Source organism: Halorubrum sp. Atlit-8R (assembly GCF_003666025.1).
Lineage (GTDB): Archaea > Halobacteriota > Halobacteria > Halobacteriales > Haloferacaceae > Halorubrum > Halorubrum salinarum.
Genome location: NZ_QPLV01000003.1, coordinates 53,919 through 161,149 on the forward strand (window position 1 = coordinate 53,919; position 107,231 = coordinate 161,149).

At 70.6% G+C, this 107,231-nt stretch carries 122 protein-coding genes, 1 tRNA gene and 1 other RNA gene (2 of these 124 cut by a window edge); 34 read left to right on the plus strand and 90 right to left on the minus strand.

What is annotated here, in order from left to right:
- The 3 genes from DVK05_RS08865 to DVK05_RS17695 all read left to right on the plus strand — a co-directional run.
- Nucleotides 1-1,587, plus strand: partial view of a bifunctional N(6)-L-threonylcarbamoyladenine synthase/serine/threonine protein kinase gene (locus DVK05_RS08865; RefSeq protein WP_121563021.1) — the 3' portion only. 114 nt of this gene lie to the left of the window's left edge; only the last 1,587 of its 1,701 coding nucleotides appear in the window; the start codon falls outside the window, past its left edge; the stop codon is at nt 1,585-1,587.
- Nucleotides 1,588-1,680: 93 nt separating this feature from the next.
- A complete protein-coding gene (locus tag DVK05_RS08870) occupies nt 1,681-1,980 on the plus strand; it encodes a DUF5808 domain-containing protein (protein WP_121563022.1) in 300 nt (99 codons plus the stop codon).
- 106 nt (nt 1,981-2,086) lie between these two features.
- On the plus strand, nt 2,087-2,221 hold the full coding sequence (locus tag DVK05_RS17695; RefSeq protein ID WP_017343858.1) for a hypothetical protein: 135 nt from the start codon (nt 2,087-2,089) through the stop codon (nt 2,219-2,221).
- Here DVK05_RS17695 and DVK05_RS08875 read toward each other — a convergent pair.
- The 4 genes from DVK05_RS08875 to pyrH form a co-directional block, all read right to left on the minus strand.
- Nucleotides 2,205-3,116, minus strand: coding sequence for a sensor histidine kinase KdpD (locus tag DVK05_RS08875; protein WP_121563023.1), 912 nt, complete (start codon nt 3,114-3,116; stop codon nt 2,205-2,207). The genes DVK05_RS17695 and DVK05_RS08875 overlap by 17 nt on opposite strands.
- Before the next feature lie 88 nt (nt 3,117-3,204).
- Nucleotides 3,205-3,501 (minus strand): hypothetical protein, encoded by a 297-nt coding sequence (locus DVK05_RS08880; protein ID WP_121563024.1) that lies wholly within the window; start codon nt 3,499-3,501, stop codon nt 3,205-3,207.
- On the minus strand, nt 3,502-5,256 hold the full coding sequence (gene lysS / locus DVK05_RS08885) for a lysine--tRNA ligase (protein WP_121563025.1): 1,755 nt from the start codon (nt 5,254-5,256) through the stop codon (nt 3,502-3,504).
- Nucleotides 5,253-5,972, minus strand: a complete 720-nt coding sequence (pyrH, locus tag DVK05_RS08890) for a UMP kinase (protein ID WP_121563026.1) — start codon at nt 5,970-5,972, stop codon at nt 5,253-5,255. The genes lysS and pyrH overlap by 4 nt, the downstream gene beginning before the upstream one ends.
- Nucleotides 5,973-6,096: 124 nt before the next feature.
- Between pyrH and DVK05_RS08895 the strand changes: the two genes are divergently transcribed.
- From DVK05_RS08895 to DVK05_RS08910, 4 genes are all read left to right on the plus strand, one after another.
- The gene (locus DVK05_RS08895) at nt 6,097-6,966 is read left to right on the plus strand and encodes a molybdopterin synthase (RefSeq protein WP_121563027.1); all 870 of its coding nucleotides are present in this window, start codon (nt 6,097-6,099) and stop codon (nt 6,964-6,966) included.
- A gap of 390 nt (nt 6,967-7,356) precedes the next feature.
- Nucleotides 7,357-7,617 (plus strand): hypothetical protein, encoded by a 261-nt coding sequence (locus tag DVK05_RS08900; protein ID WP_121563028.1) that lies wholly within the window; start codon nt 7,357-7,359, stop codon nt 7,615-7,617.
- A gap of 203 nt (nt 7,618-7,820) precedes the next feature.
- Nucleotides 7,821-8,969, plus strand: a complete 1,149-nt coding sequence (locus DVK05_RS08905; RefSeq protein WP_121563029.1) for a site-2 protease family protein — start codon at nt 7,821-7,823, stop codon at nt 8,967-8,969.
- A gap of 7 nt (nt 8,970-8,976) precedes the next feature.
- Complete coding sequence (locus tag DVK05_RS08910) at nt 8,977-9,837, plus strand: FkbM family methyltransferase (protein WP_121563030.1); 861 nt, start codon at nt 8,977-8,979, stop codon at nt 9,835-9,837.
- 26 nt (nt 9,838-9,863) lie between these two features.
- Here DVK05_RS08910 and DVK05_RS08915 read toward each other — a convergent pair whose 3' ends face one another.
- From DVK05_RS08915 to DVK05_RS08930, 4 genes are all read right to left on the minus strand, one after another.
- Nucleotides 9,864-11,537 (minus strand): AarF/ABC1/UbiB kinase family protein, encoded by a 1,674-nt coding sequence (locus tag DVK05_RS08915; RefSeq protein WP_121563031.1) that lies wholly within the window; start codon nt 11,535-11,537, stop codon nt 9,864-9,866.
- 3 nt (nt 11,538-11,540) lie between these two features.
- Nucleotides 11,541-11,915, minus strand: a complete 375-nt coding sequence (locus tag DVK05_RS08920) for an Hsp20/alpha crystallin family protein (protein WP_121563032.1) — start codon at nt 11,913-11,915, stop codon at nt 11,541-11,543.
- 131 nt (nt 11,916-12,046) lie between these two features.
- Nucleotides 12,047-12,742 (minus strand): DUF2391 domain-containing protein, encoded by a 696-nt coding sequence (locus tag DVK05_RS08925; protein ID WP_121563033.1) that lies wholly within the window; start codon nt 12,740-12,742, stop codon nt 12,047-12,049.
- A gap of 94 nt (nt 12,743-12,836) precedes the next feature.
- Nucleotides 12,837-13,607, minus strand: a complete 771-nt coding sequence (locus tag DVK05_RS08930) for an alpha/beta fold hydrolase (RefSeq protein WP_121563034.1) — start codon at nt 13,605-13,607, stop codon at nt 12,837-12,839.
- Nucleotides 13,608-13,821: 214 nt separating this feature from the next.
- Between DVK05_RS08930 and DVK05_RS08935 the strand changes: the two genes are divergently transcribed.
- Both DVK05_RS08935 and DVK05_RS08940 read left to right on the plus strand, forming a co-directional pair.
- Nucleotides 13,822-14,073 (plus strand): Hsp20/alpha crystallin family protein, encoded by a 252-nt coding sequence (locus DVK05_RS08935; protein WP_121563035.1) that lies wholly within the window; start codon nt 13,822-13,824, stop codon nt 14,071-14,073.
- Nucleotides 14,070-16,337: a CDC48 family AAA ATPase gene (locus tag DVK05_RS08940; protein ID WP_121563036.1), complete on the plus strand. Its 2,268-nt coding sequence runs from the start codon at nt 14,070-14,072 to the stop codon at nt 16,335-16,337. The genes DVK05_RS08935 and DVK05_RS08940 overlap by 4 nt, the downstream gene beginning before the upstream one ends.
- Nucleotides 16,338-16,394: 57 nt before the next feature.
- Here DVK05_RS08940 and DVK05_RS08945 read toward each other — a convergent pair whose 3' ends face one another.
- Nucleotides 16,395-16,637: a hypothetical protein gene (locus DVK05_RS08945; protein WP_121563037.1), complete on the minus strand. Its 243-nt coding sequence runs from the start codon at nt 16,635-16,637 to the stop codon at nt 16,395-16,397.
- A gap of 423 nt (nt 16,638-17,060) precedes the next feature.
- On the opposite strand from DVK05_RS08945, the gene DVK05_RS08950 reads away from it, so the two are divergent.
- On the plus strand, nt 17,061-20,216 hold the full coding sequence (locus DVK05_RS08950) for an adenosylcobalamin-dependent ribonucleoside-diphosphate reductase (protein ID WP_121563038.1): 3,156 nt from the start codon (nt 17,061-17,063) through the stop codon (nt 20,214-20,216).
- A gap of 90 nt (nt 20,217-20,306) precedes the next feature.
- Nucleotides 20,307-20,642: a hypothetical protein gene (locus DVK05_RS16875; RefSeq protein ID WP_147437749.1), complete on the plus strand. Its 336-nt coding sequence runs from the start codon at nt 20,307-20,309 to the stop codon at nt 20,640-20,642.
- A gap of 3 nt (nt 20,643-20,645) precedes the next feature.
- Here the strand turns inward: DVK05_RS16875 and DVK05_RS17305 are convergent, their stop codons facing one another.
- From DVK05_RS17305 to DVK05_RS08965, 5 genes are all read right to left on the minus strand, one after another.
- The gene (locus DVK05_RS17305; protein WP_199712305.1) at nt 20,646-20,783 is read right to left on the minus strand and encodes a hypothetical protein; all 138 of its coding nucleotides are present in this window, start codon (nt 20,781-20,783) and stop codon (nt 20,646-20,648) included.
- Between the two features lie 115 nt (nt 20,784-20,898).
- Nucleotides 20,899-21,342 carry a hypothetical protein gene (locus DVK05_RS08955; protein ID WP_121563039.1) on the minus strand — a complete coding sequence of 148 codons (444 nt, stop codon included), beginning with the start codon at nt 21,340-21,342 and terminating at the stop codon, nt 20,899-20,901.
- Nucleotides 21,343-21,433: 91 nt separating this feature from the next.
- Entirely contained in the window at nt 21,434-21,589 is a 156-nt protein-coding gene (locus tag DVK05_RS17310) for a hypothetical protein (RefSeq protein ID WP_199712306.1), read from the minus strand.
- Between the two features lie 96 nt (nt 21,590-21,685).
- Nucleotides 21,686-22,663 carry an aldo/keto reductase gene (locus DVK05_RS08960; RefSeq protein ID WP_121563040.1) on the minus strand — a complete coding sequence of 326 codons (978 nt, stop codon included), beginning with the start codon at nt 22,661-22,663 and terminating at the stop codon, nt 21,686-21,688.
- Nucleotides 22,664-22,752: 89 nt separating this feature from the next.
- Complete coding sequence (locus DVK05_RS08965; RefSeq protein ID WP_053770545.1) at nt 22,753-22,947, minus strand: hypothetical protein; 195 nt, start codon at nt 22,945-22,947, stop codon at nt 22,753-22,755.
- A 123-nt stretch (nt 22,948-23,070) separates the two neighbouring features.
- Between DVK05_RS08965 and DVK05_RS08970 the strand changes: the two genes are divergently transcribed.
- Nucleotides 23,071-24,774 carry a cryptochrome/photolyase family protein gene (locus DVK05_RS08970; protein ID WP_121563041.1) on the plus strand — a complete coding sequence of 568 codons (1,704 nt, stop codon included), beginning with the start codon at nt 23,071-23,073 and terminating at the stop codon, nt 24,772-24,774.
- A gap of 40 nt (nt 24,775-24,814) precedes the next feature.
- On the opposite strand, the gene DVK05_RS08975 is transcribed toward DVK05_RS08970, so the two are convergent.
- Both DVK05_RS08975 and DVK05_RS08980 read right to left on the minus strand, forming a co-directional pair.
- Nucleotides 24,815-25,060 carry a hypothetical protein gene (locus DVK05_RS08975; protein WP_053770543.1) on the minus strand — a complete coding sequence of 82 codons (246 nt, stop codon included), beginning with the start codon at nt 25,058-25,060 and terminating at the stop codon, nt 24,815-24,817.
- 75 nt (nt 25,061-25,135) lie between these two features.
- Complete coding sequence (locus tag DVK05_RS08980; protein ID WP_121563042.1) at nt 25,136-25,315, minus strand: hypothetical protein; 180 nt, start codon at nt 25,313-25,315, stop codon at nt 25,136-25,138.
- 98 nt (nt 25,316-25,413) lie between these two features.
- Between DVK05_RS08980 and eif1A the strand changes: the two genes are divergently transcribed.
- Entirely contained in the window at nt 25,414-25,704 is a 291-nt protein-coding gene (eif1A, locus tag DVK05_RS08985; protein WP_004597376.1) for a translation initiation factor eIF-1A, read from the plus strand.
- 238 nt (nt 25,705-25,942) lie between these two features.
- Complete coding sequence (locus DVK05_RS08990; RefSeq protein WP_121563043.1) at nt 25,943-26,842, plus strand: RimK family alpha-L-glutamate ligase; 900 nt, start codon at nt 25,943-25,945, stop codon at nt 26,840-26,842.
- Between the two features lie 36 nt (nt 26,843-26,878).
- Here DVK05_RS08990 and DVK05_RS08995 read toward each other — a convergent pair whose 3' ends face one another.
- Nucleotides 26,879-27,259, minus strand: a complete 381-nt coding sequence (locus tag DVK05_RS08995) for an Hsp20/alpha crystallin family protein (protein WP_121563044.1) — start codon at nt 27,257-27,259, stop codon at nt 26,879-26,881.
- A 218-nt stretch (nt 27,260-27,477) separates the two neighbouring features.
- Here DVK05_RS08995 and gap point away from each other — a divergent pair, with 218 nt between their 5' ends.
- Complete coding sequence (gap, locus tag DVK05_RS09000; RefSeq protein ID WP_121563045.1) at nt 27,478-28,530, plus strand: type I glyceraldehyde-3-phosphate dehydrogenase; 1,053 nt, start codon at nt 27,478-27,480, stop codon at nt 28,528-28,530.
- A 92-nt stretch (nt 28,531-28,622) separates the two neighbouring features.
- Nucleotides 28,623-29,843: a phosphoglycerate kinase gene (locus DVK05_RS09005; RefSeq protein WP_121563046.1), complete on the plus strand. Its 1,221-nt coding sequence runs from the start codon at nt 28,623-28,625 to the stop codon at nt 29,841-29,843.
- 29 nt (nt 29,844-29,872) lie between these two features.
- Here DVK05_RS09005 and lrp read toward each other — a convergent pair whose 3' ends face one another.
- Nucleotides 29,873-30,331 (minus strand): HTH-type transcriptional regulator Lrp, encoded by a 459-nt coding sequence (gene lrp, locus DVK05_RS09010; protein ID WP_004597351.1) that lies wholly within the window; start codon nt 30,329-30,331, stop codon nt 29,873-29,875.
- A 126-nt stretch (nt 30,332-30,457) separates the two neighbouring features.
- Between lrp and glnA the strand changes: the two genes are divergently transcribed.
- Entirely contained in the window at nt 30,458-31,828 is a 1,371-nt protein-coding gene (glnA, locus tag DVK05_RS09015) for a type I glutamate--ammonia ligase (protein ID WP_121563047.1), read from the plus strand.
- 138 nt (nt 31,829-31,966) lie between these two features.
- Here glnA and DVK05_RS09020 read toward each other — a convergent pair whose 3' ends face one another.
- The 3 genes from DVK05_RS09020 to DVK05_RS09030 all read right to left on the minus strand — a co-directional run bounded on the left by DVK05_RS09020 (nt 31,967) and on the right by DVK05_RS09030 (nt 35,509).
- A complete protein-coding gene (locus tag DVK05_RS09020) occupies nt 31,967-32,941 on the minus strand; it encodes a phosphatase PAP2 family protein (protein ID WP_121563048.1) in 975 nt (324 codons plus the stop codon).
- 45 nt (nt 32,942-32,986) lie between these two features.
- A complete protein-coding gene (locus DVK05_RS09025; RefSeq protein WP_121563049.1) occupies nt 32,987-34,300 on the minus strand; it encodes a YihY/virulence factor BrkB family protein in 1,314 nt (437 codons plus the stop codon).
- 78 nt (nt 34,301-34,378) lie between these two features.
- Entirely contained in the window at nt 34,379-35,509 is a 1,131-nt protein-coding gene (locus tag DVK05_RS09030) for a tRNA (guanine(26)-N(2))-dimethyltransferase (RefSeq protein ID WP_121563050.1), read from the minus strand.
- 190 nt (nt 35,510-35,699) lie between these two features.
- On the opposite strand from DVK05_RS09030, the gene DVK05_RS09035 reads away from it, so the two are divergent.
- Nucleotides 35,700-36,527 (plus strand): hypothetical protein, encoded by an 828-nt coding sequence (locus DVK05_RS09035; RefSeq protein ID WP_121563051.1) that lies wholly within the window; start codon nt 35,700-35,702, stop codon nt 36,525-36,527.
- A gap of 105 nt (nt 36,528-36,632) precedes the next feature.
- On the opposite strand, the gene DVK05_RS09040 is transcribed toward DVK05_RS09035, so the two are convergent.
- From DVK05_RS09040 to DVK05_RS09170, 27 genes are all read right to left on the minus strand, one after another.
- A complete protein-coding gene (locus DVK05_RS09040; protein WP_121563052.1) occupies nt 36,633-37,340 on the minus strand; it encodes a universal stress protein in 708 nt (235 codons plus the stop codon).
- Between the two features lie 111 nt (nt 37,341-37,451).
- Nucleotides 37,452-38,933 (minus strand): preprotein translocase subunit SecY, encoded by a 1,482-nt coding sequence (gene secY, locus DVK05_RS09045; protein ID WP_121563053.1) that lies wholly within the window; start codon nt 38,931-38,933, stop codon nt 37,452-37,454.
- A 1-nt stretch (nt 38,934) separates the two neighbouring features.
- Nucleotides 38,935-39,432 carry an uL15m family ribosomal protein gene (locus DVK05_RS09050; RefSeq protein ID WP_086216135.1) on the minus strand — a complete coding sequence of 166 codons (498 nt, stop codon included), beginning with the start codon at nt 39,430-39,432 and terminating at the stop codon, nt 38,935-38,937.
- Nucleotides 39,429-39,893 (minus strand): 50S ribosomal protein L30, encoded by a 465-nt coding sequence (locus tag DVK05_RS09055; RefSeq protein ID WP_121563054.1) that lies wholly within the window; start codon nt 39,891-39,893, stop codon nt 39,429-39,431. Before DVK05_RS09055 ends, DVK05_RS09050 begins: the two co-directional genes overlap by 4 nt.
- Nucleotides 39,893-40,540 (minus strand): 30S ribosomal protein S5, encoded by a 648-nt coding sequence (locus tag DVK05_RS09060; protein ID WP_121563055.1) that lies wholly within the window; start codon nt 40,538-40,540, stop codon nt 39,893-39,895. Before DVK05_RS09060 ends, DVK05_RS09055 begins: the two co-directional genes overlap by 1 nt.
- Entirely contained in the window at nt 40,533-41,090 is a 558-nt protein-coding gene (locus tag DVK05_RS09065) for a 50S ribosomal protein L18 (RefSeq protein WP_121563056.1), read from the minus strand. The genes DVK05_RS09060 and DVK05_RS09065 overlap by 8 nt, the downstream gene beginning before the upstream one ends.
- Nucleotides 41,090-41,551, minus strand: coding sequence for a 50S ribosomal protein L19e (locus DVK05_RS09070; protein ID WP_053770527.1), 462 nt, complete (start codon nt 41,549-41,551; stop codon nt 41,090-41,092). The genes DVK05_RS09065 and DVK05_RS09070 overlap by 1 nt, the downstream gene beginning before the upstream one ends.
- Nucleotides 41,544-42,254 carry a 50S ribosomal protein L32e gene (locus DVK05_RS09075; protein WP_053770526.1) on the minus strand — a complete coding sequence of 237 codons (711 nt, stop codon included), beginning with the start codon at nt 42,252-42,254 and terminating at the stop codon, nt 41,544-41,546. The genes DVK05_RS09070 and DVK05_RS09075 overlap by 8 nt, the downstream gene beginning before the upstream one ends.
- Nucleotides 42,255-42,257: 3 nt before the next feature.
- Complete coding sequence (locus DVK05_RS09080) at nt 42,258-42,791, minus strand: 50S ribosomal protein L6 (protein WP_053770525.1); 534 nt, start codon at nt 42,789-42,791, stop codon at nt 42,258-42,260.
- Between the two features lie 2 nt (nt 42,792-42,793).
- A complete protein-coding gene (locus DVK05_RS09085) occupies nt 42,794-43,186 on the minus strand; it encodes a 30S ribosomal protein S8 (RefSeq protein ID WP_004047215.1) in 393 nt (130 codons plus the stop codon).
- Nucleotides 43,187-43,188: 2 nt separating this feature from the next.
- Nucleotides 43,189-43,362, minus strand: a complete 174-nt coding sequence (locus DVK05_RS09090) for a 30S ribosomal protein S14 (protein WP_004597423.1) — start codon at nt 43,360-43,362, stop codon at nt 43,189-43,191.
- Entirely contained in the window at nt 43,359-43,883 is a 525-nt protein-coding gene (locus DVK05_RS09095; RefSeq protein ID WP_121563057.1) for a 50S ribosomal protein L5, read from the minus strand. Before DVK05_RS09095 ends, DVK05_RS09090 begins: the two co-directional genes overlap by 4 nt.
- Nucleotides 43,876-44,595, minus strand: a complete 720-nt coding sequence (locus DVK05_RS09100; RefSeq protein ID WP_121563058.1) for a 30S ribosomal protein S4e — start codon at nt 44,593-44,595, stop codon at nt 43,876-43,878. The genes DVK05_RS09095 and DVK05_RS09100 overlap by 8 nt, the downstream gene beginning before the upstream one ends.
- On the minus strand, nt 44,592-44,948 hold the full coding sequence (gene rplX, locus DVK05_RS09105) for a 50S ribosomal protein L24 (protein ID WP_053770522.1): 357 nt from the start codon (nt 44,946-44,948) through the stop codon (nt 44,592-44,594). Before rplX ends, DVK05_RS09100 begins: the two co-directional genes overlap by 4 nt.
- Nucleotides 44,949-44,950: 2 nt before the next feature.
- Nucleotides 44,951-45,349 (minus strand): 50S ribosomal protein L14, encoded by a 399-nt coding sequence (locus tag DVK05_RS09110; protein ID WP_004597429.1) that lies wholly within the window; start codon nt 45,347-45,349, stop codon nt 44,951-44,953.
- The gene (locus DVK05_RS09115; protein ID WP_053770521.1) at nt 45,349-45,693 is read right to left on the minus strand and encodes a 30S ribosomal protein S17; all 345 of its coding nucleotides are present in this window, start codon (nt 45,691-45,693) and stop codon (nt 45,349-45,351) included. The genes DVK05_RS09110 and DVK05_RS09115 overlap by 1 nt, the downstream gene beginning before the upstream one ends.
- Entirely contained in the window at nt 45,684-46,142 is a 459-nt protein-coding gene (locus DVK05_RS09120) for a ribonuclease P protein component 1 (RefSeq protein ID WP_121563059.1), read from the minus strand. Before DVK05_RS09120 ends, DVK05_RS09115 begins: the two co-directional genes overlap by 10 nt.
- Nucleotide 46,143: 1 nt before the next feature.
- Nucleotides 46,144-46,362, minus strand: a complete 219-nt coding sequence (gene rpmC, locus DVK05_RS09125; RefSeq protein WP_121563060.1) for a 50S ribosomal protein L29 — start codon at nt 46,360-46,362, stop codon at nt 46,144-46,146.
- Nucleotides 46,363-47,307, minus strand: coding sequence for a 30S ribosomal protein S3 (locus DVK05_RS09130; RefSeq protein ID WP_121563061.1), 945 nt, complete (start codon nt 47,305-47,307; stop codon nt 46,363-46,365).
- Nucleotides 47,307-47,771, minus strand: a complete 465-nt coding sequence (locus DVK05_RS09135; RefSeq protein ID WP_121563062.1) for a 50S ribosomal protein L22 — start codon at nt 47,769-47,771, stop codon at nt 47,307-47,309. Before DVK05_RS09135 ends, DVK05_RS09130 begins: the two co-directional genes overlap by 1 nt.
- Before the next feature lie 3 nt (nt 47,772-47,774).
- A complete protein-coding gene (locus tag DVK05_RS09140) occupies nt 47,775-48,200 on the minus strand; it encodes a 30S ribosomal protein S19 (protein ID WP_053770516.1) in 426 nt (141 codons plus the stop codon).
- Nucleotides 48,197-48,919: a 50S ribosomal protein L2 gene (locus DVK05_RS09145; RefSeq protein WP_049897897.1), complete on the minus strand. Its 723-nt coding sequence runs from the start codon at nt 48,917-48,919 to the stop codon at nt 48,197-48,199. Before DVK05_RS09145 ends, DVK05_RS09140 begins: the two co-directional genes overlap by 4 nt.
- A 1-nt stretch (nt 48,920) precedes the next feature.
- On the minus strand, nt 48,921-49,175 hold the full coding sequence (locus tag DVK05_RS09150) for a 50S ribosomal protein L23 (protein ID WP_053770515.1): 255 nt from the start codon (nt 49,173-49,175) through the stop codon (nt 48,921-48,923).
- Nucleotides 49,172-49,918, minus strand: coding sequence for a 50S ribosomal protein L4 (gene rpl4p / locus DVK05_RS09155; RefSeq protein ID WP_053770514.1), 747 nt, complete (start codon nt 49,916-49,918; stop codon nt 49,172-49,174). The genes DVK05_RS09150 and rpl4p overlap by 4 nt, the downstream gene beginning before the upstream one ends.
- Nucleotides 49,919-49,921: 3 nt before the next feature.
- Nucleotides 49,922-50,938, minus strand: coding sequence for a 50S ribosomal protein L3 (locus DVK05_RS09160; RefSeq protein WP_121563063.1), 1,017 nt, complete (start codon nt 50,936-50,938; stop codon nt 49,922-49,924).
- Nucleotides 50,939-50,942: 4 nt separating this feature from the next.
- Entirely contained in the window at nt 50,943-51,809 is an 867-nt protein-coding gene (locus DVK05_RS09165) for a putative RNA uridine N3 methyltransferase (RefSeq protein WP_121563064.1), read from the minus strand.
- Nucleotides 51,810-51,979: 170 nt separating this feature from the next.
- Nucleotides 51,980-53,266, minus strand: a complete 1,287-nt coding sequence (locus DVK05_RS09170) for a PQQ-dependent sugar dehydrogenase (protein WP_121563065.1) — start codon at nt 53,264-53,266, stop codon at nt 51,980-51,982.
- 107 nt (nt 53,267-53,373) lie between these two features.
- Here DVK05_RS09170 and DVK05_RS09175 point away from each other — a divergent pair.
- Nucleotides 53,374-53,444, plus strand: a tRNA-Gly gene (locus DVK05_RS09175).
- Between the two features lie 473 nt (nt 53,445-53,917).
- A complete protein-coding gene (locus tag DVK05_RS09180) occupies nt 53,918-54,760 on the plus strand; it encodes an aldo/keto reductase (protein WP_121563066.1) in 843 nt (280 codons plus the stop codon).
- 11 nt (nt 54,761-54,771) lie between these two features.
- On the opposite strand, the gene gfo6 is transcribed toward DVK05_RS09180, so the two are convergent.
- Nucleotides 54,772-55,869: a D-xylose 1-dehydrogenase Gfo6 gene (gene gfo6 / locus DVK05_RS09185; RefSeq protein WP_121563067.1), complete on the minus strand. Its 1,098-nt coding sequence runs from the start codon at nt 55,867-55,869 to the stop codon at nt 54,772-54,774.
- Between the two features lie 75 nt (nt 55,870-55,944).
- Nucleotides 55,945-56,472, minus strand: coding sequence for a redoxin domain-containing protein (locus DVK05_RS09190; RefSeq protein ID WP_121563068.1), 528 nt, complete (start codon nt 56,470-56,472; stop codon nt 55,945-55,947).
- A gap of 168 nt (nt 56,473-56,640) precedes the next feature.
- Here DVK05_RS09190 and DVK05_RS09195 point away from each other — a divergent pair, with 168 nt between their 5' ends.
- Nucleotides 56,641-57,189 (plus strand): DedA family protein, encoded by a 549-nt coding sequence (locus DVK05_RS09195; protein ID WP_121563069.1) that lies wholly within the window; start codon nt 56,641-56,643, stop codon nt 57,187-57,189.
- A gap of 9 nt (nt 57,190-57,198) precedes the next feature.
- Here the strand turns inward: DVK05_RS09195 and DVK05_RS09200 are convergent, their stop codons facing one another.
- The 3 genes from DVK05_RS09200 to DVK05_RS09210 form a co-directional block, all read right to left on the minus strand.
- Nucleotides 57,199-59,010 carry an acyl-CoA carboxylase subunit beta gene (locus DVK05_RS09200; RefSeq protein ID WP_121563070.1) on the minus strand — a complete coding sequence of 604 codons (1,812 nt, stop codon included), beginning with the start codon at nt 59,008-59,010 and terminating at the stop codon, nt 57,199-57,201.
- 87 nt (nt 59,011-59,097) lie between these two features.
- The gene (locus DVK05_RS09205) at nt 59,098-59,994 is read right to left on the minus strand and encodes a class 1 fructose-bisphosphatase (RefSeq protein WP_121563071.1); all 897 of its coding nucleotides are present in this window, start codon (nt 59,992-59,994) and stop codon (nt 59,098-59,100) included.
- A complete protein-coding gene (locus tag DVK05_RS09210; RefSeq protein ID WP_121563072.1) occupies nt 59,994-60,797 on the minus strand; it encodes a class I fructose-bisphosphate aldolase in 804 nt (267 codons plus the stop codon). The genes DVK05_RS09205 and DVK05_RS09210 overlap by 1 nt, the downstream gene beginning before the upstream one ends.
- 212 nt (nt 60,798-61,009) lie before the next feature.
- Here DVK05_RS09210 and DVK05_RS09215 point away from each other — a divergent pair, with 212 nt between their 5' ends.
- Nucleotides 61,010-61,867, plus strand: coding sequence for a 3-hydroxyacyl-CoA dehydrogenase family protein (locus tag DVK05_RS09215; protein ID WP_121563073.1), 858 nt, complete (start codon nt 61,010-61,012; stop codon nt 61,865-61,867).
- A 23-nt stretch (nt 61,868-61,890) separates the two neighbouring features.
- On the opposite strand, the gene DVK05_RS09220 is transcribed toward DVK05_RS09215, so the two are convergent.
- The 4 genes from DVK05_RS09220 to DVK05_RS09235 all read right to left on the minus strand — a co-directional run bounded on the left by DVK05_RS09220 (nt 61,891) and on the right by DVK05_RS09235 (nt 66,185).
- Nucleotides 61,891-62,571 carry a phosphate ABC transporter permease gene (locus tag DVK05_RS09220; RefSeq protein ID WP_121563074.1) on the minus strand — a complete coding sequence of 227 codons (681 nt, stop codon included), beginning with the start codon at nt 62,569-62,571 and terminating at the stop codon, nt 61,891-61,893.
- A gap of 66 nt (nt 62,572-62,637) precedes the next feature.
- Nucleotides 62,638-62,916, minus strand: a complete 279-nt coding sequence (locus DVK05_RS09225) for a zinc ribbon domain-containing protein (RefSeq protein WP_121563075.1) — start codon at nt 62,914-62,916, stop codon at nt 62,638-62,640.
- A gap of 50 nt (nt 62,917-62,966) precedes the next feature.
- On the minus strand, nt 62,967-64,283 hold the full coding sequence (locus DVK05_RS09230; RefSeq protein ID WP_121563076.1) for an MFS transporter: 1,317 nt from the start codon (nt 64,281-64,283) through the stop codon (nt 62,967-62,969).
- 117 nt (nt 64,284-64,400) lie between these two features.
- Nucleotides 64,401-66,185 (minus strand): PAS domain S-box protein, encoded by a 1,785-nt coding sequence (locus DVK05_RS09235; RefSeq protein WP_121563077.1) that lies wholly within the window; start codon nt 66,183-66,185, stop codon nt 64,401-64,403.
- Between the two features lie 140 nt (nt 66,186-66,325).
- On the opposite strand from DVK05_RS09235, the gene DVK05_RS09240 reads away from it, so the two are divergent.
- The 4 genes from DVK05_RS09240 to DVK05_RS09255 all read left to right on the plus strand — a co-directional run bounded on the left by DVK05_RS09240 (nt 66,326) and on the right by DVK05_RS09255 (nt 69,960).
- On the plus strand, nt 66,326-67,792 hold the full coding sequence (locus tag DVK05_RS09240) for a DNA polymerase IV (protein ID WP_121563078.1): 1,467 nt from the start codon (nt 66,326-66,328) through the stop codon (nt 67,790-67,792).
- 63 nt (nt 67,793-67,855) lie between these two features.
- Complete coding sequence (locus DVK05_RS09245) at nt 67,856-68,290, plus strand: hypothetical protein (protein WP_121563079.1); 435 nt, start codon at nt 67,856-67,858, stop codon at nt 68,288-68,290.
- Between the two features lie 103 nt (nt 68,291-68,393).
- Nucleotides 68,394-68,996, plus strand: coding sequence for an NUDIX hydrolase (locus DVK05_RS09250; RefSeq protein ID WP_121563080.1), 603 nt, complete (start codon nt 68,394-68,396; stop codon nt 68,994-68,996).
- An 85-nt stretch (nt 68,997-69,081) separates the two neighbouring features.
- Nucleotides 69,082-69,960 carry a CPBP family intramembrane glutamic endopeptidase gene (locus DVK05_RS09255; RefSeq protein ID WP_121563081.1) on the plus strand — a complete coding sequence of 293 codons (879 nt, stop codon included), beginning with the start codon at nt 69,082-69,084 and terminating at the stop codon, nt 69,958-69,960.
- Between the two features lie 25 nt (nt 69,961-69,985).
- On the opposite strand, the gene panB is transcribed toward DVK05_RS09255, so the two are convergent.
- Nucleotides 69,986-70,792: a 3-methyl-2-oxobutanoate hydroxymethyltransferase gene (gene panB / locus DVK05_RS09260; RefSeq protein ID WP_121563082.1), complete on the minus strand. Its 807-nt coding sequence runs from the start codon at nt 70,790-70,792 to the stop codon at nt 69,986-69,988.
- 134 nt (nt 70,793-70,926) lie between these two features.
- Between panB and DVK05_RS09265 the strand changes: the two genes are divergently transcribed.
- Nucleotides 70,927-71,316: a DUF5822 domain-containing protein gene (locus tag DVK05_RS09265; protein WP_121563083.1), complete on the plus strand. Its 390-nt coding sequence runs from the start codon at nt 70,927-70,929 to the stop codon at nt 71,314-71,316.
- Nucleotides 71,317-71,362: 46 nt separating this feature from the next.
- Here DVK05_RS09265 and DVK05_RS09270 read toward each other — a convergent pair whose 3' ends face one another.
- The 9 genes from DVK05_RS09270 to DVK05_RS09310 form a co-directional block, all read right to left on the minus strand.
- Nucleotides 71,363-71,950, minus strand: coding sequence for an HAD family hydrolase (locus DVK05_RS09270; RefSeq protein WP_121563084.1), 588 nt, complete (start codon nt 71,948-71,950; stop codon nt 71,363-71,365).
- On the minus strand, nt 71,947-73,119 hold the full coding sequence (locus tag DVK05_RS09275; protein ID WP_121563085.1) for an acyl-CoA dehydrogenase family protein: 1,173 nt from the start codon (nt 73,117-73,119) through the stop codon (nt 71,947-71,949). Before DVK05_RS09275 ends, DVK05_RS09270 begins: the two co-directional genes overlap by 4 nt.
- An 86-nt stretch (nt 73,120-73,205) precedes the next feature.
- Nucleotides 73,206-74,210, minus strand: a complete 1,005-nt coding sequence (locus DVK05_RS09280) for an AIR synthase-related protein (RefSeq protein WP_121563395.1) — start codon at nt 74,208-74,210, stop codon at nt 73,206-73,208.
- Nucleotides 74,207-75,427: a DHHA1 domain-containing protein gene (locus DVK05_RS09285; protein WP_121563086.1), complete on the minus strand. Its 1,221-nt coding sequence runs from the start codon at nt 75,425-75,427 to the stop codon at nt 74,207-74,209. The genes DVK05_RS09280 and DVK05_RS09285 overlap by 4 nt, the downstream gene beginning before the upstream one ends.
- 176 nt (nt 75,428-75,603) lie before the next feature.
- Nucleotides 75,604-75,804, minus strand: a complete 201-nt coding sequence (locus DVK05_RS09290; protein ID WP_096394462.1) for a dodecin — start codon at nt 75,802-75,804, stop codon at nt 75,604-75,606.
- Nucleotides 75,805-75,903: 99 nt separating this feature from the next.
- The gene (locus DVK05_RS09295; RefSeq protein WP_121563087.1) at nt 75,904-76,338 is read right to left on the minus strand and encodes a pyridoxamine 5'-phosphate oxidase family protein; all 435 of its coding nucleotides are present in this window, start codon (nt 76,336-76,338) and stop codon (nt 75,904-75,906) included.
- Between the two features lie 116 nt (nt 76,339-76,454).
- Entirely contained in the window at nt 76,455-76,793 is a 339-nt protein-coding gene (locus DVK05_RS09300) for a hypothetical protein (RefSeq protein ID WP_053770488.1), read from the minus strand.
- Nucleotides 76,794-76,978: 185 nt separating this feature from the next.
- The gene (locus DVK05_RS09305) at nt 76,979-77,224 is read right to left on the minus strand and encodes a DUF5816 domain-containing protein (protein WP_121563088.1); all 246 of its coding nucleotides are present in this window, start codon (nt 77,222-77,224) and stop codon (nt 76,979-76,981) included.
- A gap of 75 nt (nt 77,225-77,299) precedes the next feature.
- On the minus strand, nt 77,300-77,674 hold the full coding sequence (locus DVK05_RS09310; protein ID WP_121563089.1) for an iron-sulfur cluster assembly accessory protein: 375 nt from the start codon (nt 77,672-77,674) through the stop codon (nt 77,300-77,302).
- Nucleotides 77,675-77,812: 138 nt separating this feature from the next.
- Between DVK05_RS09310 and DVK05_RS09315 the strand changes: the two genes are divergently transcribed.
- Nucleotides 77,813-79,267: a hypothetical protein gene (locus DVK05_RS09315; protein ID WP_121563090.1), complete on the plus strand. Its 1,455-nt coding sequence runs from the start codon at nt 77,813-77,815 to the stop codon at nt 79,265-79,267.
- Between the two features lie 68 nt (nt 79,268-79,335).
- Here the strand turns inward: DVK05_RS09315 and DVK05_RS09320 are convergent, their stop codons facing one another.
- The 7 genes from DVK05_RS09320 to DVK05_RS09345 all read right to left on the minus strand — a co-directional run bounded on the left by DVK05_RS09320 (nt 79,336) and on the right by DVK05_RS09345 (nt 84,714).
- Nucleotides 79,336-80,484, minus strand: coding sequence for a mechanosensitive ion channel family protein (locus DVK05_RS09320; RefSeq protein ID WP_233559359.1), 1,149 nt, complete (start codon nt 80,482-80,484; stop codon nt 79,336-79,338).
- A gap of 93 nt (nt 80,485-80,577) precedes the next feature.
- Nucleotides 80,578-81,855 (minus strand): histidinol dehydrogenase, encoded by a 1,278-nt coding sequence (gene hisD / locus DVK05_RS09325; RefSeq protein ID WP_121563091.1) that lies wholly within the window; start codon nt 81,853-81,855, stop codon nt 80,578-80,580.
- 38 nt (nt 81,856-81,893) lie between these two features.
- Nucleotides 81,894-82,103 carry a hypothetical protein gene (locus DVK05_RS09330; protein WP_053770479.1) on the minus strand — a complete coding sequence of 70 codons (210 nt, stop codon included), beginning with the start codon at nt 82,101-82,103 and terminating at the stop codon, nt 81,894-81,896.
- A gap of 9 nt (nt 82,104-82,112) precedes the next feature.
- Nucleotides 82,113-83,078: a phytoene/squalene synthase family protein gene (locus DVK05_RS09335; protein ID WP_121563092.1), complete on the minus strand. Its 966-nt coding sequence runs from the start codon at nt 83,076-83,078 to the stop codon at nt 82,113-82,115.
- 159 nt (nt 83,079-83,237) lie between these two features.
- The gene (locus tag DVK05_RS17700; RefSeq protein ID WP_255409708.1) at nt 83,238-83,369 is read right to left on the minus strand and encodes an HVO_2523 family zinc finger protein; all 132 of its coding nucleotides are present in this window, start codon (nt 83,367-83,369) and stop codon (nt 83,238-83,240) included.
- 98 nt (nt 83,370-83,467) lie between these two features.
- Nucleotides 83,468-84,028 carry a hypothetical protein gene (locus DVK05_RS09340; protein WP_121563093.1) on the minus strand — a complete coding sequence of 187 codons (561 nt, stop codon included), beginning with the start codon at nt 84,026-84,028 and terminating at the stop codon, nt 83,468-83,470.
- Between the two features lie 107 nt (nt 84,029-84,135).
- On the minus strand, nt 84,136-84,714 hold the full coding sequence (locus DVK05_RS09345) for a cysteine hydrolase family protein (protein WP_121563094.1): 579 nt from the start codon (nt 84,712-84,714) through the stop codon (nt 84,136-84,138).
- Between the two features lie 183 nt (nt 84,715-84,897).
- Here DVK05_RS09345 and DVK05_RS09350 point away from each other — a divergent pair, with 183 nt between their 5' ends.
- Entirely contained in the window at nt 84,898-86,649 is a 1,752-nt protein-coding gene (locus tag DVK05_RS09350) for an Hvo_1808 family surface protein (RefSeq protein ID WP_121563095.1), read from the plus strand.
- A gap of 115 nt (nt 86,650-86,764) precedes the next feature.
- Complete coding sequence (locus DVK05_RS09355) at nt 86,765-87,922, plus strand: nicotinate phosphoribosyltransferase (RefSeq protein ID WP_121563096.1); 1,158 nt, start codon at nt 86,765-86,767, stop codon at nt 87,920-87,922.
- 40 nt (nt 87,923-87,962) lie between these two features.
- Here the strand turns inward: DVK05_RS09355 and DVK05_RS09360 are convergent, their stop codons facing one another.
- Nucleotides 87,963-88,565, minus strand: a complete 603-nt coding sequence (locus DVK05_RS09360; protein WP_121563097.1) for a TIGR00296 family protein — start codon at nt 88,563-88,565, stop codon at nt 87,963-87,965.
- 129 nt (nt 88,566-88,694) lie between these two features.
- Here DVK05_RS09360 and rnpB point away from each other — a divergent pair.
- An RNA gene (rnpB, locus tag DVK05_RS09365) (RNase P RNA component) lies at nt 88,695-89,057 on the plus strand.
- A gap of 498 nt (nt 89,058-89,555) precedes the next feature.
- On the opposite strand, the gene htpX is transcribed toward rnpB, so the two are convergent.
- Nucleotides 89,556-90,425: a zinc metalloprotease HtpX gene (gene htpX, locus DVK05_RS09370; RefSeq protein ID WP_121563098.1), complete on the minus strand. Its 870-nt coding sequence runs from the start codon at nt 90,423-90,425 to the stop codon at nt 89,556-89,558.
- 139 nt (nt 90,426-90,564) lie between these two features.
- On the opposite strand from htpX, the gene DVK05_RS09375 reads away from it, so the two are divergent.
- Nucleotides 90,565-91,503: an NAD(P)-dependent oxidoreductase gene (locus DVK05_RS09375; protein WP_121563099.1), complete on the plus strand. Its 939-nt coding sequence runs from the start codon at nt 90,565-90,567 to the stop codon at nt 91,501-91,503.
- A gap of 28 nt (nt 91,504-91,531) precedes the next feature.
- Here the strand turns inward: DVK05_RS09375 and flaJ are convergent, their stop codons facing one another.
- The 10 genes from flaJ to DVK05_RS09425 form a co-directional block, all read right to left on the minus strand.
- The gene (flaJ, locus tag DVK05_RS09380; RefSeq protein WP_121563100.1) at nt 91,532-93,268 is read right to left on the minus strand and encodes an archaellar assembly protein FlaJ; all 1,737 of its coding nucleotides are present in this window, start codon (nt 93,266-93,268) and stop codon (nt 91,532-91,534) included.
- A gap of 23 nt (nt 93,269-93,291) precedes the next feature.
- The gene (locus DVK05_RS09385; protein WP_121563101.1) at nt 93,292-94,965 is read right to left on the minus strand and encodes a type II/IV secretion system ATPase subunit; all 1,674 of its coding nucleotides are present in this window, start codon (nt 94,963-94,965) and stop codon (nt 93,292-93,294) included.
- Nucleotides 94,966-95,034: 69 nt separating this feature from the next.
- Complete coding sequence (locus tag DVK05_RS09390; protein WP_053770468.1) at nt 95,035-95,784, minus strand: ATPase domain-containing protein; 750 nt, start codon at nt 95,782-95,784, stop codon at nt 95,035-95,037.
- Nucleotides 95,784-96,278: a flagellar protein G gene (locus tag DVK05_RS09395; RefSeq protein ID WP_121563102.1), complete on the minus strand. Its 495-nt coding sequence runs from the start codon at nt 96,276-96,278 to the stop codon at nt 95,784-95,786. Before DVK05_RS09395 ends, DVK05_RS09390 begins: the two co-directional genes overlap by 1 nt.
- Nucleotides 96,279-96,752, minus strand: a complete 474-nt coding sequence (locus tag DVK05_RS09400; RefSeq protein WP_121563103.1) for a flagellin — start codon at nt 96,750-96,752, stop codon at nt 96,279-96,281. It abuts the gene before it with no gap.
- A complete protein-coding gene (locus DVK05_RS09405) occupies nt 96,742-98,622 on the minus strand; it encodes a FlaD/FlaE family flagellar protein (RefSeq protein ID WP_121563104.1) in 1,881 nt (626 codons plus the stop codon). Before DVK05_RS09405 ends, DVK05_RS09400 begins: the two co-directional genes overlap by 11 nt.
- A gap of 171 nt (nt 98,623-98,793) precedes the next feature.
- Entirely contained in the window at nt 98,794-99,381 is a 588-nt protein-coding gene (locus DVK05_RS09410) for a chemotaxis protein CheD (protein ID WP_121563105.1), read from the minus strand.
- Nucleotides 99,378-100,568 (minus strand): chemotaxis protein CheC, encoded by a 1,191-nt coding sequence (locus tag DVK05_RS09415; RefSeq protein ID WP_121563106.1) that lies wholly within the window; start codon nt 100,566-100,568, stop codon nt 99,378-99,380. Before DVK05_RS09415 ends, DVK05_RS09410 begins: the two co-directional genes overlap by 4 nt.
- Nucleotides 100,568-100,924, minus strand: a complete 357-nt coding sequence (gene cheY, locus DVK05_RS09420; protein ID WP_004597560.1) for a chemotaxis protein CheY — start codon at nt 100,922-100,924, stop codon at nt 100,568-100,570. Before cheY ends, DVK05_RS09415 begins: the two co-directional genes overlap by 1 nt.
- 143 nt (nt 100,925-101,067) lie before the next feature.
- On the minus strand, nt 101,068-103,416 hold the full coding sequence (locus tag DVK05_RS09425; protein ID WP_121563396.1) for a BGTF surface domain-containing protein: 2,349 nt from the start codon (nt 103,414-103,416) through the stop codon (nt 101,068-101,070).
- 208 nt (nt 103,417-103,624) lie between these two features.
- On the opposite strand from DVK05_RS09425, the gene DVK05_RS09430 reads away from it, so the two are divergent.
- The gene (locus tag DVK05_RS09430) at nt 103,625-104,077 is read left to right on the plus strand and encodes a zinc ribbon domain-containing protein (protein WP_121563107.1); all 453 of its coding nucleotides are present in this window, start codon (nt 103,625-103,627) and stop codon (nt 104,075-104,077) included.
- Nucleotides 104,078-104,131: 54 nt separating this feature from the next.
- Here the strand turns inward: DVK05_RS09430 and DVK05_RS09435 are convergent, their stop codons facing one another.
- The 4 genes from DVK05_RS09435 to DVK05_RS09450 all read right to left on the minus strand — a co-directional run bounded on the left by DVK05_RS09435 (nt 104,132) and on the right by DVK05_RS09450 (nt 106,888).
- Nucleotides 104,132-104,887 (minus strand): hypothetical protein, encoded by a 756-nt coding sequence (locus tag DVK05_RS09435; protein WP_121563108.1) that lies wholly within the window; start codon nt 104,885-104,887, stop codon nt 104,132-104,134.
- Nucleotides 104,888-104,969: 82 nt separating this feature from the next.
- Complete coding sequence (locus DVK05_RS09440; protein ID WP_121563109.1) at nt 104,970-105,614, minus strand: archaellin/type IV pilin N-terminal domain-containing protein; 645 nt, start codon at nt 105,612-105,614, stop codon at nt 104,970-104,972.
- 2 nt (nt 105,615-105,616) lie between these two features.
- Complete coding sequence (locus tag DVK05_RS09445; protein ID WP_121563110.1) at nt 105,617-106,207, minus strand: archaellin/type IV pilin N-terminal domain-containing protein; 591 nt, start codon at nt 106,205-106,207, stop codon at nt 105,617-105,619.
- Nucleotides 106,208-106,549: 342 nt separating this feature from the next.
- On the minus strand, nt 106,550-106,888 hold the full coding sequence (locus DVK05_RS09450; protein WP_121563111.1) for a hypothetical protein: 339 nt from the start codon (nt 106,886-106,888) through the stop codon (nt 106,550-106,552).
- Nucleotides 106,889-107,093: 205 nt separating this feature from the next.
- On the opposite strand from DVK05_RS09450, the gene DVK05_RS09455 reads away from it, so the two are divergent.
- Nucleotides 107,094-107,231, plus strand: the beginning of a protein-coding gene (locus DVK05_RS09455) for a helix-turn-helix domain-containing protein (RefSeq protein WP_121563112.1). 201 nt of this gene lie beyond the right edge of the window; the window shows 138 of its 339 coding nt (coding positions 1-138); it begins with the start codon at nt 107,094-107,096; its stop codon lies off the right edge, out of view.

Below are 107,231 nucleotides of genomic sequence, written 5' to 3' on the forward strand. Positions count from 1 at the left end.
ATTCACCCGCGCGAGGCCGCCGAGCACATGTCGGAGGCGATCCCCGAGGTCGTCGACCGGGTGTTGACCGCGGCCGAGGCGGAACACGGACCGGACGCGATTGACGCCGTCGCCTTCTCTCGCGGCCCCGGGCTCGGCCCCTGCCTCCGGATCGTCGGGACCGCCGCGCGGTCGCTCGCCGGGACGCTCGGCGTGCCCCTCGTCGGCGTCAATCACATGGTGGCGCACCTGGAGATCGGTCGGCACCGCTCCGGGTTCGACAACCCCGTCTGTCTGAACGCCTCGGGCGCGAACGCGCACCTGCTCGGCTACCACGACGGGCGGTACCGGGTGCTCGGCGAGACGATGGACGCCGGCGTCGGCAACGCGATCGACAAGTTCACGCGCCACGTCGGCTGGAGCCATCCCGGCGGCCCGAAGGTCGAGGCGGCGGCCGCCGAGTTCGCCGAAGACGGTGACGACTCAGCGCCCGACCTCCTCGACCTGCCGTACGTCGTCAAGGGGATGGACTTCTCGTTTTCGGGGATCAGCTCGGCCGCCAACGCCGCCGCCGACGACGGGGTCCCGGTCGAGGAGATCTGCTTTTCGCTCCAGGAGCACGTGTTCGCGATGCTCACCGAGGTGTCCGAGCGCGCGCTGTCGCTGACCGGCGCCGACGAGCTCGTGCTGGGCGGCGGCGTCGCCCAGAACGACCGCCTCCGCGAGATGCTGGCTGCGATGTGCGAGGCGCGCGGCGCCGACTTCCACGCGCCCGAGCCCCGCTTCCTCCGCGACAACGCGGGGATGATCGCCGTTTTGGGCGCGAAGATGGCGGCCGCGGGTGACACGATTCCGGTCCCGGAGTCCGCGGTCGACCCGAACTTCCGACCGGACCAGGTGCCGGTGACGTGGCGGGACGGGGAGTCGGTCGCGCGGGGAGCCGCGGGCGGCGCGTCGGCCGGGACGGCGCGCGACCCGGACGCGGACCGCCGCGGCGCGGAGGCGACGGTGACGGTCGGGGGGGCTGGCGACGACCGCCGGGTGGTCAAGCGGCGGGTCGAGAAGTCGTACCGGCACCCCGAGCTCGACCGGACGCTCAGGCGCGACCGGACGGTCGCGGAGGCGCGGCTGACGAGCGAGGCTCGCCGCGCGGGCGTCCCGACGCCGCTCGTGTACGACGTCGACCTCGCGGACGCGACGCTGACGCTCCAGTACGTCGGCGAGCGCGACCTCGCGACCGCGCTCGGCGAGCGCTCGACCGAGGCGGTCGGTCGCCACCTCGCCCGGCTCCACGGCGCGGGGATCGTCCACGGCGACCCGACGACGCGGAACGTACGCGTGTCGCCCGACGAGGCTGGGGGCGCGGCCGCGGACGGCGAGCCCGCCCCGGTGCCGTCGACGTACCTCATCGACTTCGGGCTCGGCTTCCACACCGGCCACGTCGAGGACCACGCGATGGACCTCCACGTGTTCGAGGGGTCGATCCGGGCGACCGCGACCGATCCCGACCCCCTGATAGCGGCGTTCGAGGCGGGGTACGAGGCGGTCGGCGACGGCGAGGTCCTCGACCGGCTCCGGGACGTGGCGGACCGCGGCCGCTACCGCTGACGGCGCGGCTCGCCCGCCCGCCGCCGGCCGCCCCGTCGCGGCCGGCGATCGATGGCGCCACGATTTATAGTGCCAGCGGACAGACGGAGTGGTATGGGAGACAAACCGTCGTCGGGAGAGATTCTCGGTATTCCGTACAACTTCGAGCGTCCGAGCCTCGGGCGCCTGCTGTCGTCGTACTGGCAGCCCGGCAAGGGGATGCTCGTCGAGAAGCCGTTCGGCATCGGCTACACCCTGAACCTCGCCAACTGGCGCTCGTGGATCGTCCTCGCGGTCGCCGGCGGGCTCTACTACCAGCAACAGTCGGCCGGCGTCGACGCGTCCGGCGGGTCTGACGAGGACGCCGCGGACGACGGCGACGGGCCGGTCGAAGTGATCGTCGACGACGACTGAGGCCGACCGCGGTCCCCGACCGTGCGGCGTGGTACCGCGATCGGCGGTTTTCACCGTTGATTCCGCATCGGTTTCATTTAAATATCAGAAGGACGGTGTTACGGTAATGAAAGTCCAGTTCGAGTGCTCGTGTTCGGAGGAGATCTCCGAGTTCACCCGCGGCGAGGCCAGCCGCGGCGTCCACGTCGAGTGCGGGAACTGCGGCGCCGTCTACGCAGTGACGATCACCGAACTGGAGTAGCGGGCGGCGCCGCGGACTCGAACCGGAGCCGGACCGTGGTCCCGTCGTCCGTCGCGTCGAACCGGACGGTGCCGCCCTGCGTCTCGCACATCCACTTGACGAGCCACAGGCCGATGCTGCTCGCGTGCGAGAGCGGCGTCTCCTCTTCGGCCTGTAACACCGCGCGCTCGTCCGGAGGGATCCCCGGGCCGTTGTCGGTCACCTCCAGACAGGTGGTCGTTCCGTTCTCGCGGATCGTGGCCGCGACGCGGCGCGTCGCCCCGTCGTTGTGGGTGACCGCGTTCTCGAACACCTCGCGGATCGGGAACGCGACCGAGTCGTCGGCGCGGATCCACGCCTCGGAGGGCGTCTCGACGGTGACGGCGGCGCCGTCGGCGTCGACGACCTCGACCGCCTCGTGGACCGCGTCGACGAGGTCGACGCGGCCGTCCGGCGGCTCGGACGAGGCGTCCTCGACGACCCGGAGCTTCTCGCTGATCTCGACGACGTCGTCGGTCGTCTGTCGGATCGTCTCCAGGCACTCCCGGCTCCGCTCGTCGTCGATCCGGTCGGCGAGCAGATCGGTGTACCCCTGGATCACGTTGAGGTCGTTGCGCACGTTGTGTCGGAACACGCGGCTCAGCACCTGTAGCTGCTGGTTGGAGGTTTCGAGGTCCCGGCGGGCGGTCTCCGCCCGGCGGCGGTGGTGCGTGACCGCGCCGTACAGGAGGCCGCCGGACCCGACGACGAGCAGCAGGTCGCCGACGAGGCGCGTCGGCGTCCAGCCGGCGACGGATCCGGCCGCGGACGCGGTCGCGAGGTCGACCGCGACCGCGAACGCCGCCGCGACGCAGAGGTACGCCGCCGTGAGCGCCGTCGCCGACCGCCCGTAGAGTAGTTCCGGATTATATTTCATTTATATTTAATTTTACCCCCAGTGAATTTTCTTCGTACGAAACACCTTGACGGCCGACGGCTTAAGCTTTGACCGGCCGGTAAGCCGGTCACCACGACGCGCAGTCGGCACAGACGAAGGCGTCCGCCTCACGCCAGCGGCGCTCGACCCGCTCGCCGCACCGGTCGCACTCGGTGCCGTCCGCGTGCCACGTCGAGGTGGCGACGGCGGGGTCGACGTCGGACCGATCGTCGACGTCGGGTGCGTCCGCAGCGTCGACCGCGTCGTCAGCGTCGGCCGGGTCCTCCTCGGGGTCGCTCTCCGCGTCGTCGGTCCCGGATTCCGCGGACTCGTCGGCGTCGCCGTCCGCCGCGGCGAAGTCGTCGAGCGAGCGGTCCTCGGCCATCTACGCCTCCCGTCGGAGCCGGTCGACGACGTAGTCGCGCTCCAGTTCGCCGAGGAACTCGCCGAGCCGCGGCCCCTGCGTGTCGTCGAAGAAGAGGCGGTAGCCCGCCGCGAAGAAGTCGCTGACCTCGACGCCGTGGTCGCGCGCGGTCTCGTACATCGCTCCCTGGATCTCCTCGCCGTCGTGGCCGGCCGCGACGAAGTCGGCGAGGTCGTCGAGCGCGGCCGCCACGTCCTCGTCGAACTCGACCGCGGGGAGGTCGGTCTGGAGCCGGTAGTCGTACTCGTTGCCGGTCCGTTCGGCCCAGTTTCGCGCCTGCTCCACGCGGGCGAGCGCGGCGTCGACCGCGTCGTCGTCGGCGTCGTCCGGGATGTGCCCCTCGTCGCGGGCGAGGCGCTCGCGGAAGTCCGGGTCGTCGACCATCCCGAGGACGGCCGCGAAGGTGTACGGGAGCCGGATCGGCCGCTCCGTCGGCGGGTCGTCGGGTCGCCCGACGACGAACGGATAGGCGCGCTCGGCGAAGGCGGTGAGGTCCTCGTCGTCCACCTCGCCGAAGTAGGCGCGCTCGAACCGGTCGAACCGGTCGACCAGCTGGTCGAGCCGCTCGACGTCGAGGTCGCGGGCCTTCTTCGGGTGGAGCGCGAAGAAGAACCGGAGCACCTCGGGCTCGATCAGGTCGAGCAGCTCCTGGACCGTGACGACGTTCCCCTCCGAGGAGGAGAACGCCTCGCCGTTGAGCGTGAACCACTCGTACACCATCGGTACGGGCGGCTCCTCGCCGAAGACGTTCCGCGCGACGTCGACGCCGGAGGGCCACGACCCCTCCGCGTGGTCCTTCCCGAACGGCTCGAAGTCGACGCCGAGGACGCCCCACTGGGCGGGCCACTCCAGCCGCCACGGGAGCTTCCCCTCGCGGAACGTCGCGGTGCCCTCGTGGCCACAGCCCTCGATGGTGTTGCCGCCGGCGTCCATGTCGGTACAGACGTACTCGACGGTCTCGCGTTCGAGGTCGATCCCCGTCACCGTCTCCGTGACCTTCCCGCACGCCTCGCAGACGGGGTTGAACGGGACGTACTCGTCGTCGACCTTGTCCTGGTACGGCGAGAGCACCTCGCGGACCCGCTCGACATCGCCGAGGACCGTCCGGACCGCGTCGTCGAACGTCCCGTCGGCGTACAGGTCGGTGTTCGACAGCATCTCGACGGGGACGTTCAGGCGGTCGGCGTCGGCCTTCAGCAGGCCGGCGAAGTGGGCCGCGTACGACTCGGCCTCGCCGAACGGGTCCGGAATCTCAGTGTACGGCTTGCCGAGGTTGCGGCCGAGCGCGCCCGCGTCGACCTCGCCGAGCCCGACGATGTCACCGTCCGCGTTCGCCAGCTTGCGCGGCACCTTCCGCAGCGGGTCCTTGTCGTCGGAGGTGAACACCTGCCGGACCTCGCGGCCGCGGTCGCGCAGCACCTCGGCGACGAAGTAGCCGCGCATGATCTCGTTGAAATTGCCGAGGTGCGCGACGCCGGACGGGGAGACGCCCCCCTTGATCACGATCGGCTCGTCGGGGTCGCGCGCCTCGATCTCGTCGGCGACCACGTCGGCCCAGAACGCGTGGAAGGCCTCGCCGGACTCCTCCGCCGCGCCGTCGCCCTCGTCGGCGGCCCCCTCGTCGAGCGCGGCCCGCTCCGAGAGGATGTGCGGGGAGTCGTCGGGCGCGGGGCTCCCCGCGTCCGCCGCTCCGTCCGCCGCGTCGTCCGCGCTCATCGCTCCCCCGTCCAGAAGCTCGGTTCCTCGCCATCAACGGGGACCACGTCGGTCCCGGTGTGGTCGCCGTACAGCGCGGCGTCGACGACGGCGCTCGGGTCGGTGCCGTCGAGCACGATCGACCGGATGCCGGCCCGGTCGATCAGCTTTGCCGCGAGCAGGTCGACGGGCGCGGAGGCGCCGGCGTCCCGGCTCATCGGGAGGACGACCTCCACGAGCTCCGCGGGCGACAGCTCCGCGTACTGGGTCGCGTCGGGGTCGGCGTTGGGGTCGGCGTCGTACACGCCGTCGGCGCTCGTGGCGTACACGAGCAGGTCGGCGTCGACGGACTCGGCGAGGGCGGCGGCGACCGCGTCGGTGGTCTGTCCCGGGGTGACGCCGCCCATCACCGCGACCTCGTCGCGGCGGAGGGCCGCGCCCGCCTCCTCGTAGTCGGTCGCGGGCGCGAGGCTCGCGCGGTCGCCGAGCGCGGCGATCAGCAGCCGGGCGTTGAGCCGGGTCGTCCCGATCCCGAGCCGGTCGAGTTCGACCTCGTTGGCCCCGATCTCGCGGGCCGTCTCGATGTACTCGCGGGCGACGCCGCCCCCGCCGACGACGACCCCGACCTCGCAGCCGTCGGCCACCAGCCGTTCGATCGCCTCGGCGTACGCGGCGACGCGCTCGGGGTCGAGGTCCGGCGCGAGCACGCTCCCGCCGACAGAAACGACGACTCTCATTGGCGACGAGTATCCCTGTCGCGGTCTTAAGGATTGCCAAGCCCGGACGCGCCGGAAGCGCCCCACGGTCGCGGGTCCGGGGCGACCGGGAAACGCCTAAGCCGGTCGCGGCCCGCTCTCGGGTATGCGACCGATATCGATCGTCGGCGACGGGGCCCCGGCGCTGGCGCGGCGGCTCGCGGCGCGGCTCGACGGGCGGGTCGCCGTCGTGGAACGCGACGACCTCGACGGAGCGCGCCCGCGCGGATCGGACCCGAGCGACCGGGCGGCCGACGGCGGAGCGGTCGAGGGCGGGGTCACCGACCCCGCCGGGCGCCCCGACGCGGACACCGAGATCGCGTTCGACGCGGACGGGAACTGGAGCGGTCGGGGGCGAGTCGAGGGGTTCGACGACCTGCTCGACGGGCTCGCCCCCGACCACGACTACCTCGTGGCGGTCGGCGAGTCGCGGCTGCGCGTGCCGGCGGTCCTCCTCGGCGCCGACCCGGACCCCGAGAGCGTGCCGGGGACGGTCCTCGCGACCGCGGCGACGGCCGAGGCGGTCGACCTCGATCGGCTCGTCGCCGACCTCGACGCGGCCGAGCCGTGGATCACCCGCGAGACGCTGGTGGACCGCCTCGAGGCGTCCGCGGACGCCGAGCGGTCGGGCGCGATCGCCACGTTCACCGGCCGCGTGCGGGCCCGCGACGCCCCAGACGACGACCGGACGACCCACCTCGCGTTCGAGAAGTACGAAGGGGTCGCCGCGGAGCGGATGGACGCCATCGCGGACGAGCTCGCGGAGCGCGACGGCGTCTTCGACGTGCGGATGCACCACCGCACCGGCGTGATCGAGGCGGGCGAGGACATCGTGTTCGTCGTCGTCCTCGCCGGGCACCGCCGGGAGGCGTTCCGGACCGTCGAGGACGGGATCGACCGCCTGAAAGACGAGGTGCCGATATTCAAGAAGGAGGCGACGGAGTCGGAGACGTTCTGGGTCCACCGGCGGGACTGAACGGCCCGCGAGGGGAGTTCGAGTCGGCGCGCCGAGGGGATTCGGCCTCCGGATCGCGACCGCGGACGGCCCGAGCGAGGGGCGCACAGAGGACGCACGGCGGGCGCGCGAGGAGCGCGCCGGCGCTCCGAGGCGGATCAAACCGGCCCATTTTGCCGCTTATTCGCCCGGCGAACGCGGAGACAGAGGTGACTCGCTTACCGAGTTGTCAGCGTCGGAAACGCCCTCAGAACCGATTATAAAATTTCTGCGCCGTTCTGGAACCGTTGTAAAGAGTCCGTCAGACACGTTTTACCTCGGAGCGAGCGGTGAAACGCCCTGAAACCCCCTGAACGTCGCCCAACGGTGTTACCTTTATAACACCCTCCGGCGGCAAGCGTGGGGTGTACCATGAGCGCGACAGCGAACCCCTCCACGAACGCGAGCGCGAACGACGACCGCAGCAAGGAAGAGCGGCTGAAGGAGTACCTGCTCGACCGCGCCCAGGACGGCGAGATGTACTTCAAGGGGAAGTTCATCTCCGAGGACGTCGACCTCTCCCCGAAGGAGATCGGCGCCCTGATGGTGAAGCTCCGCGACTCCGCGACGGAGCTCACCGTCGAGAAGTGGTCGTACACGGGCGCGACGACCTGGCGCGTCGAGCCCGCCTGACGCCCGCGGTCCGCCGACCGACGCTCGCAGCACCGCCCCCGACGCACACCGCCGCACCGGATCCCGCGGCTCGGTCCCCGACTCGCGCTTTCTGACCCCGCACGCGTCCGCCGCCCCCGGCGCGCGGACGACCGGTCCCTCGTCTCCGGCTCGCTCGCCCGCCGACGCGGGGTTTATACTCGCCGACCAGTTACGACGTGACGATGCCAGAACACGAGGACGCGGCGGCGGCCGGCGACGGCGCCCCGCGTCCGGAGCCCCTCCGGACGTTCTTTCGGATCGACGAGATCCGCCGCGAGGACGGCCGCGTGCGGTACCGCGGCGAGTCGTACGTCCCGGAGCGGACGCTGTTGCGGAAGCTGACCCCCCACTTCCGGGAGGCGGGCTACGAGGTCGACGTGGAGGCCGTCGACGACGGGCACGTCGTCGTGGCGACCCCGTTCGACCGCGGCCGCGACGGGATCCCCTGGGTGAACGTCGCCATGTTCGCGGCCACCGTGCTGTCGACGCTGTTCGTCGGCGCCTACGGCTGGTACTACGTCCCGCTCGCCGAGATACAGTCGAACCCCCTCACCCTGCTCCAGGCGTGGCCGTTCACCGCCGCCGTCCTCGGCGTGCTGATGACCCACGAGCTCGGCCACTACGCCGCCGGCCGGTACCACGGCGTTCCCGTCTCGCTGCCGTACGTGATCCCCTTCATCTTCCCGTTCGGGACCCTCGGCGCGGTGATCCGGATCCGCGGGCGGATGCCCTCGCGGAAGGTCCTCTTCGACATCGGCGCCGCCGGACCGATCGCCGGGCTGGTCGCGACGGTCGCCGTGACCGCTGTCGGGCTCTCGCTCGACCCGATCGGGGTGCCGGCGGAGCTCGCGAACTCCTCGGGGCCGGTGATCCGCTTCAACAACCCGCCGCTTTTAGACCTCATCGCCGGCGTCCTCGGCCAGCCGACGAGCTACGGCGACCCGCGGCTGAGCGCCCACCCGGTCGTGATCGGCGGCTGGGTCGGGATGTTCTTCACGCTCCTGAACCTCCTCCCGGTGGGCCAGCTCGACGGCGGCCACATGGTCCGGGCGATGCTCGGGCCGCGACAGGAGACGGTGGCGGCGCTCGTCCCCGGCGCGCTGTTCGGGATCGCCGCGTACCTCCACTTCTGGCGGGGGCTCGGCCTGAACGAGTCGGTCGGCTTGTGGGCGTTCTGGGGCGTGTTCGCGACGGTGATCGCGTTCAACGGCCCGGCGAACCCGGCCGACGAGGACGGCGTGGGGCTGCCGCGGCTCGCGGTCGGCCTCGCCACGTTCGCCGTCGGCGCGCTCTGTTTCCTCCTCGTCCCGATCCAGGTCGTCGGGGCGTGACGCCGCGATGAGCCGGGCCCTCTCGTCGCTGCGCGCCCGGGTCGAGCGGCTCGGCTTCCGGACGCTGTACCGGCTCGCCGACCTGACGTACGCGCTCGGCGTCGCGACCCCGAAGCGGACGGTCGCGGGCACCTACTGGAGCCACGAGCCGACGAACCCGCACGGCGACGACGCCGGGCTCGCCGCCCTCGATCGGCTGCCGACCGACGCGGTGGTCCTCGACGTGGGCGCGCACGTCGGCGAGCACGCCATCCCGCTGGCGCTGGGCACCGACCGCCGGGTGGTCGCGTTCGAACCGAACGGCGAGAGCGCGGACCGGCTGGCGCGGAACGCCGACCGGAACGGGCTCGGCGGCGGAAGCGGGGCCGGCGGCGGAGACGGGGACCGCGGCGGGATCGACCTCAGACGCGCCGGCCTCGGGGACGCGAACGCGACGCTCACGTTCTACCGCTCGACGTTCTCGAAGTGTTCCGCGTTCGACCGCGAGTCGGCGACCAGGTGGGGCGCGAGCGTCGCGGGCACGGAGTCGGTCCCCGTCCGCCGGCTCGACGACCTCGTCGAGGGCGTCGGCGACGAGGGGGAAGATGGGGTTGGCGCCGTCCCCCCGCCGGACGCGATCAAGGTCGACGTCGAGGGCCACGAGGCCGCGGTCCTCCGGGGCGCGACGGCGACGCTCGCGACCCACCGCCCGCTGCTCGTCGTGGAGGTCCACGAGACCGCCGAGGCGGCGGCCGAGGACGCGAAGGGGGGTGCGGAGGAGGCGGCGGCCGAGTCCGGCGCCGCCGCCCTCCGCGAGTGGCTGGCGGCGCGAGACTACGCGGTCGAGGAGGCGGAAGACGTGTGGATCTGTCGGCCGGAAGAGGCCTGAATCACCCGTTTCCGGGAGGGAACGGGTCAGTCGTCGCGCCGCTGCTTCATGCCCTGCCTGGTGAACTGCGGGGTGGCGCGGAGGCCGCGCTTCTTCCGGAACGACCGGTACAGGGCGATCGCGAGCGGCGCCGCCAGCGCGAGGACGACGACCGCGAGCCGCCAGTTCTCGGCGAACGAGTAGAGGATCGTCGCCGAGAGGACGCCGACGGCGAGCAGCACGGAGTAGGCGATCCGCATCGCCAGCTTCTCTAACACCTTCGTGTCGTCCTCCAACACGACGTTGACCGTCAGGTCGTCGCGGTTGGCGCGGTCGAGGAACTCGTCGGCCTTCGGCGGCACCGTGAACAGCGCCTCGGTGGTGCGCTGGACCTGCCGGCCGGCGTCCTCGGCGAGGTCGCGGGCGGTCTGCTCGTAGTACCCCTCCTCGCGGAGGTAGTCGGTCGCCGTCGAGATGAAGTCGAACTCGGGGTCGAGCGTGACGCAGACGCCCTCGACGACGGTGGCGACCCGGAGGACCAACGCGAGGTTCGGCGGGAGCCGCAGCGGGAACTCGTAGATGGTCGACTCCACCTGCTCGATGATCTGGTTCACCTGGTACTGCTCGATGTCCTCGCCGCTGGCGTCCGCGATGGCCAGCTCCATCACGTTGCCCATCACCTCGCGGTCGGCCTCCGGCGAGAGCGTCCCCATCGAGATGAGCGTGTCGAGGATGTCGTCGATGTCCTGGCGCGCGACCGCGACGTAGAACTCGACGATCTTCTCCTGGATGAACGGGTCCACCCGGCCGGCCATCCCGAAGTCGTAGAAGATCACGGCGCCGTCGTCCGCGACCGCGAGGTTCCCCGGGTGCGGGTCGGCGTGGAACACGCCGTCCTCGATGATCATCTGGAGGTACACCTCCTGGAGCGTCTCCGCGACCTCCGTCCGGTCGTGGCCGGCCTCGTCGAGCGCGTCGATGTCGCTGATCTTCGTGCCCGGAACGTACTCCATCGTGAGCACGCGCGGGCCGGAGACCGGCTCGTACGTCTCGGGGATCCGGATCCGGTCCTCGTCGGCGAAGTTGCTCCGGATCTCTTCGAGCATGGTCCGCTCGCGGGCGTAGTCCATCTCCTCGCGGATCGTCTTGGCGAACTCGTCGGCGAGGTTCTCCAAGGAGAACGCCCGGCCGGCGCCGGTGAACCGCTTGATGAGGGGGATCGACCAGCGGATCGTCCGGAGGTCGGCCTCGACAAGCGACTCGATGCCGGGGCGGCGGACCTTCACGGCGACGTCGTCGCCGTCGTAGGTGGCGGTGTACACCTGTCCGAGGCTGGCGCCGCTTATCGGGTCGCGGTCGAACTCGTCGAAGACGTCGTCGACCGGGCCGAACTCGTCTTCGAGGACGACCTTCGACTCCTCCCACGGCGCGGGCGGCACGTCGTCTTGGAGTCCCTCCAGCACCTCGATGTACGCCGGCGGGAGGATGTCCGGGCGCGTCGAGAGGATCTGGCCGAGCTTGATGAACGTCGGACCGAGGGTGAGCAGGATGTCGAGCAGCACCGCGGCGCGCTCGCGCTGGGTCTCGGCGTCGACCTCGCGGCTCCCGCCGAACAGGAAGTACCGCCGGCGGTCACGCCAGTAGGCGATGATGAGCGGCGAGAACCGCCGCAGAACGACGACGAACCGCCAGTAGGCGCGAAGGTTGACCAGCGTGACCACCCGTCAGGCGTCGCCCTCGTCGTCGGCGTCGTCGACGGGGATGGTCCGGGAGACGTCCCGCTCCCGCTTGGGGACCGATATCTCGAGGACGCCGCGGTCGATCTCGGCGTCGGCGCCGGCGCCGTCGGCGTCGGTCGGGAGGGGGAGTTCCGCGTCGAGGAACAGCGGGCGGTCCTCGCGGACGTACTCGAACCCGTCGGGGACGGCCTTCTCGCGGCGGCCCTCGATCTCGATGCGCCCGTCCTCGACGAGCACCTCGGTCGTCTCGGCGGCCGCGCCTGGGAGGTCGACGACGAGGACGTACCCGTCGTCCGACTCGAGTAAGTCCGCAAACACCGCGTCCGGGAGGTCCCGGAGCGCGTCGCGTAGCGCTGACATGAACACGGGTAGGGTCGCCGCGGCGAAAAAGCTGTGGAAAGTCGGGATCCGCCCCCGGGCCGGATTCGGTCAGACCGCCCGGACTCCGTGCGGCGACCGCCGACCGCTCCGCCGCGCGCGGCCGCGCCGGGTCACTCGGTGTCGCCGATGTCGAGGTCGAACTTCCCGAGGTCCTCGCCCTGGGACTCGCCGGGGAGGATGTCGCCGAGCCCCGCGCCGAACGCCGCGGCGGCCCAGACGACGGCGATCCGCCCGGCCCGTTCGAGCGCGGTCGGGTCGCCCTCGTGGAGCCGGCCCCAGAACAGCAGCATGCTGGCCGACGTGGCCAGCGAGACGACGAGGACGCCCGCGTAGCGGCGGGGGATGAGTCCGAAGATCGGGTGCCGGATCGTGATCTGCCGGAAGTCGGCGAAGTAGAGGAGGCCGGCGACCGCGACGAGGATGAACCCCACGTGGCCGATCAGCAGGACCGGGACGCCCGCGACGGTCGTCGCCGCGAACCAGGCCGCGATCTCGAAGACGCCGCCCTCGACGAGCAGGGGGAGCGCGAAGAGCACCGCGCCGACGAACGACTCGGCGAGGTCCCGGGAGGTGTACTTGGTGATCCGCTCGGCGAGCGCGCCGGTCCCGGGCATCCGCTCGACGAGCGAGATGGTCTGCCTGACCTTCTCGCGCTCGTGGCCCTCGTCGACGGTGTCGCTCAGGGCGTCGAGCTTCGCGAGCAGGTCCTCGATGTCGGGCTCGGCGGGGGCGCCCGCGGCGTCCGCCCGCTCCCCGGATCCGTCCGCGCGGCCCGTGTCCGGCTCCCGTTCGTCGCTGTCGACCATGTGGCCCCGCGACGCGCGGGCGACCTAAAAGGGTGCCTCCGAGTTGTAGGCGTGCGCGCTGTGACCGGTCCCCCGGTCCGCACGGCCGCGGTGACTACAGGCGGCCGAGGAACTCCGCGAGCGCGTCGTTGAACGCCGCCGGCCGTTCGAGCATCGCGAGGTGGGCGGCGTCGGGGACCTCGCTCCACTCGCCCTCGGGGATCTCCGCCGCGAGGTACTCGTGGTACGCCGGCGGCGTGAGCCCATCGTGGGCTCCGACGACCGCAAGCGCCGGGACCGCGATCTCGTCGAGCCGGTCCCGAACGTCGAATCGGTGGCACGTCAGGAAGTCGCGCTCGGTGACGGCGCGCCCGCAGGCGCGCATGGCCGCCTCGGAGAGCTCGACGTACTCCGCGGGCGCGTCGTGGAAGAGCCGGTCCGGCTCGTGGAGGAGCGAGACCGCCCGCTCGAAGTCGTCGGCGAGCGCGTCGCGGAGCGGTTCGGCCACCGCGAGCTTCGCGCCCGTGCCGGCGAGGACGAGGCCGTCGAGCGCGAGGTCCCGCTCTAAGGCGACCCACAGCGCGACCGCGCCGCCGAGCGAGTTCCCGCAGAGGACGGTCGCGTCCGTCGCCTCGGCGACCGCGACGACGTCGTTAGCGTACGCGTCGAGCGCCTCGCGGCCGGCGGACGCCGTCGCGTCGCCGCTGTCGCCGTGCCCGGAGAGGTCGACCGCGACCGCGGGGAAGCGGTCCGCGAGCCGCGCCTGCGACTTCCAGACGTCCTTCGTGCCGCCGCTGCCGTGGACGAGACAGACCGTCGGTCCGTCGCCGCCGCGGTCGAACCGGCGGTACGCCGTCTCGCGGCCGTCGTGGGTGACCCGTTCCATGTCCGGGCGGTTCGGCGGCGAACGGTATAAACGCCGGAGGGGCCCGGCCCGGGGATCGGCGGCCCGAACCGGTCGCGGATCCGATCGCTCGACGGCGGCCGATCCCCGGGCGATCCGGTCCGAACCGCTATACTACCGATACGATCGGAAACACTCACGTCATGCGATTTTGAGCGACAAGTTTATATACTTATGCGACTAACTCGTAGTTAGGATGAATCACATACAGACCCGATCGACCGGCGACGGCGCGCTGCTGCGCCGGTACGAGTACGACGACCGGTGGATCGTCGCCGCCGACCTCGGGGTCGACGACGATTCGGTCACCGTCGACACCGTCGGCGAGACGGCGATCGTCGTCGTGGAGGGACCGGACGGCCCGGTCGAATCGGAGTTCGAGCTGCCGGGGACGGCCGTCGACGCGGCCGTGAACAACGGCGTGCTCACCGTGGAGGGCGAGCGATGAAGCTGACCGTCAAGCCGCTGAAACAGAAGGACGCCGGTCGCCGCCTCGCGGCGATCGACCGCGTCGCGGCCGAGGAGCTCGGGCTCTCCGGCGGGGACATCGTCCGCGTCGAGGGCGGCGACGGGGCCGCGATCGCCCGCGTCTGGCCCGGCTACCCCGAGGACGACGGCACCGGCGTGATCCGCATCGACGGCCGCCTCCGCCAGGAGGCCGACGTGGGGATCGACGACCGCGTCACCGTCGAGGACGTCGACGTCTCGCGGGCTGACGCGGTGACGATCGCCTTCCCGAGCCAGCTGCGGGTGCGGGGACAGATCGCCCCGTTCATCCGCGACAAGCTCTCCGGACAGCCCGTCACCGAGGGGCAGACGATCCGGACCTCCCTCGGCTTCGGGCTGATGGGCGGCCAGTCGCAGGCGGTCCCGATGAAGATCGCCGAGACGAGCCCCGGCGGCACGGTCGTCATCACCGACGAGACCGACATCTCGATCTCGGAGATATCCGCCGAGGAGATCGCCGACCGCGGCGACACCGCCGGCGGCACCGGCGAGGGCCCCGACGTCACCTACGAGGACATCGGCGGGCTCGACGACGAGCTCGAACAGGTCCGCGAGATGATCGAGCTGCCCATGCGGCACCCGGAGCTGTTCAAGCGCCTCGGCATCGACCCGCCGAAGGGCGTCCTGCTCCACGGCCCGCCGGGCACCGGGAAGACGCTGATCGCGAAGGCGGTCGCCAACGAGATCGACGCGGACTTCCACACGATCTCCGGCCCGGAGATCATGTCGAAGTACTACGGCGAGAGCGAAGAGCAGCTCCGCGAGGTGTTCGAGGAGGCGTCCGAGGAGTCGCCGGCGATCATCTTCATGGACGAGCTGGACTCCATCGCGCCCAAGCGCGAGGAGGCCGGCGGCGACGTGGAGCGCCGCGTCGTGGCCCAGCTCCTCTCGCTGATGGACGGGCTCGAGGAGCGCGGCGAGGTCGTCGTCATCGGGGCGACGAACCGCGTCGACGCCATCGACCAGGCGCTCCGCCGGGGCGGCCGCTTCGACCGCGAGATCGAGGTCGGCGTCCCCGACCGCGACGGCCGCAAGGAGATCCTCCAGGTCCACACGCGGAACATGCCGCTGACCGACGGGGTCGACTTAGACGAGTACGCCGAGAACACCCACGGCTTCGTCGGGGCCGACTTAGAGTCGCTCGCGAAGGAGTCCGCGATGCACGCGCTGCGGCGCATCCGCCCGGAGATCGACCTCGAGAGCGACGAGATCGACGCCGACGTGCTGAACAACATCCAGGTGACCGAGGCGGACTTCAAGGAGGCGATGAAGGGCATCGAGCCCTCCGCGCTCCGCGAGGTGTTCGTCGAGGTCCCGGACGTCAGTTGGGACCAGGTCGGCGGGCTCGAAGACACCAAAGAGCGGCTCCGCGAGACGATCCAGTGGCCGCTGGAGTACCCCGAGGTGTTCGAGGAGCTTGACATGGAGGCCGCCAAGGGCGTCCTGATGTACGGCCCGCCGGGCACGGGGAAGACCCTGCTGGCGAAGGCGGTCGCCAACGAGAGCGAGTCGAACTTCATCTCGATCAAGGGGCCGGAGCTGCTGAACAAGTACGTGGGCGAGTCCGAGAAGGGCGTCCGCGAGGTGTTCAGCAAGGCCCGGGAGAACGCGCCGACGATCGTGTTCTTCGACGAGATCGACTCGATCGCCACCGAGCGCGGGCAGAACTCCGGCGACTCCGGCGTCGGCGAGCGCGTCGTCTCCCAGCTGCTGACGGAGCTCGACGGGCTCGAATCGCTGGAGGACGTGGTCGTCATCGCGACGACGAACCGCCCGGACCTCATCGACTCGGCGCTGCTGCGCCCCGGACGCTTGGACCGGCACGTCCACGTGCCCGTCCCCGACGAGACGGCGCGCCGCCGGATCTTCGAGGTCCACACGCGGAACAAGCCGCTGGCGGACGACGTGGACCTCGACGCGCTGGCGCGCAAGACCGAGGGCTACGTGGGCGCCGACATCGAGGCGGTCGCCCGCGAGGCGTCGATGAACGCCTCCCGGGAGTTCATCGGCAGCGTCACCCCGGAGGAGGTCGGCGAGTCCGTCGGTAACGTCCGCGTGACGATGGCCCACTTCGAGGACGCGCTGAACGAGGTGAACCCGAGCGTCACCCCCGAGACGCGCGAGCGCTACGAGGAGATAGAACAGCGGTTCAAGCGGTCGGAGGTCGACCGCGACGAGGCCGAGCCGGGCGCCGCGTTCCAGTAAGCCGAGCGCCCGTCCGCCGTTCCGCGCCGATCGCGGGACGGCTCCCCCGTCGATTCCTTAGACGACGCCCAGCGTCGACAGCAGGTAGAACGCGGCGACGACGACGATACCGATCGTGACGAGCCGCCACGCGAGCTTTAACACGAACTTGCCGACGACGATGATCAGCGCGACGGCGACTAAGGCGACCAGCAGCTGGCCGACCTGACTGCCGAGCAGCGCGGCCTGTGCCGGCGCGACGAGTCCCGCGAGCGCGAGCGACGGTGCGGTCATGTCCGGGGTCACGGCGAGGCCGGGCATAAGCTTGTGGGACGAGGGCGGACCCAGTTGTCGATCGTTGATATATCGGCGGCAAGAACTGCGTCGAGCCCGGCGCGCGCTCCGCCCGACGACGGACGCAGAGGGACAAGCGGCCGTCGTTACCGGGAGAATCACCGCCCAGCAACCCCCCTTTTGTTCCGGTGGGAAGACGCTTCTGTCGCACGGTTTGGTCGTTCGAAGACCAGTTTCACTCCGGTCTACCCATGCTTATGTGTACGGAGTCCGTTCCTTGCCGACGTACCGTAGTCAGCGTCAGACGCGCCGGACCGACGTTACATACCGAATCGGACATGTAGATGCCGCGCGGGTCCGAACATCCGAACCTACAAGGGCCCGCCTCGCCAGTACACCAACACTACAGATGACCCATATCCCACGCCAAGCCAGCGGGGTGGCCGCCGAATGAGCAGCAACGGCGTCACCGCGGACGGAGTCGAGCTACCGATCAAACGCACCACCGGGGACACAATGGAGGAGCGGCTCACGGGCAACGCCTACCACAATATCCTGCCCGCGCGCTACCTTCGGAAGAACGCGGACGGCGAGCCGGCGGAAGACCAGGAGGAGCTGTTCGACCGCGTCGCGCGCAACGTCGCGCTCGCGGAGGCCGTCTTCGAGGCCGAGAAGCAGGGCGTCGAGGTCACCGTCACGCCCGACCAGCTGAAGCCCGACCACCCGCGACGCGACGAGCTCGCCGAGGAGGTCTTCGGCGCGGGCACGACCGCGGCGGACGACGCGGAGACGACGCTCACCGCACACAACGTCAATAAGTTCGCGTACGAGACGGTCGTCCCCGAGCTGCCCGAGAGCGTGCGCGACCACGTCGAGGCGACGGCGGAGACGTTCCGGGAGGGAATGGAGTCGCTCTCGTTCATGCCGAACTCCCCCACCCTGATGAACGCGGGCGACGAGCTCCAGCAGCTCTCCGCCTGCTTCGTCGACTCGCCCGGCGACGACATCACCGACATCCACCAGACCGCCAAGGAGGCGGCCGAGGTGTTCCAGTCCGGCGGCGGCATGGGGTACGCGTTCTGGCAGCTCCGCCCGTACGGCGACTCCGTCGGATCCACCGGCGGCATCGCGTCCGGGCCGATCACGTTCATGCGGACGTTCGACCAGATGTGCGAGACCATCGCGCAGGGCGGCGCGCGCCGCGGCGCCCAGATGGGCGTCATGCGCATCTCGCACCCGGACGTGATCCAGTTCATCCACGCGAAGAACAAGGACGTCTCGCTGGCCCACTCGCTGCGCCTGAACGACCCCGACGACTTCACCCACAACTCCTTCGCGGACGCCTTAGAGGAGGCCCGCGACCTCATCGACGAGGACGGGAAGGTGCCCGAGCACCTCCGGAACGCCGTCGAGGGACACCTCTCGAACTTCAACATCAGCGTCGGCGTCACGGACGACTTCATGGAGGCGCTGGAGAACGACGAGGAGTTCACCTTCACCAACCCGCGCACGGAGGAGCCCCACGTCGCGACGCCGGAGACGAAGGAGCTGTACGACATGTTCGGCCTCGGCGAGCACGTCGAGGTCGGCGAGGAGCTCTCCGTCCCGGCGGCCGAGATCTGGGACCACATGATCGAGGGCGCCCACGAGAACGGGGAGCCGGGCGTCGTCTACCTCGAGCGGATCAACAAGGAGCACTCCTTCGACGTCGAGGAGCACCCGGAACACCGGATCCTCGCGACGAACCCCTGCGGCGAGCAGCCCCTCGAGGAGTACGAGGCCTGTAACCTCGGCCACATCAACCTCTCGACGCTCGCCGACCTCGACGCGCCGGACTGGCGCGTCTGGTCCGACGAGCACGCCGACGAGTACGACTCCGAGGCGGCCGCGGTCGAGGCGTTCTTGGACGAGGCGATCGACTTCGAGGAGTTCGACGAGCGGATCGCGTACGGCACCCGCTTCCTCGAGAACGTCGTCACGATGTCCGACTTCCCCGTCCCGGAAATCGAACAGAAGGTCCGGGACATGCGGAAGATCGGGCTGGGCATCATGGGGCTCGCACAGCTGTACGTCCAGCTCGGCGTCCGCTACGGCTCCGAGTCGGGCAACGAGATCGCCCGGCAGCTGATGACCCACATCAACCACGAGTCGAAGCTCGCCTCCCACGAACTCGCCGAGGAGCGCGGGACGTTCAACGACTGGGCGGACTCGAAGTACGCGAACCCGACCGAACACCGCGACTGGTTCGAGCACTACACCGGGCTCGACGCCGACGAGTGGGAAGACGGCTTCCCGATCCGCAACCACAACACGACGACGATCGCCCCGACGGGCACGACGTCGATGATCGGCAACACGACTGGCGGCTGCGAGCCCATCTACAACGTCGCCTACTACAAGAACGTCTCCGACGACGTCCAGGGCGACGAGATGCTCGTCGAGTTCGACGACTACTTCCTGCGCACCTTAGAGGCCAACGACGTCGATGTCGACGCGGTCAAACAGGAGGCCCAAGAGCAGATGGCCGAGAACGCGTTCGACGGCGTCGAGGGGTTAGAGACGGTGCCGGACGCGATCGGCGAGCTGTTCGTCGTCACCGGCGACCTCTCCGCGAAGGACCACGCCGGCGTCCAGGTCGCCTGTCAGAAGGGCGTCGACTCCGCCATCTCGAAGACGGTGAACGCGCCGAACGACTCCACGCTCGGCGACGCCAAGGAGGTCTTCGAGTACATCTACGAGAACGGCGGGAAGGGCGTCACCTACTACCGCGACGGCACCCGCTCGAAGCAAGTGCTCACGACCCGCGCGCAGAACACCGAGTTCGCCGACGAGACCGAGGCCGCCGAGACCATCGTCGAGCAGATCAACGACGTGTTCGGCGGCGTCGAGGCGTTCCTCGACAACGAGGACGTCCGCGCGGCGATCGACGCCGAGGTCGCCGACCTCCTCGAAGCGACGGAGCAGCCCCGGATCGACTACAGCGAGCGCAGCCCGCGCCCCGACTCCCTGAACGGCGTCACGCAGCGCGTCGAGACGGGCTACGGCAAGCTGTACGTCACCATCAACGAGGACGAGAACGGGCTACCGTTCGAGCTGTTCGCGAACATCGGCCACTCCGGCGGCTACACCAACTCCTTCACGGAGGCGCTCGCGAAGGTCATCTCGACGGCGCTGCGCTCCGGCGTCGACCCCGAGGAGATCGTCGACGAGCTTCAGGGCACCCGGAGCCCGAAGGTCGCCTGGGACAAAGGCGAGCAGATCCAGTCGATCCCGGACGCCATCGGCACCGCGCTGCGGCGCTACCTCGACGACGACGTCGACAAGGGGATCCCCCAGCAACAGAGCCTCGACGACGTCGAGGAGGCCGCGTCGGGCGCCGGTCGGCCGAGTCAGACCGACGGCGGCGCGGTCGACGCCGGCACGGCGACCGACGCTCCGAGCGGGCCCGGGCCGGCGGCGGACGACGACGCCGCGGGCGCGGACGACTCGACGCAGGAGCTCATCGCGGCGGGCGAGTCGCCCGAGTGCCCCGAGTGCGGCGGCATGAACCTCTACTACTCCGAGGGCTGCAAGACGTGCGAGTCGTGCGGCTGGTCGGAGTGTTAAGCTAACACACCCCTTCTCTCGTGTTTTATGACGAATAGTTCGACGCTTGAACACCGGCACGCTCATCCAGACGCCGATTACTCGGTTCCGGTGAAGTACGGACGCTCCCGAGTCAACGTGGAGATAGGTATTACCGACGGAAGCGTCGACTGGTTTCTCGTTCAACTGGAACAGAACATCGGGGAACAGTACGGAGAGCGTGACTGGCGACAAGTGGCTCGGTTCGACCACCACCCTGATTCAGCGTGGGGGCACGACATCGAGTCGGAGCGTCTCCACCTTGACCTATATCGAGACGGAAAGAAAGTTGACGTTCAGCGTGGATTCCCAGCAGTAACGGCGGAGAACGCGCCAGCGTACTGTGAGCGATTCCTCACAGAACGTGCTGACGACCTTCTCGAACGATACGGTCCGCAAAAGGGCTAATACCTACCGCTCTTCTTCTGGAACCGATTCCAAGTCGTCGAGTTCTGGAATCGGTTTATCGTCCGCAGAGAACTTATCTACTGGTTCATCCGTTTTTTCGGATAAAACTGCCTCCGCGGATTTTGTTTCGTGTGTAGGCATGTTTTCGTACGCTGGAATTGTTTCCCTTAGACAAATAGCTTGTTACTGATTTTCGTGGAGTTCGATCTAAACGCTGTATCGTACTGAGTGGAATAAAAGAGGCGACGGCTCGCGTTTAGTCGTCTTCGAGCGCCTGCGCGATGCGCTGGAGCTGGCGGGTCGCGTCGCGGACCTCGTCGCGGAGCTGGCGCACCTCGCGGACGAGCTCCTCGTTGCCGCCGTCGTCGCCGCGGGGGGCCTGCTCGCCCTGCGCGCCGGGGCCGCCGCCCATGCCGGGCGGGCCGCCCGCGCCGCCGGGACCGCCGCCGCCCATCATGCCGGACATCATCTGCGCGAAGGGGTTGCCGCCGCCGCCACCGCCCATCCCCGGCGGGCCGCCGCCGCCCATCATCTCCTCGGGGTCGGGGCGGTCGCCCTCCTCGCGCTCCTGCTCGCGTCGCTCGCGGATCTCCTCGACGCGCTCGCGGAAGGACTTCTCCTCGCCGTCGTCGCCGTCGGCGGCGTCGTCCTGTTCGCCGGCCTCGCCGTTCTCGGGGTCGGTGGCGTCGTCGTCTGCCATGCGCCACGGTTCGGCGGCGCCGCCGAAAAGGGTTGCCGTGGCGTCCGCGACGGTGTATTTATACGTCGTCGTCGAGCGACCTCGCCGGTCGTCAGGTCCGGACCATGCGGTGACAGTTCGGACACTCCGTCGCCCCCGTGGTCCCGCCGGCCGCGGGCACGCGGTCGCCGCAGTTCGGACACCGCCTCCGGGCGCGGGCGTACTCCGTGCTCGACCGGACCGCGGAGCGGTCGCCGTCGTCGCTCACAGGCGTGTGCTATTGTTTACCACACAAATAGCTTGCCGACATATCCCTAAAACACCATTTAGGCCGTCGAGCGCGGGCCGTCCGCGCCTGTCGCCCTCACTCGTGGCCGGAGACGCGAACCGGCTCGTACGGCGCTTCGAGCCACTCCACGTCCGAGTCGGAGAGGTCGATGTCGAGCGCCTCGACCGCGTCTTCGAGGTGTTCGACGCTGGTCGTCCCGACGATGGGCGTGTCGACCCACTCCTTGTGGAACAGCCACGCTAAGGCGAGCTGCGCCATCTTCACGCCCTTCTCGGCGGCGAGCTCCTCGACGCGCTCGTTGACCTCGCGGCCGCCGCCCTCGCGGTACGGGTGCGCGTAGAGGTGCTCTTCGGTCTCGCCGCGGAGGGTGGCGTCCACCTCCTCGTGGGGGCGCGTCAGGTAGCCGCGCGCGAGCGGGATCCACGGCATCACGCCGACGTTCTTCTTTTCGCAGAGCGGGAGCATCTCGCGTTCCTCCTCGCGGTACGCGAGGTTGTAGTGGTTCTGCATCGTGGCGAACCGCTCGTACCCCTCGCGCTCGCTGACGCGGAGCGACTCCGCGAACTGGTGGGCCCACATCGAGGAGGCGCCGACGTACCGCACGTCGCCGCGCCGCACCGCGTCGTCGAGCGCGGCCAGCGTCTCCTCGATCGGGGTGTCGTAGTCCCAGCGGTGGATCTGATAGAGGTCGATCGTGTCGGTGCCGAGCCGGTCGAGAGAGTTCGACAGCTCCTGTTCGATCGCCTTCCGGGAGAGGCCGCCCGAGTTCGGGTTCGACTCGTCCATCTGGAAGTACCCCTTCGTCGCCACGACGAACTCGTCGCGGTCGTAGCCGTCGAGCGCCTCGCCGAGCACGCGCTCGCTCGCGCCGTTCGAGTACATGTTGGCGGTGTCGAAGAAGTTCACGCCGAGGTCGATCGCGCGCTCGACCAGCTCCTTTCCTTCCTCCTCGTCGAGGACCCACTCGCGCCAGTCGGGGTCGCCGAAGCTCATACAGCCGAGACAGATCTTCGAGACGGTCGTCCCCGTGTTCCCGAGCGTCGTGTACTCCATGCCTCGATCAGTGCGAGCCGCGGCAAAAAGCTACGCGCGGCGGCGGAGGGGGCCGGGAGTCGATCGGACCGCCGGCGGGCGTCGGCGCGTCAGTTGCGGAACGACGCGGTGTACACGAGGAACGCGCCGGTGAGGATGACGAACGCGAGGAACGTCACGAGCGCGAGCACGTTCGCGATCGGCGAGAGGGGGTCGAGGAACGACTGGCCGGTCGAGTCGAGTACCAGGACGGCGAGGAGGGCGGCGATCAGACCGAGCAGCCAGTTCGTGAGGATCTCGTCCATGACCCGCCCGACACGCGGGGGCGACAAAAAGCCGCGGATGCCGCGGCGGTGCTGGACGCTCGGCGATCGGGGAAATCCGCGGCGCCGCCGGAGCTATGTCGGTGGCGCCCGTGGATCGGTACCGTGAGCGACCGGACGACCTGCTGGCTGCTCGGCGACCAGCTCAACCCCGACCTCGACGTCCTCGACGCGGCCGACGACGTGCTGCTGATCGAGGCCCACGGGTTCGCCGACCGGAAGCCGTACCACGCCCACAAGCTGACGCTCGTGTTCTCGGCGATGCGGCACTTCCGCGACGACCTCCGCGAGCGCGGCCACGACGTGACCTACGTGCGGGCCGAGTCGTTCGGCGAGGGGCTCGACGAGTTCTTCGCGGAGCGGGACGCGAGCGGCGGCGACGGCCCGCGACTGCAGCTCATGCGCCCCGCGAGCCACGGCGCCGGCGAGCGGCTCCGCGAGCTCGTCGCCGAGCGCGGCGGGACCCTCGATCTCGTCGACAACGAGCTGTTCTGGACGACGCCGGCCGACTGGCGCGAGTGGGCGGGCGACGGCGACGGACCGCTCGTCGGCGACGACGGCGCCGCCGAGCGCACCTTCCGGCAGGAGAACTGGTACCGGCACGTCCGCCGCGAGACCGGCGTGTTGATGGACGACGGCGACCCGGTCGGCGGCGAGTGGAACTACGACGACCTGAACCAAGAGACGCCGCCCGACGGCTGGGAGCCGCCGGCGCGACCGGCGTTCGAGCCGGACGAGCTGACCCGCGAGACCCACGCGTGGGTGTGCGAGCGGTTCGACACGTGGGGCAACGACTCGCTCGACGAGTTCGCGTGGCCGGTGACCCGCGACGAGGCGCGCGAGGCGCTCGACCGCTTCGTCCGCGACGGGCTCCCCGCGTTCGGTCGGTACCAGGACGCGATGGTCGGCGGCGAGCCGTTCTGCTCGCACTCGCTGCTCTCGCCGGCGATCAACCTCGGGCTGCTCGACCCGCGCGAGCCGGTCCGGGCGGTCGAGCGCGCCTACGCGGAGCGCGGCGCCGAGCCGGGCGGGTACGACCCGGCGGAGCACGGCGCGTCGGGCGGGGCGACGGCGTCGCTCGACGACTTCGGCGACGGCGCGGACGGCGCGAACGAGGCCGACGGCGCGGAGTCGGCGGAGTCGACGGACCCGGCGCCCGTCCCGCTCAACGCCGCGGAGGGGTTCGTCAGGCAGGTGATCGGCTGGCGGGAGTTCGTGCGCCACGTCTACCGCGAGGCGATGCCGGAGCTGGCCGACGCGAATCAGTTGGGACAGGACCGGGACCTGCCGCCCGCCTACTGGGACGGCGACACCGACATGCGGTGCCTCTCCGAGGCGGTCGACCACGTCCGCGAGTACGGCTACGCCCACCACATCGAGCGCCTGATGGTGCTGTCGAACTTCGCGCTGGTGTACGGCGCCGACCCGGGCGAACTGAACGAGTGGTTCCACCTCGGGTTCGTCGACGCGTACCACTGGGTGACGACGCCGAACGTCGTCGCGATGGGGTCGTTCGGCACGGACGTGCTCTCCTCGAAGCCGTACGCCTCCTCGGGGAGCTACGTCAACCGCATGAGCGACCACTGCGCGGACTGCCCATACGCCGTCTCGCGGACCACGGGCGAGGGCGCCTGCCCGTTCAACGCGCTCTACTGGGACTTCCTGAAGGAGAACGAGGAGACGCTGCGCGGCACCGGGCGGATGGGGCTGATGTACTCGCACGTCGACGACAAGGACGACGCGGAGTGGGAGTCGATCCGCGAGCGCGCGGCCCGGGTGCGCGAGCTGGCGGCCGACGGAGAGCTGTGAGCGTTCGGGGAGCGTGCGGGACCGAGGGGAGAAGTGGGCCCTACTCGCCGCTCGCGAGCCGGCGCAGCCGCGGGAGCGCCTGCTCGTAGCCGAGGCCGACGAGTCCGACGTACAGCGCGATCAGTCCCATGCCGACGGCCCACGCGCCGAGCACGAGGTCGCCGCCCGAGACCGCGGAGAGCCCGAACCGTTCGAGCACGACGCCGACCGCGGCGGCCGCGCCGGCGCCGACGGTGACGGCGAGAAGTTCGACGAGTTCGACCGCGACGGCGGGTACTTCGACCATACCGGAGGGGAACGGCCGGCGATTATGACTCTTTCGGGACGCCGGGATTCCGCGCTCAGGGCGACCGCGGCGGCGTCACTTCAGTCCGAACGACCGCATGGCGGTGTCGACGAGCCCCTTCGCGATCAGCGCGAGGCCGGCGAGCAGCACCATCACGGCGCCGGCGATGACCGGATCGCGGACGGCGATGATACCGACGGCGGCGACGACGGCGACGAGGCCGGCGATGCCTTCGAGTCCGAGCGTGTCACGCATGTCGTCGGGTGGTCGACGGTCGTGCTTAAAAGGGGCGGATGCGCGCTCCGGCGGAGAGCGGCCCTTTTATTTCGACGAGCGCGTATCACCGCGTACGCATGAGCAACGGAGACGGCGGCGGTCGGAACGACCTCCGGATGCCCGACGACGACGAGGTGTTTGCGGAGGTCGTCGAGATGCTCGGCGCGAACCGGGTCAAGGTGCGCTGCGCGGACGGGAAACAGCGAACCGCCCGCATCCCCGGTCGCATGCAGAAGCGCGTGTGGATCCGCGAAGACGACATCGTCCTCGTCGAGCCGTGGGACTGGCAGGACGAGAAGGCCGACATCTCGTGGCGCTACGAGAAGAGCGAGGCGGAACAGCTCCGCGAGGAAGGCCACTTACAGTAAGTCGTTTCTCGGGGTCGGCGGCAAAGACCTCCAAAGCCCGCACAGCACCCCTCACGCCTCCCCAGCCTCGTCGCTGGCACCCTCCGCTTCGCTTCGGGGGTCAGCGACTCCAGCGAGGATCGGAGATTCTCTGACAGCCGGCGCTACGCGCCGGCGACCTCGCGCCTACCGTAACGTGTCGGTGTCGCCGTCGTCGCGCTCGCACCGCGCTTAAGTCCGAACGGGCCTCAGCGAGCGTATGCTCCGGCTCGCGATGACCACCGACGCGGAGACGTTCGAGCGGGTGCGCGAGCCGCTCGCGGACCGCGGCATCGACGTGGGCCACGTTCAGGCGAAAGAGCGGACGCTGCGGGTCTCGGAGGGCGAAACCGGCGAGTGGATCCCGGCCGAGCCCGACGAATTCGAGGGGTTCGACGTGGGGCTCGTCTACCCCACCCGCCTCATGGAGGGCGCGGTCGTCGACGAGCGCCTCGGCGTCCCGTGGGTGAACGGCCGGGACGCGGTCGTGACCTCGCGGAACAAGGCGGGCGTGCTGGTCGCGCTGTCGGCTGCGGGGCTGCCCACGCCGAAGACGACGCTCGTGTCGAACCCCGTCGACGAGTCGGCCGTCGTCGACGCCGCCGCGGAGTTCTCCTATCCCGTCGTCGTGAAGCCGAACTCCGCGACCCGGGGCGTCGGCGTCGCGACCGCGACCGACCTCGACTCCCTGCTCGGCGTCGTCGACTACCTGAACCTGATCCACGACTACCGCGCCACCGGCGACAAGTCGTTCCTGATCCAGGAGTACCTCCCCGACGCGCGCGACTACCGCGCGATGGTCGTCGACGGCGCGTACGCCGGGGCGGTGGAGCGCGTCCTCGACGACGACGCGCTCGCGGCCGGCCGGTGGAAGCACAACGTCCACCGCGGCGCGACCGCCCGCGGCGTCGACCTCGACCCCGAGGCGCGCGACCTCGCCGAGCGCGCGGCCGCGGCGCTCGGGATCGACTACCTCGGCGTCGACCTGCTCGCGACGGGCGACCGGCTCGTCGTCAACGAGACGAACGCGCGGCCGACCGTCGACGCCGCGACGAAGTACGAGGACGATTTCTACGACCGGTTCGCGGCGCTGATCCGACGGACCGCCGAGGACGGGTGAAGCGGGGGGCGCCGGGCGAGCGGGGGCCCGACCGGCTCAGGCCAGGTCGATCGACGCGCTGTCGTCGTCGCGGTCGAACGAGACCTCGAGGACGCCGTTGTTGAACGTCGCGTCCGCGGAGTGCTCGTCGACGGGGGCGGGGAGCTCGACCGTCTCGTCGTACTCGCGCCGGTCGGAGACCGCGGAGATGGTGAGCGCGTCGCCGTCGCAGCGCAGCGAGAGGTCCTCCTTCGAGACGGCGGGGAGGTCGGCGACGAGACGCACCGACTCCTCGGTGGTGTACGCGTCGACGTGGGTGTCGGAGCCGAACCCGGCGTCGTCGGCCGACGGGGCGTCCGCGTTGGCCATCTCGTTCATCATCCGCTCGATCTCCTCGAAGAAGTCTCCGAACGGATCGTCGCGGTCGTCTCTGTCCATACCTTCCGTGAAGTCGGTGACCCCGATAAGCCTTCTGTCGGTCGCCGTATCGGCCGCTATCCGCCTCGCGCCGGGGGACCGACGGCGGGCGTCGGGCGACGGTGCTCGGCCGACCGCACCGGCGATCGGCGACACCGAGCGTAACAAATTCCAACGATTATGACGGTCTCGGCGCGACTGGGCCGGATTTAAGTAGTTGCGTCTCGGCTTTTTCGAACATGAGTAAATCGTATCTGTCGGCCGGTGACGACGTGAGCGGCGACGAGGTCGTGCGGGTGGGGCTCAACGGCTTCGGTCGCATCGGGCGCAACGTGTTCCGCGCGGTGGTGGAGCACCCGCGGATCGAGCTCGTCGGGATCAACGACGTGATGGACTTCGACGACATGGGGTACCTCGCGAAGTACGACACCGTCATGGGCCGGCTCGACGGCGTCGAGCGCGACGGCGACGAGCTGACGGTCGGCGGCACGTCTGTCCCGCTGTTCAACGTCCAGGACCCCGCGGACCTCCCCTGGGACGAGCTCGACGTCGACGTCGCCTTGGAGTGTACCGGGGTCTTCCGCACCCGCGACGACGCGAGCGCGCACCTCGACGGCGGCGCCGACACCGTGATCATCTCGGCGCCCCCGAAGGGCGAGAAGCCGGTCAAACAGCTCGTCTACGGCGTCAACCACGACGAGTACGACGGCGACGACGTGATCTCGAACGCCTCCTGTACCACGAACTCCATCACGCCGGTCGCGAAGGTGCTCGACGCTGAGTTCGGCATCGACGCCGGCACCCTCACCACCGTCCACGCCTACACCGGCTCGCAGAGCCTCATCGACGGCCCGATGAGCAAGCGGCGCCGCGGGCGCGCCGCCGCGGAGAACATCGTCCCCACCTCGACGGGCGCCGCGGGCGCCGCGCAGAAGGTCCTCCCGCAGCTCGAGGGCAAGATCGACGGGATGGCGATGCGCGTCCCGGTCCCCACCGGCTCGATCACCGAGTTCGTCGTCAGCCTCGACGAGACGGTCACCGAAGAGGAGGTCAACGCGGCCTTCCGCGACGCCGCGGACTCCGGCCCGCTCGCGGGCGTCCTCGGCTACACCGACGAGGAGGTCGTCTCCTCCGACATCGTCGGCCTCCCCTTCTCCAGCTACGTCGACCTCCAGTCGACGAACGTCGTCGCCGGCGGGAAGCTGCTGAAGATCCTCACCTGGTACGACAACGAGTACGGCTTCTCGAACCGGATGCTCGACATGGCCGCGTACGTCCACGACGAGGCGTAAGCGCGACCTTTCGCCCGGGCCCGAACCGCTTCCCGACGGCACCGCGCCCCGGAGCGCCACCGCTTAAGTGACCCATCGACGACCGTTCATCCATGCCCGCCTTCGACACCATCGACGACCTCCCGGCAGACAGTCGCGTCCTCGTCCGACTGGATCTTAACTCCCCCATCGAGGACGGCGAACCGCAGGACAACCGCCGGTTCGAGCGCCACGCCGAGACCGTCCGCGAGCTGGCCGACGCCGGCCACCGCGTCGTCCTCATGGCCCACCAGGGGCGGCCCGGCCGCGACGACTTCACGTCGCTCGCCGGTCACGCCGACATCCTCGCCGACCACGTCGGCCGCGACGTGGCGTTCGTGGCCGACACGTACGGCGAGGCGGCGCTGGACGCCATCGACGCGCTCGGCCCGGGCGAGGTCCTCTTACTGGAGAACACCCGGATGTGCGACGACGAGCTCCCGGAGGCGTCGCCCGGGGAGAAGGCCGAGACGGAGTTCGTTGAGACCCTTGCTCCGCGCTTCGACGCGTACGTCAACGACGCCTACTCGGCGGCGCATCGGAAACACGCCTCGCTCGTGGGGTTCCCGCTGGCCCTCCCCGCGTACGCGGGCCGCGTGATGGAGACCGAGTACGAGGCCAACACCGCCATCGCCACCCGCGAGTTCGACGGCCCCGTCACGATGGTCGTCGGCGGGACGAAGGCGACGGACGTGATCGGGGTGATGGACGCCTTAGACGACCGTGTCGACCGCTTCCTCCTCGGCGGCGTCGCCGGCGAGCTCTTCTTGCGCGCCGCGGGGCACCCCGTCGGGCGCGACGTGGGGGAGATGGACCTGTTCGACGAGCAGTGGGAGGGGAACCGCGAGCTGATCGAGTCGGTCCTCGAAGAGCGCGGCGACGCGGTCCGGCTCGCGAGCGACCTCGCGTACGAGGGGGCCGACGGCGACCGCGCCGAGGTCGCCGTCGACGACATCGAGGAGAAGCGGGAGGCGTTCCTCGACGTGGGCGCCGCGACGGTCGCCGACTACGAGCCGGCGATCCGCGAGTCCGACGCCGTCTTCGTGAAGGGCGCGCTCGGCGTCTTCGAGGACGAGCGGTTCGCCGACGGCACCGTCGGCGTCCTCGAGGCCATCGCCGAGACTGACTGCTTCTCGGTCGTCGGCGGCGGCGACACCTCGCGGGCCATCGAGATGTACGGCCTGAGCGAGGACGACTTCTCGCACGTCTCCATCGCGGGCGGCGCGTACATCCGCGCGCTGACGGGCGAGCCGCTCCCGGCGGTGGAGGTCTTAGAGGCGGCGGCGGAGCGGTAGGCGGGGAATCGGTCGGGAGACGGGGCGAATTACTCCTCGACGTCGAGGTCGAACTGCTCGTTTTCCGTGACCGCGTTGAGGACGACGCTCGTGTTCGACTCGCGGATGTCCGCGTCCGTGAGGATCGACTTGATCTGGTCGTTCATGCCGTCCGTGTCGGTGAACTTCCCGATGGCGATCACGTCGTAGTCACCGGTGACCTCGTAGACGCTCACCATCTGCTTCTCCTGGCGCAGCTTCTCGGTGACGTCCGGCAGCGCGCTCCCCTCGACTTTGAGCTGGAGCACCGCAGTCACGTCGTAGCCGAGCTTGTCGTAGTCGACGACGGGCGTGTACCCGCGGATCACGCCCTCCTCCTCGAGGTCGCGGAGGTGGTTCGAGACGGTCGTCACGGACACGTCGAGCTCGTCGCCCAGGCTCCGGAGGCTCGCGCGGCCGTTGCTGAGCAGCGAGTTAATGAGCTTCGCGTCGAGGTTTTCGTACGTCATCACACCCAACCACGCTTTCGGGGGTTTAGAATTTTACGAACGTCCAGCAGTTTTGCCTGTCCGGCGGTTCATGCGCCAAGCGATAAGGCCTTTATACTGGCAGATAACGAATCAAACGTCCAGAACATGACGGACGAACAAGCGAAACCGGACGGCGGCCTCACGGCCGAGGAACAGGCTGTACTCGACGAAATCGAAGAGAAGAACGTCGACTTCCTGCGGCTACAGTTCACCGACATCCTCGGCGTCGTGAAGAACGTCTCCGTGCCCGCCCACCAGGCGGAGAAGGCGTTCACCGAAGGCATCTACTTCGACGGCTCCTCCATCGAGGGGTTCGTGCGTATCCAGGAGTCGGACATGCGGCTCGTCCCCGACCCCGACACGTTCGCGGTGCTCCCGTGGCGCAGCGACGGCGACGGCGACAGCGGCGCCGCGCGGCTCATCTGTGACATCGTCGACACCGACGGCGAGCCGTTCGCCGGCGGTCCGCGGCAGGTGCTCAAGAGCGTCCTCGCGGAGGCCGAGGAGATGGGCTACTCCGTCTCGATCGGTCCGGAGCCGGAGTTCTTCCTGTTCGAGAAGGACGAGGACGGCAACGCGACCACGATCCCGCACGACAACGGCGGCTACTTCGACCTCGCCCCGAAGGACCTCGCGTCCGACGTGCGCAAGGAGATCATCTTCACGTTAGAGGAGATGGGCTTCGAGATCGAGGCCTCCCACCACGAGGTCGCCGAGGGGCAACACGAGATCAACTTCAAGTACGACGACGCGCTCTCGACCGCGGACAACATCGCGACGTTCCGCGCCGTCGTCCGCGCCGTCGCCGAGCAGCACGACCTCCACGCGACGTTCATGCCCAAGCCCATCGCCGACATCAACGGCTCGGGCATGCACAGCCACATCTCGCTGTTCGACGAGGACGGCAACGCCTTCGCCGACGACTCGGACGAGTTCAACCTCAGCGAGACCGCCTACCAGTTCATGGGCGGCATCTTAGAGCACGCGCCCGCGTTCACGGCCGTGACGAACCCCACCGTGAACTCCTACAAGCGGCTGGTGCCCGGCTACGAGGCGCCGATCTACGTCGCCTGGTCCGACACGAACCGCTCGGCGCTCGTCCGCGTCCCCGACGCCGCGGGCGTCTCCGCGCGCTTCGAGGTCCGCAGCCCCGACCCGTCCTGTAACCCCTACCTCGGGATGGCGTCGCTCATCGCCGCCGGCCTCGACGGGATCAAGACCGGCGCCGACCCCGGCGACCCGGTCCGCGAGGACATCTACGAGTTCGACGACGAGAAGCGCCAGGAGTACGGCATCGAGACGCTGCCGCCGAACCTCGGCGCCGCCGTCGAGGAGCTGGAGGCCGACGAGGTGCTCCAGGAGGCGCTCGGGCCCCACACCTCCGAGAAGTTCGCCGAGGCGAAGTCCCAGGAGTTCAGCGAGTACCTCACCCAGGTGTCGCAGTGGGAGGAGGACCGCTACCTGGAGACCTTCTGAGGCGACGGCCCGGCCGCTCGGCGCACAGCACTCGTTCGACTCGCTTTCGATTTTTCGCGGTTCGCCGTCACGCTCCCAGACGGACCTCGGTACGTCCGGCTGGACCGCCACGGCGCGTGAGAGAACGATCGCGACCGATCAGGCCGTCCGCCCCGCGTATCGGGGCAGCGCCGGCAGCGCGACGACGGCGACCACGGCGGCGGTGGTCGCGACCAGCGTCACGGGAAGCGTCCCCGCGAGCGCGTAGGCGCCGACCCAGAGCCCGCCCGTGACCGCCAGCGCCGGGACCGCGACCCGGACCGGGATCGCGGGCTCGTCGCCCTCAACGAGTCGCCAGCCGACCGCGCCGCCGGCGCCGGTGGCGATCCCGATCCCGGCCTCGACGACCTCGCCGGTGTACCCGCCGGCGACGGCGACGGCCAGCGCGCCGGCCGAGACGACCGCCGCGAGGAGGAACGCCGGCGCAGGGTTCAGGTCGGCGGTGGGGCCGGCGGCCGTCTCCGCGCTCGCCGAGCGGCGGACCCGCGGGTCGCCGGCCAGCCACAGCGCGACGGCGACCGTCCCCGCGCCGACTGCGAGCCCGGCGAGCACGTCGACGAGGAAGTGCACCTCGATGACCACCCGCGAGGCCGCGACGGCGACCGCGACCGCCCCGGCGGCGACGTAGCGGGCGCGGTCCGTCCAGAATCGGTCGTACAGCAGCGCCAATGCGAGGTACGCGGCCGCGCCGCCGGTGGCGTGACCGCTCGGGAAGCCGAACCCGTCCGAGAGCACCTGCGCCTCGTACCACCCGGTCAGCAGCGCGGGGAGCCACGTCGGCACGTCGGCGGGCGGCATCGCGCCGGGCGGCCGGGGGACCGCGAACCACGCCTTCCCGAGCGCCGTCGCGGCGTACGCGCAGGTGACGGCCGCGATGGCCGTCGCGCCGGCGCGGCGCGGCGACCCCGCGACCCCCTCGCTCGCGAACCAGTAGCCGACCGCGAGCAGCGCGAAGAGGAACCACGGGTCCGCGAGGTGGGTGACGGCCGCGAAGAGGACGACGACGAACTCGGGGAGGGCGTCGACGACCGCGGTCTCGCCGAGCCCGCGGTCGGCGGCGACAATTCCGGTCACGGGTCGGTCACTCCGGGAGCCGTCGCCGGCGCGGCGGTCGCCGCGTCAGTCATCGCCGCGGCGGCGGGCGTAGTCGAGCGCCTTGCCGGGCGTCTCGATCAGGTTGAGGCCGATGCCGACGACGACGAATATCGTGTACAGCCCGAGCGTCGACAGCCCGAGGACGACGATGGCGCCGACCGCGTAGATCCCCTGAAGCGAGGTCAGCGCCGCGAGCGTCAGCACGGTGCCGTACAGCAGCACGAGGTACGGCCCCCAGCCGCGGGCGTGACCGCGCCGCATCCGCGAGCGGACGTACCGCTTCAGCTCCGACTCGACCTCCGGTTTGTCGACCGTGCGGCGTTCCACGTCGTCCTCGAACTCGTCGAGCTGCGACCGCAGCTCGCGGACCTCCGCTTCGAGGGCGGCGACGTCCGGCGCGCCGCGCGGCCGTTCGCCGTCGTCCCCGTCGGGGTCCGACTCGCCGTTCATACCCGTGGGTCGGTCGCGGTCCTGTTGTAACTGCCGGTCCGCGGCGTCGTTCGGGAGGCCGGCGGGCCCGGCGCCCCGGTCGGGCGGGCGGCCCTCACCGCCGTCGCCGCGGTCGGCGAGCACGACGTTGACCACGCCGCCGAGGACGACGACGACCGCCGCGAGGTACAGCCAGGTGACGAGGAGGAGGATCCCGCCGATGACGCCGTACACCTGGTACTGCGCGGCGCCCGCGGCGTACACCTGGAATCCGGCCTGGAGCAGCGTCCAGCCGACGGCCGCGAACGCCGCGCCCGGTAGCGCCTCGCGGACGCCGACCGCCGGCTGCGGGAGGAGGTAGTACATCGGGAGGAACACGACCGCGAGGAGGACGGGGAGCGCGAGGACGCTCGCGGTCTCGACCAAGGGGAGCGCGTCCGCGGCCGCGACGAACGCGCCGACCGCGACCATCGCGCCGAGGCCGACGCCGACGCCGACGACGACCGAGGCGGCGTCGGCGACCTGCTTGAGGAACCCGGGCGTCTGGTCGCCGCCGTACAGCGAGACGAACGCCGTGTCGAGCCCGCGGAACACCTTCAGCGTCGACCAGAGCAGCACGCCGACGCCGAGCAGGCTCGCGCCGGTCCGGCCGCCGGCCGAGGAGACCGCGAGGACGACCGCCTCCTCCCCGGCCGGCGTGAGGAAGTCACCGGTCGCCGCGACCAGCTGCGCGGCGATGGTCTCGCCGAAGACCGCGGTGGCGACGACGACGAGCAGCAGGAGCGCGGGGACGAGCGAGACGAACGCGTAGTAGGCGATGGCGGCCGCGAGGAACGTCACCTGCCGGTCGATCGCGAGGTCGGCGACGCGCCGGACCGTGCCGAACGCGGTGCGCGAGTGTCGGGACACGCCCCGCCCTTCGGCCGACCGCGACAAAAGCGAGAGGGTGGCGGCCGCGCGACGAGGCCCACGCCGGGGGCGGCGCCGTCAGTCCGCGTCGTCGCCGAGGACCGCCTCGCGCATCTCGGGGATGGAGGCCGTGCTCTTGACCGCCGTGCCGCGGTAGTGCGCGCGGCTCGCCCCGTGGCCGGCCGCGCGCAGGCGCTCGACGAACTCGTCCATCCCGATGGCGGGCTCGCCCCACTGCTTGTACAGCCGGTGTTGGTCGTAGTGCGTGGGGGTGTCGAGCTCGCGTTCGACGGTGCCCAAGAGCTTGCGCGCGCGCTTCGCCTCGCCCATGTCGTCGGTCACCTCGCGGCGGACGGCGCGCGCGAAGTCGGGGTCGGCGACCGGCCCGAGCCAGATGGGACCGGCCGTGAGGACGCGGTCGCCCCCGCACTCCGGGCAGGCGTCGACCGGGTCGGCGACGTGCCCCGGCGTCGCCGCGCGCCAGAGGCAGTCCTCGCAGTGGTCGACGTACCCGACGCCATCGAGGCAGTCGTCCGCCGCGCGGGCGCCCGACTCCAGTTCGAGGTAGGTCCGCGCGTAGTGCCGGGAGACGTGCGAGAGGATCGGCGTCGCCGCCTTGTCGTAGCGCGCGGCGGTCCGGACCAAGGCGGAGATCAGCGTCCGGAGCCCCATCTCCGGGTGGTAGTCGGTGTTCCGCGGGACCGCGCCGTACTTGCGAATCCCGCTCTGGAGGTGGGCGCCGCACAGCGGCGCGGTGTCGGTGGCGGTGACGCAGACCAGGTTGCGCCCGTTCGCGAACGCCGCGTCCGCGAAGGGAATCGGCGTGCCGTAGGGGTCGAGGTCGACGACGTCGAAGGGCCCCTCGTCGTACAGCAGGGCGTTGACGTCGCGGTGGACCGCCTCGCCGTCGAGGTCGTTGGCGTCGAGGTTCGCGGCGGCGAGCTCGACCGCCTCCTCGTCGACGTCGGCGCAGGTGACCCGGTACCCCTCGGCGGCCGCGCGGACGCCCCGGATCCCCGAGGCGGCCATCGCGTCGAGGTACGAGGCCGCGCGCGGCTCGCGGTCGCGGTAGGCGCGCAGCGTCGCGACCGTCACGTCGCGGTTCAGTTCCTGAGTCGGGTTGAAGAAGACGCCGCCGCCGGTGCCCTCGCTGGCGCCGTCGCGGGCCTCCGGGACGGAGACGGTGAGTCCGCCCTCTTCGATGTCCATACCGTCGGTTCGGCCATCCGGGCTAAAAGCGCCCCGCTCCGGGACCGGCGGGCCGCCGAAGCGCCGAACGGCGCCCGGGGACGGGGACAATGAGTGGCTTTTACGCCGTCGGCGCGGAAGGTGAACGTATGAACGGAGACGCCGCGCGGGGACGGCCCGCCGCAGTCGACGACGGAACGGAGGGGCGAAGATGGTAAGTCCGGCGCGGGTGGACGCGATAACCGACATCGCGTACGGCGCGCTGATCGTCTTATCGATCGTGTTGATCGCGACGACGCAGATGAACAACGTCGCGATCGCGTTCGGGATCGGGGTGTTCGCCTCCTACGTGATCCACGTCGTCTGGAAGATGGCCCGGTTCGACCCGGACTGGATGACCCGCGAAGTGGCCGACCAGGTCGGCAAGAAGGTCGAGGAGAGCGTCGGCGAGACCGTCGACAAGGAGGTCGAGAAGACCGTCGGCGAGACCGTCGAGAAAACCGTCGGCGAAACGGTCAACAAGGAGGTCGAAAAGACCGTGGGCGAGACGGTGAGCAAGGAGGTCGAGAAAACCGTCGAGGAGACCGTCGGCGAGAAGGTCGAGGAAACCGTCGGCGAGAAGGTCGAGGAGACGGTGAGCAAGGAGGTCGAGAAGAGCGTCGGGGAAACCGTCGAGAAGACCGTCGGCGAGACCGTCAACAAGGAGGTCAGCGAGGTCGCCGACGACGTGAGCGACACCGTCAGCGAGGAGGTCACGGGGAAAGTCGAGGAGACCGTCGGCGAGACGGTAGAAAAGACCGTCGAGGAGAAAGTTGGAGAGACGGTCGAGGAGAAGGTCGGCGAGACGGTGGAGAAGACCGTCGAGGAAACGGTCGAGGAGACGGTCGGCGAGAAGGTCGAAGAAACCGTCGAGAAGACCGTCGAGGAGACAGTCGGCGAGAAGGTCGAAGAAACCGTCGAGAAGACCGTCGAGGAAACAGTCGGCGAGAAGGTCGAAGAGAGCGACGACGAGGAATCCGAGCGGCGCGGCGAGTCGTAGATCTTCTCGGGCGGCGACGTCCGACCTCCGTGTCGGTGACGTTACGCGACCCGGTGTCCCGTCGGCCGCGCGTCAGAGGGACCGACGCGACGGCGTCGGCGGGCGTCAGTAGTCGCGGTCGACGACGATCACCGGGTCGTCGGTCTCGTTCGCGATGCGGTCGGCGAGCGTTCCGAAGACGTGATCGCCGAGGGTGGACTCCGGTTCGTACATCACGACCGCGTCGTAGTCGGCCGCCACCCGGAGGATCTCCTCGTCGTGTTCGTCGCCCTCGACGACCAGCGTGTCGAGCGCCGCGACGTCGAACCCGTCTTCGATCAGCCGGTCGCGCGTCTCGGAGACGATCTCCTCGCCGCGCTCGCGGGGCTCCCCGCCCTCGACGACGTGGAACAGCGTGATCCGCTGGGTCGAGTCCTCGCTCAACACGCGGATGAACCGTGGGAGGCGTTCGAACTCCGCCACGTCGGGGAGCGGCACGAGGATGCGCCGCACGCCGTCTGTCGGCGCGGGGTCGAGTTCGGCGGCGCACCCCTCGTCGGCCGCGACCTGCTGGATCGCGGCCGCCCGGTCTTTCCCGAACACCAGCCGCGTCCGGACGGACGCCCCCGCGTCGGCGAACGCGTCGGCGACCTCGTCGAGCGTCGCCCGCGCCGCCTCGCCGAACTGCTCGCGGGCGGAGCTGGCCGGCGTCTGCTCCGGGAGGGCGTAGTGCCCGAGCACCACGACGTCCAGCGACGAGAGGTCCTCGATGAGCACCGGCGACAGCGGCTCGGGGTCCGGGAGTTCGAGCGGCACGAGGATCGTGTCTGCCATGCCGCACGATTGGTCGGCCGGGACAATAAACGCGGAGATCCCCGGTCGAGCGGACGAACCGACGGCTGGGAGGGGCGGTGCTCGACGCGAAAAGGTGGGTGTCGCGGGGCGCTACTCGTTGCCGAACATCTGGCGCATCATCGGGTGCATTTCCATCAGCTGCTCTTCCGCGATCTCCTCGTACAGCTTGTACGTGATAGAGACCGCGAGCAGCAGCCCGGTTCCGGAGACCTGACCGATGGTGCCGAGCAGGTTCGCCATCACGGCGAGCAGCCCGACGAGGGCGCCGCCGATGACCGTCACCTGCGGGATGTACCGCTCCATGACCTTCTCGACGACCTGCGGGTTCCGGCGGAACCCGGGGATCTGCATCCCGGAGTTCTGGATCTGCTTCGCGGTCGCCTCCGGCCCCATGCCGGTGGTCTCGACCCAGAAGATCGCGAAGATGGCGCCGCCGACGATCATGAACGTCAGGTCGACGGCGAGCCGGACCGCGATCATCCACGGCTCCACGGAGGCCGGGATCTCGCCGAGGAACCACATCCACTGTCCGCGGCTCTGGATGGGGTTCAGGTAGTAGAACAGCCCGGAGATGGGCTGTCCGGCGTCGCTGTACTCACCGAGGAACGCCGGCATCCCCGCCCACTGCGAGGAGAGGATCTGGCCGAGGAACTGGATGTTCGCCTGCAGCGCGCGAACGAGGATCATCGGCAGGACGGACGCGTAGATGAGCTTCACCGGGAAGCGTCCGCGGGCGCCCTTCACGCGGGCGTGCGACAGCGGGATCTCGACGCGGACCGACTCCGCGTACACGACGATCCCGAAGATGAACACCGTGGTGAAAAGCGCCAAGATGTTCCCGGGGTCGAAGAGGAGGTTCTGGAGCCCCTCGGCGGTGAACGGCGACATCGACACCGGCACGTCGCCGAAGATGACGCCGTACCAGCTCGCGAAGAAGCCGGACGCGCCGAGCGCCGAGAAGCTGAAGAAGCCGCCGACGATCTGCTGGCTCACGGACGCGATGATGAACAGGCCGACGCCGGAGCCGACGCCCCACTTGCTCACGATCTCGTCCATGAACAGGATGAGGATGCCGCCGACGAAGATCTGCGCGAAGATCAGCAGCTGCACGCCGAACGTGCCGATGCCGAGCGCGCTCGCGACCGCGTCGTCGGCCGGGAGGAAGCTCCCGGTGAACACCATCGGCGCCGCCGTCAGTGCCGAGACGATGATCACGAGCAGCTTCTGGAGGCCCTGATAGAGGACCTGGTCACGCGGGTCGTTCTCCGTGTCGAGCCCGAGGAGGTTCGCACCGCCCAGCAGCTGGAGGACGATGGACGCCGTGACGATCGGTCCGATACCGACCTGCAGCAGCGACCCGGACGATCCGGCCAGCACCGACCGGAACTGCCCGAAGAAGTCCGACCCCTGCCCGACCGCCAACCCGAACGGGTTGATGTTGGTCAGGAAGAAGTAGACGATCAGGATTCCGGCCGTCCACGTGAGCTTCCGCTTGAACGGGACGTGCCCCGCGGGCCGCTCCACGACGGGCATCCGCGAGAGCACCGGTTCGGCGGCCTCCTTCCAGCTCATGTTACGCCTCGTCGTTCTCGTCGTCGGAAGTGTTTTCCGGTTCGTCAGCGGGTTCTTCGGCGCGCTCCGAGAGCGTCGCCTCGCCGCCGGCCTCCTCGATGAGCTCGACCGCACCGGCCGTGAACGCGTCGGCCGTGACGCGGAGCTCGCGCCGGACCTGCCCGCCGCCGAGCACCTTCACGACGTCCGCCTCGTGGCCGTCCTCGACGACGTCGCGCGCGTCGAAGACGTACGCGTCGCCGTCCTCCTCGGCGAGGCCGTCCGCGGCGTACAGCGCCGCGTCCTCGTCGAGCTTCTGGATCTTCACTTCGAGGACCTCCGTCTGGGCGTCCTCGGGCCGCTTGAACCCGTGCTTGCCGAGCGGGCCGTAGTTGTGGTACTCGTGTTTCGCGCGACCGGCCGCGCCGCGGCCGCCGCGGTGACCGGCGCCGCGCCGGTTCTTGTGCGTGCCGCCGCCGTGCGTGCGAGAGCCGCGCTGTCGTCGTTTCTTGCTCGTCATCGCATCGCCTCCAGGAGACTGTCGATCTCCTCGGTGGTGTGTTTCCCGAGCTCGCCGCCCTCGATCACGGGGTGTTTGATGCCCTCGTGACCGCCGCGGGGCGCGTGGAGCCGGAGCGTCGGCGAGAGGCCCTGCTCGCGCAGGGTCGTCTCCTCGTCGACGAGCGCTTCGGCCAGCGCCTCGAGGTCGGCGTAGTCGGTGTTCGAATCGATCCACTCGTCGTCGACGTCGGCCGAGCCCTCGAGGGGCTCGCCGCGCCGCGCGACGGTCCGCGCGACGGCCTCGACGCTCGGTTCCCCGAACGCGACGACGTCGTTGACCTTCGTGATCATGCCGCGGTACGAGTCCGTCTCGGGGACGAACGTCGCGTGGTTGACGCGCCCGACGTTCAGCATGTCGAGCGTGTCCTCGACGTCGTAGTCCAGGTTGACGTCGCCGCGGAGCTGAACGATCGCCTGCATCACTCGCTCACCTCGTCGTAGTGGACCTCGCGCGCGTGCTGCGGAGTGCGGGACTGCGCCGCGTTCTCCAGGGCGTTGAACGTCGCCTTCGCGAGGTTCACCGTCGTGCGCGTGTTGCCGTCGGAGTTCGTCCAGGCGTCCTCGACGCCGGCGAGCTCTAAGATGTTGCGGACCGTCTCCGCGGCCGCGAGGCCCAGCCCCTGCGGGGCGGGCTTGATCTCGACGGTGACGGAGCCGGCCTTCCCCTTCGCCGTGCGGGTCAGGGAGTTGGTGCCGCCGGGCTGGTCCTCCCAGGACCCGGAGCCGCGGTCGACCGAGATGATGTTCAGCTTCGCGACGTCGATCGCCTTCTGGATCGCGCCGCCGACCTGGTCGTCGCGGGCCTGCGCGTAGCCGAGGTAGCCGTCGCGGTTGCCCACGGCGACGACGCAGCGGAACTTCACGCGGCGGCCGGAGTCGGTCATGCGCTGGACCATGTTGATGTCCAGCACCTCGTCTTCGAGCCCCGGGAGGAGCTGGTCGACGATCTCCGCCTCCTTCAGCGGGAGGCCGGAGTCGAGCGCCTGTTCCATCGACGTGATGTCGCCGTCCTGTACCTTGCGGCCGAGTCGCGTCCGCGGTTCCCAGCCGTCGTTGTGTCTACTCATGGTCCTCCTGGATTGTCGCGAGCACGTCGTCGAAGTGCTCGGGTAGCTCGCTGGCGTCGAACTCGCCGCTGTACAGCGGCTCGTCGAGCTGCTCGGCGTAGTCGGCGATGTGTTCGCCGCGCGTGCGCGACCAGTCGGCCAGCACGTCGTCGTTGTGCGGGATCTCGAGGCCCGCGTCGATCGCTCCTTCCTGTACCGCGAACGTCTTGTTGCCGGGCGTCGCCGTGTTGAGCCCGATGTCGAGGACGGCCTCGTCGAGGCCGGCGTCGACGGCGCGGGCGCCCGCGAGGAAGCCGGTGAGGTACGCGCTGGGGAGGTTGCCCGTGGGGGCGTCCCAGCCGTACTCGCCGAGCTCCTCGCTGGAGGCGGCCGCGTGGGTCTCGTCGCCGTCGGGTCCGGGGGTCACCAGCTGCGCCCTGACGTGAGCGTTGCTCACCCGGGCGACCAGGCGAGGCTTGCCCGATTTCAGCAGGCGCAACCTCTGATGGTAATCCGTCCGGACCTCGCGGCGGCGCCGCATCGGCACCTTGTATCGTGGTCCTGTCGCCATTAGTCCGTCACCTCGTAACCGTACTGCGTCTCGATGAACGCCTCGAGACGGGCGACGTCCTCGAAGTCTCCCCCGCTCGCCTTGTTGTAGAGCGTGCGGTACTCGGAGGCGTCGAGCACGTCTTCCTCGTCGCGAAGCTCCTTCAGGCGGGCCCGCTGTGCGCGGATGCGCGCCTTCCAGTCGTCTTTCGTGTTCTGCCGCGCGCCGGAGCGCCCCTTGCGGGAGCCGGCGCCGGACTGGTGTCCGTACGAGCGCTTGTCGGCGCGCTCGCGGGCGCGACCGCGCGAGTTCGTCTTCGCGTCCTTCGCGCGGATCGTTCCCTGGTCGATGAGCTCGCGGACGTCCTCGCGGGTGATCGCGTCCGCGATCTCCTCCTGTGCGTCGGGGTCGAGCCAGACGCGGCCCTTGCCAACGTCGAGCTCGTCCGCTGCGAGCCGTTTCTGCGCCTTCAGATCACTCATCGTTGACCTCCACTTCGACGTAGGTCGGGTTCAGCACGCGGATGCCGCGCTCCTCCGCCTCGTCTTCGATCAGTTCGCGCTTGCGACCGCCGACCTTCGAGGCGATCCGCACCGCCTGCGTGTCGCCGTCGACGCCCTCGAGGTCGTCCGTGTTGTGAACGCGGACCTCCTCGAAGCCGCTCGGGTGTAGGTCGCGCGACGCCTTGGGCGAGCGGAAGCCGGCCTCGACGACCGGCCCCTTCGACTTCATGCGGCGGCGCTGCTTGGAGAGCCCGCCGCGCGGCTTGCGCCACGACGTCGGGATCCGCTTTTTCTTGTGGTAGTCCTGCCGGTTGAACTGCGGTTTCCCCTCGCGGTGCTTCTGCGCGAGCGCGCGAGCGGTCTCGTCGTCCAGTTCCGGCGTCTTGTCGGCGTGGCCGCGGGGGCGAAGCTCCGTCTCGACCGCCTCGGACTCCTCGGCCTCGTCGGCCGCCTCCTCCTCGTCGGTCTCGTCTTCGATCTCCGCGTCCGCCTCCTCGTCGACCTCCAGTCCGCCGACGTCGGCCTTGATACGCGCGGCGAGCGCGTTGCCGACGCCGTCGACCTCGGAGAGCTCCGACTGGGAGGCGGCCTTCACGTCCTCGACCGTCTCGTAGCCGGCCTCGCGAAGCGCGTCCGCCTTCGAGGGACCGACGCCGCTGATGTCTTCCAGTTCGTCTGCCATTGGTTAGGCACCTCCGGTGGGCTTCTCGACGATGTACACGCCGTCCTGGAAGACGCGCGTGTCCTTGTCGGTCACCTTCGTCAGCTGTTCGATGTCGGCGGCGGTCTGCCCGACGGCCTCCTTGTCGGAGCCCGTCAGCGTGACCGTCTCGCCGTCGACCTGTACGTCCGTGTCTCCGCGGATCGGAGTGCGCCGCGCGGCGCTCTCTCCGAGGAAGTTCTCGATGACGACCTCGTCGCCCTCCACGTTCACCTGCATCGGGAAGTGGGCGTAGTACACTTCCATCGCGTACTCCCAGCCCTCGGTGACGCCGTGGATCATGTTGGCGACGTGGCTCTCGAAGGTGCCGACCGTGGCGTTGGTCTTCGCGTCCTCGTTCTCGGTCGCGATGACCACCGCGCCGTCCTCGACGGACACGTCGACGTCGGGGTACCAGAGGCGTCGCGTGACGCTCCCGTTGGGCCCTTCGACGGTGAGTTCGAGGTGGTCGGTCTCGGCGGAGACGTCGTCCGGAATCTCGATTTCGACTCTGTTCATTGTTAGTAGACGTATGCGATCACTTGGCCGCCGATGCCCTCTTCGCGGGCCTCGTAGTGGCTCATGACGCCGTGGCTCGTCGTGACGATGAGCGTCCCGTAGTCACGGGCGGGGAGGTATCGCTTCTCCCACTTCTCGAACTCGTCAGCGCCCGCCGAGTAGCGGGGCTTGACGGCGCCACACTCGTTGATCGCGCCTTTCAGTTCGACCTCGAACTTCCCGGCCTTCCCGTCGTCGACGTACTCGAAGCCGTCGACGTACCCGCGGTCGTAGAGGACCTCGAGGACGGAGCCGATGATGTTCGAAGCGGGCTCTACCGTGTACGACAGGTGGCCAACGCTCTCGGCGTTGTCCATGCCGGCGAGCGCGTTGGTGAATGGATCGTTTCCCGTCATGATCAGCTGTACTTCTCGAATCCCATGTCTCGGGCGACCTCGCGGAAGCACTGACGGCAGAGGTTGATGTCGTACTTGCCGACGAGTCCCTGCTCGCGGTCGCACCGCCGGCACGTGTGCCGGGAGTCGGTGCGCTTCGCGGCGTGCTCGCCCGTGTCGTTGTTCGCTTCGCTCATTCGCTTACCTCGACGTCGAAGTTCGTTTCGAGGAACGCGGCCGCGTCCTCGGCTGTCATCCGGTGGCGAGCGGGGATGGTCCCCGTCGCCTTGTCGCGTTTCGAGACGCGGTAGCCGGGACGGACGATCGTCGTCGTCACGTCGAGGCCGTAGATCCCGGTGTTGGGATCGTACTCCTGGCTCGGGAAGTCGGTGTGGTCCTCGATCCCGAAGCTGAGGTTACCCGTGTCGTCGAACTGGCTCCGGCCGATCTCGACCAGGTTCAGCGCGGTCTCGAGGAACGCGTGCGCGTCCTCGCCCCGCAGCGTCACCTTCACGCCGATCGGGTCGCCCTTGCGGATCCCGAACTCGGCGATGGTGCGCTTCGAGGTGGTCCGGACCGACTGCTGGCCCGTGATCTCCTCGATGATCTGCTCGGCGTCGGCGAGGGGCTCACCGCCCTGCCCGACGCCCATGTGGACGACGACCTTCTCGAGGTACGGCTCGCGCATCTCGTGGTCGGCGCTCTCGGCTTCACTCATCCGAATCACCCGCCTCGTCGTCGTCCGTGAAGTTCTCGTCGATCACGACAACGTACTCCTCGATCGTCTCGTAGCCGCCGTCGTCGCTGGCGACCGTGACGGTGTTGTCGCCGGAGCCGAGCGTCACGTCGATGTCGTCGATCTCGCCGATCTGGCCGGCGTGCTGGCCGGCGACGGCGGTGACGAGGGCGCCCTCCTCGTACTCGAAGTGGGCGACGATCTCCTTCGTCTCGTTGTCGACGACGATCGAGTCGTTCGTCTCGTAGTCCGCGTCGTCGTCGACGCGGACGTTCGTCCCGTCGTGGAGCGTCAGCTGGACGACCCCGCCGGGGACGACGGTCTTGTTCGTGATCTTCCCGAGCCGGCTGCCCGCGGCCTCCTCGTCGACGGGGGTCAGCGCGAGCCGACCGCCCTCGTCGGGGAAGACGCGGAAGAACTCCCCGCGCTCGGGGAACGCCAGGATGTCGAACATCCCGATCGGACGCTGCTCGTCCGAGATGGCGTCCCCGTTGACGAGGATCGAGTCGTTGTTCAGCGCGTAGCGCGCCTCCTTCGTCGAGTCGACGTAGCCGAGCACGTCCCGCAGCAGGACGACGAGGGGAACGCCCGCCTCGCCGTGCGGGCCCGCGCCCGCCTTCACCGTGAACGTGTCCGTCTTGCGCTCGACCGGCCAGGAGTTCGGTACTGACAGTCGCTTCTGGTGTCGCGTCATTCGTTGTCCTCCTGGAGCCGCGCCTCGCGGCGCTCGTCTTCGAGGTCCAGTTCGGTCACCCGGACGTTGCTCGCCGGGATGGGGCGGGGAACCTCCTCCCCGTCCGCCTTCTCGACGGTGACGTCCTCGACCGTGATCCGCTCGGCGGACAGGTCGACGGAGACGACCTCCGCCTCCGTGCCGGCCGCGTCGCCGCGAAGCACCTCGACGGTGTCGCCGGCGTTGACGCGGACGTTCCGCTGTCCGTACTCGTCGCGGAGATCCTCGGTGAGGGTGGCCCGGACCTGGTTCTGCCGCTCGTGGAGCGGCGCGGTCTCCGACCGTTTTCGTTGTTTGCGTGGCTGGTTCGTCATAGTTAGACGATCATCGTCGCGGTCGAGGCGATGCTCCCGAATCGTTCGGCGACCTCGCGGGCGACGGGGCCTTTGATCTCCGTGCCCCGCGGCTCCTCGAGGTCGTCGATGATGACGGCCGCGTTGTCCTCGAACTTCACGCGCGTGCCGTCCGGACGGCGGATCGGCTTGCGCTGGCGGACGACGACCGCCTCCAGCACCTGCCGCCGCATCTCCGGCGTCCCTTTCGTGACCGAGACGGTCACCTTGTCGCCGATCCCCGCCTTCGGGTGACGGTTCTTCGTGCCGGAGTAGCCCGACACGGAGATCACCTTCAGCTCACGGGCGCCGGTGTTGTCGGCGCACGTGATCAGCGAGCCCTTCGAGAGCCCCTGCGTGACGTCGGCCTTGAGCGCCTCCATCACTGATCACCCGACAGGATCTCGACGACGACGTGGGACTTCGTCTTCGAGAGCGGTCGCGTCTCCGCGATTTTCACTTCGTCACCGACTTCGAGCGAGTCGAGCACGCCCGGCACGTGGGCCGGGATGCGCGAGCGACGCTTCATGTACCGGTCGTATTTCGGTACGAACACGTCGTACTCTCGCTCGACGATGACGGTCTTTTCCATATCCGTCGACACGACCGTCCCCTCGCGGGTCTGGCCGCGGACGGAGAGCTGCCCGTAGAACGGGCACTTCTCGTAGTCGTAATCCTCCGGGTTGTCTGGCTCCGGAGGCGTGGGTACGTCGATTCCTATCGCCATTGTGTGGCACCTCGTTCGGTGCGTTCGGCGGGCCGATGTCGCAACCGATCGCCATCCACCGTCGCGTAGACCGCGTCTTTGCACTCGCCTCGTCGGCTCGCCGGGCCCGCGCCGTCACCGTTGACGGCGCTTTCGGACCCGGACGGGCCAGACTGACGGGGGCGGACCCCCGTAGTATCCGACCCGAGTTGGGACGCGGACCCCGGCGACCCTCCGTCGCCGGCGGCTTCATCTGTGCGAGCGGTCGGCGTCTCGACGACGCCGAACTCGAACGTCGCGCCCGACTTGGGCACGCGCTTGTCCCCCGACCCCGTCCGGACCACGAGGGTGCCGAACGTCTCGTCGAGCACGCGACCCGCGATGCCCACGTGGGCGTCGCTGTCGGCGTCGACCACCCGAACCGGGAGGCCGACGAGTTCGTGTCGAACGAGCGTGTCGGGGGAGATCATCTTACTGTTCCTCGTCGTCGAAGTCGCCTTCTTCCGCCTGGATCGTCTTGATCCGCGCGATGGTCTTCTTCAGCTCGTTGACGCGGCCCGGGCTCTCCGGCATGCCGCCGGCCGCCCGCTGCGCCTTCGAGTTGAGCAGCTCGGTCTCGAGCTCCTCGAGTTCGACCTGCCGCTCCGCCGCGGTCATGTCGCGGATCTCGTCGGTGTAGAGGATCGCCATCTATTCGTCCTCCTCGTCTTCCTCGTCGGCCGCCTCCATCTCCGCGACGAGGTCGGCCGCCTCGGACTCGATCTCTTCGTCGAGGTCGTCGAGCTCGTCGGCGTCGACGTCCTCGTCGACCGGTTCCTCCGCGGCGACGTCCGTCGCCTCGGCGGCCGTCTCCTGCGTCTCCTCGACGACCTCCTCGACGACCTCCTCGTCGATGACCTCCGCGGGGTCCTCGTCGGGGACGTCGACGTCGTCGTCGCCGCCCACGTCCGGAACCTCGTCGGGGTCCTCTTCGAGGAGCGACTCGACGCCCTCGTCGGCGTCGGCGTCGACCGCCGCCTGCTCGACCTCCGGAACCTCCGCGTCCTCGCGGACCTGGAAGTCGTCCGGGAGCGTCGCGCCCGGCGGGATGATCTTGACGTTGACGCCGATCGTCCCGAGCTTCATGACGGCGACGCCCTGGCCGTGGTCGACGACCTCCTCCGCGGGCTCGCCGTTGTGCTTGATGTAGCCGCGGTTGAACTTCTCGACGCGCGAGCGCGCGCCGGTGACCTTCCCGGACAGGACGATCTCGGCGCCCAGCGCGCCCGCGTCCATGATGCGGTCGATCGTCGTGTGACCGGCCTTCCGGAAGTACCAGCCGCGTTCGAGGGCGTTCGCGAGACGGTCCGCGACGATCTGCGCGTTCAGGTCGGGCTCGTCGACCTCCTGAACGTCGATCTGCGGGTCGTCCATGTCGAAGCGCTCCTCGAGCTCGGTGGTGATCTTGCGGATGTTCTTCCCGCCTTTCCCGATCACCATGCCGGGCTTTTCGGCCTTCAAGACGATCTGCGTGCCCATCGGCGTCTGGGCGACGTCCATCCCGCCGTAGCCGGCGCGGCCGAGCTCGTCCGCGAAGAACTCGTTGATCTGGGAACGGCGAAGGCCGTCCTCGATGAATTGGTGTTCGTCAGCCATTAGTTGTCAGCCTCCGGCTCCTCGATGATCAGTTCGACGTCCGCGAGCGTGGTGTTCCACTCCGTCGCGCCCGCGGCGCGGGGGTTCCGGCCGGGTCGCTCGCCGACCTTGTGGGGGGCGACGTGTTTGATGACCATCGCCTCGCCGTCGAACCCCTGCTCGTCGGCGTTGTTCTTGACGTTCTCCAAGAGCTTGAGGAAGTCCTTGGCGGCCTTCTCGGGGTACCGTCCCGCGTCCCAGCCGTCGATGTCGGAGCGGTGTCCCGCGCCGGCGTTGTGCTGGCGCATCGGGACGGACGACTCCTCGTCGATGACCTCCTGGAGGAACTCCTCCGCGTCGGCGACCGTCTCGCCTTTGATCTCTCGGGAGATCTCCTTGCTGTCCTTCACGCTGATGGGCCGGTCGCGGAGCATCCCCTTGGCGGTGGTCTCCGGGTCGGCCTCGACGCTGTAGTTGATTCCCATGGGTTACTTGAGGGGCACGAACTTCGAGGACCGGGTCGCGCCGATGCCGGCCTGACCGTGTTCGACGGTGCTTCGGGTGAGGTGGAACTCACCGAGGTAGTGCCCGATCATCTCGGGTTCGACCTGAACGCGCTCGAAGCTGTGTCCGTTGTACACGGCGAAGGTGACGCCGACGAACTCCGGCAGGACCGGCATGTCGCGCAGGTGCGTCCGGATCGGGTCGTCCGCCGTCGTCTCCTTGTCGCGGCTCCGGACCGTCTCCAGCAGCTTCTGCTGTTCGGTGCTGAGACCGCGAACGATGCTTCGCCGCTGGCGTGCGGGGAGCAGTTCCGCGACCTCCTCTACGTCCATCTCCTGCAGCTCGTCGAGCGAGTGACCGCGGTAGGCGAACTCCTTGCCCTCGCGGCCGGTTCGGTAGTCTGAACTCATTTGTTGCCACCTCGTCCGGTGCGCTTGGATGCGATGTCACCGACCTTTCGTCCCGGCGGGGCGTCCCGCGAGACGGACTTCGGCTGGCCGGGGTGTTGGCGACCACCGCCACCGAAGGGGTGGTCGACGGCGTTCATCGCGACGCCGCGCACGCGCGGGTATTTGGTGCCGCGCGCTTTCATCTTGTGGTGCTTGTTGCCGGCCTTGACGAAGGGTTTCTCCGTCCGGCCGCCGCCCGCGACCACGCCTATCGTGGCGCGGCACTGGGGGTCGAGTCGCTTCACTTCGCCGCTGGGGAGCTGGACGACCGCGACGTCGCGGTCGTGGGTGAGAAGCGTCGCCGACACGCCGGAGGCGCGCGCGAACTTCCCGCCGTCCCCGCGGTTGCTCTCGACGTTACACACGGGCACGCCCTCGGGGATCTCCGCCAGCGGGAGCGTGTTGCCCGGCTTGATCTCCGCCGAGACGCCGACCTGGATCGTCTCGCCGACGCGCACGCCTTCCGGCGCGAGCACGAGGCGACGGTCGTCGTCCTCGAACTCGACCTCCGCGAGGGGGGCCGAGCGGGCCGGGTCGTGTTCGATCCCGACGATCTCGCCGGTGATCGTGTCCACGTCTTCGAGCTTCTTGTGCGACAGTTCCGCCTTGTAACGGTGCGAGGGGGCCCGGAACGTCGGGCCGCCGCGTCCGCGCCGTTGTCCTTGGATTCGTCGTCCCATCTCAGAACACCCCGATGCGCGAGGCGATTTCGGTCGCGTCGTCGTCCTCCGACAGGGTGACGATCGCCTTCTTCTCGCCCTGCGGCGTCACCTGCGTGTTGACGTTCGCGACGCCCACGTCGTAGCGCTCGGCGACCTCGGAGGTGATCTCCGGCTTGGTCGCGTCGACGTCGACGAGGAACAGCAGCTTGTTGTTGAAGTCCATCTCGTTCATCGCCTGCTCGGTGACGATCGGATGCTCGATGATCGAGTTCATCGGTCGGCCACCTCCGCGACGGCGCTTTCAGTCCACAGCGTGAGTCGTCCCGGGTGCGCGCCCGGCGCGAGGTCCTCGGCGTTGACCTCGCGAGCGGTCGCGACGTCGACGCCCGCGAGGTTGCGGGCGGCGCGGGACGGCTCCTCGCTGGTGACCACGAGGACGGACTTCGGCTGGCGGTACTTGCGGCCGCGGGCCTTCCCCTGTCCGGCGCGGACGGAGCGGCCCTCCTCGGCGCGCTCGATGTCGGCGTCGACGCCGACGGCCTCGAGGACGCCCAGGGCCTCCTGGGTCTTCTTCAGGTCCTCGAACTCGTCGCTCACGACGAGCGGGAGGTCGAGGTCCTCGTCGAACGCGTGACCGCGCTCGGCGACGAGCTCGGCGTCGGTCGTGGCCGCGATGGCCGACCGGATGGCGAGCTGTCGTTCCTTGTCGTTCAGTTGCTTCGACTGGTCCTTCTCGGCCTTCGGCGGGTGCGCGGCGCGGCCCGACACGGCGTGCGGGACGCGGCGGGCGACGTTCTCCTGTCGCGGCACGTGCGCGAGCCCGCGGCCGGAGCCGAACGACTCGGCGGGCGTCCGCAGCCCGGCGAACTCGTCTGCCCCGTAGGCCTGCTTCCGGTTTGCCTGAGCGGCGCCGACCGCGCGACCGATGAGGTCCGGTCGGAACGCGGTCTCGAAGACGGCCGGCAGCTCGATGCTGCCCGCCTCGTCGCCGTCCAGGTCGTGTACTGTTGCGTTCATTGGTTATCCCTGGTTGGATTCGGTGGAAACGTACCGGACCTCGGGGTCGAGGCGCGGCTGGTCGTTCGGCCGGATGGCCGGGCGGAACCGCAGCAGACGCTGGTCCGGTCCGGGCAGCGAGCCCTTGATGAGCGCGTACTCGCCGTCGACCTCGCCGTAGTTGACGAAGCCGCCGTCGACGGAGGCATCGTCGCCCTCGCCGAAGTCGATGAGGCGCTTGTTGAGCTCGGTGCGCTGGTGGTAGCCGGTCTGGCCCTGCTGGGGCACGGTAGAGCGGACGCGGGAGGGGTTCCACGGACCGAGGTTACCGATCCGGCGCCGCCATCCCTGGCGGGCGTGTTTGCCCTTCCGCTTCTGAACGCCCCAGCGCTTGACGGGACCCTGCGTCCCCTTGCCCTTCGTGATGCCGGAGACGTCGGTGTACTGCCCGGCGCGGAAGACGTCGCCGAACTCGTGGGCGCCGCCCTCGGCGACCAGGTCCAGCGCGAAGTCGGCGCGCTCCTCGAGGGAGCCGCCGCCGACGCGCGTCTCCATGACGTCGGGCTTCTTCTTGGGGACGTTCGAGAGCTCCGAGGGCGCCGTGTGCGTGATGACGCGCACGTCGTCGACGACGCCGTCGTCGAGCAGCGCGCGCAGCTCGTCGGCGTCCTCCTCGAAGGTGTCTTCCGCCGGCAGGTCGAGCGCGCGGTCGAGCTCCTCGTGGAACTCGGTCGCCCAGACCTCTTCGACCGGCTTCTGTCCGTACGGCGTGTCCTCGTAGGCTCGGACTGCGACGGCGTACATCGGCGGCGTCTCGACGACGGTGACGGGGACTGCCTCCTCCATCCCCTCACGCGGCGAGTTCGCCTCGTCGTTGACCATCATGACGTGGGTCATCCCGGCCTTGTAGCCGGCGAATCCCTGCAGCGCAGGGGCCCCGTCGTCGTCTGGCCACGAACGGATGCGCGGCACCTCGCTGTCTGCGCGGGTGCGCGGGCCGTAGCCCAGCGAGCCTTTTCGTGGTCGGCTTGGTTGTGGCATGTGTTTACTCCGTGAGTGTGAGCGAGCCGAGGGTCGCGAACAGAGCCTCCTCCGTCCGGACGACCTCGCTCGCTTGTGCCGGGATCGTGTTCAGCCAGAGGTCGAACCCCGGATCGGGTTCGACCGAGCGGCCGTCGGCGACGGCCGCCCGAATGCGGTCGGGCGAAAGCCCGAGCATCTCCGGAAGCCCCCGCTCGGGCGCGCCGAAGGCGACGGTGTAGCCGCCGGCCTCCCGCGCGTCCGAGACGAGGTCGCCGAGCCGCGAGACGGAGAGTTCCTCCCCGTGTCGCGACGTCGCGACGGCCAGTCCGTCGCCGGCGAGCGCTTCCGACAGGTCCGCGGCCACGACCTGGAAGCCGACCTCCGGCTTCCCGGTGATGCGGGCGCGGACCGGTTCTCTCGAAGAGACCCTGATGGTGACGCGCTCCCCCCGCTCGACCTCCATTCCGGAGGGCACGAGCAGGGAGATCGGGTGTTCCCGCAGCGGGGAATTGACCCGGACGCGGCCTTCAGGTCCGACCTCGGTCACGAGTCCCTGTGTTTTCGACTCTTCCCCGCTAGGGGTCGAGCCGGTCCGCCACGGCACGCGGAGCGGGGGTAACACGCCGACGTACCGGAGCTCGTCGCGTTGCCCCCAGAGGTCCTTCCGGAGCTCCGGCGGCGTCGCGGCGTACCCCAGCACGGTGCGGACGTACTCCCCGCCCCGTCGACCCTCGCCTTCCCTGTCGGGGAAGACGGCGAGCCGATCCGCCCGGAACACCGCCGCCGCACGGGCGACGTAGCCGAGTTTGCGAGTCGCCTCGCGGTCGTCCTCGGCCTCCCGGACGAGCGAAGACGGAACACATATCGTGAGCCCGTCTTCGGTACGCATCGTGGCGAGACTGTACCCCTCGATTTCAGACGGCACCGTAAAAGGATAGCGGTCCCGATTTCGGGCTGTGCCGCGTTCACACGGGGTTTGGCGCGGGATCTGGCCCTCGGATCGTGACAACCGTCACCGCGGTGACCGGGGCCGCTCCCGATCGGTCCGAGCGGTCGAGGTCACGCCGGGACGATCCGGGCCACCGGCGCGTCGCCGTCGTCGACCGCGACGTAGAGGTGCCCGGTCGCCGGCTCGACCGCGACCGCGCGCATGCGCCACTCCCGGTCGTCGAGCAGGGGTTCGCGCTCGGTCACGACCGCGTCCTGTCCGTCGCCGTCGACGGTGAACCGACCGAGGTACTGCGCCGCGAGCGTGCCCGCGAACAGGTCCCCGCGCCACTCTGGGAACGCGTCGCCGTCGTAGAAGACGGCCCCGCTCGGCGGGAAGCCCCCGGAGCCGCACGGCCAGTAGTGGACCGGCGCGGTCACGCCGTCGCGCTCGCCGTGGCCCGGTGCGACCGGGTCGTCGGTCCCGTACCGGCACGCCTCGCTGGCGACCGGCCAGCCGTAGTTGCCGCCGGCCTCGATCACGTTGATCTCGTCGCCGTCGCGCTCGCCGTGCTCGCACTGCCAGACCGCGCCCGTCTCGGGCCGCACCGCCATCGCCTGCGGGTTCCGGTGCCCGTAGCTGTACAGCGCGTCCGTGGCGTCCGCGTCGCCGGCGAAGGGGTTCTCGGGGTGGGGGTCGCCGTCGGCCGTCAGCCGCAGCGTCGCGCCCAGCTCGTTCGACCGGTCCTGCGAGGCGTGGTCCGGCCCGAAGTCGGTGTCGCGCCGGTCGCCGACCGTGACGAACAGCGCGCCGTCGGGGCCGAACGTCGCCCGCGACCCGAAGTGGAGATCCGTCCCGCGGAACGGCTCGGCGACGAACAGCGCCTCGAACCCGTCGAGCGCGGGCGCGTCGCCGTCGGGCGAGAGCCGGCCGGCGCCGAGGTGGGTGGTCGCGCCCTCCGCGCCGTCGCTGGCCGGGCTGTCCGCGGCGCGCGCCGAGTACGTCAGGTACACGCGCGGGTCGTCGGGGTAGTCGGGGTGGACCGCGACGTCGAGCAGGCCGCCCTGTCCCGCCGCGAACACCTCTGGCGCGCCCGCGACTTGCTCAACCGTTCCGTCCGCGGGGTCGACGAGCGAGAGCCGCCCCGGGCGCTCGGTGACGAGCAGGCGACCGTCGTCGGGCAGGAACGCGAGCCCCCACGGGTTCTCGAACCCCTCGGCGACGGGTTCGACGTCGTAGTCCACGTCGCCGCCGTCGTCCGGCGGGGGGTCCTCGTCGGGGGTATCGCTTCCGTCGGATCCGTCGTCGCCGGTGTCGCCGAGACAGCCCGAGAGCGTTGGGAGGGCGGCGGCGCCGGCGACCCCGCCGGCCGCGCGGAGGGCGGTGCGTCTGTCGATGCGGTCGGAGGAGTCGGGCATCGTTCGAGTTCGGATCGACGTGGGGGCGCGACGCCGATGACCCTTCCGCCGGCGCTCGTTCGGAACCCTTATATCTCCGACCCGGGCTACGATCGGATGCGAAGCACGCACCGGTAGTGTAGTGGTATCACGCAACCTTGCCATGGTTGCAACCCGAGTTCAAATCTCGGCCGGTGCATCTTCTCGCTGCGCTCGAAGATCCACCGGCCTGACTCCCGCTCGCTGCGCTCGCGGGAGTCTCGGCCGGTGCTTTTTGCGAACGAAGTGAGCAAAATCACCGAGAGAGATTCGAACGCTATCAGTAGCCAGTAACCGGACGACTGAGCGGTGGCGAACATTTCCAAAGCCCCAGCCGCGAGGCGGGCTGACGCTGGCTGCGCTCCTCGCTCGTTCACTCCGTTCACTCGCTGTGGTGCTTACGTCGCCTCAGCCCGCCTCGCGGCTGCCCCTTTGAGTCCGCCCCGCCCCGCACGGCAACCGCACCTCACGCCTCCCCAACCTCGTCGGCCTCCCTCCGGTCGGCCGACTCCCTCGCGCGTGCTGCTTGGCCGCGAAGCGGCCTCGCAGGCACGCGCCACGGCGTTCGGTTGTGACGCCGGCACGGTTCCCCGACCGGTAGTTTCAATCGGCGATCCGGCGAACCCCTGTCGCGTGACCGTTCCAACGAAGACGCTCCCGAGCGGCGCGGAGCTACCGGCGCTCGGACTCGGCACGTACGACCTCACCGACGGCGAGACCGTCGACAGCGTCCGCGCGGCGCTCGACGCGGGCTACGGCCACATCGACACGGCCGAGGGGTACAAAAACGAGGAGGCCATCGGCGACGCCCTCGCGGCGAGCGGCGTCGACCGCGACGACGTCTTCCTCACCTCGAAGGTGCTCGCGAAGAACCTCAACTACGAGTCCGTGATCGCCTCGTGCGAGGCGTCGCTCGACCGCCTCGGGGTCGAGTACCTCGACCTGTACCTGATCCACTGGCCGAACCCAGCCATCTCGCTGCGCGAGACGCTCCGCGCGATGGCCGAGCTTCGCGACCGCGGGCTCGTCCGCGATATCGGCGTCTCGAACTTCAGCGCGTACCAGCTCAGCTGCGCGCACCACATCTCGGACGTCCCCATCGCGGTCAACCAGATCGAGTTCCACCCGTGGTTCCAGCGCCCGGACCTGGTCGAGTACTGCCGCGAGACCGACACCGTGGTCGAGGCGGCGGCGCCGCTCGCGCGGACGGACGTGTTCGGCGACGAGGTCGTCGCGGACCTGGCCGAGAAGTACGACAAGCATCCCGCGCAGGTCGTCGTCCGGTGGGCGATCGACCGCGGCGTCGTCCCGCTCCCGCGCTCGTCGACTCCCGAGCACGTCCGGGCCAACGCCGAGATGGACTGGGAGCTGGACGATGCCGACCGGCGGCGGCTCGACGAGCGCGACCGCGATCGGCCGGTGTACGACACCCTGGCGCGCGACTGGACGAGCGACGTGTACGGGATCGAGCAGTAGCGGGCCCGAGGCTACTCCGCGTCGCCGAGCGCGACCGGCTCGCCGGTCTCGGCCGACTCGTAGACGGCAGCGAGCGCGCGGCTGTCCGTGAGCGCGTGCTCGCCGTCGGCGTGGAACGGCTCGCCCGCGAGCAGCTGGTGGCCGAAGTACGCGAACTCCGCTTCGATCTGGTGGACCTGGTCGAACTCCACGTCGACCCGGGTGCCGTCGCGGACGACGGCGAAGCCGCGGTCCTCGCGCTCGTAGAACGCCGGGTCCATGATCAGCCTGGCGTCCGTGCCGGTGACCTCCAGCCGGCTCGCGTGCTGGGCGTTCTGACTCACCGAGCACTGCGCGTCGACGCCGCCGGGGAACTCCAGCCTGAAGGTCGCGTGCTCGTCGACGTCGGCGAACGCCGCGTGCTCCGAGCGCGTGCGGCCCGACACACGAACCGGGTCCTCGCGGAGCACGAACCGGGTCGTGTTGAGCGGGTACACGCCCAGGTCCATGACCGCGCAGCCGCCGGACAGCTCGGGGTCGAGCCGCCACTGGTCGTGGTCGCCGCCCAGCTCGCCGAGCATCGTCTGCGACATCGTCGCGTGGACGCCGACCACCTCGCCCGCGACGCCCGCGTCGAGCAGGTCGCGGAGCCGCCGGACGGCGGGGTCCGTCTGCATCCGGTAGCCGACCATCAGCGGCACGTCGGCGTCGCGACACGCGGCGACGAGCCGGCGCGCGCGCTCCGGGGTCGCCTCCAGCGGCTTCTCGCAGAGGACCGCCTTCCCCTGGTCCGCGGCGGCCTCGACGTACTTCAGGTGGGTCGCGTTCGGCGTCGCGACGTACACCGCGTCGTAGGCGTCCGCGGCCGCGCCGGCGCGGAACTCCTCGGGCGTCACGCCGGTCACGTCGCGCTCGGCGGCGACCGCCTCGACGGCGGCGGCGTCGACGTCGGTGACGACGGTCGCCTCGGTGTACGCGGACCGCGCGATGCCGGGCAGCGCCCACTCCCGGGCGAACCAGCCGAGCCCGACGACCGCGACGCGGACCGGGTCGGTGACGGCGGCCGGGTCGAGCGTCTCCCAGTCCCGGCGCGTGAACTCGTCGAGGTACTCCGCGAAGGCGGCTTCCATGCCGACCCTTCGTCGCGGGGGCGTCAAATAACCACGGCGACGCCGTCCGCCGGCGGGCGTCCGGGGCCGCGCCGCTCACCACGCCCCGTCGTAGTCCACCCGCGGCCGCGCGGCGTCGACCCCGAGGTCGCGGAGCGCCTCGGTCGCGCGCTCGACGGGCGCGGGGTCGACGCGGTCGAGCGCGTCCGCCGTCGCCTCGGCGAACCGGACCGTCCAGTCGCCGTCGACCACGACCGCCGCGCGGCGCGGGACGTCCGAGTGGCCCTCCCACGAGTCGGCGAGCAGGTCGTACGACTCGGCCGCGCCGCCGTGGAAGTCGGCGACGACCGGGAACGGGAGGGCGAACCGGTCGGCGTATGCGAACGCCGCGTACAGCGAGTCGCCCGTGAGCGCGGCGACGGCGAGGTCGTCGCGGTCGTCCCAGCCGGCGTCCCGGACCGCGGCGAACGCGGCCGTACACGTCGGCACGAACGTCGCGGGCGCGAACAGGAGCGCGACCGCGTCGTGCGCCTCGACGAGCCGGAACAGCGCCAGCTCGTCGGCGGAATCCCCCGAGACCGCCGGGGCGATGAAGTCCGGCGCCGTGTCGCCGACGCGAATCATACCGGACGGTGGATGCGTGCGAGGTAAATAGTCACGCCCGAACCGGAGAGAGGTCACGCCTGAACCGGAAGCGACGAAGAGGGCCGCCGTGACGCGGAGATCCGGCATGGTGACGGGTGCTACCGCCCCTCTCGGGGAGGTTTTACGCGTCGCCCGCGGAGGTGAGCCGTGATCGCTCCCCACGCCGCGACGCTGCTCGCCCTCGTCGGCACCCACGGCGCCGCGGCGGTCTTCGTCGTCTTCGCTCTGGAGGGGGCCCTCGTGGGGAAGGTGCTGCCGGCGCGGACGCTGTTCGTCGCGGCGGCGGTCGCCGCCGGCGTCGAGTCGCTCGCGGTCCTCCCGGTGTTCGCCGCGGCGGTGGTCGGCGCGACCGCCGGACAGTCGATCCTCTTCGTCGCGGTCCGCCGGTACGACGCCGACCCCACCGCGCTGGCCGTGGTGCCCGTGAGCGAGGGCGGCCTCGACGGCGCGACGCGCTGGTTCGACTGGTGGGGGCTCCCCGCGGTCGCCGCCTCGAACGCCCTCCCGGGGACCCGCGGGTGGCTCGCGCTCCCCAGCGCGGGCGCCTCGTCGGTGTCTGCCCCCCGGTTCGCCGCCGCGTCGCTCGTCGGGTCGGCGGCGTACGCGGGCGCGCTCCTCGCCGTCGGGCTGGCGGTCGGGATCGGGTTCGAGGGGGTCCTCGGGGCGTACGGCGGCGACCTGATCGCGGCGCTGTAGCCCGGGTCGTCAGAGGACGGTCCCGTGTTTCTTGTCGGGCAGGTCCTTCTGAACGTCCTCGTAGAACGCGAACCGCGCGGCCAGCTCGGCGCGGAGGTCGGACGGGGGAACGATCTCGTCGATGACGACCTCGCTGGCCATCCGGTGGACGTCGATCCCCTCGCGGTACTCCTCGCGCAGGCGCTGTTCGGTCTCGGCGCGCTCCTCCGGGTCGTCGATCTCGGCGAGCTTCCGGGCGTAGACGGCGTTGATAGCGGCCTCGGGGCCCATGATCCCGATCTCGCCGGACGGGAGCCCGATGACGCTCTCCGGGTCGTAAGCGGGCCCGCCCATCGCGTAGATCCCCGCGCCGTACGCCTTCCGAACCACGACGGTCTGCTTCGGCACCGTCGCGGAGGAGGTGGCGTAGATCATCTTCTTGCCCTTCTCTAAGATCGCGTCCTTCTCCACCTGCGAACCGGCCATGAAGCCGGGCGTGTCACAGAGGTACAGCAGGGGGATCTCGTAGGCGTCGCAGGTCCAGATGAACTCGGCGGCCTTCTCCGCGGCGTCCGGGAAGATGGCGCCCGACCGCTCCGTCGGCTGGTTGGCGACGACGCCGACCGGCCGCCCGTCGATCCGGCAGAACGCCGTGACGATCTCCGGGCCGTACCCCTCCTTCAGCTCGAACACCGACTCGGCGTCGGCGATCCGGTCGAGCAGGTCGTGGGCGTCGTACGGCCGGTTCGGCGACTCCGGGATCAGCTCGTCGATCCCGTCGGGCGAGTACTTCGGCGGCTTCGTCTCGCGCGTCGGGGGCTTCTCGCCGGCCCGGTCCGGGAGGTAGCCGATCAGCTCGGCGACTAGCTCGCGGGCGTGCTCCTCGTCGCGCGCGATCAGGTCCGCGGAGCCGGACTCCTCGGCGTGGACGCGCGGGCCGCCGAGGTCGTCTAAGTCGATCTCCTCGCCGGTGACCATCTCGACCATCCGCGGGGAGGCGATCGCCATCGCGGACATCCCCTCGACCATTACGGTGAAGTCGGCGAAGACGGGGGTGTAGGCGGCGCCGGCGATACACGGCCCGTAGAGGACGCAGATCTGCGGCACCGCGCCGGACAGCATCGAGTGGTTGTAGTAGTACTTCCCGATCCCCTCGCGGTTGGCGAAGAAGCCGGTCTGCTGGTCGATCCGGCCGCCCGAGGAGTCCATCAGGTAGAGGACCGGGTTCCCCGTCTTCAGCGCGCGCTGTTGCATCCGGAGGAACTTCTCGACACCCTTCGACGCCATCGACCCCGCCTTCACGGTGAAGTCGTTGGCCATGAAGTGGACGTCGCGGCCCTCGAACTCCGCCGCGCCCGTCAGCAGGCCGTCGCCGGGGAGCCGGTCGCCCCCCTCCTCGTTCGTCTCCCCGTCGTCGCCCGCGGGCGCGTCCGGGTGCCAGTCGTCGAAGGCGGCGAACTTCCCGTCCTCGAACGTGACGCCCGCGGGGTCGCCGTCGGCCGCGTCCGCGTCGCCGGCGCCGCGGGTCCCGCCCTCGCCGCCGAACCAGAGGTCGAGGCGGTCGCGGACGAACAGCTTCCCCTGCTCCGAGAGCCGGTCGCGGTACTTCTCCGGGCCGCCCTCGCGGATGTCGGCTATCTCGGCGCGGAGGTCGCGCTCGCGGTCGGTCGGCCCGAGGTCGTCGTCGAGCGGGTAGCTCGGTTCGGACGGCTCGGCGCTCGCGACCGGCGTCTCCCCCTCGCCGACGTGGACGTCGACGTTGACGCCGAGGTGTTCGGCGAGCGACTTCGCTATCGCTTCGGCCTCCTCGGGGGTCGCCGCCGCGCCGACGTGGACTTTCATGGACGCAAGATTTGCGGTAGATCCTAAACAGTTTTCCATGCGAGACTCGGTCCGGACCGCCGGGACCGCCCGCGCGGAGCCGCCGCCCTAGTCGCCGACCGCCGCCTCCAGCCGGTCGATCAGTTCCTCGTTGCCGACGTACAGCGGCGTGCGCTGGTGGACCGCCTCGGGCTCGACGTCGAGGATCGAGCCGGTCCCGTCCGAGGAGGCGCCGCCAGCGCGCTCGATGATGTACGCGATGGGGTTCGCCTCGAACTGGAGGCGCAGCTTCCCCTCGGGCGCGCTCCGGAGCGCGGGGTACGCGAACACCCCGCCGTAGGTGAGCACCTGGTTCACGTCGCCGACCATCGCGCCGCCGTAGCGGAGCTTCAGGTCGTCCTCGACCGCCCGGGCGTACGCGCGGAAGTCGGCGGGCCAGTCGGGGACGCGCCCGCCGAACCCGTAGACGGTCGGCGTCGCCGGGAGCGTCAGGTCGCCCTCGACGACCGAGCGCTCGACGCCGTCGCCGTCGGGCGCGCGCTCGACGACCTCCTCGCGGACGCCCGCCTCGTCGGCGACGACCATCGTCGTGATCGGCCCGTAGAGGACGTAGCCGGCGGCGACGAGGTCGCGGCCGCGCGCGGGCAGCGGGGCGTCGTACACCCCGACGACGGTGCCCATCGCGTTGTTCGACCGCAGGTTCGACGAGCCGTCGAGGGGGTCGATCGCCACGGCGTAGGCGTCGTCCGGCCCGCTCCCGACCGCGCCGCCGGCGTCGACCGCTTCCTCGCGCTCCTCGCTGACGAACGAGCCGACGCCGTCGACCGCGGTGATCGCGTCGCCGAGCAGCTCGTCGGCGTACAGGTCGCCCGCCAGCACCGACTCGCCGGAGGCGTTCTCCGTCCCGCTCTCGACGCGCCGGCCGGGGAGCGCCGCGCGGATCTCGGGGGCGGTCGCCGCGACCGCGTCGAAGACGGCCGCGACGGTCGGGTCGAGGGACGCCATCAGTCGTCGCTCTCGGCGATCGCCAGCGCCTCGGCCGGGTCGACCTCGTCGAAGATCACGGCCTCTAAGGCGTCGAGGATGCGCTCGGGCTCGTCGCGCTGGAAGACGTTGCGGCCGACGGCGATGCCGGTGGCGCCCGCGTCGATGGCGTTCGCGACGTTCCGGAGGAACGCCTTGTCGTCGCGCATCGTCCCGCCGGACATCACCACGTCGGCCGGGCCGGCCATCTCGACGGCGTCGCCCATCGCCTCGGCGGACCCGGGGTACTTCACCTTCACCACGTCGGCGCCGAGCTCCAGGCCGAGCCGCGCGCCGTACGAGATAACCTCCGGGCTCCCGTCGTTGCGGAGCCCCTGCCCGCGCGGGTACGACCACATGACGACGGCCATGTCGTGTGCGCGGGCGCCCTCCTGGGCCTCGCGGAACTCCTCGGCCATCTCGACCTCGTGGTTCGACCCGCCGTAGACGGTGAACCCGACCGCGTCGGCGCCCAGCTCGGCCGCGTACTCCGCCGTACAGTTGACCGCGCTGTCCGGCTCGCCCATCCAGAGGTTCGAGGTCCCGTTGAGCTTCAACAGGAGGTTCACCTCGTCCTCGTAGTCGGGGTAGTACGCCTCCGCGAGCCCCTTCTGGACGGCCAGCGAGGTGACCGCCTCGTGGGTGGCGAGCTCGAAGATCCGCTCCGGGTCCGCCGTGTCCGGGTTCGGCTCGAAGTCGACCGGCCCGTGTTCGAGCCCGTGGTCGTACGCGAGGATGAGCGACTTACCGTCGCGCGAGATGTCGTCGGCGGCGTGAGGAAGCATCGGTTCGTAGTTCAGTTACATCGATAAAAAGGGCTGTGGTGAAACTGGCGGGCGTAAAGAAACGGAACCCCGTTTCGCGGGCGTTTCGAGTCATGTTGCGGGCGATTCTCTGTCTCATCCGTTACTACTCAAATTGTTAATTTCTCCTCGCGGCGGGGGACGCGGGACCGGCTTTCGCAATACTTACCACCCGCGGCGCGGCAGCGGTCCGCATGCGAGAACTCTCCGAGGTGGACGTGGTCGGCGTCGTCGGCGCCGGCACGATGGGCAACGGCATCGCGCAGGTCGCGGCGACCGCGGGCTACGACGTGGTGATGCGCGACGTGGAGGCGGAGTACGTCGAGCGCGGCCTCGGCAGCGTCGAGGACAGCCTCGACCGACTGGCCGCGAAGGACGCGCTCGACGAGGAGCCGGACGCGATCCGCGACCGGATTACGGGCACGACCGACCTCGACGACCTCGCGGACGCCGACGTGGCGATCGAGGCCGTGATCGAGGACCTCGACGTGAAACGCGACGTGTTCGCCGACCTCGACCGCGTCACCGACGACGGCGCCGTCCTCGCGACGAACACCTCCACGCTGTCTATCACCACCATCGCGAGCGCGACCGACCGCGCGAGCGACGTGGTCGGCCTCCACTTCATGAACCCCGTCCCGATCATGGACGGCGTCGAGGTCGTGGTCGGCGAGCGCACCGACCCCGCGGTGGTGGACTTCGCGCACGACTTCGCCGAGGACCTGGGCAAGGAGACGTGGGAGGCCGACGACAAGCCCGGCTTCGTCACCAACCGCATCCTGATGCCGTGGATCAACGAGGGGATCCGCGCGTACGACGAGGGGGTCGCCGACAAGGCGGACATCGACCGCGGGATGAAGCTCGGCACGAACGTCCCGATGGGCCCGCTCGAACTCGCCGACCACATCGGGCTCGACGTGGCGCTCGACGCCAGCGAGACGCTCCACGACGAGCTCGGCGACCGCTACAAGCCGGCGTACCTCCTCAAGCGCAAGGTGGAGGCGGGCGACCTCGGCAAGAAGACCGGCCTGGGCTTCTACGAGTACGAGTAGTCGGAGATCGGTTTCCGGAGGCGTTACGCGCCCTTCGCGCCGCCGTCGCGGTCGTCGTCGGCCGTCCACCGGCGCGCGCCGGGCAGCAGCCCGACGAGCTTCGTCACGTAGCCGAACCGGAAGAGCCCGAGCTGCGAGAGCGTGCCGAGAACGAACACCGCGAGGAACGCGGGCGCGGAGAGGTCGAAGAGGAGGGGCTCGACGGTCGTCTCCGCGGCGGCGGTCTCGAAGCTCGCGGGCGTGAGCGAGCGGGAGGCGAACGCCGCGCCGATGAGCGCGGTCGAGACGACGAGCGTCGTGCGCGTGAGGACGAACCCGAACAGCGCGCCGACCGCGACGCCCGCCAGCGTCGCGCCGACGAGCAGCGCCGTCCCCTCGAGCCCGGCCGCGTCGGCCGCGTAGAACGGGCCGACCGCGAACCGCCCGGCGAACCCGCCGACCACGGCGCCGATCCCCAGCACCGCGAACGAGAGCCCGGCGTACGCGAGGAAGCCGCCGAGGAGGCCGCCGACCGCGACCGCGCCGGCGGTCAGGACCGCGCCGTCGACCGCGATCAGGCCGACCACGTTCGGCGCGAACAGGTAGCCGGCGCCGGCGCCGACGAGCAGTCCCGTCAGCGTCACCGCGTAGACGGAGACCGCCGCGCCGACGAACGCGAGCGCCAGCCCCGCGAGGACCAGGCCGCCGTTGAGTGGGGTGAGCATGTCCGTACCGTGGCGCGCGCTCGTACTTAAATTGTCGCGGGAGAGGCGACGGGAAACGCGGTCGCCTCACCGCGCCCGGCTCGCGGCCTGCCGATCGAGGTAGCGCGTGTAGCCGCCGACGGCCAAGCCGAAGCCGACGACGAGCAGGACGAACCCGAGGAGGCGGCTGGTCCCGACGGTCATCACGGTCAGGACGACGCCGAACAGCAGCGCGAACACGCCGGCGACGACGACGCCGACGTCCAGCAGCGGGGAGGGCTGGATGGTCCGGCAGTGGGGGCAGATCCGCGCGTCGGCCGGGATCGGCTCGCGGCAGTCGACGCAGCGGAGGCGGTCGCTCGACACGCGAGGCGGTTCGGCCGGGACCCTGAAAAGCGGCGCGCAGTCGGTCCCGCTCAGTCCGCGCCCGGCGCCGCACTCGGCTCGTCGCCGACGTCGAGCGTCTCCTCGACCTGCGTGAACACCGCGACGAGGCCGAGCGCGGCGGCCGCGGCCCCGACCGCGAAGGGGACGACGAAGCCGAAGCCGTAGAGCCAGCCGGAGGCGAGCGGGCCCAGGGCGACGCCGAAGCCGAATCCCATGGTGAGCACGGAGAGGGTGGTCCCCGACTCGCCCTCGCGCGCGAGGTCGCCGGCGAGCGCGAGCGACGGGGCGAACACGCACGCGACCGCGACCCCCTGCCCGAGGCGGACGAGCATCATCAGCGCCGGCTCCGTCACGATCCCCTGGAGGAGCGTGGTCGGGACCAGGAGGACGAACCCGGCGAGCAGGAACGGCCGGCGGCCGATCCGGTCGCTGGCGCGCCCCACCGGGACCTGGAAGATCACGTTGGCGATCGTCACGGCCGCGAACTGGGCGCCGAACCAGATCGGCGCCTGGTCCAAGCGGACGTTCACCTGGTTCTGGAGCGTCGCGAACAGCGCGATACAGGCGCCCATGGCGACGGTCGCGAGCCCCAGCGTGAACACGGGGTCGAGCAGGCGGTCCTCGCCGCGGACCCGGATCGACACGTCGTCGCCGGCCTCGGCCTCGACGTCGGCGTCGCGGACGAGCAGGAACACGAGCGTGAAGCTGAGGTACGCCCCGGCGCAGGCCGCGACGAACGCCGCGTCGAACCCGTCGAGGACCGGGAGCCCGACCGCCGAGAGGTCGTACGGCCCGGCCTCGACGACCGCGCCCGCGAGGACCGGCCCGAAGCCGAAGCCGATGAGGCGGAAGGTGTTGTACACGCCGAAGTTCCCGCCGCGGTCGGTGTCGCTCGCGGCGTACTCGTTCACGAGGGCGACCGTCGCGGGGATGATGAGCGCCGCGCCGAGCCCCTGGACCGCGCGCAGCGCGACCAGCACCGGGTAGCTCGTCGCGACCGTGTACAGCCCGCTCGCGGTCCCGAGGAGGAGGATGCCGGCGAGGACGAAGGGCCGTCGCCTGCCGACCCGGTCGGACAGCCGCCCGGTGAACGGCTGCGAGAGGCTGTTGAGGAAGCCGAAAAGCGAGAGGACGATCCCGATGAGCAGCGGCTCGGTCAGCGTGACCGCGGCCGCGCCGACCCCGATCTCCGCGCCGAGGAGCCCCTCGATGTCGACCACGTCGCTCGTGATGTACAGCGGGAGGACGACGATGAGGAAGGAGTTCCCGGCCGCGCCGACCATCCGCGCGAGCGCCAGCACGATCACGCGCCGGTCGGTCTCGGCGATGTCGGTGAGCGACCCCATTCACTCCGAGTTCGGAACGGAGCATAAAGGCGCTTGTGAACGGCGGGAGTCGATCCGCTTTCGGGCGGGTCGGCGGCTGACCGGGGCGGAGTGGCGGGGCAGAGGGCCGGGCGGCGCTCAGGCCGTCGCGGGCGTCCGCTTGTCGACCCCGCGGACCTCGAACCGCGCGCCGCCGTCCGCACCGGTCGTCGCGTCGACGGTCCAGCCGTGCGCGGTGGCGATCTCCTGGACGATCGCGAGCCCGAACCCGGTGTTGCCGGAGGCGCCGCTCTCGCCGGGCTCGAAGAGGGAGTCGGCGACGGCGGGGTCGATCCCCGGCCCGTCGTCCTCGACGTAGAAGCCGTCGGAGAGGTCGCCGACGCGGATCGAGACGTCCCCGCCGACGTGGTCGACCGCGTTGCGCATCAGGTTCTCGAAGAGGTTCCGGAGCCGGTCGGGGTCGGCGAGCACCTCGCGCTCCGTCTCGACGGAGAGCGTCGCGTCGGCGGTGTCGACGGTCGACCAGCTGTCGGCGACGACGTCCGCGAGGTCGACGTGTTCCGGGTCGCCGACCGTCTCCCCCTCCCGCGCGAGGGTGAGCGTGCGCTCGACGATCGACTCCATCCGTTCGAGCGCGTCGAGCGCGGCGTCGAGGTTCTCAGCGTCGTCCGACATCTCGCGGGCCAGTTGGACGCGCCCCTGCGCGACGTTGAGGGGGTTCCGCAGGTCGTGCGAGACGATGCTCGCGAAGGAGTCGAGCCGGTCGTTCTGCCGTTCGAGGGCCGCCTCGCGCTCCTTGAACTCCGTGATGTCCTCCTGGAAGCCCACCCAGTGCGTCACGGTGCCGTCCGCGTCGCTGATCGGGGCGATGCTCACGCGGTTCCAGAACTCCGTGCCGTCCTTCCGGTAGTTCAACAGCTCGACGCTCGTCGACTCCTCGGCGTCGATCGCCTCGCGGAGCTCCTGTACCGACGCCTCCTCGGTGTCCGGCCCCTGGAGGAACCGGCAGTTGACCCCGATCGACTCCTCGCGGTCGTACCCCGTCATCTCGACGAAGCGGTCGTTGACGTACACCATCGGGTTGTCCTCCTGTTCGGGGTCCGTGATGGTGATCCCGACGGGCGCCTCGTCGAGCGCGCGGGTCTTCGTCTCCAGCTCCTCGCGGCGCTCGCGCTCGTCGGACACGTCGCGGAGGATGCCGACGCTGCCGTCGAACGACTCGCCCTCGTACGGGAGCGCCGCCATGTGGTCCCGGCAGGGGATCGGCTCGCCCTCCTTGGGGACGATGTCGACGCCGAAGTGCTGGACGTCGGGCCCGTCGGACGAGAGGATCGTTCCGAGCCGGTCTTCCGCCTCCTGAACCGCGTCGTCGTCCTTGATGAACCCGGGCGTCTCGCCGATGATCTCCTCGCGGTCGTAGCCGGTCAGCTCGGCGAACGGCTCGTTGACGAACCGGAAGACGCCGGTGTCGTCGACGACGTAGACCGGGTAGCCGAGCGCCTCGATGACCGTCGAGTAGCGGTCGGCGATCTCCTTCGTCCGGTGCTCCTCGACCGCCTGGTCGACGCGGTTCGCGAGCCGGCGGAGCTGCTCGGGGCCGCCCTTCTGGAAGTAGCCGGTGACGCCGGCGTTGAGCGCCTGGCTCGCGATCTCTTCGCTCCCCTTCCCGGTGTACAGCACGAAGGGGATCTTCTGGTGGCGCTCGCGGAGCGCGTCGAAGAACTCCAGCCCGTCCATCGCGGGCATGTCGTAGTCGCTGACGACGCAGTCGAAGGCGCCCTCGTCGAGCCGGTCTAACGCGTCCTCCGGGTCGGTCACGCTCGTCACCGAGACCGCGTCGAGCTCGCGCTCGAAGTACGCCTCCGTGAGGTCGAGGACCGAGGGGTCGTCGTCGACGTGTAGCACGTCGATCGCTCCGGGCATACGTCCACGAAGGGACGCACCGAATAAACGACTACCGCCCCGGCTATCGGATCTGGATCCGGGCCCGCGCAGGCGGGGCGGCGTCCACTTCCGGCGCGCGTGGCTGATTCTTAAGTCCGCGGAGCGCGGAGCCGAACGCGATGACCGGCGGGACGCCCGTCGCCGGGGAGACGCTCCCGGGCGCCGGCGACGACGGGGACGACGGCGCGGACCGCGTCGTCTGTCACGTCGACATGGACTGCTTTTACGCCTCCTGCGAGCGGCTGCGTCGCCCCGAACTCGCGGGCGAGCCCGTCGTGGTCGGGATGGGGTACGAGCCGGGCGAGTCGATCGGCGCGGTCGCGACCGCGAGCTACGAGGCCCGCGCGTTCGGCGTCGACAGCGCGATGCCGATCTCGGAGGCCCTGGAGCTGCTCCCCCGTCGCGCCGACGCGGACCCCGACGACCCGGACGCGCCGGACCCGGCCGAGACCGGCCGGTACGTCCCCGTCGACCTCGACTTCTACGAGGAGGTCGCGAGCGAGGTGAAGGCGGTGCTCCGCGACTGCGCCGACACCCGCCGCGAGGTGAGCATCGACGAGGCGTACCTCGACGTCACCGATCGGACCTCGTGGGCGGTCGCGGGCGACGACCCGGACGACCCGCCGCCGAGCGGCGCCGCCGGCCCGGCCGAGGCGCGGACGCTCGCCGAGGGGTACGCCCGCCACGTGAAAGACCGGATCGAGCGCGAGGCGGGCGTGCCGGCGAGCGTCGGCGTCGCGCCGAACATGTCGGCCGCGAAGGTCGCCAGCGACGCCGACAAGCCCGACGGCCTCGTGGTCGTGCCGCCGGGCTCGGTCGCCGAGTTCCTCGCGCCGCTGCCGACGGCCGACGTCCACGGCGTCGGCCCCGTGACCGAGGAGACGCTGGCGGACCTCGGCATCGAGACCGCGGGCGACCTCGCGGCGGCCGACCGCGACCGCCTCGCGGACGCGCTGGGCGAGCGCGGCCCGGAGCTCTCCCGGCGCGCCGCGGGCGACGACGAGCGCGAGGTGACGCCGACCGGCCTCCCGAAGAGCCTCTCGCGCGAGTCGGCGCTGCCGACGACCGCCGACGAGGCGACGAAGCGCGAGACCGTGACGGCGCTCGCCGCGGACGTGGCCCGGCGCGCCCGCGAGCGCGGCTGCCTCTACCGCACCATCGGGATCAAGGCGGTCGAGCCCCCCTTCGACGTGAACACCCGCGCCCGGAGCCTCCCCGGGCCGGTCGACGACCCGGACCTCGTCGAGGAGGTGGCGCTCGACCTCCTCGGCGAGTTCGACGAGACCCGGGTCCGCAAGCTGGGCGTCCGCGTCTCCAAGCTCGACTTCGCGGAGACGGACCAGGCGACGCTCGGCGGGTTCGAGGGCGACGGTGACGGCGGCGACCGCGAGCGACGGAGCGGGCGCGAGCGCCGGGGCGACTCCGAGCGACAGCGCGGCCGCGAGCGCGGCGAGGCCGGCGACGGCGGCAAGCTCACCGACTGGGTCGACGGCCCGCCGGACCGGGGCGACGGGGAGGAGCCGACCGCGGAGCGGAACCGGCGAGACGCCGACGAGGGGCAGGCGTCGCTCGGCGACTGGGGCTGAGCGCCCCGAGCGACCGCCGGCGAAGCCCCGAGGTTTTTCGGCCGCGACGCGGATCGGTCGCGCATGCCCTCCCCGCGCGCGCTCCTCCTCGGCCCCGACCGCGACCGCCCGCGACCCGACCCGCGGCTCGCCGCGCCGCCGCTGTGTTTCGCGCTCGTCTTCGCCGCCTACGCGGTCGGCGTCTTCGAGGTCGCGGGCGGAGTGATACTCCTCGCCGGAGAGGCGACGGTCGTCGGCCTGCTCGCGGCCGCGGCGCTCGCGGTCCGACGGGGCGGACTGGTCGCCTCGTGGGCGGTCGCCGTCGCCGCGCTCCTCGGCCACCGCGTCGACCACTACCTGCTGGGGCTCTCCGGGCGCTCGCTCGGCGAGCGGATCGCCGCCCTCCTCGCGGTCGACGGCCTCGCCGTGATCGGGGTCGCCGCGCTCGCGGCTGGCACCCTCGGCTGGGCCGCCGGGACGGCGGGCCGCCTCGCAGTCGGGCGCGTCCGGGGCGCGTGACGGGGGGCGGGAGCGCGCGGCCGGGGCGCGCGACGGAGCCCGAGTCGGCGCGTCCGGGACGCGCGACGGCCGGGTATTTACGCGCCGAGCGACGACCGCGACCATGGACGACCCCGACGACCTCGCGTGGGAGACGCTCGACTCGGCCGTCGACTACACCTGCCCCGGCTTCGACGTGCGGCGCGACGAGGTGCGGTTCCCGGACGGCGAGACCGACGGGTTCCACTACGTCGACGAGCCGCCGGCGGTCGTGGTGCTGCCGCTGACGCCCGACGGCGACGCGGTCGTCATCGACGAGTGGCGGCAGGCCGTCGGGCGCGTGAACCGCGGGATCCCCGCGGGGACGATGGAGCCGGAGGACGGAGACGGGGGCGCGGACGGCGGGGCGAGCGACGCGACGGACCCGAGCGACGACGCGATCGAGCGCGCCGCGGCCCGCGAGCTCGCCGAGGAGACCGGGTACGAGGCCGACTCCTTCGAGCGGCTGACGACCGTCGAGCCGACGAACGGGATGGCGAACGCAGTTCACCACCACGTCTTGGCGACCGGCTGCGAGCCGACCGCCGACCGCGACTTAGACCACAACGAGTCGATATCGGTCGAGACGGTGCCGTACGACGACCTCCTCGCCGCGGTCGTCGACGACGGGCTGCGCGACGGGCGGGCCGTCACCGCGGTGCTGTGGTACGAGCTGCTCCGCCGGTGACCGGCGCGCGGACGCCGGCAAGGCGACCGTCCGCGACGCTTCCGACACGGACAACCATTTTGCCGAGCGCCGCCTACCCCGGGCGATGACAGATCCCTCCAGCCGCGACGCGTCCCCGGACGGCGGGGTTCACGACGAGTTCGACGACGTCGACCCCGACCCCGTCGCCGACGACGCGGGCGGCCCGGGGGACGCCGGCGGGTCGCCGGCCGTCGCGGTCGCGACCGCCCTGCTTCTCGGCGTCCTCGGCCCCGTGATCGCGCTCGCGAGCGGCGTCGCGGTCTTCGCGATCGACGCCGCGGCCGGCGGGCTCTCGCTGGTCGCGAGCGTCGTGCTCACGCTGATACTCGGCCAGTACGTCGCCTTCGGCGGGCTCGCGGTGGGGTACCTCGCGTGGCGCGGCCTCGACCGGCGCGGGATCGTCTCGTACCTCGGCGTCCGGGTGCCGAGCCTCAAGGAGCTCGGGATCGTCCTCGGCAGCTGGGTCGTAATCTTAATCTTGGTCCTCGTGGTCTCGACCATCGTCCAGCTGCTCGGGACGGAGACCGCGGCGAACCAGAGCGCGGAGCTGGCGATGGGGAACCCGGCGATCATCCCGCTGTTCGTCGCCGCGTCGTTCCTCGTCATCGGCCCCTGCGAGGAGATCCTCTACCGCGGCGTCGTCCAGGGGCGGCTCCGCGAGTCGCTGCCGGCGGCGCCGTCGATCCTGCTCTCGGCCGCCATCTTCGCGACCATCCACGTGATGGCGCTGACCGGCGGGCTCTCCGCCCGGCTCACGACCGTCGCCATCCTGTTCGTGCCGAGCCTCGTGTTCGGCGCGGTGTACGAGTACACGGAGAACCTCGTCGTCCCGGCGCTGCTCCACGGCCTCCACAACGCCGTGATCTTCACCGTCCTCTACGTCACGGTCACGCAGATGGACCCGAGCGACCTGCCGGCGATCCTCGGCGTCGTGCCCCTCTGAGACGGGGGGCCGACGCGGGCGGTCCTCAGTACAGGTCCTCCAGATCGGACTCGACGTGCGAGTGTTCCGCGGCCGGGAACTCGCCGCTCGTCACTGCCTCCCGGTACGCCTCGACGGCGTCGACCATCTCGCCGCGCACGTCGCCGAACCGCTTCGCGAACGGCGGCGACCACTCCCCGAGGCCGATCGCGTCGTTGATCACCAGCACCTGCCCGTCGCAGTCGGCGCCCGCGCCGATGCCGATCGTCGGAATCGAAAGCGCCTCGGTCACCGCGCCGGCGAGGTTCGCGGGGACGTGTTCCAACACGAGCGCGAACGCCCCGGCGTCGGCGTGCTCGCCCGCCAGCTCGACTATCTCCTCGGCGGCGTCCTGCTCGGTCCCCTGCCGGGTGTAGCCGCCGAGCCGGTTCACGTGCTGGGGGGTCAAGCCGAGGTGCGCCATCACCGGGATCCCGACCTCGGTCATCCGTCGGGTCGTTTCGACGGTGTGGGGACCGCTCTCGATTTTCACCGCGTCGGCGTTCGCCTCCTTCAGCAGGCGGCCGGCGTTCCGGACCGACTCGGCCTCGTCGACGCCGAAGGAGAGGAACGGCATGTCGGCGACGACGAGGGCGTCGTCGGCCGCGCGCGCGACCGCCGCGGTGCGGCTCGCGACCTCGTCGAACGTCACGGGGAGCGTGGAGTCGTAGCCCAGGGCGGCGTTGCCCATGCTGTCGCCGACGAGGATAACGTCGATCCCGGCCTCGTCGACGATCGCCGCCGTCGGGGCGTCGTAGGCGGTGAGCATCGTGATCGGATCCTCGGCGTCCCGGAGTCCCCGCGTCGTGGTCATGCCTCGGAGTCGACGGCGCGCCACCCTAAAATCGTCGGGAACCGGACGGCGCGTCGGCCGCGCGGTCGCCGCCGGACGCGCCGGCGCCGCGGCCGACCGCCACCGATTTGCCGCTCCGCCGCGGAGCCGGTGGCGTGCAACCAGTCGAGCGGGCCGAGTACGAGGGGGTTGACTACGCGTGGGTGATGCAGACGACGTTCGTCGTCACCATCCTCGTCGGCGCCCCCGTCGTGGCCCTGCTGTCGACGACCGTCGCGCTGGAGTCGTGGGGCGCGCGGGCCGCGTTCGCGGTCCGGGTCGGCGCCCCCATCTGGTTCGTCACCGCGGTCGCCGTCGCGGTGTACGCGAGGCGGAACGACGCCGGCGACGGCGGAGCGGCCGACGGCGACACCGAGCCGGAGGAAGGCGGAGAGGATGGCGACGACGACGCCGTGCCGGAGGGAGGCGGAGAGGGCGGCGAGCCGGAGGAAGGCGGAGAGGACGCAGATCCCGAAGAACGCGGAGACGACGACGAGACGGAGTGAGCCGGGGCGACGCGCGCCGGCCTCGCGGTGCGGCGGTCCCGTGCCGCTACTCGGCGAGTAAGTCCGCGGCCCACGCGAAGTCGACGCCGCCCCGCTCGGCGGCGACCGCGTCCCGCCGCGAGTCGCCGACGAACAGCGCGTCCTCGGGGGCGGCGCCGAGCCGGTCGATCGCCGCGAGCAGCGACGCCGGGTCCGGCTTGTGGCTCCCGACGGTGTCGCGGCCGACGATGGCGTCCCCGTCAATCGCGTCGGCGAGCCCGTGCGTCTCGACCGCGATCCGACACGCCTCCTCGCAGTTGAGCGAGCAGACGCCGGCGCTGGGCGGCGAGCCGACCTCGCCCGCCGAGCCGTCGGCCGCGAGCCGGTCGCCGAGCGGGAGCCGGGTCGACTCGCGGGCGCCGGCGCGCTCGTGGAGCGCGATCGCCTCCTCGACGGCCTCCCGGATCCCGTAGTCGTCGGCCGCGCCGAGTAACCCCCACAGCTCCTCGGTCGGGGGGATCAGCGCGCGCTCGGCGTACACGTCGAGGACCGACTCCGCGACCGCGTCCCAGTCGACCGCGAGCTCGACGAGCGTGCCGTCGAGGTCGTAGACGACCGCGTCGTAGCCGGCGAGCCGCGAGTCGACCGCGCTCACTCCCCGAACACCCCGCGGGCGATGATCGTCTTCTGGATCTCCGTCGTCCCCTCGTAGATCTCCGTGATCTTCGCGTCGCGGTAGAGCCGCTCGACGTCGAACTCGGTCGTGTAGCCGTAGCCGCCGTGGATCTGGACCGCCTCGTTCGTCACCGACATCGCGGCCTCGCTGGCGCGGTACTTCGCCTTCGAGGCGGCGACGCGGTAGTCCTCGCCAGCCTCCGCCTGCCGGCACGCCTCGCGGACGAGGAGCCGCGCGGCCGACACGTCGGTCGACATCTCCGCGAGCTTGTGCCGGATCGTCTGAATGTCGCCGATCGGGCGGTCGAACTGCTCGCGCTCCTGCGCGTACGTCGTCGCCTCGTCCAGCGCGGCCTGCGCGACGCCGACCGCCTGCGCCGCGATGCCGATCCGCCCCTCGGTGAGCGTCCGGAAGGCCGCGGAGAGCCCCTTCCCCGGCTCGGTGAGCCGGTTCTCCGCGGGGATCCGGCAGTCGTCGAAGGTGATCCCGGTCGTGTCCGAGGCGCGGAGCCCCAGCTTCTCCTCCTTCTTGCCGACCTCGAACCCGTCAGCGTCGGCGGGGACGAGGAACTGCGTGACCGCGTCGTCGTCGGGGTCGCGCTCGGCGTCGTCGACCTTCGCGAAGACGACCGCGACGCCGCCGCGCTTCCCGTTGGTGATCCACTGCTTCTCGCCGTTCAGGACGTACTCGTCGGCCTCGGGGTCGTACGTCGCGGTCGTCGACATCTGCGCCGGGTTCGACCCCGCGTGCGGCTCCGAGAGGCAGAACATCCCGACCGGGCGGCCCGTCTCCGCCATCTCCGGGAGCCACGCATCGCGCTGCGCCTCCGTGCCGAACTCGGCGATACAGGAGGTCGCGAGGCAGTGGACGGACAGCGCGGTGGCGACCGCGAGCGACCCGTGCGCCAGCGCCTCGTTGGCGACCGCGTAGGTCGTCTCGTCGGCGCCGAAGCCGCCGTACTCCTCCGGGACGGTGAGGCCGGTCAGGCCCAGCTCCGCGAGCCCGTCCCACACCTCCTCCGGGAACGTCTCCGTCTCGTCCGCCTCGGCCGCGGTCGGGCGGACCTCCTCGGCCGCGAACTCCGCGACGAGGTCGCGGACGGCCGCCTGCTCGTCGGTGAGCGCCGATCCGACGCGTGCTCCGGTCATGTCACCAACTTCGGTCCCTCACCGAAAAAGGTGCGCGATCGGCGGGGTGGGCCCGATTGGGGGAGGGTGACGGCCGCCGCCGACCGCTACGCCCCCGCGTCGCGCGCCTCCCAGAGCGGGTACAGCTCGTCTCGCGGCGGTTCGGCGATGGGTTCGCCGTCGATCCGGACGGTCCCCGCGGCCGACTTGTCCGCGGGCGACTCGACGCGACCGATCGCGGCCCCCTCGATCCCGGCCGCGTCGAGCGCGTCGAGCGCCTCTTCGACCCGCTCCGGCGGGACGGCCGCCAGCAGCGCGCCCGACCCGAACGACTTGAGCGGGTCGACGCCGAGGGCGTCACAGCAGGCCCGGGTCTCCGGTCGGACCGGCACCGCGTCGCGGTCGACGGCGAAGACGGCCTCGCTCGCGGCCGCCGCCTCGACGAGCGCGGTCGCCACGCCGCCCTCGGTCGGGTCGTGGAGCGCGGTCGCGGCGCCGCGGACCGCCGCCGCGTCGGGCACGACGCTCACCTCCGTGAGGAACTCCGCGGCCGCGTCGAGCGTCGCCGCCAGGACGCCCGCCTCGCGGCACGCCTCGCGGAAGTCGGTCGCGAGGATCGCGGTCGCCTCGATCCCCGCGCCCTTCGTGAGCAGGAGGCGGTCGCCCGGCTCGGCGCCGCCGCTCGACACGAAGCGGTCCGTCGTGCCCATCGCCGTCATCGCACAGAGCGGGCGGTCGAGCGCGTCGAGCACCTCGGTGTGGCCGCCGACGACCGCGCAGCCGAGGTCGCGCGCCGTCGCGTCGACCTGATCGACGACGGTCCGGAGCCGGTCGGGGTCGTCGTCGGGCAGAAAGAGGGTGTGCGTGAGCCACCGCGGGTCGGCACCGCTCGCGGCGACGTCGTTACAGGCGACGTGGACGGCGAGGGTGCCGACCGACTCTGCGGCCAGCGAGAGGGGGTCGGCCGCGACGACGAGCGTCTCGCCGGCGCCGCCCAGGTCGATCGCGGCCGCGTCCTCGCCGTACGCCGGCCCCTGCCGAACCGCCGGGTCGGCCGCGCCGGTCGCCGCGAACGCCGCCGCCAGCGCCTCGGGGCCCAGCTTCCCGGTCATCGCTCCCGGAGCCACGCCGCGACGGCCTCGGGGTCGGCGTCGAGCCCGCCGCCCTGCGCGAACGTCGGGCCGCCTCCGCCGCCCCCGCCGAACTCGTCGGTGACGGCGCCGACGGCGTCGCCCGCGTCGACCGCGTCGCCGTCGGCCGCGACCACGACGAAGGGGGCGTCGCCGGTCCCGACCGCGGCGAGGGCGTCGAGGTCGCCGTCGGCCGCGACCGCCGCCGTCGCCGGCTCGCGGAGCTCGTTCGGGTCGGCGTCGTCGACGGTCCCGATCGCCCAGCGCGCGCCGTCGACCTCGGCGGTCGGGAACTCGCGCAGGCGGGCCGCGAGCAGGTCCTCGCGGGCGTCCCGGAGCTCCGCCTCCAGCCGGTCCGCCTCGTCGCGGAGGCGGGAAACGGCGTCCGGGAGGTCGCCGACGCGCGCGTCGAGCGCCGTCGCGGCGTCGAGCGCGGCGGCGTGGACCGCGCCGAGTTCGTCTATCGCCGTGGGCCCGACCGCGAACTCGACGCGGGTCACGCCCTCGCCGGGGTTCGACCGCTCCAGCACCGCGATCGGCCCGATCTCCGACGTGTTCGCGACGTGCGTCCCGCCGCAGGCGGCGACGTCCCACGGGTCGTCGGCCTCGCCGACCGTCACGACCCGGACCGCGTCGCCGCCGCTCATCGCGCCCTCCTCGGTCTTGGTGTTGAACGCGATGCCGTCGACCTCGCGGGCCTCGTCGGCCGAGTGGGTCTCCCACGAGACGGGCAGCGAGTCCCAGACGGCGCGGTTGGCGAGCCGCTCTAACTCGATCAGGTCGTCGTCGCCCAGCGGCTCGGCGGTCGTCAGGTCGACGCGGACCTTCGTCTCCGAGATGTCGAACCCGGCGTAGCCGAGGTCGTCGGCGATCCGGCGCGCCGCTCCGTACAGCACGTGGGAGGCGGTGTGCGCCCGGGCGCAGTAGGTGCGGAAGGCGTCGTCGATCAGGCCCGTGACCTCGTCGCCGGGCGCGAGGGCGGCGTCCGCGTCGGGGTCGAGCGCGTGGACGACCGCTCCCTCCCGCTCGACCACGTCGTCGACGAGGTGGCCGTCGAGCGTTCCCCTGTCTGCCGGCTGGCCGCCCGACGCCGGGTAGAAGTACGTCTCGTCGAGGACGACCTCGCGGCCGTCGACGGACTCGACCGTCGCTTCGAACTCCCGGACCGTCGGCTCGGCCGGCGCGCGTGAGGCGGTCATTGCCGGGTCGTGGGGGCGGTCGGATAAATAGGTGGGCGCCGAGGAATCGCTTATAAATAAACGAGACGGTGCGGCGTCGCCGACGACTCTGCCGCCGGCCTATCCATGCCCGTCGTTCATACGGAGGCCCGGCTCCCGCTCACGACTAGTTATAAATTGGAAGACCGCGTCTCCCCTCAGCCCTCCAGCTCGAACGCGACCTCGACCTCGGCCTGGTACTCGCGGTCGGCCGCGCCGTCCAACTCGACGCCGAACTCCTCGACCTCGGCCCAGTAGACGTTGTCGAGGGTGTCCTCGGCGCGGTCGATGGCGTCGTCGGCCGCGGCGTCGAAGCTCTCCTCGCTCGTCCCGATCAACGTGATCTTCTTGAACACCATGTCGCGTGCTGGTAGGGCACACGGGGAGATAAAAATACGCGTCGCCGTGGCGGCGGCGGTGTCGGGTCCGATCCCGGTCCCTCCCCGCCGGCTCGCCGGCTACCCGTCTACGGTCGCCCGACCGATGACCGTCTCCATCTCCAGTTCGTAGAGGGTGAACGCGACGTCCTCGACCGCCTCGTCGAAGAGGCGGAAGGGCTGAAACCACTCGTTGAGCGTCGCCTCGTCGACTCGTCGCTCGGACCGCGACACCGGCCCGCGGACGTGAACGCTCCACGACTCGTCCGTCGACGCCGCGTAGCAGACGAACGTGGCGGTGTCGGTCGCCGCGAGGAACCGCCCCTTCTCGTCGTCGCCGTCGTGGTCGCTCACGCGCAGGAGGAGGCGGTCGCCGTCGTAGTGGTAGCTCAGCGGCGTGGCGTACGCGTCGCCGTCGCTCGCCAGCGCCAAGACGCCGTGTTCGCCGGACCGGAGGCGGGCCTCGACATCGGACTCGGACATGCCGCTGGTGTAGACGTACTCGACGTGCTCCATGCGGCCCGTACGCGGCGGGGTCGCAAATAGACACCTCCGGGGCGGGCCGGCTGAGGGCACAGTCGGCGGGCCGACCGGGAGGCGGAGAGCGTCGTCGGTACAGCGGTCGCGCGGGGCTACGGGCTCCCGGGCGCGCCCTCCATCACCGCGAAGTCCTCGCCGTCGCGGTCGATACCGATCACCGCCCAGTCGTAGGGGGGCTTCGCGGCGACGAGCCGTTCCTGGAGGTCGGCCGCTCGGTCGCGCCACGTGACGAAACACCGGAGTCGCGCCGCGTCGTCCCCGTCTGCGAGATACGGGTCGAGGTCGTCGTCGTCGAGACAAAGCACCGTCACGAACACGCGCCGCCACTTGCGTTCCGCGACGAACTCGCGTCCGCCGTCGGAGACGGTGTATCCCAGTTCGCGGAAGACGTCTCTGGCCTCGGTCGTCGGGGGGATGCTCGCAGTGGCCATCTACGTCGGAGTTCGGCACCATCCGTGATAAACCTTCTCACGATTTCGATCCCAGAGAATCGGGCGCACCCCCCGCAGCGGTCCGGAGAGCCCCGAACGCGGTCCCGAGCCGGAGCCGACCGCCCCGCCGGAGGCGGCCGTCGACCGGAGATCCCGTGGCCGCTGACGACGACTCGCCTGCCGCCTCACTCGTGGGCCGCGTCCCACTCGTCCGGCTTCCGGAGGTTGCCGCACTCGGTACACTGGATCCGGCCCATCGTGTCCATCGCGGTGTCGAACGACTCGCAGTTGCCGCAGCGGAACCCCCAGCGGGACTCGCCCGCCTCGTCCGCGAACACGAGGTAGAAGGGCCCGTCCGCGCCGCGCTCGGTCCGCGACCGGTCGGTGTACACCCGCTCGCCGCTCGGCGTCGTCGTCGCTTCCAGGGTCATGGCTCCCGCTACCCGGCGGAGCGACTTAAGCGGGGGACTCGCGAGACGGGGAGGAACGGGGAATCGAAGCGCGCGCTACGTCCGGAAGGACTCGCCGCAGCCGCACTCGGAGACGACGTTCGGGTTCTCGACCTCGAAGCCGGCGGCCTGGAGGCCGTGCTCGTAGTCGAGCGTGCTCCCGCCGATGTAGTTCTTGCTCGCGGGGTCGACGAACACCCGGAGGCCGTGGTGCTCCACGACGAGGTCGTCTTCCTCCGGCTCCGTGTCGAAGCGCATCCCGTACGACAGCCCCGCGCAGCCGCCCTGCTGGACGAACAGCCGCAGCCCGGCGACGTCGGTGTCGAGCCCCTCGCCTTCGAGCAGCGAGAGGGCCTCCTCGGCGGCGTCCGAGGTCACCTCGATCGCCGGGTCGTTCCCCTCGGTCCCGGTGTCGGCCGGTTCGGTACTCATACCACCCGATTCCGTTCGCACGGGGAAAACCCTGCCGGCGGAATCCCGCGGCCCGTTGTCGCTGACGGTTACGTTCCGCGTCCCGGCCGGGCCGACCGTGCGCGGTACGTTTGTGTAGCTCGGACGCGTACTGAGCCCGTGAACGCCCCGTCAGAGGCGGAGTTCGCCCGGCGATACCGGTCGCTCTCCGGCGCCGAGCGCCGCGAGTTCGTCGCCGCGCTGTGGACCGCTCGCGGCTGGGAGCGGGTCGACCGGGCGGACGAGTCGAACGTCGTCGTCGTCCGACGCGGCGGCCGGGAGCGGCGCGTCGCGGTCGGGACGCCCGTCCCGGCCGACGCCGACGCCGTCGTCGGCGACGGGGCGCGACGGGTGCTCTCCGCCTCGCCGCGTCGGCGGGCCGAGGCGGTCGGCGCGACGTACGTCTCCCCGGCCGACCTCCGCGAGCGGCTCCTCTACGGGCTCGACCGGGACGCGGCGGACCGCCTGTTCCGCGAGCGGTTCGGCATCTCCCTCGCGACCGCCGCGTCGGCCGACGACGGCGGCCGCGAGGGCGTCCGCGGTCGCCTCGCGCGGGTCCGACGGGCGGCGGCCGACGACCGGAGCGCCCTCCTCGCCGTCGCGGCCGCCGCGCTGCTTGTGGCGACCCTCGCGGTCCTCGCCGCCGGCGGAGCGCCGGCGCTCGCCGGAATCCCCGGACTCGGGCCCGCGAGCGACGGCGCGGAGCCGACCGCTCCCTCGCCGCCGGCCGACGGGGAGTACGCGGCCGCCGCGGCCGCGATCGGAACGCCGGAGTCGGCGGAGCGCGCCGTGTCGACGCTCGACGACGCGGCGTCGCTCGGGCTCGACGAGGACGGCCTCACGGGGACGGTCGGCTCGACCGCCAGGACGCCGCCCGGCGCCTTCCTGACCGGCGTGTACGACGCGGACGCGCTCGCCGACGCCCACGTCGCCGCCGCGGCGAACCTCTCGTCCGCGACCCTCCTCCTCGTCGCCTCGGGCCCCGCGAACGCGACCGCCCTCGACGGGGGGACCGGCGACCGCGTGGGCATCGCGGGCGACGGCGGCGTCGAACTCGCGGTCGCGTCCGAGCGCCGGTACCGGCTCACCGCCTCGGCGAACGCCTCGATCGGGGACGCGATCCGCGAGGGCACCGTCGAGGTGTACGCCGACGGCGACGCCGTCTACGAGCGGGCCGCGGGGGCGTCCGGCGTCGAGACCCGCCGCCTCGACCCCGCCGCGGCGCCGAACGCGACGGCGCTCGTCGGAGGGGCCGCCGCGGAGCCGATCCGCCGGTTCCTGAACGGGAGCGAGTCGACGGTCGGGGCGGCCGCCACCGCGGTCCCGCTGTACCGGATCGAGGTGCGCGGCGAGCCGCGCGCGCTCGGCGACGAGGCCGACGACTTCCGGGCGGTCGCGTTCGTCACCGCCGACGGGCTCGTCGTCGAACTGTCGGCGACGTACGTCCACGTGCCGACCGGCGAGCGCGTCCGGGTCGCGTTCCGGTACGGCCGGCTCGGCGACACCGTCGCGGTCCCGCCGTCGTGGTACTGGGAGGTCGCTTCCGACGGCGACGCCGGCGACGCGTCGGCGTGACCGTCGACGCGCCCTGACGCTCAGTTGACGGCGGCGTGGCCTGCGCCGGCCCTGCGCCGGCCCGACGCTCAGTCGCCGTCGCCGGCCCGTCGCTCGGCCGGCTCCGCCTCGGGCGTCGGCGACGCGGGCACCCGCTCCGTCCCGGCGCCCGGCGGCTCCGCTCCGGCGGTCCCCGCGATCGTCACGTCCCGCTTCGGGTACGGGATCTCGATGTCTGCCTCCCCGAGCGCCACGTACAGGGCGCGGTTGAGTTCGTGCTGCGCGCGGCGGCGCCGCGTCGGGCCGTTCACCCAGCAGAGGATCTCGTACTGGAGCGCCGAGTCCCCGAACGAGCGGAAGCGCGCCCGCGGCTTCGGGGAGTCGAGGACGAGCGGCTCCGCCTCCACGACCTCGATCGCCAGCGCCTCGAAGGCGTCCACGTCGGTCCCGTAGGCGACGCCGATCGGGACCCGCACGCGGCGGCGGCGCTGCGGCGCCGACTCGTTCGTCACCTTCGAGGCGTTGAGCGTCGCGTTCGGCACCGTCACCAGCACCTCGTCGCGGGTGAGCAGCGTCGTCGACCGCACGCCGACCTTGATCACGGTCCCGGCGGTGCCGTCGTCTAAGACGATGAAGTCGCCGATCTTGTACGTGTCGTCGAAGTACAGCGCGATCCCGCCGAAGAAGTTCGCCACCGTGTCCTTCGCCGCGAAGCCGACGGCGATGCCGGCGACGCCCGCGGCGCCGAGCAGCGGCGTGATCTCGATGCCCCACAGCCACAGCAGGGTGCCGACGCTCCCGACCAGCACCGCGAGCGTCCAGACGTTCGAGAAGACGGGCGCGAAGTCGAACCGCCCGCCCTCCGCGTTGACCGCGGCGACGACCCGGTTCACGACCGCGTTGGCCGCGTACGCCCAGACGAGGACGATCACCGACAGCGACGGGCGCCCGAAGACGGCGTCGAGCAACTCCGGCTCCACGAGCACCGAGGCGCGCACCGCGGGGACCTGCGTGAGCACGAACACCCCCGCGAGCGCCGCGGTGACGACGAGCGGCGCCCGCAGCGAGGCGATGACGATGTCGTCGTAGCCGGTGTCCGTCGTCGAGACGTACCGCCGGGCGACGCGGAGGACGACGAACTCCATCCCCAGGGCGGCGACGACCGAGACGAGGAGGACGGCGACCGTCGCCTCCACCGCCGTGAACCCCTCGAACAGCGTCCCGAGCGACGGTATCATGTCACCCGGGACGCGACAGCGCGAGATAACCGTTTCTGCGCCGCCGCCGGCGTCTATCGGCGTCGAGACCGACCGAGCCGGCCGGCCCGGGCGCTACTCGAACCGCTTCCGCACGCTTTCCGCGTGCGCCTCCAGCCCCTCGGCGTCGGCGAGCGTCGTGACCGTCTCGGAGAGGTCGTCGAGGGCGTCGCGGTCGAGCCGCTGGACGGTCGAGGACCGCAGGAAGGTGTCGACCGAGAGTCCGCCGTACCGCTTCGCGCCGCCGTTCGTCGGCAGCACGTGGTTCGTCCCGGCCGCGTAGTCCCCGGCCGCGACGGGGGAGTACGGACCGAGGAAGACGGAGCCGGCGTTGGTGATCCGGTCCAAGAGCGCCTCGTCGTCGTCCGCGACGATCGAGAGGTGCTCGGCCGCGTACTCCTCGGCGAAGAGGACCGCCTCGGGCATCGAGCGCGCGTGGAGGACCCCGGAGGCCTCGTTGTCGAGCGCGGCCCGGATCGTCTCCTCGCGGTCGCGCTCGGCGGCCTGCGCGTCGACCGCGTCGGCGACCGCCGCGGCGAGGTCGGCGTCGTCGGTGACGGCGACGACCGAGGCGTTCGGGTCGTGCTCGGCCTGCGCGACGAGGTCGGCCGCGACGAGGTCGGGGTCGGCCGTCCCGTCGGCGAGGACGAGCACCTCGCTCGGGCCGGCGAGGAAGTCGATCCCCACGTCGCCCTGGACGATCGACTTGGCGGCGGTGACCCACTTGTTCCCCGGTCCGACGACCTTCTGGACCCGCGTCACCGTCTCCGTCCCGTACGCGAGCGCGCCGATCGCCTGCGCGCCGCCGACCTGGTACACCGCGTCGGCGCCGGCCTCGTGGATCGCCGCGAGGGTGACGGGGTTGAGCTCCTCGGCCGGCGGCGTCGCGACCGCGACGTGGTCGACGCCGGCGACGACCGCCGGGACGATCCCCATCAGCGCGCTGGAGGGGTACGCGGCCGCGCCGCCGGGCACGTACACGCCGACGCGGTCGATCGGGCGGAAGCGGCGGCCGAGCTCGCGGCCGCCGAAGTCGTCGCGCCAGTCCGCCGGGCGCTGCCGCTCGTGGAACTCGCGGACGTTCGCGGCCGCCTCCCGGACCGCGTCGAGGACCGGGTCGCCCGCGTCGGCCAGCTCCTCGTGCGCCCGCGCCGCGTCGTCGGTGACGTCGATGTTCCCGACGGCGACGCCGTCGAACTCCTCCGCGAACTCGCGGACCGCGACGTCGCCCTCCTCGCGGACCCGCCCGACGATCTCCCGCACGTCTTCGCGGACCCCCTCGACGCCGGCGTCGCGCTCGAAGAAGGCGCGCCGCTCGGCCGGCGAGAGGTCCGCGACGGTTCGTACGTCCATACCGGTCGTCGGGGACGGCGGGGCAAGGGCGTTCCGACTCACCCCAGCCGCCGGATCCCGGTCACGTCGAGGACGGCGAGGACGAGGAGGGCGGCCAGGAGCGCGGCCGCCGCGAAGAGGACGGGGGCCGACACCGCGACCGCGACCTCGTAGGGCGCGACCAGCCGCGTCGTCCCGCGGAGGAGGAAGGAGACGAACACGAGTCCGAACGCGGCGAACGCGAGCGAGACGAACCGGGAGCGGTCCATGCGGGCCGCTCAGTCCGTCTGCGGGACGCCCGCCCCGTGCGGGCCGTGTCCGTGGGACTCGCGGGCGGGGTCGAAGTCGGTACACATGTCGTAGAACACCGCCTCCGGGTCGCGGTTCCACTGCCACTTCCAGCGCGTGCGGACGAGCAGCGACAGCTTCCGGGTGAGCGACAGCTCCGGAGTGGCCGAGACGGTGTCGTAGCCGCGGTTCCGGATGAGCCGGTGGTGGTCGACGTACAGCACCGCCGCGAGCAGCACCGCCAGCTGGCAGTCCTCGGGGAGGTACTTGATCCCCGCGACGCCCTCCTCGTAGAGCCGCTCGGTGCGGGCCATCTCCTCACGGATCGCGGCCGCGACGTCCTCGTCGAACTCCAGGTCGAGGATCTGGTCCTCGCTCACGCCGTGGCGGCGGAGGGTCTCTAATGGGAGGTAGATGCGGTCGCGCTCGACCACGTCCTCGCGGACGTCGCGGAGGAAGTTCGTCATCTGGAACGCCTCCCCGAGCTTCGTCGCGTGCGGGAGCGCCTCGGCCTCCTCCTCCGGGTCGAGGTCCATGATCGCCGTCATCATCCGGCCGACGGCGGCCGCGGAGCCGTCCATGTACGCCTCCAGGTCGGCGTACGTCTCGTAGCGGTCGGTATCGATGTCGCTCTCCATCGCGTCCACGAACGAGTGGACGTCCTCGTCGGGGATGTCGTTGCGCTCGACCACCTCGGCGAACGCCTCCAACACGGGGTCGTCGGTCGGCTCCTCGCCGAGCGCGGCCGCTCGGAGGCGGTCGAGTTCGGCCCGCTGTTCGGCGGGCGGTCCGGTGTCCTCGGCGTCGACGACCTCGTCGGCGATGCGGAAGAACCCGTACAGCACGTACGTCGGGTGGCGGATCCGCTGGGGCAGCAGCCGGGTGGCGACGTGGAACGTCTTCCCGGTGCGGCGCTGGATCCGCTTGCTCCGGGCAACCTGTGTTTGCTCTACCATGCTGACCCCGAGCGGTCGGCAAGGAGGGTCGCGTACGGGTCGCCCATCATAGCAGAAAAGTCGGCCTCCAAGAACATAACAGTTCGCACGACACAGTTTGGATCCCGAGCGTCCCCGTCGCGTCCGCCGACCGAGGCGGCGAGCGAATCGCACGTCGGGTCAGTAGAAGGTGTCGCTACAGTCGTAGACGACGCCGTGAGCCGGACAGACGTACTTACAGTGTCGGTGGTACATCGGTGTCTCGCAGACCGGACACGGGCGGCCGCCGTCGTTCGCCGGGTCGTCGCTCACGGCGGGAACACGGGGGCGAGCGACAAAACGCTACCCCACCGGAACCGTCGGCGAGCGGCGGGTCGCGGCGGGGTCGCGGCCGCGCCGAACCTGACTGGTCAGTCGTCGGCCAGTCGGTCGTACACCGACCGGGCGACCGACTCCTGCCCGAACGGGAGCGTCAGCACGCCCCCCCACTCGGAGCCCGTGAGCGCGTCGACCGTCTCCCGGTCGAGTTCGACGCGGCGCACCTCGGTCCCGTCGAGCGTCATCGACACCACGAACGCGGCCGGGTCGTCGGTCGCGCCGGCCCCGTCGAGGCGGCTCCGGAACGAGTCGACGCCCGCCTCGGAGAGCACGACCTGGACGAGGAACTCGCCGTCCCTCGCGAAGACGCCCTTGACCACGTCGAGGTCGCTCGCGTCGAACAGCAGCGCGTCGGTGCCGTCGTCGCCGGTCAGCCGCGCCTCGAACGGCGCCTCGGGGTCGACGGCGGCCGACTGCGGCGCCGCCTCCTCGTCCGTCCCGTCGCCCGTCGCCGCCGGGCCGTCGCCGCCGATGCCGCCGAGGCCGTCGACCGCCGCGCCGTCGGTCACCGTCGCCGCGCCCGCGAAGCCGACGGCGCCGACCGCGCAGACCGCGCCGAGGCCCCCGAGCACGCCCCGTCGAGAGATGTCCATACCTCCCGGTTCCGGCCGGCGGTGAAAAGCGTTACACGCCGATTTCCGCGCGCGATAATTACGGAAATCCGGAACGTTCGCCGTCGGTGGAGGTCGGGGACGCGCGACTACCCCGACGCGAACGCGACCGCGTCGCGGGTCGTCGTCTCGCCGAACAGCCAGTCGGCGTGGTCGACGGCGTACTCGCGGTGCTCCTCGGTGATGTACCCGAGCGCGTCCTCGACCACGACCGGGCGGTAGTCCCGGAGCCCGGCGCTGCCGGCGGTGTGGAGGACGCAGACGTTCGCGAGCGTGCCGCAGATCAGCAGGTCGTCGACGCCGTGCGCGTCGAGGTACCCCTCTAGGTCGGTCCGGTAGAAGGCGTCGTAGGTGTGCTTCTCGACGACGTGGTCCCCGTCGCGCACGTCGAGGTCGTCGACGAGTTCGGCGTCCCACGACCCCTCGACGACGTGTTCGCCCCACCGGTCGAACTCGTCGTAGTAGTGGGTCTCGTCGAACTGCTCGGGCGGGTGGACGTCGCGGGTGTAGACGACGGACGCGCCGGCCTCGCGGGCGCGGTCCACGAGCGCCGTCACCGGCTCGATCGCGGCCTCGCTCGGCTCGGCGTAGAGGCTCCCGTCGGGGTGACAGAACCCGTTTTGCATGTCCACGACGACCACCGCGGTTGCTGTCGGATCGAACGCCATACCGCCGGTTACCGCGCGGCGGACAAAAACCGTCGTCCCCCTCGCGACCGCCGGGTTCCCACGACGACGGCGGGAACGCCGCGACGGGGCGTCCGCGGACCGCCAGATCGGACGGAAAAATCCGCCGGCCGCGGCGCCGAAGGAACCGACAAACTACTTACCGGGGCGTCCGATACGATTCGTATGCGACGGGTTCTCACCCTCTCGACCGCGGCCGCCGCCGTCGCCGCGGTCGCCGTCCTCTGTGTCGCGTTCACCGCCGGCGTCGCCGCCGCTCCCGACGCCGGCGCGGTCCCCGCCGCGTCCGGCACCGGGCCGACGGCGCCGGGCGCAGCGCCCTCCGCGTCCGCCGACGAGTGCGGTCCCGGCGACGGCCCCGACCTGGTGGGCTGCTGGAACGGGACCCACTACGAGGAGTCGGTCGACTTCGCGGAGACTGACGGGCTCAACGAGTCCCAGCTGTCGGCGCTGACCGACCTCACGATGGCCCGGGTCGAACACGTCCGGCAACGCCCGTTCAAGGAGGACGTGCCGGTCGAGACAGTCACTCGGAGCGAGTACGTCAACGACACCGCGAGCGGCAACGGGTCCGCGGCGTTCCGCCGCTGGAACGACCAGGTGTGGGAGGCGCTGTTCGTCGTCGGCGACGACACGAACGCCAACAGCGAGATCGACTCGGTGTTCGGCGGCGCGGTCTCCGGCTTCTACTCGCCCTCGCAGGACCGGATCGTCATCGTCGTCCCCGACGGCGAGTCGCCCGACATCGACCCCTCGACGCTCGCGCACGAGCTGCTCCACGCGATGCAAGACCAGTACCACGACCTCACCGACCCGCGCTACGTCGGCGCGACCCAGGACGGCGACCTCGCGGTCGACGGGATCGTCGAGGGGGAGGCGGTCCACGTCGAGGAGCGGTACGCCGCCCGCTGCGCCGACAACTGGACCTGCGCCGAGCCGCCCGAGAGCGACGGCGGCGGGGGCGGCGGCGCCGACTTCAACTTCGGCATCCTCCAGACCGTCCTCCAGCCGTACGGGGACGGCGCGCTGTACGTCCGCGAGCTCCGCGACGAGGGCGGGTGGGCGGCCGTCAACGAGACGATGAACGACCCGCCGGCGTCGACGGCGGAGGTCATCCACCGCAACCCCGACTACGAGGAGGGGAACATCACGTTCGAGGACGCCGCGACCGGCGGGTGGGAGACCTACCCGGACCAGGGCGTCGACGGCGCGGAGACCGCGGGCGAGGCGTCGATGTTCGTCATGTTCTGGTACCAGAGCTTGGAGTACCGCCACGCCGTGTTGGAGCCCGACGCGACCGTCCAGCAGAACGTCCAGATCCACCTCGACACGGAGGCCCAGCTCGAGTCGCGGGCGGTGTACAACTACGCCCACCCCGTGACGGACGGCTGGGCCGACGACGAGCTGTACCCCTACCGGAACGGCGACCGGGACGGCTACGTCTGGGCGACCGAGTGGCAGACCGCAGACGACGCCGAGGCGTTCCGCGACGCCTACGTGCGGATGCTGACCGCGCACGGCGAGGCCGAGTACGCCGACGGGACCGTCTACGAGATCGGCGAGGAGAGCGACTTCCCCGGCGCGTACGGCGTCGAGCGCGACGGGACGAGCGTGACGATAACCCACGCGCCCTCGCCGGAGGGCGTCCTCGAACTCCGGCCGGACGCCGACCTGACGCTCCCGGACGCCGACGGCACCGACGGCGCGGACGGGAGCGACGGCGACGGCTCAGACGGCACCGACGGCGACGACGGCAACAGCAGCGACGGCGGCGACGGGAGCGGCGACGCGGACGGCGGCGACGGCGCGGACGGAGGGGGCGGCGACACGAGCGACAGCACCCCCGGCTTCGGCGTCGCGGCGGCGCTCGTCGCCCTCGCGGCCGCGCTCGGGCTGGCCGCGCGACGGTCGACGTAGCCCGGCGCGCGCAGCGCGCCGACGAGTGCGGCCCCGGCGACGGTCCCGACGACCGCGCGGTCCGCGGCCGCCGCGACACGGGTGGCTTTTCGTCCCGGCGGCCGAACCGAGGCGTATGAGCGAGTTCGACATCGTCGACGCGGCCGCGATCCGCGAGGGGCGCGCGACCGACGCGTACTTCGAGCGGACCGAGGCGGCGCTGGAGGCGGCCGGCCGGAACCCCCGCGTGGTCGCCGAGGTGACCGCGGACCAGTTCCCGGACGGGGAGTTCGAGCTGTTCGCGGGCCTCGGCGACGCCGTCGAGCTGCTCGCGGGCCGCAACGTGGACGTCGACGCGGTCCCCGAGGGGCGGCTGTTCGACGGGGGCCCGGTGATGCGGATCGAGGGGCCGTACCTGGCGTTCGCGCGGCTGGAGACGTCGCTCCTGGGCTTCCTCTCGCACGCCTCCGGGATGGCGACCGCGGCGCTGGACTGCCGGGTCGCCGCGCCCGACTCGCAGATCCTCTCGTTCGGCGCGCGCCACGTCCACCCCGCGATGACGGCGGCGGTCGAGCGCTCCGCGCTGGCGGCCGGGTTCGACGGCTTCTCGCACGTCGCCGCCGGCGACCTGCTCGGCCGGGAGGCCTCGGGGACGATGCCGCACGCGCTCGCCATCTGCTTCGGGCGGGGCGAGCAGGAGGCCGCCTGGCGCGCCTACGACGAGGGCGTCCCGGCGGACGCGCCCCGGATCGCGCTGTGTGACACCTACTCCGACGAGGTCGACGAGGTCCTCCGCGCCGTGGAGACGCTGGGCGACGACCTCGACGGCGTCCGCCTCGACACGACCGGCTCCCGGCGCGGCGACTTCAGACACATCGTCCGCGAGGTACAGTGGGAACTCGACGCGCGCGGCCACGGCGACGTGGACGTGTACGTCTCCGGCGGTCTCGGGCCGGCGGACCTCCGCGACCTGCGCGACGTCGTCGACGGGTTCGGCGTCGGCGGCTACGTCTCCAACGCGGACCCCGTCGACTTCGCGCTCGACCTCGTCGCCGTCGACGGCGAGCCGGCGGCCAAGCGCGGGAAGCTCTCGGGCGCGAAGGCCGTCTACCGCACCGACGACGGCGGCCACGCCGTCGGGCTGGCGGACCGCTCGGGACCGGCGGACGCCGAGGCGCTCATGGAGCCCGTGATCCGCGACGGCGAGGTGGTCGCGGGCGACGCGTTCGACCTCTCGGCGGCCGCGGAGCGGGCGCTCGCGGACGCGGAGGCCGTCGGCTACGGGGCGGACTGACGCGGGCGGCGAGACGGAGAAAACGCGGGCGGGTCGCGGGCTACAGCTCCTCGACGGCGCCGCCGTCGGCGCGCTCTCGGAAGACCTGGCCCTCGATGAGCGTCACCATCGTGTCCTCCTCCTGCCACGCGGTCGGCGAGAGCTTCGCCTTCCGGCAGGTGCGCGAGAGGAACTCCGCGGCCGACCAGCCGTTCTCGACGGGGACCGTCGGGTAGAGCCAGCCGTGGGCGTTGCCGCTGTCGACGGCGACGCCGTGCGTGCCGATTTCGAGGTCCTCGGCGGGGTCGTTCGTGAGGACGGTGTTCGAGACGACGAACACCGAGACGGTGATGTTGTCGAGCTCCTTCGGCTCCACCTCGGAGCCGCAGGAGTCGTCGGACGCCGCCTTGATGGCGGCCTCGACGATCGCGTGACCGAGCTGGTCTGAGGTGTCCCACGCGCCGGCGCAGCCGCGGAGGCGGCCGCGGCCCCGCGTCGACTGGAGCCGAACGAAAGCGCCCGTGCGGGCGTAGAACGCCTCTCGCATGCTACCGGGCTGTTCGCGTTGCCCGTGTCGGACGAACGACTCGACCGCCTCCCGCGCGAGTTCGACCGCTCGTGCACCGTCGTCGTACGACAGCTGAACGGTCTGGGCCTCGGACATGAGAGTCCATTACGTTGCTGACGACTTGAACGCTTCCCTTGTGGCACCGCTCGCGCGGCGCTCGCGGCGTCTCGCCCGAGAGGCGCCCGACCGAACCGCTTATTCGCCGGCGGGAGAAACGGCGAACCGGACAGAGGGAGCCCGACTCCCGTGCCCTCGGCATGAGGAAAGTCCCCCCACCGGCCGGACAGGCGACCGGGCACACGCCCGGAGTCGGAGACGGCTGGCTCTGGAACAGCAACGACACCCCCCGCCCCGACCGATGAGTCGCGTGCGGTCGCCTCGGCGACCGACGGCGTTCGCGGGGTCACCCGCGAACGCGCGAACCGACCCGCAAGGGAAGGGAGTTAACCCGACGAGGGCCGACGGGCGGGAACGGATGGAACGGCGAATCCTCGCCGGTGCAAGTCCGCGCCACAAGGTAGTCCGGCCGCGGCGCGGACGCTCAGCCGAATGTCGGGACGAACCGAAGGGGGCTTACTCCCCTCAGTCCGCTCGCACCGACCAGCGGCGCGACTGTCGCGCGATTGGTTATAAATGAACTGCGGCGGCGCGTGCCTGCGAGCGGCCGCCGGGGGCGGCCGCGAGGAGCACGCGCGAGGGACGCGGTGAGCGACGGGCGACCGGAGGGAGCCCGAGCGAACCGCGAGGTTGGGGAGGCGTGAGGCTGCGGTGCCGTGCGGGGCGGGACTCAAAGGGGCAGCCGCGAGGACGAAGCCCGCTGACGTAAGCACTGGAAGGAGCGAGCATCGCGAGCGACTGAAGCGCGCAACGAGGCGCGCGAGTCCTCGCGGCTGGGGCTTTGGCGGTGTCCGCCGTCGATTTACGGTCGACTATTTATAAGCGAGCGTCTGGGGCTTTGGCGGTGTTCGTCGCCGACCTGCCCGCAACGTCTTATAAATAAGCGGCTAAGACTTCGGTGGTGTTCGTCACCTACCCACTCTCAGCAGCTTATAAATAACCAATCGAAAATTCCGACTCAGACCAGTATCAGGCCGTCTCCATCTCCTTTTCCAGCTCGCGGAGCTTCTCGATGCGGTTCTCCGTCGAGGGGTGCGTGGAGGCGATCTTCCCGACGAAGCCGGCCTTGATCGGGATGATGAAGAACGCGTTCATCTCCGCCTCCTCGCGGAGGTCCTCCTTGGGCACCTTGTCCATCCGGCCGTCGATTGTCATCAGCGCGGAGGCGAGCGCGCCGGGCTTCCCGGTGATGAGCGCCGCGCCGCGGTCGGCGGAGTACTCGCGGTAGCGCGAGAGCGCGCGGATGAGCAGGAACGAGACCACCCACACCAGAAGCGACACGAGGATCGCGACGATGACGGGCGCGCCCTGCCGGTTGTCGCCGCTGAACAGCCACCCCCACCGCACGATGAAGAAGGCGATGGTGGAGAGGAACGACGCGATGGTCATCACCATCACGTCGCGGTTCTTCACGTGGGCGAGCTCGTGGGCGAGCACGCCGTCCAGCTCGTCCTCGTCGAGGCTCTCCAAGAGCCCGGTCGTCACCGCGACGGTCGCGTTCTTCTTGTTCCGGCCGGTCGCGAAGGCGTTCGGGACGCGGGTGTTCGCGACCGCGACCGTCGGCTTCGGGAGGTCGGCCTGCTGGCTCAGCCGCTCGATCCGCCGGTGGAGGTCGGGGTACTCGTCGGGGTCGACCTCGCGGGCGCCCATGCTCCGCAGCGCGAGCTTGTCGCTGAAGAAGTACTGCGCGAGCGAGAACCCGCCGAGCATGATCAGCGGGAACAGGAAGTCGCCGAAGTACACCGTCAGGGCTCCGACGAACACGACGTAGAGGGCGAACAGGAGGAACATCGTGAACGCCATCCGTCCACGCAACCCCCAGTCTGTCTTCCAATCCATGCGCGTAAGTTACCGTTCTGCGCGTTAAAGGTTGCCGGAGCGGGAAGCCGTGGGTGCCGACCGGCGCCTCGGACCGGGACGCCGTCGCCGGGAAATCGTCGAGCAACGCGCTTTTGCCCCCGCTGCGCGAGGCGTTCGCATGGACACAGTCCTCGTCACCGGCGGCCGCGGCGCCTCCGGGCGCTGGGTCGCCGACCGGCTCGCGGGCGACTACGAGGTCGTCGTCGTCGACTACGACCACCCCGGGCTCGGCGTCGACCCGGCCCCGAACGTCTCGTTCCGCGCGGCCGACCTCGCCGAGCGCGACCAGGCGCTCGACGTCGTCGCCGCCGTCGACCCCGACGCCGTCGTCCACTGGGCGGCGATTCCCGTCGCGGGCACCCACCCCGAGGGGCGGGTGTTCGAGACGAACGCGCTCGCCGCGAAACACGTTCTCGACGCCGCGGGCCGCGCCGACGCCCCGGTCGTCCAGGCCTCCAGCGACGGCGCCTACGGCTTCTTCTTCGCCGATCCGACCCCGTTCCCGGACGAGCTGCCGGTCACCGAGGCCCACCCGCTCCGCCCGGAGGACCCCTACGGGCTTTCAAAGGTGACCGCGGAGGCGGCGGCGGGCGCGGCCGCGCGCCGTCACGACGTTTCCGCCGTCTCCGTCCGCCCGTCGTGGATCCAGTACCCCGGCGACTACGCCTGCCGCGCGGACGAGTACGTGACCGACCTCGACGCGGGCGCCGGCAACTTCTGGTCGTACGTCGACGTCCGCGACGTCGCCGACCTCGTCGCGGCCGCGCTCGCGGACCTCCTCGGCGACGACCCGGCGGTCGACCCCGGGACCCACGAGGCGGTCAACTGCGTGGCGGCCGACAACGCGCTCGGCCGTCCCCTCCTCGACCTGTTGCGCGAGTCCTACGGCGGGGTGCCGGACGACTGCGCGGTCGACGCGGACGCGCTCGCCGAGGGCGACGACCGCGGCGCCTACGCGATCGGGAAGGCGGCGCGGCTGTTCGGGTGGACGCCGTCGCGTTCGTGGCGCGACGCGGCCGACGCGGCGGTCGCCGAGCCGACGCTGTTCGAGGAGTGATCGGGCCCGAGGGAGAGCCCGTCCGCGGTCAGATCGACAGGATCGCGTTGACGAGCGTCCGCGTCGCGATGGCGGTGCCCGCGCCGAGCCACGTGAGGAGAACGAAGTGGATGTAGCCGTTCGCGGGGTTGCCGCCGTCGATCCGGCGGATCATCTGCGAGGAGAGCGCGGCGTTGAACAGCACGACCGTCAGGAGGAGGTACTCGATGAGCGGGATGTCGTAGGCGCCGGGGTAGACGATCTGGCCGATGTCCATCTGGTCGAGCCCGAAGTCGGCGGTGAGGTCGGCCAGGATGGCGACGATCTCCAGCCCGATGAAGAAGGCGAACGTCGCGGCCGCGGTGATCCCGTACAGCAGCCCGATGAACGTCATCGCCGCCTGCCGGCGCTGCTCGCGCAGCTGGTTGACGGCGTTCATGTTCTTCGAGATCAGCTCGCCGAGCAGCTTCGGGTCCCCGCCCATCCGCCGGCCGACGAGGTACATCTCGGAGAACTTCTGGATGAGGTACGAGCGCGTGTCGCGCGTGAACGCCCGCCAGGCGCCCTCGGTGCTGATCCGCATGTTGAGCCGGCGGTAGAGCCGCTCGATGGCCTCGGAGAGCTCGCCGAAGTTCTTGTCGCGCAGCGTCGTCAGCACGTCGGTGGTCGTGGACTGCTTCGCGCTCTCGGTCGCGCCCAGCGCGCGCACGAACGAGGGGAACTCCCCGTCGCGGGCGGTGATCGCCTGTTCCTCCTGCCGGAGGACGACCCCGGTGATGATCAGCGGCGAGATGGGGACCGCGAGGTACAGAGGCAGCCGGACGTCGTCGAGGAAGAAGAGGAGGCCGGGGAGCCCGGGACCGAACCCGAACATCCCGGCGGCCGTGATCCCGATGAGCAGCAGCGAGAGCCCGCCGCCGCCGATCAGCGAGGCCCACAGCTTCAGGTCGCCGGGCGCCCGCTCGTCCGGGTGGTACCAGATCGGGTCGTACGGCGACGTCGCGCGGATCATCGCGTAGAAGCCGAGCTGGACGAAGACGAAGAGGACGATGACGGCCGCCACCGTCGCGGTCGGGTTGTTGCCGGTGAGGATCGGCAGGACGACGGCGAACACCAAGGCGAACGTCATCGAGAGGATCATCGACATGTACAGGTCCTTCATCACCTCCAGGTTCGAGAGCGCGGACTCGTAGCGGGTCTCGTACTGCGCGAGCATGACGTCCTGCTCGGAGACGAGGAACTCCTCTAACGACTGGCCCGCGCCCATCGTGTAGCCGAGGCGGTCGAAGAAGTCGGCCATCGCGTCGGAGGGGACCTCCTGCGCGCGGCGGCGACACGCGTCGTCGAGGCTCTGGTTCCACGTGTCGACGAGGTGGACGACGCGGCCGATCTCCTCGGCGGCGACGCCGTACTCCTCCTCCTGGGCCAGCGTCCGGAACACCTCCATCCGGTCGATGTTCGTCGTCGACAGCACCGTCATGTGCGTCATCACGAGGTGCAGCTGGTTGTCGATCTTCGTCTCCAGGCTGGAGAGGTAGATCTTCGGGTAGATGACGGCCGCGAACAGGACGAGCCCGCCGAACATCGGGATCGGCACCCGGGCGGCGAAGGGGAGCGGGAGCGCGACCAGACCGACGACGCTGCCGAGGAACACGAACAGGGCCGGCAGCAACACGAGGCCGACGTACTTCCCCTTGGAGATGTCGAGCTGCTCGTACGACTCCATCACCTCGGAGGTGAGCTGCGCGGCCGTCGCGAGCCCGTCGCCGAACTGCTTCACCGCCATCGGTTAGATCGCCTCCATCGTCGCTACCTCGTGTTGCGGTGCATGTCGAAGGGGAGCCCCTCGACGCCGTCGCGCTGGAACGAGTTGATCGCGTCGTTGACCTCGTGGTAGCCCAAGATCCCCTCCTGGATCATTCGCTCGATCAGCTCCGCGCGGAAGTCGAGGTCGTCGTAGATGTCGCGGGTGTCGGCGTAACCGAGCAGAGTCGCGATCTGCTCTTCGAGCACGTAGGAGTTGTTCATCCCCTGGAAGACGATCTCGTCTTCGACGGGGTCCCAGCTGAACACCTCGCGGGTGACGACCCCCTCCATCTCCTTGGAGTACCCCTCGATCTCCTGGACGCTCGTCACGCGGCGCAGGACCTGGTCGCCCTGCTTCACGCGGTTCTGGAACAGCGCCACGTCGGCGTTGTCCATGAACGTCTCCGGGACGTTGATCGGCTCGGAGGTGAACCGCTGGATCATCGAGACGATGTCGGACGCGTGGAACGTCAGCATGACCGGGTGGCCGGTCTGGGCCGCCTGGAACGCCATGCGCCCCTCGGCGCCGCGGACCTCGCCCACGATGATGTAGTCGGGGCGCGACCGCAGCGCGGCGGCGACCAGGTCGAACATGTCCACGTCGGAGGAGCCCTCGCCGCCGCCCTCCCGGGTCAGCAGCTGCTGCCAGGTGTTGTGCGGCGGGATGACCTCCGCGGTGTCCTCCGCGGTGTATATCTTCGAGTCGTCGGGGATGTACGAGAGGATGGCGTTCAGCGTCGTCGTCTTCCCTGACGCCGTCTCCCCGACAACGAAGACCGTCTGCTCGTTCTCTAAGCAGAGCCAGAGGTACGCCGCCAGCTCCGGCGAGAGCGTCCCCCAGTTGGTGATCTGGTTGATCGACAGCGGCACCTCCTCGCCCTGGCGGATGGTGAGCGAGGAGCCCTTCAGCGACACGTCGTCGGAGTAGATGATGTTGATACGCGACCCGTCCGGCAGCGTGGAGTCGACGATGGGGTCGGAGTCGGAGAGCGGGTCGCCGATCCGCTCGCCCATGTTGCGCAGCCAGTTGTCGAACTCCTGGGGCGTCCCGAAGTCGACGGTCGTCTCCAGCATGCCGAAGGTGCCGTGGTCGACGTGGCACTCCTTGGGGCCGATGACGTGAATGTCCTCGTTGGCCGGGTCGCGCATCACCGGTTCCAGCGGCCCGAGCCCGACGATGTCGCGGTTGAGCCGGTACCGGATGTTCTCGTAGGTCTCCTCGGTGACGGACAGCTTCCCGAAGTTCTTGAGCTTCGAGAGGCCCTTGCGCCACCCCGACGCGGAGTCGTCGACGTGGGTGACCTCCTCTAACAGCTCCTCGATGAGGTCGTCGTACTCGGCCTCGTTCTCCGGCGCGCTGTGCTGGCCGCTCACGGTCAGCAGCCGGTTTTTCACCTCGTTGAGGATCTCCGCTTGCGGGCCCGACACCTCGGGCTCGATGGCGTAGTACTTCGTGTCCTGCCCGAGGTCGCCGTAGATGTGGCTGTAGATGGGGCCGCCGACCGGGTAGATGACGTTCGGCCGGGGGGACTCGTACTCGTCTTTCGGCTCCTCGATGAACTGCGGGAACTCCCCGGTGATCTGTTTGAACTCGCGGAGGTGTTCCCGGAGGTGGGGGCGGCGCATGGCCGCCTTTCGGAGCTCTTCGGACGGTTGCGCGGTGCCGTGTTCGGTCATGTCCTGTGCCGGGTCGCGGTGGTCGCGGTCCGCGCGCGCGGACCGGCTGTGCGTCGACGGGTCATGGTGTTAGGCGACGCTGCGGCTCTCAATGACGATTCCGGTTCCGGAACGCACCGAGAACCCGATCGTGTCGCCGACCTGTTCGCCCATGCCCGCGAACCGCTTGACGTTGATCTGTCGGCGGATGTCGTTGCCGACCTCGATCATCTCCAGTTCGAGGAACACGTCGGCGATGGACCGGAACGGCCCGATCGCGTCGTCGTCGACCGCCGAGGGGTCGACGGTGAGCACGACGACCTTCCCCTGCGAGATGATCTCGCGGAAGAAGGAGATGATCTCCAGGGCGGCCTGCCGCTCCTCGTTCTTCCGGACCAGCGCCTCGAAGGTGGGGTCGTTCCGGAAGATGGCGTCGAACGTGTCGAGGAAGACGACGTCGGAGTTCCACATCGCCTCGGCGTTCATCAGGCGCTTGAGCAGCTCCTTGCGCTCGCCGTCGCCGTCGGAGAACGCGCCGCCGGAGTCGAAGTCGGCGTGGAGGAAGAGCAGCTCCTCCTGGAGCAGCGGCTTCACCATGTCGTACTCCAGCGAGTGCATCTGGTCGATGAACCCGCGGACGGTGAGCTCCGTCGACATCATCGTGACGGACGCCCCCTCCTGGACGAGGCCGTAGGCGAACCGCTGGGAGATGGCGCTTTTCCCGGCCCCGTAGTCGCCCTCCATGAGGACGATGCTCCCGCGGGGGATGCCGCCGCCGAGCTCCTTGTTGAGCCGGTCGCGGTCGCCGAGCCCCAGGGAGAGCAGGTTGTCGTGGGGCATCAGTTACCCCCCTCCACGCGGAACTGGAACAGCTCCTCGTCGCCGTTCACCGAGAGGAACACCCGGTGGTCGCCGTCGGCGAGCCCGTCGGAGCCGTCGATCTGGTTGGTGTCGATCGTGAGCCGGAGCACGTCGCCGCGGCTCCACGCGTTCGCGCCGTCCGCGGAGACGAGCTCGCCGGAGGTCGCGTCCGGCCGGACGTACGCGCCGTCGAAGACAATGTCGAGGTCGGAGCCGTCGGGCGCCAACCGGTACGTGCCGGTGTTCTTTATCAACAGCGTGACGTTCTGGTCGCCGCTCGCGTTGTACACCCCCGCGCTGGGGTCCGAGATGATCGTCACGTCGGTCCGGAGCTGCTCGGTCGCGTCGAGGCCGGCGTCGTCGACGGCCGCGCTCACCCGGTCGACGCCGGTGGTGATCGTGCCGACGACGCCGGCGGCGATCACCAGGCTGGCGATGAACAGGATGAGGTGCGAGACGGGGACGCTGGCCATCTACCCGCTCACCTCCGTCACGGTCGCGGCGTCGCGGACGCCGGACTCGACGACGAGGACGACGCGCGTGCCCTCCCCGATCGTCGTGGCCGTGTCGCCCTGCGCGACCCGCACGGTGAGCGTCTCGTCGCCGAGCCAGAGCGCGGTGTCGCCGTCGCCGTCGACCGTCGTGGTGGCGTTCGGCCCGCCCACGTCGACGTACTCGTTGCCGACCACGAGCGTCGCGTCGCCGGCGACGAGGCCGACCGCCCCCTCGTTGGTGGCGTTGACGGTGAGGGTGTCGCTCGTCGTGTCAAAGGTCGCGTTCGTCACCGCGAACTCGGTGTTCTGTCGTTCGAGCGCGCGCTCGTTGACGCCGTGCTGGGCGTCGGAGACGCGGTCGAGCCCGTTGGCCGCCACGGGGTAAAACGTCGTGAACGCGAAGAACAGCCCCGCGACGATGATGGCCGTGGACGCGGAGACGCTAACGCCCATCTCCCCACCCTCCGTCGGCCGGATCGGCGCGGTCGGAACGGGGATTCGGATCGTTCATCGGGCGGGTGGAACCGTTCCGCTCGCGCCGGTCGTCGCGGCGGCCGTCGCGCCGGTCGGCGTCCGCTTCGGGCGCCGCGTCGTCGCGGTCGGCGCCGTTCGTCCGCCGCTCGCGGTCGTCGGGCGCGTCCCGGCGGCCGCCGTCGTGGCCGTTCCGCTCGGGCGCGGGGCGGTCGCTCCGCGCGTCGCGGCCGCCGCGTCCGCCGCGGCCCGAACTCGCACGCCCGCCGCGACGCCCGCCGCGGGGCGCGTTGACGGGGCCGCCGCCGACCATCGAGCCGCCGGCGAGGTCGTCCCAGCGGTCCAGCAGGACCGTGTGGCTGCTCGTGCCGTTGAGCTGGGTAACGTACCGGAGGCTGCGGGTGTGGTGCTCGCGGACGAGCCGGTCCGTGCCCGGCCGGTCGACGAGGTTGCGGTCGATGGTGCCGAACCCGGAGAGGAAGTCGCGGAGCCGCGCCGCGGCGTCCGGGCCGATCCACTCGATCCGCTCGTAGTAGTTGATGGCGCGCACCGCGTCGGTGACGTCGCTCTCGGAGACGAGGAACTCCAGCCACTCCATCACGAGGAGGTCGCCGACGTAGTCGCCGGGGAGCTCCGTGAGGTACGGCTTGCCGCGGCCGCCGCTCCCCGAGAGGTCGTCCTCGCCGACGTACTCGAAGCCGCCGGTCGCCTCGGCCGGATCGCCGCCGGGCTGGCGGTCGGGCGCCGGCTCCGGGTCGGGATCCGGATCGGCCGCGCCCGCCGGTTCGGGGTCGGGGTCGGCCGGTTCGTCGAAGTCGACGCCGTCGTCCTCGACGCCGCCGCCGAGGTCGTCGTCGAAGCCGTCGTCGGCGTCGTCGAACGAGTCGGTTTCGTCGCCGGGGTCGGCGAACGAGTCGTCCCCGTCGTCGAACGGGTCGTCGTCCGCGCCGTCGTCGCCCTCTTCGGCCCAGTCGGCCTCCCCGGAGTCGTACTCTTCTTTCAGTTCGCTGAAACTCTTTCCGTCTTCGTTCATGTCGTCTCCGTCGTCCGCCGTTTCGGTCTCGGACGCGGCGTCGTCCGTGCTGTCGTCGTCCAGTTCGTCGAACTCCTCGTCGAGGTCGTCGAAGCCGTCGTCGCCGTCGAGGTCGTCGAACTCGTCGTCGCCGTCGTCGTCCAGTTCGTCGTCGAACCCGTCGGCCTCCTCCTCGTCGAGGAGGTCGTCGTCGAAGAACCCGTCCGCGTCGGCGTTCGCGACGTCCTCGTCGAGGTCCTCCTCCTCGCCGGCGTCCTCGTCGTCGAAGATGCCGAACGAGCCCTCGCCGCCGCCGGCGACGCTGTCGAAGCCGCCGGAGTCGTCGACGAACGGGTTGATGCCGCGGGTGACCATCTCGTAGATGTCGAGCAGGTTGCGGACGTCCTCCTCGATGTCGTCGACGGCGTTCGAGATCTCCTCGTTCTCCGAGCGGACCGTCGAGACGGTTGAGGAGAGCGACGCGACCTCGTTTTCGAGCTCGTCGAGCCGGTTCTCCAGCTCGTCGGTGGCCGCGCCGCCGCCGCCACCGCCGCCGCCGTCGTCGAACTCGTCGTCCCACTCGTCCATCCCGTCGAAGTCGTCGAAGCCGTCGCCGCCGCCACCGCCGTCGCCCATGCCGCCGCCCATCCCTCCGCCGCCCATGCCGCCGCCCATGTCGCCGCCGAAGGGGTCGTCGTCGCCGTCCATACCACCGGAACCGTCGTCGTCGGACCCGTCGTCGTCGAGGAACCTGTCGAGGACGCTCGCACCGACGAGCCCCAGCGTGGCGACTGCCCAGGCGGCCGTTGGAGCTCCCCACACCGGTAGTTCGAGGCCCATTACCGTGTACGACCCGCAGAACCCACTTCAATTCACCCCTCAAAATATCAACAGTGAGAAGACACGTCGCACGGCGGGCGGCGACCGCTGATCGGGGTGAGCGCCGAGAAATCGGAACCGGTCGAAGGCGAGCCGGTCCGGAGAGGGGAACGAGACGTCTCAGAGGGGCGGTCAGATGGCTCGCTCGAAGCCGTCGGCGGCCCGGATGACGAGCCGCCCGTCCGGACCGAACCGGACCGTCCGCCCCACCGCGTCGCCGACGTCGCTGGCGACGACCGGGACGTTCGCGGCGTCGAGCACCTCGCCGACCCGCTCGACGTTCCGGGGGCCGACCGCGTCAGTGAGGTCGAGCATCTCGGCGCCGCCGGCGACGCGCGCCTTCAGGCGGCGCGGGTCGGCGCCGGCGTCGTCGAGCGCCCCGATCAGCGAGTCGATCCCGGTGTCGACGTACTTCGCCGGCCGCGAGGCCGCGGTGGACCGCCCCTCGCCCGCGGGCAGCATGGCGTGGAGGAGCCCGCGGACGCCGGCTCGCTCGTCGACAAGCGCGACCGCGACGCAGGAGCCGAGGCCGCTGGTCGTCAGGACGGCGTCGCCGTCCGTGACCGCCAACTCGCCCACGCCGACCTTGATCCGGCCCGGGTCGTCGCTCGCCGCGCCGCCCGTGACGGCGGCGGGCTCCGCGTCGGCGACCGGGGTCCCGCCGCTCTCCGTTCGCTCCGCCGGGGCGTCCGGCCGATCGTCGGAGAGCGAGCGGGTCACGGGTCCGAGAGCCGGTCGAGCGCCCGGGCCAGTTCGCGCTCGTCGGGGAGCGCGTACACGTCGCAGCGCGCCTGGATCCCCTCGGTCTGGATCGCGGTGTCGATCACGAACCCGTAGTCCTGCCGCTCGCTCAGCTTCGCGACGAGCGGGCTGATCGTCGACGCGCCGATGTCGTGGACGAACTCCGGCGGCGAGTGGGTGATCGTCGTGCCGAGCACGTTCGCCCAGCCGTCGATGAACCCGCTCGTCATCACGTTACCGAGCTCGCAGAGCGCGTTCTCGGCCATGTCGCCGAGGGGCTCGTCGGGCTCCATCGGCAGCATCGCGTCCGCGACCGCCGCCGCCGAGGACTCCTCGAAGAGGATGGCGAGGTAGCCGCTCGGCTCGCCCTTCAGCTCGAACACCGTGCCCGCGTGCGGCTCGGTGCCGACCTCCGCGGGCACGTCGGCGAGCGGGACGAACCGGAGCCGGCTCACGTCGACGCTCGTCTCTAACCCGGTCATCATCGCGATGTTGTCGGCCGCGTTTGCCGACCCCTTCTTCGCCAGCGAGGAGAACGTCGACAGCGACTCGTACGGGACCGCCGTGCTCTCCGTCCCGCCGTTCGCCTCGCCGCCGGCGGCCGCCGCGGGCGCCGTTTTCCCGACGATGAGGTCGCGGAACGGCCCCGAGTCGGGCAGCATGTAGATCGAGAAGTCGAGGTCCGTCGTCGTCGCGTCCAGCCGGCTCTCGAAGAGGAAGACGCCGTCGCCCGCGAGCGCGCCGTCCGGCAGCACCGCCGCGCCGTCGGCCTCGAAGTACCGCGGGGGCGTCATGTCGATCGCCTTCCCGAGGTAGTTCGCCCAGCCGTCGAGGAAGCCGCCGAGCGCGATGTTGCCGACCTCCGTCACCGCGCTCCGCTCCATCGACGCCCCGCCCGGGAGCAGCGAGAGCAGGGCGTCGGCGTTGACGGCGTCGAACGCGAGGACCGCCTCGCCGTCCAGCCCGCCGCGGAGCCCGACGCTCACGCCGATCGACTCGCGGCCCGCGAACGACTCCGCGAGGTCCTCGCCGCTGGCGACGCTCGCGCCAGTCACCTCCACCGCGAGGTCGGTCCCGGTCAGGTCCGAGAGCGCGCCGGCGGCCTGTTTCGCGCCCTGCTCCGCGAGGCGGTTACAGGCGCCGAGCGCGCGGACGTCGACGCGCATTATACCGCCGAGCCGATTGCGTCGAGCACGTTCGGCTTCTGGAACGGCTTCGTGATGTACCCCTCCGCGCCCGCCTTGATGGCCGCCTTCATCTTCTCCTCCTGCCCGACGCTGGTACACATGATCACCGTCGCGTCGGGGTTCTCCTCGAGGATTTCCGTCGTCGCCTCGATCCCGTCGCGGATCGGCATCACGATGTCCATCATCACGAGGTCCGGCCCGTGCTCCTCGTACATGTTCACCGCCTCCACGCCGTTCTCCGCCTCCCCGACGATCTCGAACTCGCCTTCGAGGATCTCCCGGAGGAGGTTCCGCATGAACTCCGAGTCGTCGGCGATGAGTACCCGCGTAGCCATTGTTGTCTAAAGGGGGGGAAAGCGAACACTTAATCGCTCCCCCGCGGTTCTCAGCGATGAGAACGGACAGAACGGTCCCGCCGGCGAGCGCGTGCGGACCAAGAGTCGAAAAGTGCTGCGGGCCGGTGACCCGACAGAGCGTCTCAGACCCAGTGGCCGAGGAGGTGGACCGCGCCGACGAGGACCGTGCCGCCGAGCGCCTTGCGGGTGCCGAAGGGTAGCGGGAGCATGCCGACGGAGTCGGGCGCGTCCCCTGCGGGCGCGTCCCCTGCGGGCGCGTCGCCGTCGGTCTCGGTGCCGTTCGAGCCGCCGTCCGAGTCCGACCCGTTCGGGGCGGTCGAACTCGGTTCCGAGTCGGCGTCGTCCCCGCTCGCTCCCGTCCCGTCGTCGGTCCCGTTGGGCGCGCCGCCGTCGTCGGCGTCGGTGCCGTTAGCCGCGCTCCCGTCGCCCTCGTCGTCGATCGTCGTCGTCGCCGGGTCCCGCTCGACGACCAGCGTCCCGCCGTGGGTGTCGCCGTCGAGCCGGAGCGTGAACGGGTACCTGCCGGGGTCGAGGTCGGCGGGCACGGAGGCGAAGTCGTAGGTCCGGGACTCGCCCGGCGCGAGCCGGACGCCCCACGAGCCGCCGAGGCTGCCGTTGTCGACTGTGAGCGCGAGTTCGCCCTCGCCGGTGAGCCCGCCCGCGTTGCGCGCGACGACCCGGAGCGCGGAGAGGTTCCCCCCCTCGGTGACGGTGACGTTGTCGGGGGCGTCGTCGATCACCAGCTCGTCCGGGTTGTCCGCGTCGCCGACGACGATGAGCGTCCGGCTGTCGCGGAGCGTGGACCCCTCGTACAGCTCGTAGTTCAACCGCGTGCCGGGGGAGATCCCGTCGAGGTCGACGTCGACGGTGAAGTTGCCGTCCGCGATCTCCAGCGGCGACTCGGCCCGGAAGGGCGCCTCGCCGGCGTCGTTCACGAACGTGGCGGTCATCTCCCGCCGCGGCAGCAGCGACGTCGTTCCCGTGAGCTGCCCCCCGTCCGCCTCGACGAGGAGCTCGCCGTCGTCGGTGACGTGGTCGTACCGGAGGTACCGCTCCCGGACCGTGAACGACGCCTCGGCGCGGACCGTGCTGTCGGCCGCCTCCCAGTAGGGGAACTGGGGGGCGTCGTCGGGCCCCGACGCGGACGCGAACGCGGCCGGCGGCTCCTGTCCGTCGGCGAACGCGTACCGCTCGCCCTCGGTGCCCTCCAGCGCGAACGCGACGGAGAACTCGTCGCCCGGCTCGGGGTCCTCGGTGAAGTGGTCGCCGTCGCTCGTGTCGATCACGAGGTAGGAGCGACCGGGCGCGTCGGGCGACTCCAGTTCGGTCGCGTCCGCGACGATGAGCGAGACGTCCTCCGGGTCGGCGCGCGAGAGGTCGAGCCTCGCGGGCCGTTCGTTCATCCCCGGGTTCGTCTGTCTGACCCGGAGCGACACGCCCGACTCCTTCTCCAACAGGTCGGCCAAGACGCGGTGGTCGACCGCCTCGCCGGCCTCGATCGGGCCCGCGCCGCGCTCCGCGGCGAAGTGCGACAGCGCCCCCCAGATGCCGGTCGACTCGAAGCCAAGGACGATCCGGTACCCCTTGGTCACTACGGACCGCTCGGCCCCGTTCTCGCGGAGCACGCCGAGCGACTCCGCGTCCGCGTCCTCGCCGAGCGCGTCGCGGTCGGCGGTGGTGAACACCTCGACGTCGTCTCGGAACGACGGCTTCTCCAGCACGAGGTCGGCCTGGTCGGCGGCCGCGGTCGGCGTCACCACGCCGTCGTCACCGACGACGAACGTCCCGTTGGTGATCGCGAGCCGGTAGCGCTGCGGGACGAGCGGCCGGGCGAGCCCGCCGGCGCCGGTCGCGCCCGAGAACGCGCTCAGGTCGTCGAGGCTCTCCGCGACCACGTCCCCATTCTCGTCGCGGAACTCCAGGTCGCAGGTCGCGTTCGCGCAGCTGTTCGCGCTGGTCGCGTCGGTGCCGATCGTCCGCGTGTTGATCGTGGTCGTCTGTCCGGTGAGCTTAATCACGTCGACGAAGCCCACGGGCTCCCCGGTGTTGCTGAGTCGGTTGCCCCCGATCAACAGGTACGCCGGACCGTCGGGGTTGTCGAAGGTGTGGCTGATCTCGATCGGGTCGCCCGCGACGCCGGTGTAGGTCGGCCGGGAGAACCCGCCGCTGATCTCCGGCCGGTCGGCCGGGCCGACCGGACCCGGGGCCTCGACCGCGACGGGCGCCGTCGGTCCGGCGGCGGACGACGCGGACGAGCCGACCGCGAGGCCGGCCGCGACCGGGGCGGTGGCGAGGAGCCCGGCGAGCGCGACGAGGACGGCGAGACCGATCGCGCTCACCTGGAGCCCCGACAGGTCGGTGCCGAGCGAACGGAGTCGCCGTCGCGCTCCGGAGCCGCTCGTCCGATCGCCGTCGGTCGCGGTCGGGTCCGTCGAGCGCGTGTCGGTCGCGTCGTCTCGTTCCAGTGTCATGAGGGCGTGGCCAACGAGTGCGGGCCGGCCGACGGCCCGCGCCTGGTTGCCGACGACTCCGCGGGTCACCGACTAAAGCGTACCCACCCGATTATCAGGGCGTGTAACGAGATCGGGCGAATCGAGTGGAGGACGCGGAAATCGCCCGACGTGACCGGAGTCCTCGGTCCGAAGAATTAAGCCGGGCCGGCGCCCGATCCACGCCAAGATGCCATCGTGTCCCCGCTGTGACGCCCCGGTCGACGACGACGCGCGGTACTGCGCCCAGTGCGGCGCCCCGCAGACGGAGGACGCGGCGGAGGAGCTCGACGAGTACGTCCAGCGGCAGGCGGAGCAGGTCGCGGGCGGCAGCGGCGGCGGGGGATCGGAGGGTGGCGGCTCGGGCGGGAGCGACGCGTTCCCCTCCATGGAAGAACTCTCGGACCGCGAGCAACTGTGGCGGCGCGGGTCGTACGTCCTCGGGTACGGGACGATCGTCGTCGCGCTCACGCGGGTTCCGGCCGCGGAGTCGTGGCCGCTGATCCTCGGCGGGATCGCGATCCTGCCGCCGATCCGGCGGCTCACCGCGGAGCCGCTCGGCAGCCCGCTGAAGCGCGAGGTGATGGCGGGAGTCTACGCGGTGTTCGCGCTGATCGGGATCGCGCTGTTCGTGCTGTTGTGAGGTACGTGGAAGGCGGGGCGGCCCCCTCGAAGCGGGGTCACTTCTCGATCCGAATTACTCGATCCTGAATCCGCCCGCGTCCTCGGCGGCGCGCACCAGGTCGCCGATGCTGTCGCTCGCCGTGAGGCCCTGGCTCGCCGCGAACCGCTTTATCATCACCGGCGGGATGTCGACGGTCGTCTCGGAGGCCGCGAGCAGTAGCCCGATCGCCTCCGGCGTCGGCGAGCTCGGGCCGGCGTTCGACGCGAACCACGAGATGAGCGTGTCGAACGTCGCCGTCACGTCGTTCGACACCATCCGCTGCCGGGTGGTGTCGCCCTTCGCGTGGAGCGTCGCGTCGATCCCGTAGTCGAATCCGTCGCCGTCGAAGGAGTTCGCTAACCACCGGCTCACCGACTGTCGGTCGACCGCGCCGGCCCCGGCCGCGGTCTGGACCCGGCGCTGCCCCTGCGCGTTCGGCGGCGGTTGGCCGCCGCCGGTCGGTTGCCCGCCCGATTGCTGTCCGCCGCCGGGGTGTCCACCGCCAGCCTGTCCGCCGGTGGATTGCCCGCGTTCGCCGACGCCGGGGCCGGCCGCGCTCGCCCGCGGGTCGTCGCCGGCGGGCCGCCGCTCGTCCGGGCTCGCGGGGTCGGCGGCGGTGAACCCGGAGTCGTCCTCCGGCGGCGCGCGGCGCTGTCCCCGCGACCGGCCGACGTTGGGTCGGCCGTTCGTCCCGACGACGTAGCGGCCCTCCCCGATCTCGACGACGTTCTCGTCGTCGGTGAAGTCGAGTTCCTCCGGATCGGCCGGTACCGCGTCGTCGTCACTCATGGGTCGTGGTAGCGCGCGCCGAAAAATAGGTGTTGCGGGCGGCCGAGCCGCCGCACGTCGTCGAACGTCGGTTCGAAGCTCGTTAGAGCCGGACCGCTTCGCCGTCGTTGCTGAAGAGGTCAGGCGCGCTCAACTCGACGGATGTCGTTGCCGACGATGGCGAGACGATGTCGATTGAAGACTCATCGCTTTCGCCGAACGGCTCAGTAGATGTCCCAAACGGCTCGACCTGCGGGTTCAGTACGATTGTATACTGTTCATCACCGTTAATCACTGCGTCGTCCACGAACGAACCAGTGCTGTTGCGGACGCCGAAGCTATCTGCTGGGATTGCCGTAGCGGCAGCATCAGCACTACCAATTTCGACGCTTGCGTTGGCGAACACTAGGTTGTTCTGTCCATTTGGACCAACAGCTTGTATAGTCGTCTCACTCAGGTCGATCTCATCAGCACCTGGAGACCCTGTGACACTGATACGGATTTCTGACAGTTCACCCTGAGTCGCATCGCTCGTGACGATCCCGACCTCACTCGTCACTTGGACACGCTCGGACACGAGGTCTGTGCTCTCTTGCCCTGTCGCTTCAGCCTGTGACTGTAAGAATCCGGCCGTGTTGATCAGGACGCCGGCAGCGATCGCCGCCACCAGCACCATCGCGATGAACACGATGAGGGTCCCGATCCCCACTTGACCGCGTTCCTCAGTGTTAGTGATTGATTCGAACATTGTTACAGCCTCACCGATTCTTCAACCACGGTACTCGGCACACGGATCTCGGCAGTGGTCGACGCTCCACTTGGAGTCGTGAATGTAACTGTGAGTCTGTCACCTTCTTCAAGCAGGTAGTCAAGCTCGTCACTTCCGTCAACAGGATCATGGAGTACGATGTTGACCTCTGCCCGTTCACTATTGTCTGTCAGGACAACACTTAGATCGTCGTTGGTGAAGATGTCGATAGTTGCGTTACCTTCATCTCCGATCTGGAACGATTCCTGCCCGTCAGCTCCGATCAGCTCCACCGACGTTTCACTCAGATCGATGTTATCGGATCCAGGTGACTGAGCGACCACAAAACTCAGATTTGCCATTTGGTTATTGGTCTGATTAAATTCACCAGACTGGCTGACAATCTGGAGCCGGTCACTCACTTGCGCTGTACTCTCTTCGCCCGTTGCTTCCGCCTGCGTCTGGAGGAATCCGGCCGTGTTGATCAGAACGCCGGCGGCGATCGCCGCCACCAGCACCATCGCGATGAACACGATGAGGGTCCCGATCCCCACCTGACCGCGCTCTTCCTCGTCCAGTATGGTTTCGAACATTGTGTGTTGCGTCGGCCCCCGGCCTGCCCGGCGGGCGTTATCGATAGCGATGGGGAATTCCTACTTAAGATCACTCACCCGGTTATTCGTCTTGATAAACGGCTCACGTCGTGCGGTTTTCGTATTTATTTTGCTGTTTTAGTTACAGAACTAATTAACGAAGTCGCGAAGTGATTCTCAGGATTGGATCTGACGTCTTACCGCTCGTCGCCGACGCTCAGCGACGAAACAGTTTGGCGGAAAAGACGGGACAGCCGACGGCGGCGAGAGGGAATCGAACCGAGGAGCGACGGCGACGGCCGCAGAACACGCGGTCGTTTGCTGTGCTTACACTCGCTCGTTTCACCGATCGCGCAGGCGCGACAGTTCCGACTCGGGGATCACGAACTCCTGGGTCCCCGGCTCGTAGACCGCGAGGCTCCCGGCGACGAGCGCCATCGACGCCGCGAGCAGTCCGGTGTTGATCAACAAAAGCGCCTCGGCGTTCCCGAACTCCGTCCGGAAGGCGGCCGCTGGCGTCCCCACCGCCGCGACGACGACGAGACCGAAGCCGACCGCCAGGTACGCCATCGCCGTGCGGCCCGACGACCGATACGCCGCGACCGCGAAGGCGACGAGCGTCGCGCTCGCGCCGGCCAGCACGGTGGTCGTCACCAGGTACAACCCCTCGATGAGCTCCATACACCTCCTGCTCGAACGGCGGTGATAAACCCACGGGGGCGGGTATCAGCCGCGATAACACTCTCGGTGAGGGGTGAGAGACGAACGGGTCGAGAGCGACTGAAACGGACGATATCGCGGCGAAAACGGACGACGAGAGATATGACGTGCGTCTGACGATCACCGGTACCCTTTTACCACCCGGAAATCAATCTCGATAATGTGAATGGTGGGGGACGATCTGATCACCGTACTCGGTAACAAATACAACACGGACATCCTGACGGCGACCGGCGACGCGAAGTCGGCGCAGGACCTCAGCGACCAGCTGGACGTCCCGATCGCGACGTGTTACCGACGGATC

Excerpts from the sequence above, each read along its gene's own strand:
- DVK05_RS08870 (WP_121563022.1), top strand. The coding sequence starts at position 1,681 with ATGGGAGACAAACCGTCGTCGGGAGAGATTCTCGGTATTCCGTACAAC.
- DVK05_RS17695 (WP_017343858.1), top strand. The coding sequence starts at position 2,087 with ATGAAAGTCCAGTTCGAGTGCTCGTGTTCGGAGGAGATCTCCGAGTTC.
- DVK05_RS08875 (WP_121563023.1), bottom strand. The coding sequence starts at position 3,116 with ATGAAATATAATCCGGAACTACTCTACGGGCGGTCGGCGACGGCGCTC.
- DVK05_RS08880 (WP_121563024.1), bottom strand. The coding sequence starts at position 3,501 with ATGGCCGAGGACCGCTCGCTCGACGACTTCGCCGCGGCGGACGGCGAC.
- lysS (WP_121563025.1), bottom strand. The coding sequence starts at position 5,256 with ATGAGCGCGGACGACGCGGCGGACGGAGCGGCGGACGCGGGGAGCCCC.
- pyrH (WP_121563026.1), bottom strand. The coding sequence starts at position 5,972 with ATGAGAGTCGTCGTTTCTGTCGGCGGGAGCGTGCTCGCGCCGGACCTC.
- DVK05_RS08895 (WP_121563027.1), top strand. The coding sequence starts at position 6,097 with ATGCGACCGATATCGATCGTCGGCGACGGGGCCCCGGCGCTGGCGCGG.
- DVK05_RS08900 (WP_121563028.1), top strand. The coding sequence starts at position 7,357 with ATGAGCGCGACAGCGAACCCCTCCACGAACGCGAGCGCGAACGACGAC.
- DVK05_RS08905 (WP_121563029.1), top strand. The coding sequence starts at position 7,821 with ATGCCAGAACACGAGGACGCGGCGGCGGCCGGCGACGGCGCCCCGCGT.
- DVK05_RS08910 (WP_121563030.1), top strand. The coding sequence starts at position 8,977 with ATGAGCCGGGCCCTCTCGTCGCTGCGCGCCCGGGTCGAGCGGCTCGGC.
- DVK05_RS08920 (WP_121563032.1), bottom strand. The coding sequence starts at position 11,915 with ATGTCAGCGCTACGCGACGCGCTCCGGGACCTCCCGGACGCGGTGTTT.
- DVK05_RS08925 (WP_121563033.1), bottom strand. The coding sequence starts at position 12,742 with ATGGTCGACAGCGACGAACGGGAGCCGGACACGGGCCGCGCGGACGGA.
- DVK05_RS08930 (WP_121563034.1), bottom strand. The coding sequence starts at position 13,607 with ATGGAACGGGTCACCCACGACGGCCGCGAGACGGCGTACCGCCGGTTC.
- DVK05_RS08935 (WP_121563035.1), top strand. The coding sequence starts at position 13,822 with ATGAATCACATACAGACCCGATCGACCGGCGACGGCGCGCTGCTGCGC.
- DVK05_RS08940 (WP_121563036.1), top strand. The coding sequence starts at position 14,070 with ATGAAGCTGACCGTCAAGCCGCTGAAACAGAAGGACGCCGGTCGCCGC.
- DVK05_RS08945 (WP_121563037.1), bottom strand. The coding sequence starts at position 16,637 with ATGCCCGGCCTCGCCGTGACCCCGGACATGACCGCACCGTCGCTCGCG.
- DVK05_RS08950 (WP_121563038.1), top strand. The coding sequence starts at position 17,061 with ATGAGCAGCAACGGCGTCACCGCGGACGGAGTCGAGCTACCGATCAAA.
- DVK05_RS17305 (WP_199712305.1), bottom strand. The coding sequence starts at position 20,783 with ATGCCTACACACGAAACAAAATCCGCGGAGGCAGTTTTATCCGAAAAA.
- DVK05_RS08955 (WP_121563039.1), bottom strand. The coding sequence starts at position 21,342 with ATGGCAGACGACGACGCCACCGACCCCGAGAACGGCGAGGCCGGCGAA.
- DVK05_RS08960 (WP_121563040.1), bottom strand. The coding sequence starts at position 22,663 with ATGGAGTACACGACGCTCGGGAACACGGGGACGACCGTCTCGAAGATC.
- DVK05_RS08965 (WP_053770545.1), bottom strand. The coding sequence starts at position 22,947 with ATGGACGAGATCCTCACGAACTGGCTGCTCGGTCTGATCGCCGCCCTC.
- DVK05_RS08975 (WP_053770543.1), bottom strand. The coding sequence starts at position 25,060 with ATGGTCGAAGTACCCGCCGTCGCGGTCGAACTCGTCGAACTTCTCGCC.
- DVK05_RS08980 (WP_121563042.1), bottom strand. The coding sequence starts at position 25,315 with ATGCGTGACACGCTCGGACTCGAAGGCATCGCCGGCCTCGTCGCCGTC.
- eif1A (WP_004597376.1), top strand. The coding sequence starts at position 25,414 with ATGAGCAACGGAGACGGCGGCGGTCGGAACGACCTCCGGATGCCCGAC.
- DVK05_RS08990 (WP_121563043.1), top strand. The coding sequence starts at position 25,943 with ATGCTCCGGCTCGCGATGACCACCGACGCGGAGACGTTCGAGCGGGTG.
- DVK05_RS08995 (WP_121563044.1), bottom strand. The coding sequence starts at position 27,259 with ATGGACAGAGACGACCGCGACGATCCGTTCGGAGACTTCTTCGAGGAG.
- gap (WP_121563045.1), top strand. The coding sequence starts at position 27,478 with ATGAGTAAATCGTATCTGTCGGCCGGTGACGACGTGAGCGGCGACGAG.
- DVK05_RS09005 (WP_121563046.1), top strand. The coding sequence starts at position 28,623 with ATGCCCGCCTTCGACACCATCGACGACCTCCCGGCAGACAGTCGCGTC.
- lrp (WP_004597351.1), bottom strand. The coding sequence starts at position 30,331 with ATGACGTACGAAAACCTCGACGCGAAGCTCATTAACTCGCTGCTCAGC.
- glnA (WP_121563047.1), top strand. The coding sequence starts at position 30,458 with ATGACGGACGAACAAGCGAAACCGGACGGCGGCCTCACGGCCGAGGAA.
- DVK05_RS09030 (WP_121563050.1), bottom strand. The coding sequence starts at position 35,509 with ATGGACATCGAAGAGGGCGGACTCACCGTCTCCGTCCCGGAGGCCCGC.
- DVK05_RS09035 (WP_121563051.1), top strand. The coding sequence starts at position 35,700 with ATGGTAAGTCCGGCGCGGGTGGACGCGATAACCGACATCGCGTACGGC.
- DVK05_RS09040 (WP_121563052.1), bottom strand. The coding sequence starts at position 37,340 with ATGGCAGACACGATCCTCGTGCCGCTCGAACTCCCGGACCCCGAGCCG.
- secY (WP_121563053.1), bottom strand. The coding sequence starts at position 38,933 with ATGAGCTGGAAGGAGGCCGCCGAACCGGTGCTCTCGCGGATGCCCGTC.
- DVK05_RS09050 (WP_086216135.1), bottom strand. The coding sequence starts at position 39,432 with ATGACGAGCAAGAAACGACGACAGCGCGGCTCTCGCACGCACGGCGGC.
- DVK05_RS09055 (WP_121563054.1), bottom strand. The coding sequence starts at position 39,893 with ATGCAGGCGATCGTTCAGCTCCGCGGCGACGTCAACCTGGACTACGAC.
- DVK05_RS09060 (WP_121563055.1), bottom strand. The coding sequence starts at position 40,540 with ATGAGTAGACACAACGACGGCTGGGAACCGCGGACGCGACTCGGCCGC.
- DVK05_RS09065 (WP_121563056.1), bottom strand. The coding sequence starts at position 41,090 with ATGGCGACAGGACCACGATACAAGGTGCCGATGCGGCGCCGCCGCGAG.
- DVK05_RS09070 (WP_053770527.1), bottom strand. The coding sequence starts at position 41,551 with ATGAGTGATCTGAAGGCGCAGAAACGGCTCGCAGCGGACGAGCTCGAC.
- DVK05_RS09075 (WP_053770526.1), bottom strand. The coding sequence starts at position 42,254 with ATGGCAGACGAACTGGAAGACATCAGCGGCGTCGGTCCCTCGAAGGCG.
- DVK05_RS09080 (WP_053770525.1), bottom strand. The coding sequence starts at position 42,791 with ATGAACAGAGTCGAAATCGAGATTCCGGACGACGTCTCCGCCGAGACC.
- DVK05_RS09085 (WP_004047215.1), bottom strand. The coding sequence starts at position 43,186 with ATGACGGGAAACGATCCATTCACCAACGCGCTCGCCGGCATGGACAAC.
- DVK05_RS09090 (WP_004597423.1), bottom strand. The coding sequence starts at position 43,362 with ATGAGCGAAGCGAACAACGACACGGGCGAGCACGCCGCGAAGCGCACC.
- DVK05_RS09095 (WP_121563057.1), bottom strand. The coding sequence starts at position 43,883 with ATGAGTGAAGCCGAGAGCGCCGACCACGAGATGCGCGAGCCGTACCTC.
- DVK05_RS09100 (WP_121563058.1), bottom strand. The coding sequence starts at position 44,595 with ATGACGCGACACCAGAAGCGACTGTCAGTACCGAACTCCTGGCCGGTC.
- rplX (WP_053770522.1), bottom strand. The coding sequence starts at position 44,948 with ATGACGAACCAGCCACGCAAACAACGAAAACGGTCGGAGACCGCGCCG.
- DVK05_RS09110 (WP_004597429.1), bottom strand. The coding sequence starts at position 45,349 with ATGGAGGCGCTCAAGGCCGACGTCACGCAGGGGCTCTCGAAGGGCTCG.
- DVK05_RS09115 (WP_053770521.1), bottom strand. The coding sequence starts at position 45,693 with ATGGCGATAGGAATCGACGTACCCACGCCTCCGGAGCCAGACAACCCG.
- DVK05_RS09120 (WP_121563059.1), bottom strand. The coding sequence starts at position 46,142 with ATGATCTCCCCCGACACGCTCGTTCGACACGAACTCGTCGGCCTCCCG.
- rpmC (WP_121563060.1), bottom strand. The coding sequence starts at position 46,362 with ATGGCGATCCTCTACACCGACGAGATCCGCGACATGACCGCGGCGGAG.
- DVK05_RS09130 (WP_121563061.1), bottom strand. The coding sequence starts at position 47,307 with ATGGCTGACGAACACCAATTCATCGAGGACGGCCTTCGCCGTTCCCAG.
- DVK05_RS09135 (WP_121563062.1), bottom strand. The coding sequence starts at position 47,771 with ATGGGAATCAACTACAGCGTCGAGGCCGACCCGGAGACCACCGCCAAG.
- DVK05_RS09140 (WP_053770516.1), bottom strand. The coding sequence starts at position 48,200 with ATGAGTTCAGACTACCGAACCGGCCGCGAGGGCAAGGAGTTCGCCTAC.
- DVK05_RS09145 (WP_049897897.1), bottom strand. The coding sequence starts at position 48,919 with ATGGGACGACGAATCCAAGGACAACGGCGCGGACGCGGCGGCCCGACG.
- DVK05_RS09150 (WP_053770515.1), bottom strand. The coding sequence starts at position 49,175 with ATGAACTCGATCATCGAGCATCCGATCGTCACCGAGCAGGCGATGAAC.
- rpl4p (WP_053770514.1), bottom strand. The coding sequence starts at position 49,918 with ATGAACGCAACAGTACACGACCTGGACGGCGACGAGGCGGGCAGCATC.
- DVK05_RS09160 (WP_121563063.1), bottom strand. The coding sequence starts at position 50,938 with ATGCCACAACCAAGCCGACCACGAAAAGGCTCGCTGGGCTACGGCCCG.
- DVK05_RS09165 (WP_121563064.1), bottom strand. The coding sequence starts at position 51,809 with ATGCGTACCGAAGACGGGCTCACGATATGTGTTCCGTCTTCGCTCGTC.
- DVK05_RS09170 (WP_121563065.1), bottom strand. The coding sequence starts at position 53,266 with ATGCCCGACTCCTCCGACCGCATCGACAGACGCACCGCCCTCCGCGCG.
- gfo6 (WP_121563067.1), bottom strand. The coding sequence starts at position 55,869 with ATGGAAGCCGCCTTCGCGGAGTACCTCGACGAGTTCACGCGCCGGGAC.
- DVK05_RS09190 (WP_121563068.1), bottom strand. The coding sequence starts at position 56,472 with ATGATTCGCGTCGGCGACACGGCGCCGGACTTCATCGCCCCGGCGGTC.
- DVK05_RS09200 (WP_121563070.1), bottom strand. The coding sequence starts at position 59,010 with ATGAAAGTCCACGTCGGCGCGGCGGCGACCCCCGAGGAGGCCGAAGCG.
- DVK05_RS09205 (WP_121563071.1), bottom strand. The coding sequence starts at position 59,994 with ATGGCGTCCCTCGACCCGACCGTCGCGGCCGTCTTCGACGCGGTCGCG.
- DVK05_RS09210 (WP_121563072.1), bottom strand. The coding sequence starts at position 60,797 with ATGCTTCCTCACGCCGCCGACGACATCTCGCGCGACGGTAAGTCGCTC.
- DVK05_RS09215 (WP_121563073.1), top strand. The coding sequence starts at position 61,010 with ATGCGAGAACTCTCCGAGGTGGACGTGGTCGGCGTCGTCGGCGCCGGC.
- DVK05_RS09220 (WP_121563074.1), bottom strand. The coding sequence starts at position 62,571 with ATGCTCACCCCACTCAACGGCGGCCTGGTCCTCGCGGGGCTGGCGCTC.
- DVK05_RS09230 (WP_121563076.1), bottom strand. The coding sequence starts at position 64,283 with ATGGGGTCGCTCACCGACATCGCCGAGACCGACCGGCGCGTGATCGTG.
- DVK05_RS09235 (WP_121563077.1), bottom strand. The coding sequence starts at position 66,185 with ATGCCCGGAGCGATCGACGTGCTACACGTCGACGACGACCCCTCGGTC.
- DVK05_RS09240 (WP_121563078.1), top strand. The coding sequence starts at position 66,326 with ATGACCGGCGGGACGCCCGTCGCCGGGGAGACGCTCCCGGGCGCCGGC.
- DVK05_RS09245 (WP_121563079.1), top strand. The coding sequence starts at position 67,856 with ATGCCCTCCCCGCGCGCGCTCCTCCTCGGCCCCGACCGCGACCGCCCG.
- DVK05_RS09250 (WP_121563080.1), top strand. The coding sequence starts at position 68,394 with ATGGACGACCCCGACGACCTCGCGTGGGAGACGCTCGACTCGGCCGTC.
- DVK05_RS09255 (WP_121563081.1), top strand. The coding sequence starts at position 69,082 with ATGACAGATCCCTCCAGCCGCGACGCGTCCCCGGACGGCGGGGTTCAC.
- panB (WP_121563082.1), bottom strand. The coding sequence starts at position 70,792 with ATGACCACGACGCGGGGACTCCGGGACGCCGAGGATCCGATCACGATG.
- DVK05_RS09275 (WP_121563085.1), bottom strand. The coding sequence starts at position 73,119 with ATGACCGGAGCACGCGTCGGATCGGCGCTCACCGACGAGCAGGCGGCC.
- DVK05_RS09280 (WP_121563395.1), bottom strand. The coding sequence starts at position 74,210 with ATGACCGGGAAGCTGGGCCCCGAGGCGCTGGCGGCGGCGTTCGCGGCG.
- DVK05_RS09285 (WP_121563086.1), bottom strand. The coding sequence starts at position 75,427 with ATGACCGCCTCACGCGCGCCGGCCGAGCCGACGGTCCGGGAGTTCGAA.
- DVK05_RS09290 (WP_096394462.1), bottom strand. The coding sequence starts at position 75,804 with ATGGTGTTCAAGAAGATCACGTTGATCGGGACGAGCGAGGAGAGCTTC.
- DVK05_RS09295 (WP_121563087.1), bottom strand. The coding sequence starts at position 76,338 with ATGGAGCACGTCGAGTACGTCTACACCAGCGGCATGTCCGAGTCCGAT.
- DVK05_RS09300 (WP_053770488.1), bottom strand. The coding sequence starts at position 76,793 with ATGGCCACTGCGAGCATCCCCCCGACGACCGAGGCCAGAGACGTCTTC.
- DVK05_RS09305 (WP_121563088.1), bottom strand. The coding sequence starts at position 77,224 with ATGACCCTGGAAGCGACGACGACGCCGAGCGGCGAGCGGGTGTACACC.
- DVK05_RS09310 (WP_121563089.1), bottom strand. The coding sequence starts at position 77,674 with ATGAGTACCGAACCGGCCGACACCGGGACCGAGGGGAACGACCCGGCG.
- DVK05_RS09320 (WP_233559359.1), bottom strand. The coding sequence starts at position 80,484 with ATGATACCGTCGCTCGGGACGCTGTTCGAGGGGTTCACGGCGGTGGAG.
- hisD (WP_121563091.1), bottom strand. The coding sequence starts at position 81,855 with ATGGACGTACGAACCGTCGCGGACCTCTCGCCGGCCGAGCGGCGCGCC.
- DVK05_RS09330 (WP_053770479.1), bottom strand. The coding sequence starts at position 82,103 with ATGGACCGCTCCCGGTTCGTCTCGCTCGCGTTCGCCGCGTTCGGACTC.
- DVK05_RS09335 (WP_121563092.1), bottom strand. The coding sequence starts at position 83,078 with ATGGTAGAGCAAACACAGGTTGCCCGGAGCAAGCGGATCCAGCGCCGC.
- DVK05_RS09340 (WP_121563093.1), bottom strand. The coding sequence starts at position 84,028 with ATGGACATCTCTCGACGGGGCGTGCTCGGGGGCCTCGGCGCGGTCTGC.
- DVK05_RS09345 (WP_121563094.1), bottom strand. The coding sequence starts at position 84,714 with ATGGCGTTCGATCCGACAGCAACCGCGGTGGTCGTCGTGGACATGCAA.
- DVK05_RS09350 (WP_121563095.1), top strand. The coding sequence starts at position 84,898 with ATGCGACGGGTTCTCACCCTCTCGACCGCGGCCGCCGCCGTCGCCGCG.
- DVK05_RS09355 (WP_121563096.1), top strand. The coding sequence starts at position 86,765 with ATGAGCGAGTTCGACATCGTCGACGCGGCCGCGATCCGCGAGGGGCGC.
- DVK05_RS09360 (WP_121563097.1), bottom strand. The coding sequence starts at position 88,565 with ATGTCCGAGGCCCAGACCGTTCAGCTGTCGTACGACGACGGTGCACGA.
- htpX (WP_121563098.1), bottom strand. The coding sequence starts at position 90,425 with ATGGATTGGAAGACAGACTGGGGGTTGCGTGGACGGATGGCGTTCACG.
- DVK05_RS09375 (WP_121563099.1), top strand. The coding sequence starts at position 90,565 with ATGGACACAGTCCTCGTCACCGGCGGCCGCGGCGCCTCCGGGCGCTGG.
- flaJ (WP_121563100.1), bottom strand. The coding sequence starts at position 93,268 with ATGGCGGTGAAGCAGTTCGGCGACGGGCTCGCGACGGCCGCGCAGCTC.
- DVK05_RS09385 (WP_121563101.1), bottom strand. The coding sequence starts at position 94,965 with ATGACCGAACACGGCACCGCGCAACCGTCCGAAGAGCTCCGAAAGGCG.
- DVK05_RS09390 (WP_053770468.1), bottom strand. The coding sequence starts at position 95,784 with ATGCCCCACGACAACCTGCTCTCCCTGGGGCTCGGCGACCGCGACCGG.
- DVK05_RS09395 (WP_121563102.1), bottom strand. The coding sequence starts at position 96,278 with ATGGCCAGCGTCCCCGTCTCGCACCTCATCCTGTTCATCGCCAGCCTG.
- DVK05_RS09400 (WP_121563103.1), bottom strand. The coding sequence starts at position 96,752 with ATGGGCGTTAGCGTCTCCGCGTCCACGGCCATCATCGTCGCGGGGCTG.
- DVK05_RS09405 (WP_121563104.1), bottom strand. The coding sequence starts at position 98,622 with ATGGGCCTCGAACTACCGGTGTGGGGAGCTCCAACGGCCGCCTGGGCA.
- DVK05_RS09415 (WP_121563106.1), bottom strand. The coding sequence starts at position 100,568 with ATGCGCGTCGACGTCCGCGCGCTCGGCGCCTGTAACCGCCTCGCGGAG.
- cheY (WP_004597560.1), bottom strand. The coding sequence starts at position 100,924 with ATGGCTACGCGGGTACTCATCGCCGACGACTCGGAGTTCATGCGGAAC.
- DVK05_RS09425 (WP_121563396.1), bottom strand. The coding sequence starts at position 103,416 with ATGACACTGGAACGAGACGACGCGACCGACACGCGCTCGACGGACCCG.
- DVK05_RS09430 (WP_121563107.1), top strand. The coding sequence starts at position 103,625 with ATGCCATCGTGTCCCCGCTGTGACGCCCCGGTCGACGACGACGCGCGG.
- DVK05_RS09435 (WP_121563108.1), bottom strand. The coding sequence starts at position 104,887 with ATGAGTGACGACGACGCGGTACCGGCCGATCCGGAGGAACTCGACTTC.
- DVK05_RS09440 (WP_121563109.1), bottom strand. The coding sequence starts at position 105,614 with ATGTTCGAATCAATCACTAACACTGAGGAACGCGGTCAAGTGGGGATC.
- DVK05_RS09445 (WP_121563110.1), bottom strand. The coding sequence starts at position 106,207 with ATGTTCGAAACCATACTGGACGAGGAAGAGCGCGGTCAGGTGGGGATC.
- DVK05_RS09450 (WP_121563111.1), bottom strand. The coding sequence starts at position 106,888 with ATGGAGCTCATCGAGGGGTTGTACCTGGTGACGACCACCGTGCTGGCC.